Origin of the sequence: Dyadobacter sp. CY327, assembly GCF_021390415.1 — a bacterium.
Lineage (GTDB): Bacteria > Bacteroidota > Bacteroidia > Cytophagales > Spirosomataceae > Dyadobacter > Dyadobacter chenhuakuii.
The window spans coordinates 1-115,343 of record NZ_JAJUXJ010000003.1; the positions used below are offsets into that span (position 1 = coordinate 1).

Here is a 115,343-nt window from a genome sequence, read left to right on the forward strand (position 1 = left end):
GGATACGCTTGTTCACAGCCTTGACAAAATCCTTCGGTGATTCTTTCAACAGCTGATTCGAGTCAAAACAAATCCCGATGTTATCAATGCCGTCGAGTATTTGCAGGATCTCCTTGCTGGTGTTGCCAAGACATGTGCGCGGAAGGCATTCGATGTTGAGCGAGGCGACTTTTTCCAGCAGTAGACCGCAAGTTCTTCCAGCGATTCCCGGCAAGCTTCTATCCTTGATGCCCGCAGTGAATCTGCAATCGGCTCAGTACTTGGGTGGATCACGATCTGCTTGACCTTCATTTCCATTGCCAGATCCATGTATTCCTTTAAATCACGTAAAATGGCTGGTCTTTTCTCAGGATCGGTTTCGGACAGATCCAGCTTTTTGCCGTAAGGTATGTGGGTTGACCAAATTACAAGACACGCCTTTTTTGCGTCGCTATAAAATTTCTTTGCGAAAGTCAACCGTTCCGCCGGTGTACCATTTACCAGTTCCGGCTTCCAGTTAAGCTCAACACGCTCAATACCACTATTTTTTCCTTCCCGTAAAGTCTCAGGTGTCAAATCCGGGAAAAGGCCGGAAGCCGTTCCCAGCTTCCAGCTTTTTGGCATTTTTTTACCCTGAGCCAAACAAGGTTGAAACATATAGCCAGCAGTAAACACCGTCATCAGAACAAAGTATTTAAGTGCCAAGAAACTGATGCATGTCATTCGGGCAGTTCTAGTATCCAACATTTTGCTCTAGTTTAGGGTTTCTGTCACGCTGTACATCAGGGATTGGCCACCAGTAATCTCTGTGCGCATTGAATGTACGCGTCATGATAGGCTTATTTGCATAGGTAAGAATGGGTGCATTAAGAACCACCACGGCCGTTTTCCATCTGCGGATATCAGTGTAATACAAGCCTTCGCCTGCAAACTAAACCCGGCGTTCCAGGCGGATTATCTCCCGCATTTCAGCTTTGGTTTTTCCGGCGCCTACTATTGGCATTCCGGCTCTCACACGTATTTTGTTGACAGCTTCCAACACAGATGCGTCGGGTGCGGCAGAAGCTTCGTTTTGGGCTTCGGCATACATAAGCAAAACATCTGCATATCGGATTACCATATAATTGATCTCCGAGCGACCATCCTGAAGGTTGTTAGTATTGGGCTCTTTATCGTAAATGGTATATTTCTTGGTGCCGTATCCGGTTACAACAAACCGGGCAGGCGTCACCAGCTCGCCCTGGAACATATCGCCCGGGTAAACGATCGTCTGGTACATGCGCGGATCGCGGTTATTGTGCGGATTTGCTGCATCGTACAATGGCAATTGGGATTGCGGCAGCCCATCTCTCATCAGGTACGCATTCACCAGGTCGCGTACAGGAGCGTTGGTGTTGTACTGGCGCCCGATAAGGTCAAAACAACTTCCCAGTTGCGGTGCCATAAACTGCACGTCAAAAATCGACTCGAGACTATTCTCATTTGCAGGAAGAAACAGGGCACGGTAGTTCGGAAAAAGTCCGTAGTCAGTCCCCGCTAAATCTATAACCGCTTTGGCCGCATCCGCAGCCAGCTTCCATTTGGCAGCGTCTCCTGAAGTATTCACCAACGGGCCGGCCTCAAAAAGCAAGACTCTTGCTTTCAGGGACAATGCAGCACCCTTGGTAGCTCTTCCTTTGTCTGTAGCGGCGGAGTATTTCACCGGCAATGCGGCTGCGACTGCATCAATGTCTTTCAGCACCTGCTGCACCACTTCATCCCGCGTATTTCGTGGCATCTCCGTGAGTGGCGGGATTAGGCTGGTCAAGGATCAAAGGCACTCCGCCATAATAGTTTGCAAGTGTAGTGTAATACAACGCTCTCAAAAAGGATGCTTCTCCCTTCATCCTGTTTTCCAATGCGGCATCCATGGACACTGTATCAATTTTGGCAAGAAGCGTATTGCAACGCCCGATACCGCGGTAGGCGTCGTCCCACCTGCTGGTGATGATCGCTGAATTGCTGGCAGTTTGAGTACCAGCCCCGATCACACTCCAGCCTCCTGAATTGTCATAATTATATGCATTTGGGGTTGCTGTTTCCTCCCATAGCGGAGTCGCAGTTCCGCCAAGGCATCCGTATTATCGCTTTTCAGTAAATCAACCAACATCTCGTCGGTTGGATTTGAGTGAGACATCTGATTCTGTATTTATTCACTAAGGTTCCCTTTTGAGGCCAAACCCTAAATTTTTTCTTTATTTTTTTTGAAATATGCTGCAGCTGCCTCGGTTATTTTCGGCACATAATGGAAGACAGTTCTACGCAGAATTTTGCATCCCCGTACACTTCGAACAACCTACAACGCTTTTTTTACCTCCGGCAGCCAGTGGTCGATCAAGTCTCTGCAATTGATCACTTTCTCGGCAAGGTCATTGCATACATAGAAATAATGGTTGGAAGCTTCAAAGCCCAGTCGGCTATCGCCGCCCTGCAAAATGGCCATGCGTTTGGCCAGGGCGATTTCCCGGCGAAGGATGTTTTCAAGTTCTGTTACCAAACCGGCTGCCCGTTTCTTGTCCTTCTCAACAGCCAGCTTGTCCCTGGTCACAACAAATAACGCCTGGTTCGCAACGCTGCTGTAATGTACTGCTACGGTTTCTGCCACCCCGCACTCGTCTGCCAGGGCTTTGCGCATCGGTACCGACAATTTCAAATTGACAGTTTCTTTTCGCAGTTTGCCGAGCGCATCATGAAAGCCGCCAGCCACTTTTTGCATTTGAGAAATGAAAATTTCTACCGGATAATTGGCCCGCCATTTGTTTACATCATCATACGCCAAACCGACCATACTCGCTTTATAACCCGTCGGCTTCGACCACAATAAATTCGATGGTCCTGCCTGCAAAGGCGCCGAGTAAACCACGCCGACATGATACGGAAATTCACTGAAAGCCTTGCTGAATTGCCTCCAAGCCTCTGTAACCGCCACACCCGCTACTCCATACCTGCGTTCCGCCACTTTTTGCATCGCCTCCAGTGCAGTGATTGTTTTGCTGCTGCCCATTTCGGCGACTATTTCAAGATTAGGAGAAGGATAGCCGCCCAGTGTCCAGCCTAGCATCAGTCCGTCGACCTGGGTATTACGCAGGTTTTCGGCATGTCGTGCTACGTTTTCCATGGCCGGAATGTAGGGTACAGCTGCAATTTCCCAGGTGCAGCCAGCTTGAATTTTCGCTATGGTCCGCAGACCGTTTTTCCGGGCAATTTCCCAATGCCGCAACGCGCGTGGCCCCGGACCGATGGATGAAATGGAATACTCTCCTACTTTATTTTTTATGCCACCCCGGTTGATTTCAAGATCCCACTCGCTGACACTCATCAGCGCTGCGGTTTTGGGTAATGCAGGAATAATATCTTCCGCCCAGCCGTCCCGCCAACCCCAGTCCCAAGCAATCAGTCCCGGCCCTTTTTGCAGTTTGTGAGGAGCCAAACCTTGATTTATCCCTTTCAGATAAAGCTGGTTTAGTTCCGCGATCACTTCCGCCGGGCCGCGTTTACCGCACCTCGGACATTCGGCGCCTTTGCCGTGCGACCAGCAATTGGTATGGTTCTCTGATGCAGTAATGGAAAAAAAGCCGGCCAGCTCGGGCACCCTCGATGTGATCGTCGCCATAGAATCAACCAGATATTTCTGTACTTCCGGATGGCTTGTACAGAGCGACGCCTGGTCACCGATCCGCACGCCTTTGAGTTCCGGATGTTTTTCAAAAAAAGCAAGCGGCATAAACCGGGGTTCATTGAGATACAAATAAATCCCTATACCATGCTTTTTGGCTTTAGCGACCAATTTTTTCAGATTTTCCAGCCGCTGTTCCCAATGTTCGCTCACAGCCGGGTCCCACGGAAAAGGCGTAATCTTAGAAAGTACAATGTGCATCCACGTTCCGTCCATCCCAGATGCGGCCATTTGGGCGAGGTAACCGTCGGGATACGGATCAATGTCGGGCTGCAACAGCGGATCGCCGAAAAGGGCATAATACGCATAGCCGAATCTTGGAGAAAAACCGGAAGAACTTTGTTTTTCCCCGTTTTCAGGGGCTTTTGATAATTCTTTCACAAACTCAAAAAGCGGCTGCCCATGCTGCGGCAATCCTTTCCTGAACTCCTCATGAATAACATCAGACAGCCATTTTTCCCGTTTCTTGACCAACTCGGAGGAAGCCCGAAATTTTATCGGCTCGCATTCCGGTTTGATACTTCCCAGTTTGATATAGAAAAAATCGTCTTCCTGCAATGTAAAACTCAGTTTTTCATCTGTCCAATTCAGCAGTTCCAGCATTTGCTCTCGGGGCAGCAGGTGCCAGTTCCGCCTAATCACTGTGAGGTAACTCCGCTGCTCCTGGTCGGATGGAACCGGTTTTGGGGCGGGAAGTCCGATTGTAGTTGCAAGCCTAAGTATATCCTCCGGTTTCGCGCCCGTCACCGCAGCAAGCCGTTGGGTAGATACCAGACCCCAGTTTCTCCATAAAAAAGCATGAAGTTTATCAGGGAAATGAGGCAAATCAAGGGCTTGTTTTTTTATGGAACGAGCACTTGCAAGGGTAAGGGATGGAGGTAAAGCGAGCAAACCAGCCGTAGCCAGCGTCGCAGATCTCAAAAATTCTTTTCGCGTAAATGTCATTGTATTCAGTGATTTGCGGCTTCGAGTTTGTCGAGAAGTTCAAACAGGGACGCGGTGATTTTGGTAGAAGCATCCACTTCCAGGTAACTCGATTTGGCGCGCCACGTTTCGTAACCACCCAATTTGTGGTGCTCAGGTGTAGGCAGATAGCCATTGTATCCGTTAGCCAGTGAAATGCTGAAAGTCGGTTTAAAAGGGCTTCTTTGTTTAATATCCAGACCTATTTCCACAAATACCTCGCAAGGAATAGCAGTAATCGCCAGATCGCCGATACGAAATGCCTGCAAGATCAGCGGGACCTGATCAGGATAATCTTTCATAGCCATGGTTTCCTGCGCATATACTTCTTCCATGGAAGTCATGATCGGTTTTTTTGCTTTCGAAATAATATCTTTTGCCCTTACTAGCTCATCAGCCGCCGGTTTGCGCACACCCAGCGAGATCTCCTTTTGCGCGCTCGAAAGCGAGATCCAGTCCTGATATTTGATGTTTTGATATACTTTAAATGCTTCCGCCGCAACGACATTGGCCACCGCTCTCATCTTTTCATAAGGCAAAACAGCATCCGGGGCTTTTCCACCAAAATCAATATTGTTGATATTCCCGCTGGTACCGTTGGACATGACGGTCACAAACGCAGGATCCTGCCCCTCGGCGCCGAGCATTTGCTGCATACGGTTCGCGAACATGCCATAATAATCCGCTGAAACTTCACCGGGGCCATTTCCCCCCACATAATGCAGAGAGTAATTCGCCAGCAATGCAATCGGCCGGCCCGCAGGCGTCTGAACAGAAACCACCGGAAGGCCGGGATCTACCGGGCCTGCGGGTTCCAAAAGATTCGGATTGCCGATGCCGGGATTCATTTTCACCCGATCTTCTTTGCCAAATGGATTGATGATCGGGGTGCCCGGTTTCATTTTCCAGCGCCGGTTAAAAACCTGGGTTGGTTCGCTGCCCACGCCCCAGCCGATCCGCGCCGGCGCCAGATTGTGGTTCGCACGGATCACCGCGTCGGCAATGCGCGCGCTGAGAAATTTGCCGTAATCCTTGTCGGGCTCGCTTTGAAAAACGGGACAGGCGGTCCCGCCGGAGTGTGTATGGGTAGCCGACATCATCATGTTCGCGGCAGGAATTTTGGTCACTTCGCTGGCCCGGCGCTTTGCCTCGTCGAGCACTTCCCGCGATATCATACAAAGATCGGAAACGACAATAGCGAGTCTTGTCTGGCCGTCGTCGAGCACGATGCCCCGCGCCAGTGTTTCGTCATGAATACTCCTGATCGTGATATCCTGCATACCGCCATTGTTGGAAGTGCCGATCTTTGGCGTAATGTTGCTGGTGGCTGCGCCGGCACGAAAGACTTTCCCGGACGGCGTTTGCTGGCCGTGCAGCACCGCGCCACAAAGCAGGAATACCACACTCAAATACATTTTTTTCATATTAGGTTATAGGTTTAGGAATGAGCCCTCGCGTCGGTAGAAGACGAAATAGGATAACGGCCATAGTAGCATATCAGCCGCTACCTTTTAGAAATGCGATTAACTGCGCCAACTCATCTTTGGTCATGGTTTGTTCCAGTCCTTCGGGCATCAGTGAAAGTCCGGAATTGGTCAGCGATTTGATGTTCTTGCGAAGGATTGACTCCTGCGTCCCAAAAGCCGTTTTCAGGGTGAGACTGTTGTCCGTTTCCGCCATAAGCCATCCCGAAAACGACCGACCGTCATTGGTTTCCACTGAAATCGCCTGGTAAGCGGGATACACCTCATAATTTGGTACAAGAATGTGCAGCAGCAATGCGTCTGCAGGCTGGTTTCGCACACCGGTAAGGTCAGGGCCCACCTTTCCTCCCTGGCCTGCGTAAGTGTGGCAGGCGGAACAAGCTTTTTCAAATACCGCTTTCCCCGGTTTGGCATCGGCTTTGGTATTAAGTATATCCCGGTAATCCCGATACACTTTCATTCTGCCTCCTCCTTCAAGTTCTCTGAAAAGATCCTCAGCTCTATCGCTGACCGCCTTTTCTTTGTGTTTCATTAATCGCTGCCTGTCCATCGACGAAATCTCCGCAGGCGCAATCACCCCTTGTTGTATCGCACTGAAAAGCACTTCAATAAATACCGGCTTGGAGACGAGTGCGGAAACCACCGCGGATTTTACCTGCGGCGTGTAATTCTTCCAGATCTGTTTTTCTGTTAAAAAAGCACCCCCGCGGGCATCACCCTGGCGTGCCAGCGCAGCGACGGTTTCAAGCTGTAATTCGGGTGTATTTTTTGCGTCCATAAGTTTCCTGAGCACAGGACCGCTTTTGTCGAAACCGGTATAACCCAGTAGTGCGGCGGCCGTGACCCGTGCGTCCGGAGGTAATGCAGAACTGCCCGCACGTATCGAAGCCTGGCTGATGAATTTGTCGAGCTGGTGCTTTTCGGGCGCAGAAGCGTTAGTGCCCAGCAGCCCGTACAAGACACCTTTCGGGGATTTTTCAATTTCTGTGCGCCGGTTTATCCCCTCCGCCAGCCCAAGCGCCGTTGAAATCCGCGGGCCGTAATTCCCGGTGCCCGTAATTACCTCTTTTAACAACACACGGCAGTCGGCCAGCGGCGCGCCGTTGCCAAATAATTGGCCCAAATCCTGCATGACTGCCGTATATGCGCCGGGGTTCACCGTAGACCTTGGACGAAATGCAGCAAGGAATTCCGGCAGCCGGTTACCAATTCCGCTCAGAACAGCTGCTCTTACCCAGCGGTCGGCACCGTCTTTTGCAGCAATTTGGGATAAAGAAGCGATAGCCTCTTTCCCTTCAATCGAACCCAGCACCAAGGCCGCCGTAAAACGCACCCGTGCGGCGGGATCGCTGGCGGCCGAGGTGAGGGTAGTCAGAAGCGCGGGATATTTTTGGTATACATTGCCCGACAACGAAACAACGTTTTCACGAACGCCCGGATCTTTGTCAGTCCATGCAGTTTTCAATGTCGCTCCATCAGTTTCTCCGTAGGAATCCAATAGCCATAAAGCCCTCAGGCGGCTTTCTGAAATTTTAGAAGTGGCCACAATTTGTTTCAAAAACGGCACCGCATCCGGTTTCCTTTTTTCGAGCAAAAGGCGGTGAGCTGTTTGCCGTTCCCACTCCTCGGGTGACTGTAATGCAGCAACCAGTTCCTGCATTGTTCCAAAACGGCACACCTGCTTCTTGTCTTTGAAATTACTATTTACGATCCTGTAAATCCGTCCGTCCGTTTTTCCGCTTTCAAAATCCAGCCCGCTCCGTGCTTCTTCGGGCACATAAGAAGGGTGATCGATCACTTTTCTGTGCATGTCCGCCACATACAATGCGCCTTCCGGACCGTGCTGCAAAAACACCGGCCGAAACCACTCATCGGTGGAAGAAAGAAATTCCTTGCCTTTGTAGGGCAATTCCGATGCGAAAGAAACACCTTTCGCAGAAACAATCTGACGCTGCACCAGGTTTTGGGCTGACTCACAAATAAATACATTTCCGCGATGGGCCGGGGTAAGTCCTGTCCCATTGAATATCGTCACGCCACTCGCCGAAGTGAACGTACCCGTGTGAGACAAACCAATCAGTTTTGGTATAAATTCAGCGGAGGTTACTGCGCCGCTGATCGGAGAAACGGTGGCTTCGGCCTCTACTTTGGATACGTTTTCTGTGGTTTCCGTAAAAGTCAGATGCGGGTTCCGGCGCAAATACCACGGTTCCATCAGGATCTGCCGCACCGGATGCCTGTTCGAACAGCCGAAACGCCTTCCGTATGCGTCGAATGTCAGCCCATACTGACTTCTGCCGCCAGTGATTTCAAATTCAAAAGTTTCGGGGTTAAAACGAGAGTCGGACGCAGAAAATGAAACGGCTGGTCGATCAGGATACAACGGTGATGTAACCTCACCGCTGTTCAGTCCGCTGGTGACATATACCTTGCCATCCAGCCCGAGCGTAGGATGGCTGACGCGGATCTGAGCGGTTTGTTTGTTACTGAAGCCAGTAAGTACTACCTGTTTTATATCCGCTACACCGTCACCGTCGGTATCTTTGAAATAAAAAATATCCGGCGCGCACGTCACAAAGATTCCGCCTTTCCAGACCATCAAACCATTTGGGTAAGTGAGCCCGGTGGCGAATTCGGAGCGGTGGTCATATTTCCCGTCACCGTCGCGGTCTTCGAGCAACGCAATTCTGCCCAAAGTAGTTGGCGTCCCTCCTTCGGCGGGATCTGGATAGCCGCTGTCCTCGACGACATACATCCGCCGGTTCTCATCAAAAGCCAACGCGACGGGATCCATAACAAGCGGTTCAGCAGCGATCAACTCGATCCGCAGCCCGGGTTCCAGCCGGAAACTTCCCATCGCTTTTTTAAGCCGGGCGGAATCCGCAGAGGCGTAGGATAAAGTGTTTTTAAAGTTGTTTTCGCCCGTTCCCGCCAGCAGAGCCAGTAAAATCAACGGGACCAGAAAGAGTTTGCCAGTGTAGTACATACTTTTTCTATTTCTTAACCAAAGGCGTTAGTTCCACCTTTCTCACAAACATTTCTGCCCCTTCAGACTGGATCTGAATTCGACCGACCGACGGCTTTACACGCATGGCCCTATTTACCAGCACGCCATTGAGATAGAAATAAACATTGTCGTCCATCGCGATCACCCGCACTTTGTTCCACTGCCCGACCGGTTTTTCAATATCTTTTGCACCTCTGAAATCTTTAACATCTTTCCACGATGGATCGCGCGCGAACCAGTTGATCCTTCCCGTCTTGATTGTCACATTTTCACCCCCTGCTTTATAGATGTAAGTGCCTCCCTGCTTTTCGGGTGCGACCGGGCACGTGATGGAAAATTTGTCGCTTCCATCGCCCACCACCAGAAAATCACCCGTACCACCTTCGATAATCTGACATTCAATGGAGTACATCCAGTTTCCTGAAAACGCACCATCTTTTCCCTGCGAATGGATCAGTATGCCATTATCGCGGGCGGCGGCAACCCTCGGTTCATGGGTTACAGTGCCCCATTTAAACTCTACTTCCAGGTCATAATTCTCATATTTCTTGTCCGTGGTAATACACCCGTATTCATAGCCTGATATGTGGATCTGCTTTTTTTCAACCTTAAAAACCTGATCAGGATCCTTGCCCCTGCCCTGTTTATTCAGATAGGTATACCAGCCTTCCAAATTTTTCCCATTAAACAATTCGGTAGTTTGCTGCCTGACAACGTTGTTGCTTTTAAGGGTTTCAGCGGCGGTCTGGGCGTAATTTTTTCCTGGTATCATAGAAAAGAATAGTAGCAGGTAACAAAAAACAAAACGATTGTTTATCATGAAGTCAACGGGTTTGGATATATGGTTCAGGAATTTGCTATCATTACAGAACTACCCTGCCGCAAGCGGCAACTGTTTGTTCAATGTATCTTCCAGCAGTAAAAGCTTTTCTTTCAGTGAGTAAGGTGTGTACACATAATCCTGTTCAAACTGAAACCCGAGCCGCGAATCATGCTCGACAGCGATCAGGGAAAGTTTGGTCCGGGCAATTTCAGCGGCGGCAATCTCCTCCATCTTTTTCAGCATTTCACCGGCTTTTTTCCTGTCTTTTTCATGTGCTCGGTTAAACCGCAATTGCTCAAATTCCAGGACGGCACAATTGCTCTCCATCATCCGGTGCAAATGCTCCGCCACAACCACCTCCGAAACTGCACGCTTTCTTTTCCACTCCGGACTTTCCATGGCGGCGGCGCGGTACAGTTTCAACCCTTCCTCCATTTCAGCGGCAGCCATTTTCAGGTGTTTCAGGAAAACAGGAAGCAGCGCGACTTCTTTTCCGGCCACAATGCCGGTTGCGCCGCGAGCATATTGTTCAGCCCGGTTTGTTGTATTGCTAAAATCAGGATAAAAAACCATTCGCGAGACGGTAAACGGCCAGTATGGGTTCAGTTCCCCGCCAAGATAGCCCATCCAGCCTTCGTGATCTGTCCAGGAATTGTGGAAAGTGGCAGTCCGCACCGGCGGTTCCTGGAAAAACAAGGGATTTCCGATTGCATTGTTGGTACCCATATTAGGCCCGGTGTCCGGCACCAGGCGGATCGCTTTATCAAAATGTTCCCAGGCCTGCAACACTTTTTCCTGCTGCTCCGCCCCGAACAACCGGGAAGCCATCGCGCCGAGCAGTTCCTGAAACGACATGGAATTGTCCCAGCAGGTCCAGTAACGCAGTTCGGCAACGAAGTTGGGGGTATAACCGCTGCTCCAGCTTTCCAGCGTCCCGCTCACACCGTACTTCTGCAATGCATCGTACCGTTTTCGCCACTGCCCGGGAAAAGGCAGGTAGGGAATGGTGCCAAACTGCCAGCTCGCGAACGTATCCACCTTGGAATATACCTTCATAGACCGCCCGTTCGCCTCCCCGATCTGCGCCTGCGTAACCTCCGCCGGCCCGACCTGCGATAACGAATAGTCGCGCAGGTAGCCTTGCATGCCGTCCAGTTCAAAACCCTTGCCGTTTTCCCAGGTTAGCATCGGGATCGCCTCGGCAGGCAGCTGCTGAATGAAATATTTTTTAAGTTTGGTATTTTGGGGCCGAAAGTCAATGTTGTATTCCCAGGCCAGAATTTCAGTTTCTGGGTTCACCCGGTGGCATTCTTCAGCCACCATCGCAATCGCCTTGCTCCAGTTCCTGGCCCAGTCCTGCACATGTTCTTCGTCGGCACCGTGTAACCCACCCCATTTTTTATACCAGAAACCTTCTGTCAGCAGTACGTAGCCCTTAATGAGAGGAAATTCTTTGATAATATCCCGGACCAGCTTGCGTAACCCTTCTTCACTTTCTGGCGTGCCGGTATATTGGTAAATGATCGGCGCATATACTTTTATCCCGAATTTTCCCGCGCGGCCGATCAGGTCGTGGATCTTCTTCGGGTCTTGCTTACGGACTTTCTGAAGCAATCTTGCATAGAAATCGGTTGAGTTTTCGGCGGTCGTACGGTCGCCGTTTGGATTGGCATATACGGAAGCAAAGATCCCGTCGAAACCATTATGCGCCATCGACGACAGGATCTGGTCCGGCCACTCCATCCACCCCATACCCGAAAGCGCCATTCTCCTCTGATACAAGCTATGACGAATTATTTTCAGGTTTTTAGGTAAAAACGGACCTTCCCGTAAATTCATCCGGGCCTGCAGATTGTATAACCCATGCAGAACACCATGCTCATCGTAACCGCAAACCACGAACCCTTTTGGTGTTTTTACCAAAGCATAACTCTTCGTGCCTTTCAGTTCCTTTCCGTACTCTGGTAACTGGTGCCGCGTGCCGATCAGCACCACCTGATCGCTGCTTTTTATTCCTTTCCAGGATTTGCGCAGGTCGATCTGGCTCCGCACTTCCATCGCAGTTTCCAAGTAGTCTTTAAAATCCTTTACCGCGTCCCTGATCAGCCCCGAATTATCTTCGACATAACAAAGCTTCACATCCTGGCGCAATGCAAATTCAGTATCCAGCGGCTTCGCGGCCGGATCTTTCGCCAACTGGTGCATAGCCGATTCCCGGATCCGCTGCTGGTAGCCGAAAGGTTTGTCGGCGGGCAGTACCCGCTCCACTTCTCGCGCAAAAGACTCGGTAGTAACTGCGGCGTCCGGCCGGATTTCGGGCTTGAAAAAAGTAGCCTGCTGCGATGCTTTTGCCAGGACGGCAGATCCTGCAACGCCTATTCCGGTGGCTCCCAGAAACTTTCTTCGGGTAAGGTTTTTATACATAAATTGGTTGGCTCATCAATGTTAAAAAGGGTTTTTAAACCTTGTAATGCCCATTAAGAATTAAACTTATCCATTCCGGTAACCGAGACCCTTGCCAAAATCCAGGCATTCCTCCCACGCAACGATACTTCCGGAGGCATTGGAATCTAGAAGACTTCTTGCGGCCACAGAAACACCTAAAAGAAGGTTTTTCCCCATTTCCCAGCCTTCATGCACACCTGCCAGCACACCCGCCGCGAAAGCGTCTCCGGCGCCAACAGTACCAATTACCAGTTCCGGCGGCATCGCAATGCCGGGCTGAAAAATGCTCTTCCCCTCCTTGCTCACAGCGATGGCTCCTTCCGGAAAATGCAGTACCACCCATTTCAAAACCCCCATATCGAGAATAGCCTCCGCGGCGCGATAACCTTCCGATACATTCACTAAACCATTGCTATCAACAAGCTCGATACTAGTTAACATTTTCGCTTCCAGCTCATTAATGAAAAGAATATCGATAAATGGCAAAGAAGGCGGGATAATGGTCGTATACCTGTCGGACTGCTCGCTGACAACATCCGCCGAGGTGATAAAGCCCGATTTCTTGGCCTGCTGCAAGACCTTGGCCGCACCCGACATGCCGTCCGGGCCCAGTTCATCCAGCTTGTCGAGCAGTAGCAGGTAACCCAGGTGAAATATCTTTGCCTGCGAAAATGAGAAGTCAAAATCGCCCGTATCGAGGAATGCATTTGCGCCCCGGTAATGGAAAAAAGTGCGCCTGCCTGTCTCGGAAACAGTCATCACATCGGTATAGGATGTTTCCACGCCGGGCAGCACTTTTAGCTGCCTGCAATCGATCCCCATACTGCTGCATTGACGTAGAATTTCATCGCCTTTTTCATCATTTCCGATGGCGCCGACGCCTTCCAGCGGAAAAGAAACCTGCATTTTATGAAGTGCCTTCAACACATTAAAAGGCGCCCCGCCATTGCCCGAATCCTGGTGCAGGATGTTGGCCAGCGCATTTTCTTTGGGGTACACATGGATCATTTTAACAAAATCAATGATCCAATTTCCGCCTGCCAGCACCCCATTTCTGTTATTCTTTTCCATACATCAGTCGTAGGCAACTTCTACCACCGATCTCGACTCGTGCGACTGCAATGCGCTTTCAAAAAGCTTGTGGCTCATCATCGCCTCGCGGGGTGTTACGCAGCCGAAACGGTTGTTCAGCAATCCTTCCCGCTCGGCAAAATAAGCCGCTAGCATTTGCATGAAACAATCCGAAAATCCGGCCTCGAATATGGAACCTGTAATCGTTGGAAATGCGACCTGAAAACCCAGATCGGTCCGCTGCCAGGCTTGCTCCTTGCCCCTGCTGAACGTCCACAAAGCCTTGGTATCCTTGGTATTGAACTTCACGCCTCCCTCAGTACCATAGATTTCAATGTACCACGAATTCGTTTCTCCCGGAGCTAATCGTTTCATTTCCATCATCATCGGAATTTCATCCCCTTCTATGTCGACGGTCGTGGAAAGCGTGGCGTTGTTCCAGGTGTCGGATTCGCCCCAGCCGCCTTTTCCGTCGGGGCGTGTGGTGATTATTTTTTGCAGCTGCGCAAAAACGCGTTTCGGTACCCAACCCATTCTCAATGGAATATGCATTACGTGCATTCCGAGGTCGCCCATCACGCCGATATTTCCGCAGTACTGCGACTGGCGTTTCCAGTTGATCGGTTTGAGTGGGTCCATGTCGCTGGAATGGCAGAATCCGGCTTTGATATCAATAATTTTACCAATTCGTCCCGACTGGACTTCTGCAATAACGCGCTGCGCGCCAGGCAAAAAAGGCATTTCAGAGCTGCATCTTACGAATCGGCCAAGTCGGTCCGCGGTTTCGCTTATTTCCTTTGCAGCATCGAGATCTACACCAAAAGGTTTTTCCGCAAGCAGGTCTTTTCCCGCTTCCAGCACTTCGGTATAATACTTTTTATGCAGATTATGCGGCAATGCAACGTAGATGACCGACAAATCCGGCGATGCCAGGAGCACTTTGTAATCTGTCGTTCGCAAATCCACCGAAGGCACACTCTCGTACCATTTCAGTGCCTTGCTATCGAGATCACAGACTGCCTTTAATTGCACTTTCACAGGATAATCATTCAATGCAAACCACCTTCCGAGCGCGCTGGCCACCTCCTTCCCCATCAGTCCGCCACCAATTATCCCGACATTTACTGTTGTCTGTTCCATCGGTTTCAGATTAGGTTGATCACGTCTTTCGGCTCCGCATTGTCATGAACAATCGCCATCAGCGCGCGGGTCATACCAGCGGGATTTGCATGCTGGACCACATTACGGCCATACACAATGCCTTTTACGCCTTGTTTCATCAGCCTGTAAGTCCGTTCAAGAATTTCCTCGTCGCTGGCTCTGCCGCCGCCGCGGACCAGGATTGGGATTGAACCTGCTATCTCGACTACCTTGTGATATTCCTCCACTTCGTCGGTCGGGTCTGCCTTAATGATGTCCGCTCCGAGTTCCACCGCCTGCCTTACCATCGGTGCAATCAGCTTGATATTGCCATCGACCATATAACCGCCAGCTTCGTGATTGGGCCTGAAAACCAGCGGCTCGATCATCAGCGGCATGCCGTAAAAGTCGCAGAGCGGTTTCAGTTTCAGGATGTTCTGGATACAATGATCGGTTACTTCCGGTGCGCCGGGAATACGGAAAAGATTCACCACGACGCAAGCAGCATCGAGCCTGACTGCCTGCAAAGCAGGTTCTTCTATCATCCTGCTGTATAATACACTGGGAAGTTCGGATCCGTATACATTGGCTACATCGGTGCGTAGTACCAGCGCAGGTTTGCTTTTTCCTGCAACCGATTGCAGGTGATGCGCCTGCCCTATCGTGAGCTGTATGGCGTCGGGATCGGCATCAATCAGCACTTTTACCGACTTTTCTATATTTTCAATACCGGGCAAAAATGAGGATTCGCAGAAGAATCCGTGGTCGATCGCCACATCAAAACATTTACCCGATTTCGCATTAAATAACCTGTTGATTCTGCTCGCTTTCATACTATACTCAATTTAAACTGACTGTAATTTTTAACTCCGAGAAACCTGCTCTCCGGCCCGCTTTTCTTTATCATCCTTTTGTTTTTGCAAGAATATCAGACAATGCGACCGGAGCGCCTCCGCGTCTTTTGCTTTCATGTGCCGCTTCCATAAATGTGTATATCTCAATGGTTTCGGCGGCTGCAACCGGCGGTTGACCGGTTCGAAAAAATGTGACGATCTCGGCCACCAGATTCCCATATCCATCAAACTTGCCGATAGCCGTAATTTTTTCCGAGCCATAAGCCGTGCCGCCAAACCCGATCTTACCTTTGCGAAGCCCCCTGAAAACACCGATTTTACCGCCTTTCCAAACGCCGGTCACCACGTCGGCTCCCTCCGAATATGCCCGTGTCACCGACTGGCAACCCGGCCCCATTACCGCATAAAGCAGCTCGATAGCATGTATGCCGTCCCAGAACAGGTCGGCGTGGGATTTTTGCAAAGGCGCCGGCCCATATGCATCAGCGCCAAGTATTTCTCCCGCGATTTTGCCCCCGGCCAGGCCATTCATATCCCGGACGTATCGCAATGGCGAACAGGAAAAAATGGGCGTTTTGTATTTTTGGGCTAAATCAAAAAGAGCGATGACATTCGGAAGTGATTCCGCCATAGGCTTGTCCACAAATACGGGCTTCCCGACCTTCAAAACCGGCAGGATCTGTTCCTGATGCGGCCTGCCGTCGTTGGTGAGCAGCATAATGGCGTCGGATTTTTTCAGCAATTCCGCCGTGGACGAAACCAGTTCAACGCCGTTTTTCTTAACCGTGTTTGTAAACTGACTGAGTTGTTCCGGCGAAAATTCCACGTCCGCATTACCTTTCGGATGATGCAGCGCGACTACTTTACAGCCTGCAAACAGCGGATCGTTTTGCCCCGAATTCATGATTTCGGTAAAGTCGGCGCTGTGGACGGACAAGCCGATAATGCCCACCCGGATCGTTTTGGGCGCAGACGCAAACATCGCGCTGGCCTCATTTCCCAGCCCGAAGGCCAGCCCCGCCGCGACCGTCTTCACAAGAAAATCACGGCGGTCCTTTTCGGTTTTATTCATGAAGAAATTGCATTAACATCCGGCTACTGAACCACTTTCATAATGCCGCGCATCACCGGGGCGTGGCCCGGAAACGTGCACACGAACTGATAGTCGCCCGGGGTGGCCGGGGCCTTGAATTTCAATGTTTCCTTCTTTTTGGCTTCAATAAGGCGGGATGAGAACAGTACCTTTTTATTGTCGGGCACATAGTTCTTGGCAGGCCCGTTGTCCCCGAGTGCGATCGCCTGCTGGGCAATCTCGTCGGCTGCTCCCGGCTCGGTAATCACCAGGTTATGCGGCATCAGATCGATGTTATCGAGCGTGATTTCCACTTTCTGACCGGGTTTTACGGTGAACTCGGCGACGTTGAAACGCAATTGAATGGCTTCCAGCGTCAGGCTGGCGACTTCACTTTTTCTCAGATCTAGCTTTTGGTCAAAACCATCCGATTTTTTCGCATCGGTCGTGGGGGCAATTTTGTGCTCCACGTGGCTGGTCATGCGGGAAGTACTGTCGGGATTGTTCCAGAATTTTTCATAAAACGTCCTGAACTGCATCCCTGAAATGTCATTGCCGGTGCCGCCACGGAGGTGCGATTCGCGTGTGCTCCATGCCCAAGCCACTTTCTGCGCGGCGATCCGTACCTGGCCTTCCGGGAATCTCAGTGCCTTGGTCAGCAGGTCGCGGTTGACTACATTATGCTGCTGGTGCAGCCAGAGAATTTCCAGCATTGGCAATGCGTTTTCCTTTTTGTCAAGATCCAGTTTTGCAACCCAAGCCTGCGCTTTTTTGATCACTTCGTCGGTGTTCCTGCTGCTGAGTTCAACGCGGACTCGGTGACGGATGCCATCAACCGGGCTTTTGAACAGTTCCAGCAAGTCCTCGACTTTCGCTCCATGAATGGTAACCGGGCTTTGCAGTGGCCGGTTTTTGGCAGTTACCCTGTAAATCCTGCCGTGGGTATGGTCGCGGCTGGCGTCGCGGAGGTTATAAGGCGAGTGTGTAATTACCGGGTTTTGCCAGTCGCTGAAATAGAGCGCACCGTCTCCGCCGATCACCCCGTCAGTGGGCCGAAAATTGGGATCGCCCGGATAATCTTTCGGGACAATGCGTGGCGCGGCTTCGGTATTCGGCGTAAATGTAGGCACCTTCCCGGTGTACAGCAGATCGCCTATTTCAACGCCTTGCACTATTCCATCTTCCTTATAATCAAGCCGGTACCGTTTAATACCTTGGAAACCAATAACATTAAAAAGCAGGAAATTGTTTTGATATGCATCCGGAAAATGGCTGCTCGACAAAATCATATTTGCTGTGATCGGCCGGACCGACGGTATAAACAATGGTCTTTTTTCATACCTGCTCACGTCCGTCGTAGAAGTCACTTTTCGGTCGTAATATACCTGAAAAGCCTTGCCGCTGGTGCCGTCGGTGACGAGCGGATTTCCCCATTTATCAAAACTGATACCATGTGCATTCGGCGTATTTTCCACCACAAAAGAGAAATCGAACGTGCGGGGATTGAATCGGTAAAGTCCGGGTGTTCCCGATTCTTCGCTCACGCGCCAGGGTGTCTCAATGTTTTCGAGGATAAAAATCCCACGCTGGTAATAGATATTCCCGTCCGGTCCGTAGATCAGGTTGTTGGCCGAATGGTGCGTATCGTCGGAACCTATGCCACCGAACATTTTGATCTTCACATCGGCTACATCATCACCGTCGGTGTCTTTGAGATAAAAAATATCCGGGGCAGAAACCACGATCACGCCGCCGTTCCAGAATTCGAAACCGGTTGGGTGGGAAATATAGGCGAAGGTTTTCGACTTGTCGGCTACGCCGTCGCCATTTTCATCGGATAAAATAACCAGTCGGTCGTTCATCGGTTTGCCCGGCTCCCATTTCGGGTAGGTCGCCCACGATGCCACCCATATCCGTCCTCTCGTATCGACCTGCATGGCCACCGGCTTGGCTATTTCCGGAAAGGTTTTTTCAGAAGCAAACAAGTTGACTTCCAGCTCTTTCGGAAATGTCATTTTGCTGATCGCCTCCTGTGGGTCTACATAGGTTACGTCCCGGGTAATGTGGGTTCCTACCACCAGCAGCTCCGGTACATTACTGTCATCGAGCTTTTCGTCCTTTCCCTGCGCACGCGCCCAGATCCGTTTGTCGCGGTTGGCGGTCATCACGTCCAGTACTTTCAGTTCCTGGTTTAAAGTTGCGTAATTCCCGTCCTGGGTGGAACGCGTCCCCCATACATCGTTTCCGCTGATCGTCCGGTATTTCTGAAACCAGTGATCATCTTTATCAATAACCGCACTTCTGAGAGAATCCAGCTTCACCTTGTCCAGGCTTACTTTTTCCTTCAAAACAGACTCTGTGAAATATTGCGCCAGCTGACGGTTCCCTTCCTCGTTCAGGTGGATCCCGTTGATGGTGAGGGGTTTTTCCGAAGCTTCGTACATTTTCTGCGTCGCATTAAACAAGTCTACAAACCCGGTTTCCTTTTCCGCTGCCACTTCTTCCATAACTTTGGTATAAGCAGCCAGCCGGCGGTTGTTTTCCTTCCCATCAGGTAAATTGGGCGTTTTGAGATCTTCATGCGCAATCGGCGAAAACATCACAATGCGCGGCGTGTTCACCGAATCGTATTTCTGCGTTTGCACGTGATCTATCCAAGCTGTGAGCTGTTTCCGGAATTCTTCGGGCTTGTCTTCAAAAGACTCGTTGTACCCGAAAAAAGAAAAAATCACATTCGCCCTCACTTCCGCCAGATGCGTATCACTGTCGCCAAAACCTTTGTGGGCACGCGGCCGGTAATGGACCTGGTCGCCCGAGTAACCCAGGTTTCTGATGACAAGTTTGCTTTCGGGGTTGGCGGCCTGCAGATAGGTTTCAAACCACCCGTCCTGCTGGAAACGTTCAGCGAGCGAATTGCCGATAACGGCAATCCGGTCCCCATCTTTCAGCCCCATCTTTTGAGCGCCCCCGCAACCAGTCATATACAGGCCGGCCAGTACCAGCAATACATGCACAGCATGCCGCGCCGGATATTTCGCTTTTTTAAATACGATCATTGCTTTAAATTTTACTGATTTAAGTACACCGTTTCCCGGCGAAATCTCCGTCAATGCATCTCTATTGAACAGGTACCCAGGCCCGGACGATAAAAATTGAACTGCACATTGGGATGGTCTGCGAGCACGGACATCGGGACGCAGGTGTCGGGGATTTTGTTTGAGATCATGTAGGTAGTAAGTCGTTGCCCGAAAGGATTGTCATGTGCGCCGGCGTGCCAGATCGAGACTTTGTCTGTCTCCCAGGTTTCTTTCGGCCCTACTGTCACGGCTTGTGTGGGGATCAGCGGAACGTTACCTCCGCAATGCAGGCGCGAATTCTGCTGAACCGTGATCGGATGCAGGTCCAACACTCTGGTCGCGAGCTGCTTATATTCGTCGACCGTCTGCGGGGTATCCTTGTAAATGCCTTCTCTTTTTGGAGGCTCATTAAAAGCCCAGTGTTTCACATCACCCTGCCCGCCCTGCATAATGAGGCATTTGGCCTGTTTCCAGCTTTCGATAAATGCGCTGGTATCGGCTTTGGGAAAATGCAGGTTTTCTTCCGGCATCGCCAGGCTTTTATCTATCCTGTTGTAACAAAGGGATTTAAATGTTCTTTGAAACGACAATGGATGATCCGCGGAAACTTCCTTCCCATCCACAACCCATTCGTCCATACTCCAGAAATGCGCGTTTTTGACAGAGATTTTCAGCTCGTTGATAATCCGCGCTACCAGTGGAAGCTGCTCGGTCGGACCGATCGGTCCGCAAAGGCCTACCGGATTTTCGGCGGTAGCCTGCTTCCAGACGTCTACATATTCCAGCGCTTCGGCAAGATAAAATTCTTCGATGGTATCATAAAAAACCACTTTGAAACCCGGCCGGGACAATTTGATCATATCCTCAGGCCCCATTGAGGCAATTTTGTCTGTCAGTTTGTGATCCAGTTCCAGGGTGGTGTAATCCCACCAGCCCGGAGCTATTGAGCTCGTTTTACGCATACAATATTTTAGAAAAATTGATTTTAGTGACTTAACCTTAAGCTGTTTTAGCATAAGCTTCATTGCGCAGGACCAAATGACCAAGCGTTTGCAAAGGATCGAATCCGGCTTCGGAAAAACCGTAATGCGCGTGTCGTCGCCAGCCCTCGGCATGTTCGAAAGCATTCGACATATTCCCGATTTCCAGTGAAAAGTCCTCCATGGCCTGGATATATGAATTCATTTTCTGGCTGTCCTGCAACCATTCCTGCTGGCTCTGATGCGCTTGCAGGGCTTTTCGTTTCAGTGCCTGAACCGATGTGGTATCAATGAACATTTCCGGATACACTTTCTGCCGGAGCGGGTCCATCAAACCGTGCGGGACAGCGTGGTAAATGGCGCAATTATAGTTCGAAACGGCTGGCTCGCCAGTCTCGAAATTGGGTACTCCGCGCACGAATGCAGCTGTGGTGGCAAGCCGGCTAGTGTTCATGTGATCCTCCATATAATCGGACGGAGAATGCGTAAGTATGACCGAAGGCTTCACTTTACGGATCACTGCGGCCAGTGTCCGTAGCAATCCCACGTCGTACATGATCTCGAAATCATTGGTAATGGGCGGATGAAAAGTTGCGCCCAATACTTCCGATGCATTTTGAGCTTCTTTTAACCGGATCCTCGTCGTATCCTCCGAATCGTGGATAGTACTCCCGCAGTTTCCGGTCGACAGGTTCATGTAATGGATCTCGTAGCCCGCGTTTTTCAAAAGAACAAGGGTCCCGGCCATCAGGAATTCGATATCATCCGGATGGGCAGCAACTGCCATGGCGACTTTTTTCATGGTATTACAATTTTACACTCTTGCCGGTAGCGGCAGACTGGTCGGCAGCGAAAATGATTTCGTGCGTTTTGATTGCTTCTTTCAAGCCTGTGAGAGGCATTTCTGTATTGTTTTGGATCGATTCAAAAAACGTATCGAACTGTAACTGGTACGGGTGGTCGGCCACGTCGCCCGAGTCGAGCATCGACATCGACATGTCGCTCCACTTGTGTTTGTCCGACTTAAGTTTCTCCGAATGGATCTTGTTATCGAGGATACTTCCCTCACTTCCAAACAAATGCGTGTGGAAGTAGTAAGGCTGAAGACAGTCAACGCTTGCGGCGCATTTAGCTATTTTACCACTTTTGAATTTCAATATCGTGACACTTGTCGTCGTGTATTCGTAAGGTGCGAAAATGGCGCTTTTGGATTTGGTATCGTAGCTTGTTACTTCTTCCACATCCGTGCCCATAAACATCAATAAAGAGTCCAGCGCGTGGCAACCCGCTGTGAGCAGGGAACTTCCGCCCCCGCCTTTTTTCGCATTCCATTCAAACTGGCCGTACCACGGACCTATTCCGTGCAAATAATCCACTTCGGCATAATGCAACTCACCGATCAGGCCCTGGTCCAGGATTGCTTTTGTAGAGATAAACTGGTTGGAATACCGGCATTCAAAACAGATACAGAATTTCACATTGGCTTCTTTCACAGCGGCTTCGATCGCCTGGCAGTCGGCCCATGACAATGCCATCGGTTTTTCAAGGATAATGTGTTTTCCGGCTTTGGCGGCTTTTACGGCGTGTTCCACATGCTGATAGGTGAAGCTGCAGATCGAAACAGCGTCGATATCCTTGTTGGCCAGCATAGCATCCAAATCCGTGTAGGAAGTAATATCCGATCCCCATTTGGCGCTTAATTCGGCGTCATCGTGTTTTCTTGAAGAGTAAATAGCAGTTACCTGTGCTCCATTGCCCGCCTGTATTGCCGTAATATGTGCGGTAGCAACCCAGCCGTATCCAATAATTCCTACATTTAACTTTCCCATAGTTTTTCTGATTACTGATAATTATTGTTTAACCTTATTTGCCTTATATGCTTTGCTTAATGTTTTTTCCAGGCTGACTTTTACTCCCCCGTTTTTGCGGCTTTCCATAGCGGCTTCCATGAAGGCATATATTTCCAGCGTTTCCCTCACGGGTACCGGCGGGACTTTGGTAATAAAAAATTCGACAACCTTCACCACCAAATCACGGTAGCCTGTAAACGTACCCAGCGTGGCGATCCGGTCCTGCATGTAGGCAATCCCCCCGAAATCCTTTTTCCCCTCGCGGATTCCCCGGAAAGTCCCGACTCTGCCATCGTCCCAGTAACCGACCAGCAGATCGTCGGCTTTGCTGTGATGTACATGTGCCACTTCTCTACACCCGGGCCCCATTGCCCTAAAAAGCAGTTCGATCCCGTGTATCCCGTACCAGAACTGATCGGTATGGCTTTTCTCAAATGCGGCCGGACTGAATGTAGCGGCGCTCAGGACTTCACTGCTTTTGATATTGACCACTCCCTGAATGTACCTCAGTGCCGACGATGAAAAAACGGGGACGTTGAACTGCTTTGCTTTTTCATAAATCTCTATCACACCATTCAAAGAAGCTGCAACCGGTTTGTCCAGAAATACCGGCTTCCCTGCTTCAAAAGCTGGTAAAACCTCTTTCATGTGCGGACGACCGTCGTTAGTTTCGATCATTACCACGTCTACCAATGCAAGCATTTCGCTCATCGAGCCTACTATTTTCACACCCATTGCCCTGATGTCCGACTCAAATTTCGCGAGCTGCTCTTTGGTAAAATCGACATCGGAATTTCCGGGGGGATGGTATAATGCGGTGATTGTACATCCCGCCAGGTCGCCCGCTTTGTTGCTGTCGTTCAGGATCTGGGAAAACGCCGCGCTGTGGACCGACAATCCTACCACGCCGATCCTGATATCTTTTGCCGCTGCTGCCCCGAAAGACAGGGAGGAGGCGCTCACCAGGCCCATACCGATCCCGCCGACCGCCAGATTTTTTACAAAATCCCGGCGGTCCAATTTGTTTAATATATCAGCCATGATGTCTATTTAGCGTCCCACCATAATCTCGTACTGTTTTTATTTCCTCCTTTGGCCGCCAGCTCGGGCAAAGTAAGTGCGGCTGTTACAGCTTGTTTGTTGTTTGCATATTCCCCGTCGACAAACAAAAGTCTTCTGATCATCTTATCTGCCGGTACATCCGGATTTTCAGACTGTATCCTTGGAAGCAGTTTCGGGTAACCCGTTCTTCTCATTTCTGCCCAGGCTTCCCAGCCGTCCGGAAACAAGCCGATCCATTTCTGGGTACCGATCTGCTCCAGCTGCTTTTCTTTCGGTCCGGCGCCCAGGAAAGCGACGGGAATATCTGAAACCGCGGGTGTATTCCATTGATCTTTTAGCGGCTTGGGGGTGTTTGCGCTTTTCAGATAATTGGCAATATCCACAGCCGTCGCCGAAGTCCGGGACGAGATCGATACTTCAATGCCTTTGTCATATAATTCCTTCGCAGTACCACCCATATTCCATCCTTCTACCGCACCTTCGGCGCGTAAAAAATAGACTTCTTCGGCTCTCATTACCTGGTATGGAGGATTTGTGCCGCCGTCTTCCAATCTCCACCATTTGGTATCGATCTTGGAGTTGGTGGCGACTTGTACAGGGTTGTCGATCAAGGTGATCGGTAATCCGTTCCTGATCCCATGGAATTTGCTTCCATCGTTCCTGTTGTCGGTCACCACCGGGTTCCAGTACGAATCGAGCCTCGGGTCGTTGAACCCTACCATGACACTTTCCATGGTGGCGCTCATCCGCCAGTTGTCGTAGTTTGCGATGGGCCCCAGATTATTGATACTGAGTGCATTGGTAAAAACATTTGCATTTTCCGCTGCAGTGAGCATCACTCCGTCGGCTACTGCTTTTTCAGCTTCGGTTTTTGCCAGCGCGGGGTCAGCGTATTTAACCCTCAGCGCCAGTCTCAGGCGAAGTGAATTGGCAAACGTGAGCCATTTGTTTACGTCTCCGGAAAAAACAAGGTCATCTCTTGAAAAAACGCTCGCGCCTTTGTTCTCTTTCAAAACGGCTACTGCCTCGTCCAGCGTTTTAAAGAAATCCCTGTAAATCACTTCCTGCGGATCATAAGGTACACTGGTAGCCCCATTTCCAACTTCCAGATAAGGTATTGGCCCGTAGTAATCGGTGAGCCTGTGAAAGGCCTGTACTTTCCAGACTTTGATCACCGCATTCTGCAGCGTAAAATTTTTCTCGGCCGTGTACTTTTCCACAAAGCTGAGATCTTTGGCAACCGATGTATAAAAGCCGGTAAAATTGGAGTTCGACCAGCTCGCCACATCCACATAGCGGTCCGAGTAAAAGTTAGCCCGCAGCAAGGTAAAATACTGGCTGAAAAGGTCTGCAAAAAGGTTCTGGCTGATTTCGTAACCCGACATATGCATGGCATTGTACTGGGTGGTGGCAAAAACCTGGCCCACGTTCCCGATATCCAGCTTATTTGTAACCAGCAGGTTGGACGGTGTATTCAGTTCTTCAAAAACGTCGGTGCAGCTTCCGAAAACCATGCAAAAACATGCAACGAGTATGATTTTTATCTTTTTCATGAGTCTACTGATTATTTAAAGTTGACACGTACATTAAATCCGATCGAGCGTGTAGTAGGCAGGGTGAAACTGGCGTCGCTCTGGGTAGCATTGTCTGCCCCAACGAAAATTTCAGGATCGAGGTACTTGGCTTTGTTGGACAGGAAAAACAAATTCCGTCCCACCAGTGAAAAACTTATCGGGTGACCAAATATGCCCTTGGGCAGACTGTAACTAAGCTGCGCCTCTCTCAATCTTACATTGGATGCGTCCGAAGTATGGATTTCGCCCACAAGCCCGGCCGTGCGGCCGCCGCTTCCGATCCAGAAATCCTGGACATTGATCGGCAGATCGTTGACCGATCCGTCTTGTTTCACCGCTTTTTCACCGGGGAAGAAATCTTTACCAAAAACAAGATTTCCTTCGCGGCCCGCCTCTGTTTCTTTCGTTGAGCCGTCGGCAGCAAGTACTGAATTAGCAAACGAAGAGATAACTCCGCCGTGGCGCACATCGATCAGCACGCTCAGGCTCAGCTTTTTGTAACGGAATGTATTGCGGATCCCGCCGAGCCACTTCGGTTCCGAATTTCCTACGAAAACGGTTTTACCGGTCGTATAAAGAGGAATCCCATTGGCCCCAACGATCACATTTCCATTTTCATCACGCTGGAAACCTTTCACATAAATACCGCCCCACTGCTTTCCCTGTTCCAATCTGATCTCACGTAAGTCGTTGTTTCCCATCACAATAGATGGGCGCTGGTCATTGATCTTCTTTACTATATTTTTGTTTTTGGAAAAATTGACATTGATATCCCAGCCAAAATCCGCTTTCACAACCGGTTTCAGAGTAAATACCATTTCTATCCCTTTATTCTCCACATCACCCCCGTTCGTAAAAAATCCGGATGCACCTGACGCAGGAGGCAGCGAAATGGAAAAGAGCTGGTTGGTGGTGTTGGTTACGTAGTAGGTAAAGTCCAGACCAAGCCTGTCTTCGAAGAAGCGGAGATCACCACCCAGTTCAAGACTGGCTGTTTTCTCAGGTTTCAAGTTTTCATTCGGTAAAGTTCCGCTTACCGACATCAGCCCTGCCTTGCCTCCGCGGGCCAGTGTTGCATACCGCGACAGGGAGAATGGACTGGTTCCGTTACCTACGATGGCATAAGAACCTCTCACTTTAAAAAACGAAACCACCGTCGGCAGCTTTAACAGCTCAGACACCACGCCGTTCAGACCGACGGAAGGATAAAAGAAGGACCAGTTGCTTTTCGGCAAAGTGGAACTCCAGTCATTCCTTCCGGTTAGGTCCAGAAATATCGCATCCTTGTAGCTGATCTGTCCGAAGGCGTACAGTGAATTGATATTGCTCGGGCCGCCGACGCCGTTGGACGCCTGCAGGTATTGGGTATTCGAAAGAGTAAAGAAATTAGGAATAGTTAGAGTCGTACCTGTATTCGCAGAAATGGAGGTATTTCGGTTGATCAGGCTGTTTCCCCCGACGTTCACATTGTACTTCAATGTACTGGAAATGTCGTCGTTATAAGATGCCAGGATGTCATTGTTAAGGCTCATGCTTTCGGATGAAGAAACCCCGAAGTAGCCGTCTACCGGCGAAACTTTCGAAATACCGCCTTTGATCTCGTTCTGATAATTTTCAAATGCCCGGTTCAGCGACGACCTTACCTGCACGCTCAGCTTGTCTGTGATAAGGTATTTCATACTCGCCAACGCGGCAACGCGGTCTCTCACGCTGCTGGAAGAAATTCCGTTTACTGCTGTGTACGGATTGGTTTCCACGAGTTCGGAAGAGCTCCATGTATGCGTCACGGGTGTTCCATTGTCATTATAAAACTCATAGATCTCCGCATCGGCAGTATTTACATTCCGGGGAATCCGGTAGGCATGTCGCAACGGGTTACTGTAATCAATGGAAACTCCGAGGCCGTTTTTGATCTCCTGGCGCATGTAGGTCAGCTTTCCGTCGATGCTCAGCTTCTTGCCCAGGTTATTCGAAAACCGCAGGTTGGCATTGTGCCGCGACAGCTCGTTGAATGGAACTGTCCCCGCTCCGTCTGTATAGGTATAGGAAAAATAGGTCTGCGCTTTCTCGCTGCCTGTGCTGATTGCCAGGCTGGTGGAGGAGTTGTGGCCTACTTTGAAAAAATCCCGCACATTATTGGGCTGAGGCGAATACGCATAGGTTTTCGGACCTGCCCAGTTGGGATCGTTGGACCAGTGGTCCACCATCTGACCTTCCATTTTCGGCCCCCAATTGCTCGAAGTATTTCCGAGATATTGCCCATTAAGCCCCTGCCCGTACGAATTCTGATAATCGACCAGGATGTTAGGTATTTCAAAAATATAAGACTGGCTAACAGATACATTATAACGTCCGCCCGTATTGCCGCCGCTTTTGGTAGTAACCACAATCGCCCCGTTATTTGCCTGGCTTCCGTAAAGTGCGGCTGCATTCGGGCCTTTCAGAACGGTCATGGATTCGATGTCGTCGGGATTGAGATCAGAAAGATTTCCTGGTACACCATCCACAATGTACAAAGGCTGACTATTACCACTAATGGACCTGTTTCCGCGCAATACGATCCGCGAAGTACCGCCTACCCCTGTGCTAGACGTCTGAAAATTCAGACCAGCCACTTTTCCCGCGAGCGAGTTCAGTACGTTGTATTCCTTTGCCTTTGAGATCGCTTCCACATCTAGGTTCTGCGTGGAATAGGTAAGGCTCTTTTTATCCCTCTCAATCCCGAATGCGGTAACCACCACTTCGTCCAGCTTTTTAAGATCTTCTTCCATCGACACATCCACGGTAGACTGGCCTTTGATCACCACTTCCTGGGTGATGAATCCGATTGAGGAAAACACCAGCGTGCCTTCGTCGCCGGGAAACGAAATGCTGTAATTTCCTTCGCCGTCGGTCACAGTACCGGTGGTCGTGCCTTTTACCAAAATGCTTACTCCGGGCAACCCAAGCTTGTCGGGCGCCGACCTCACCTTACCGGTCACATCGATCACCAACTTTCGCTCCTCGGCTGCATTTTCAACCGACATGCCCACACTCTGCCTTCTTACGCTGATATTCTGATTGATCTGCTGAAACGCAAGCCTCGACGAATTGGCGATACCTTCCAGTACCTGGGCTACTGATGACGTACCCATTGATTTACTGTAATGGTCCTTTAAAAACGAATCCTTTGCATCGAATGTAAAAACAAATTCAGTCCTCGATTCGATGTCCTTGAAAACATCGGCCAGAAGCGCATTATTGTATACGGTCCGGATTTTTACTTCGTGAATGCTCTTGATCTCCCTAGTTTCTTTCGCCTGGCTCAGGCCGGCAAGGAGAAGCTGCGGTATAACGACAAGGAATACATAACCTGCACTCCTGGCAAGTTGCGAGTAAAGTAATCTTTTCATACTTCTTTTTTAGGTTAAGAGACGGTTTAGCTTCATTTTCAACACACTGGTAGTGGGCCATTTACCAATGGACTGACACATTAATCTGACAAGGATTAAGAATTCAAATTCCCTTAATAATCGATTTTAAGTCCGTTTTGCTGCTGTGTCCTGCCGTGTTGCGGATCAGAACGTCAGGTACACGTTTTTGCCTTCAATTTTATAATCAAACTCCTTGTTGAAACTAAGGTCTTTGAGGACGTTCTGGAGGCCTTCGTTCTGGTACCTCGCCCTGATCTCCCAGTCGTCGGGAGCATTGCCTCTCACCTCGATTTTTACACCATACCATTTTTCTATCTTCCTGCAGAAAGTCGAAAAATCGTCCCGTTGAAGAACCAGTATGCCGTCTTTCCATCCCAGAGCCACATCGTAGTCGAAAGGCTGCGTGGCAAATGCGGTATTGCCTTTGGATGCAACGAGCTGTTCGCCGGGTTTCAAGATCACCATGTGTGTTTTTTCCTTGTTTTCAATCTTAACTTTTCCTTCCAGCAAAGCCACTGTAATGTCAGGGTTTCCGATGTCTTGGGACACATTAAAGGCTGTTCCCAGGGCTTGTACTGTTATTCCATTCGCTTCCACAATAAAGGGCCGGCGGGTGTCTTTAACCACCTCAAAGAACGCTTCTCCTTTCAATCTCACATATCTTAGCGTATCGGAAAAACTCTCAGAAAAACCAATCGTACTCTCTGCATTCAGCCATACCTTAGTACTGTCAGGCAGATAATAGACCGACCTTTTTCCTGTCGGGTTCTCCTTTTCCACCCACACATCCCGCTTGCCGGCAACCCTGCTTTCGCTATTTTTAAGGGTATTTGAATAAAAATAAAGACCTGATACGACCAGTAAAAAAACAGCTGCCACCGACCGCCACGGAAATGAAAACACTTTTTGAATTCCCGTAACTTCTTCTCTTTCATCCTCGTTTGCTATCGCATTTTCCCATATCTGGTCCCTGATATTGTCCATTCCTTTTTCATGTGCATCATCCTGAGGCGCTTGCCACACTTTTTCCAACTCTTCAAAAACGGCACGGTTATCATCAGACGCGGACAGCCATTCCTCCAACTCCTTCCTCTCCTGCTCTGTCGCATATCCGCTCAGCATCTGCGCTATTAAATGGTCAATATGTAAGTGATTATAGCTCATGAAATCCGTTTTATATGTGCATAACCTGCATCGCGGAAAAAACCCGTAATGCGTTTGAAAAAATTTTTTGATTTTTTGTTATTGGAGCCGGTCAGACCTGATCGTATTACTAACGATATTAAATATACGTCTACGCTTTTTTTCTCGTTTTCCGATTTTGCCTTATTGTTTTTCTGAACAGGCAGGTTGAACTTTTGCCGCCACACAAATGGAAAATGATGATGGCGATTCGAACAGCAGGATAATCCGGGCCTAGTGGCGTGAATGTGGCTGACTACAAACAAGGTAGAAAAGACCTGGAATCCAGCCAGCAGACTTATTGGAAATGAGACGCGATTATTTATACGTCAATGCTTTGCAGGGGCTTTTTGGGTGATTTTTGCAGATCTCCCGTCACCAAGAAAAATCTCAATCCCTTCGCGGAGCTCTTTAACCGCCAGTTTCAGATGCACTTCTACGGTACGTTCGGAAATGTTCATCAGCTCGGCCACCTGGCGGTACGTAAAACCTTCTTCCCGGATCAGCTGAAAAACCATTTTCCGTTTTGGCGGAAACTGTTGCGTGATCTGGTTGACCTGGTCTTGCAGCTCCACTCCGACTAGCAGGTCATGGGGATCAGCTACCGCCATGGAATTGAGTATGAATTCATTCGAATCAAAAATGAATGGATTTTCCCGCTGCTGTCTTTTAATAGAGGTGATCGATTTGTTTTTAACGGAGAAATAAAGGTAGGATTCAAAATGGTCGAGTGCGAAAACCCGCTTCCTGTTGATCAGTACATTCGTTAATACGTCGGCGACTACATCTTCGGCCTGCTGCACCGAGTCGACATAAATTTGGGCAAACTTGATCAGCTTGGGATAATAATGTTTAAAAAAAACATCAAAAGCACTTTTATCACCCTCAGCAATCCGGGCGAAATACTGCTTTTTTGAATTTGAATCAATCATCCCCTGGTTAATTTGAATGGTACTAATATGCAGCTAACATTGTTTACTCAGATCGAAGTACTTAATAGTGTGCTTAAAAACGCGAAGCAGCTCAGAATTTGTTAAAAGCCCTCAAGTTATGTTTAACCGAGAAATAAAAAAAGTAAATTCAAATATTTTCCAATTATACTGCAATACAGAATAAAAAAATATGAATTGTAAATCTGACAATTCACAAAATGGACTTTATGAACAAAATCAGTATAATAGCTGGTTTTCCAAATCGTAAAAATCCAGCATTGCAAATTTCTCCAGAACCCATTACGGGTTTTCGTTCGGTTGCGGGTATGTACATAAATTCCTAAACCTAGCAACCTTCGCATTTCCTAACATGAGCCATGAAGACATTTCAACCGTCCCCTCAGACCGGGGGGATGAAGTGCGGTCCAGACTGCCTGACTCCAAAAAGCTGGGCTTCTGGAGCAACACTTTTATTTTATGGGGGCTGGTTCTCACCGTTTCCAGTTTGCTTGTAGGAGGCCTTGTCGGCAGCCAGCTTTCCTTTAAAGAAGCAATGCTCGTCATTGCGATGGCGGGAATATTCAATAGTGTCATTGCCATACTGATTGGCATCATCGGTACCCGAACGGGCTACACCAGTGCAATGCTTTTTCGCTATTCTTACGGAAACTGGGGCGTCGTACTACCCAATTTTATCCTCTCTATCACAACCGTGGTATGGTTCGCAGTCATTTTAAATTTAACGCGGGATGCGACCATTGGGATCTTGGGTATAAGCCAGGAATCTGCTTTCGCCTATTGGGGAATCACCTTGCTGATGGCGGTGGTATTTCTAATTCCTGCCTATAAAACCATGAAATGGATCGCTTATGTGGATTATCTGGCGGTTCCGGCTATTGTGGTGATTCTGATCGTGACTATATGGGGAGCGCTGGATATAGGTGGAGGACTTAAAGCGATCATCGCACGTGCTCCAATGCAGTCCGCCTCGGCGCTGGTTGTCTTCACGTCGGCCGCTGGCGGCTGGCTCCACGCCAACACCGTTATCTCTGATTTTACAAGGTTTTACAAAAATGAAAGACAAGCCGGAATCGGGTTATTTCTGACCTACGGCGTCCTGATGGTACTGCAATATGTGGGTGCAACGCTCGGTGCGCTCGCAACCGGCGAATGGAATATTTTTCTGATTATGGACCGGTTCGGTTTACTGCATGTGTCCTTTTTCGCAATCTTTCTCGGCTCTTGGTCCACAGCCATGGCCGCTATTTATTTCGGTGCAAATATGATGGCCGCTCCACCGATACCACAATACAAAAACGAAGAAACGAACCGGAAACTGGTGCTGCTAATATCCTGGGCTCTGGCTTTGTTCTTTTCCTGGTATGGCCCGGATCAGATATTCAATTTCTTTTTGCAGTTTCTATCGTGGCTGATCGGCCCTATTGCCGTTACAGTAATTATTGACTACTGGCTGTTTCCGGAGCGGAAAGTGATGTACGAAGACAAAAACGGCTCTCCGGACATGAAAATCAACCCGGCTGCATTTCTGTCCTGGATAACAGGGTTTTTAATCGGCTATTTTTCGCAAGAATTTTTCATTTCTCTGATCAATGGGATGATCGCAGCCGGCATTATTTACTATGGATGGATGCGTATGGCATTGAACAGAAAATCAACGCCTGAAAGCCAGATCCGCAATCTTTTCAGGAAGAAAGTAAATCCTGTATCCATCGAACCACCCTTAAACCCTTAGCCTCAACCCTATGCGTTACGAACTCATGTTCCCCCAAGATATCCGCTCGGCGATTGACGCCAATACACCCGTAGCACTGGCACTTGGCGTACTGGAATATCATGGCGAACACCTGGCGACCGGAGTCGACACACTTGTGATCGTCCGTGCTTTGGAAATCGTTGAAAAAGAGCTTCCGATGGTCATTTTGCCACCGTTTTATTACGGTGCCAGCAGCTTCGCCGTAGAGCCGCCGGAGCGAAAAGGCAGCGTCCATACCGGCCCGCAGATCTTATACCCATTCGCACAAAACCTGTTTGATAACCTGCTCCGGATCGGTTTCAGGAACATACATGTGTTTGTCCACCACCAGAGTGAAAATTTTACCGCCGGAATGCCTACGGACCTTTCTTTCAAACTGGCGGCGAAACAGGCTACCTTTTCATTTCTGGAAAAAGAGCGTGGCGAAGGCTGGTGGGGCAATCGCGAGTCGGCCGACTACTATGAACAGCACAACCAGGGAAGTGACCCTTTCAACTGGATCCGCATACACCCGTTTCTGAGTCCCGAAATCCAGGCGCAGCATCCCATTGATCATGCCGGCAGGCTGGAAACCGCACTCATGCTATCATTATGCCCGGAAGGCGCTGATATGCAGCGCTTTAAAATTGGAACCTGGTATACCGAAAGTGCCCCCGAAGCCACAAAAGAATATGGTGACAAAGTAAAGGAACTCGCACTCGATCATCTCAGAAAAATACTTAGAAGTCATGAATAACACTCAAAAAACGCCCGTACTTCCCATGCTCATTATCGGCAGCATGTATGTAATCCTGGGTTTTTCCGTTGGTATTAACGCGTACTTTATCCCTTTTGTGCAGGAAGCATTTGCCGTTTCCACGGCAGCTTCTTACCTGATTATGACAGCCACGTTTTCGGCTTATGTGCTTTTCGGCGTGCCCTCGGGCAGTGTACTCAAAGCACTGGGATATAAAAAAGGGATCAGCATTGCTTTCATCACCATTGCCGCCGGATTCGCGCTGATCGGCTATGCAGCTCATATTGTCAGTTTTGCACTCTTTCTCTTCGCACTTTTCATCATCGGTACTGGCCAGACTTTGCTTACCGGCGCGATCAATTCGTACGTGACCATACTCGGCCCGCCCGAAAGCGCAGCAAGCCGGATCAGTACGATGGGTATCGCGGACAAGCTTGCACTCGCAGGGGCGTCGCTGATCCTTGGTTTATTCCTGGATCTGGCGAATGTGCAGCTGGGCGACGCCATTGTGCCGTTTTACATCATTGGCGCGATACTTACCGCGATGGGTTTGCTCTCGCTCTACTCCCCGCTCCCCGAGCTCAAAGCGCCGGGCGAGGACGATTTGGATGGTGAGCCCAATGAAATTTCCGCTTATGCCAACAGTAAGACCAGCATTCTTCAGATTCCGCATGTACTGTTGGGCGTGGTGGCTATATTTTTTGATGTCGGTGTCGAGATCATCGCTTTAGGCTCCATTAACGATTATGCCAAAGTACTGAACCTTTCGTCTCCTGAAAATTACGTCTGGCTGACTACATTCGGTATGGTGGCGGGTTATTTGCTCGGCGTGTTTTTTATCCCGAAACAGATAAGTCAGCGCATGGCCCTGGTTTTCTGCGCGATCTCCGGAATGCTCATTACCATTTCGATCACTATGGTCCCACCGGCAATTTCCATTTATCTTGTCGCCGCATTGGGTTTATCGAATTCGCTGCTCTGGCCAGCCATTTTCCCGCTGGCGCTCGCCGACCTGGGTAAATTCACCAAAACAGGCTCTTCTGTTCTGGTAATGGGGATCATCGGCGGTGCGGTACTGCCGCTTTTGTTTGGCTATGTGGCGGATCTTTATACACACCAGTTGGCCTATCTGGTCTGCCTGCCGTCGTATTTTTTTATCCTGTATTTTGCAATAAAAGGCAGCAGGATCAGGACGGGGATAACTGTTAAAAGTATGTTGTCAGAAACGAGTACCAGGATTTGATCATGGATAAATTATTTAAGATAAACCCGGATGACAATGTATATGTAGTCCGGCAGTCTATTCTGGAAGGCGAACGTCTGGTCATCGATGGCCAGACGTTAACCGCAAAAAAGACACTCGGTCTTGGGCATAAGGTAGCCGCGCGGGACATTTTCAAAGGCTCGCAGGTGATTAAATTCGGCATACCCATCGGTTCTGCCACCGAAGACATCCGTTTCGGGGACCATGTTCATCTCCACAATCTCAAGAGTGATTACATTCCTACTTATACGTTAGACCATGAATTTATCAAACCATAAACCAATCACCGGATTTTTGCGGGAGGACGGCAGAAAAGGGATCCGGAACCTTGTACTGGTTGTGTACCTGGTGGAATGTGCCCATCATGTGGCACGAAAGGTAACCTCCCGGTTTGAAGATGAACCTGTGCATTTAATCGGGTTTAGCGGCTGTTACCCAAATGGCTATGCGGATAAAATGATGAATGCATTGTGTACACATCCCAATGTAGGTGCCGTGCTCCTGGTGTCACTGGGCTGCGAAAGTTTCAACCGCAACAGGCTTTACGAGCAGATCGCGTCCAGCGGCAGGCCTGTCAGACTGATCGGTATACAGAATGCAGGAGGTACCGAAAACAGTGTTCAGGAAGGAATTTCTTTCATCGCATCGGCTTTGGAAACCATCAAAGAAGTGCCCCGTGTGCCATTCTCTGTCGAAGAACTGATTGTCGGCATTGTATCCGGCGGAAGCGATGCGACCAGCGGCATTACGGCAAACCCAGCCTCCGGACTGGCTTTTGATATGCTGAATGCGGCAGGAAGCACCACGATCTTTGAGAACACCAGTGAAATGATAGGACTGGAAAACCTGCTTGGCAAACGCGCCAGGCATCCTGAGCTAATCAGCGAATTACAGGATGCCGTAGCCAAAGCAGCCCGTTACCATGCGATCATGGGACACGGCAGTTTTGCCCCGGGCAATGCGGAAGGCGGATTGACAACCCTGGAAGAAAAGTCGATGGGCGCGTACTGCAAGAGCGGTACCGCACCCATTAGGGGACTAATTAAACCCGGCGACCTGACCACCATGCCCGGGCTGTACCTGATGGACATTGTGCCTGATGGCGAGCCGCGTTTCGGGTTTCCTAATCCCAACGATATTTCCGAAATGAATGAGCTTATTGCCTCCGGGGCGCATTGTGTACTGTTTACTACCGGCCGGGGATCGGTCGCCGGCTCGGCGGTGTCGCCGGTAATCAAGATCTGCGCCAACCCCGAAACCTTTGCGCGCATGGAGGAAGATATGGATGTAAATGCAGGGAAGATACTGACCAATGAAGCATCACCGCAGGAAGTAGCGCAGGAAATTTTTGACAAAATACTATACGTGGCGGCTGGCGGAAAAAGCTGCTCGGAACAGCTCGGACATCAAGAATTTTCCCTGGGTTACAAATCTTTCGAACCGATCGGGCCGTCGTGCCTGCCTTATTGATTATGGAAAATAGTGTGATGAAAATAGATAGCCACCTTCATTTCTGGCATTACCATCCGGTAAAAGATGCCTGGATCACCGATGAAATGTCGGTAATCAAAAACGATTTTTTGCCCGCAGACCTGCTTCCGCTGCTCGAACAACAAGGCATTACGGGTGGCGTGGCGGTGCAGGCCGATCAGAGCGAGAAGGAAACGCATTTTCTGATGGACCTCGCGGCTGAATATGATTTCATTAAAGGCGTGGTCGGCTGGGTCGATTTCCGCGCAAAAAACATTGAAGAACGGCTGGAATATTTTTCCCAGTTCGATATCCTCAAAGGTTTCAGGCATATTGTACAGGCCGAGCCCGATGATGATTTTCTCCTGCGCCCCGATTTCCTGAAAGGCATTGCAGCACTGTCCAGGCACAATTTCACTTACGATGTGCTGATCCATCCGAGACATATTCCTTATGCCGTGGATTTTGTGAAGCGGTTTCCCAACCAGCGTTTTTTGGTCGACCACCTGGCGAAACCATGTATCAAAGACCGGCTGTCGGACGAATGGGCCAGAGAGCTGCGCGCTTTCGCTCCTGTGGAAAATGTAAGCTGCAAAATGGCCGGACTCGTCACCGAGGCCGACTGGAAGAATTGGAAGTACGACGATTTTACAAAATATATAGACATTACCCTTGAAATATTTGGTACTGAACGTGTTATGTTCGGCAGCGACTGGCCCGTATGTCTGGTCGGGGCTTCTTACGGGGAAGTTTGTGACATCGCAAGTAAGAACACGGAACAACTTAGCAAATCAGAACAAGATAAGATTTGGGGCGAGAACTGTAGAGATTTTTATAGTGTAAAGGACAAGCGGTAAGCTTTTACCTTTGAGATAATGATTAAGGTTTAGGATAGTCCCTTTTTCATACAATTCAGCTTAATCATGCAATTTCAAGGGAACCAGATCTACTTTTCTGACATACATTTCACCGCCTTTCGATTGGATCTGAATACGTCCTTTGGAGGGTCTTACCCGCGAGGCCTGATTCACAAGTGTGCCGTTCAGGGATATAGAAATGTGATCACGATCGGCAATACATTCCATTGTATTTCACTTTCCAAGTGGCTTTTCAATATTGGTATTTCAGAGAAGTTGGTATCTTCGTCACTTTTGATGACAAAAACATAATTAAAAATTACACAATTATTGAGGTACATAGCCGACCTGCCTCTTGAATTCTACTCCAATTCTTTCTAAAAGCTTATAAATCTGGGAGCGTCTATATTGTGTGTTGTATTTGATATTGATCCATGCTTTTTTCAAAGATTCATAATTTGGCTTAAATCTTTATAGCTGTAATCGTTGTCAGCCTTCTTGACAGCCTCGTACATGAAAGAACCTTTGTACCCGACTTCGACAAGCGCCGAGATCACCTTGTTCCAGTAATGATCCCCTTGCCAGGCAGCCAGTGCCGCTCATTTACATTATCACAGTCAGAAATGTGAAGCATATGGATACGCTTGTTCACAGCCTTGACAAAATCCTCCGGTGATTCTTTCAACAGCTGATTCGAGTCAAAACAAATCCCGATGTTATCAATGCCGTCGAGTATTTGCAGGATCTCCTTGCTGGTGTTGCCAAGACATGTGCGCGGAAGGCATTCGATGTTGAGCGAGGCGACTTTTTCCAGCAGTAGACCGAAAGTTCTTCCAGCGATTCCCGGCAAGCTTCTATCCTCGATGCGCAGTGAATCCGCAATCGGCTCAATACTTGGATGGATCACGATTTGTTTGACCTTCATCTCCATCGCCAGTTCCGGCTTCCAGTTAAGCTCAACATGCTCAATGCCACTGGTGTTTACGGGATAGGCAAGATTGGCAGTCGGATAGATGTTGATACTCTGTGCGCCCTGGAAGTACGTGTTCAGACTGAATTGTTTATAACCCAGATTGACTGCAAAACTGTAATTCCATTTGGGGATCGACGATCTTGTTTTACATAACTGGATCCCGTTGCAGTTCATATTTGAAATCACCGATCCGGTTTCTGTATACCGGTAAAAGGAAACCTCATAAACTCGTTTATGATAGATAATCGCTAAAATTGAGTCTGGGCCTATTTAATAGTCACCCACGGCATCTTATTTTTCATCCAGGTGAAAACTTCTACCGGCACATCGGAGCACAAATAATCACAGCCTAGCGACACGCCAAGCAAAAAATCGTCGACCGAAAGTCCGGGCCAGCAGCTTACTATCAGCCCCTCTTTTTGCGCAGCACGGACCAGATCGCGGCTGGTTCCACCCAATCGGCAGCCTACCCGCTTGATACCCAACTCCTGTGTTTCCTTAATCACTTCTACCGACAGCGAGGATGAGGTGATATAAAGCAGTTCAACTTCGGGATATCTGGATTTCAAATATTTTAAAGGTCTTTTGTCAAATGCTGTAAGCACATATAAAGCGTCGGCAGGTTTTTTGGCCATAATTTTTTTATACAGCTGATCACAATAGGGTTCAAGTTTTTCCTGAGGATAGTCTTCCGGCCTGGTTTTCATTTCAAACTCCACATAGATGGAGGGTTTATCAGATAAATATTCCAGCAGGTCATCCAGAAATAAAAACTGATTCCCTTTCTTGGTTTTCACCTTTCTTAACTCCGCAGCAGTTAGTTGCTCTACGATTCCCTTGCTGCCATTTGTTCGTTCAAGGGAAGGATCGTGCGAAATGACATAGACGCCATCTTTCGTGATGCGTACATCCGTTTCGAATCCCCGAAGTCCTTTTTCATAACTGGCTTTGAAGGCCGACAATGTGTTTTCATCCTGCTCGTGAGCTCCCCCACGGTGCGCAAACAGTTGAACTGCCTTATCCTGTCCATGAAGCAGTTGGGTGGACAGACCAAACAAAATAAAACTCAGCACACTTAATATCAGACTTTTACACTTCATGATTTGGGTTATTTGTTTAATAAATAGTTTAAATACCGCTAATGGATGACCTTTTGACTGCAGATCAAATCACCTGACCACCGCTCTTACAGCCACAGGTTGATGATCGGATGGGTACGCTGGTCTTTCGAATTGGTAAGCACCGCGTTTTCAGCACGTTGATATTTTTTGATACAAAAATATAATCGATACGGTCTGTCAGAGGCGCATCAAACTTGAAGTCGTTGAATGTACCTTCGGGACCATAAGGCGCCTGCTGGGTCACAAAATTGCTTTTTTGTTAAATTGTCCCTGAATTTTGCCCACGAAGTGATCCGATTGCAGCAGGTTGCGTCCTATCCTTGCCCGGTTTGTCGGGTGTTTCACTCAGCCAGAAGTCTCCTGATTCTAATAATTTAAACCGGTCTTTCTTGTAAAAATAGGAATGTTCACCGCCTTCGCGTCCGTCGTCCCGACCTTTGCCGGTATAGGCATAAGCGTTTAGCTCGGCTATATCCTTCATCTGACTGATGAAAGCTTCCTGGACGCCAAAAATATCAAAGTCGTGATACATAACCAGTGCCTTTAAATTTTCTTTGCGGTTTGACCAGTTATGGACACCACCACCTTGACAATGTTTTTGATATTGTACGTGGCGATGTTAATGGGTGCATTTTTTGTGCAGCAGCGCTGGTGTTCATGCATGGCCATAACGCGAAACAGAATAACAAACTTTTCATTTAAATGTAAAGAAATTGAAATAGTAAAAGCACGGTTACTTACGGCATCTACTTTAATTATTCTACATTGTTAATGGATCCGGGGAAGTTGGTCCATAATCTTTTTCGACTATTCCATGACTATAACAAGGCGTTTTCCATCGGGAAGGGCTTGGTTATAAACCGATTCTATGTGGGAGAGTGCACACGCAACAGTTTCAACCCGAGACAAATCTGTCCGGTGTGTGAAAGAACCTTTTCCCTGCAAAGCGGCTAACAGCAGCTCGGCGGGATGTCCCCACAAATAGTCTATAATGATACCGATGGGCGTCTGTGCATGAATCGCCTCAATCTGAGCTACGAAAATAGCATCGGCTTGACTAAGCGGGACGACTTCATCTGCGCCGAGATCTAGTAAGGTGTTTAATGATCCAGGATTGCGGCCCGTAGCGATTATTTTTCCGGCCCCATAATGTTTGGCAATCGGAATGGCGACGCGGCCGGTAAAACCTTTTGCTCCATGAATAAGTACAGTGTCTCCGGGCTGAATATCTGCTTTACAGCGTAGTCCTATTTCTGATCCGATGACGGCATTCGGCAAGGCAGCGGCCGTGTTATAGTCCAGGTTATCCGGCAGTAACACCATTTGTCCCCTTGAGATCATTGCCTGTTCAGCCACCGCGCCGCCTATTGCAACGGCGTAAACCCCGGTACCGTCGCCAAGTGTACCCACACCATAGCTGCCGATCACCCTGGCTTGCCCTGAGCCATTCGCATGACTCGAATAGTACTTCCCGCTTACGATGCTCCTTTCGACATTTTTGATTGCCGAAGCTTTAACGTGCATTAATAATTCATTCTGCCCCGTAACAACTGGGTTAAGATGGTCGGACTAACGAATAATTCCTGCTTTGGGATCCATAATGGCTGCTTTCATCTTCTCTTTTGTTTAGTGATTGATCAGACAAAAATAGAAGGTTACCATCCCTTCAAACTATAACATTTGTTACCAAATTAGGCATCCATCTTGCCGCGGGAGAGTTTGTTTCTTATCCGGCTAAGATGGCCGTGGCTGATTACCAGATAGGAAGCGATGTAATGCTGGGGTACACGCTGAACAATGTAGGGCTGTTAAGCTAACAGATTTTCATAACGCTGTTGTGGCGTATCCCGGATAAAGGAGAGAAAATGCTGCATGTAATTTAAGGTTCGTTCAAACATTGTTTCTGTAAACTTCTCTCGCAAAGCCGGAATTTCGTTCAGGTCTGCTAACAGACTTTCAATATCTTATTTCTATATCCACCATAATGTGCAGGGTTCAATCGCCTCGATGTATAACAAACATGGGTTGCCTTTTTTGAAACTTTCAATAGAAGAAACAGTGGCATTCTCAAAGAAAAACTGGAACGTTACTTCCTTACCATTGTTATTAAATCACACCCGTAGGCAGTCTTTTCGATAAAAAACACTTTTTTTGCAATGTCTCCTTCCAAAAGTAAAATGGTTTTGGAAGGAACCTGGATATGTCGGAAGCGATGGATGTAATGTTCCCACTTTTCCGCGGGGACGGGAAAGTGGGCTTTGAATTTTTTAAGGAATGTCGAAGGAATTGGCGCACCCGCTGGTTACGAAGACATATGGAAAATATGTGCTAAACTAATTTATAAAAAACACAAAATCTGTCATACGACTATCTGCATGATAAATAAAACTATTTATGACAATAAGCTTCCAGCCTCCCGGGCGCATGCTGAAACCTGGTTAAAACCCTTCGAAGTTACTAAAATTTGTTTTTGAAAGGTCCAGCTCATCATGCAGCATTTTCTGCTGCTTCACGAGCTTTTGTTTCAGTGATTTTAAAATTGGTTTGCTGGAAGCGTTGCCTGCAATATCATGCATTTCGTCAGGGTCTTTTTTCAGATCAAAGAGCAGGACTTTGGATGCTTTTGGATATACGATCATTTTGTAGCCGTCCGCCCGTACCATTCGTTGCAGGTCTATATAGCAGCCATATATTTCATCATATACGCCAGGCTTTTTCTTGTTTTTAATCTGAGGCATGAAACTGTTAAAAAACACATGCGCAGGTTTTGTAACACCCGCCAGTTCGTAGCTCGTAGCCATTACGTCCTGCAAATAAACATCCTGATCGCGTTTCTCGCCTTCCGGAATACCCGGGCCACTCACCACAAGCGGCGTGCGGATGCTGTGATCAAACATACTTTGCTTGCCGATCAGCCCGTGATGACCTAGCGAAAGTCCATGGTCGGCAGTGAAAAAGATGTACGTGTTTTCAAGCTTTCCGCTTTTTTTCAATGCATAAAGAATGCGCCCAACCTGCTCGTCCATATATGAGATGCTCGCGTAATATTCCTGAATGTTCTTTTTTACCGCATAAGGTGTCCTCGGGAAAGGTGCCAGCTGCTCGTCGCGCAGGTCGGGGCCGCAGCCCATTTCCACCTTATAGGGATATTCGTCAAGGTAACTGGCGGGAAGCTTGATATCGTCCACGGGATACCGGTCTACCCAGCGCTTTGGCGCCTGCCTGGGATCGTGCGGCGCATTGAATGCCAGGTACATGAAAAACGGGACATCTTTTTTCGAAGCTTCATCAAGATAGCCCACCGCGTCGTCGGCCACTACTTCGCTCCAGTGTTTGCCGCCTTTCCAGAAACCCTCATATTCTTCTTTCCATGGTTGCCAGGTAGTGTCTGTGGGCGCAAGCGGGCGGTTGTAGCCCCGCGGCGTCTGATTGGGCATACCCGGACGAATGTGGCTGGCATGATCAAAAAGCTTTGCAGCATCTGTGGCCACGTGCCATTTGCCGGTCATGTAGGTTTCATACCCGGCCAGTTTAAGCTGCTGCGGCCAGAATCCCTTGCTGTTTACCAGCGACGCATAATTTTTTTCCTCTTCTTTTACATTCCATACCGACATGCCTGTCAGCAGCATCGCCCGGCTCGCCACACACACAGCCCCGTGCCACGCGCCCATGTTGTAGGCGTGGGTGAATGTGGTGCCGCCCCGCACCAAGCCGTCCAGATTAGGCGTGATGACCTGGTCGTTTCCCAATGCGTGAACCGTGTTGAACCTTTGATCATCCGTGAAAATGAGGATGATATTTGGTTTAGCTTTTGCCTTCGGCGGCGATTTGTAGGCGGTAGTCCCGGTGATGACCAGCGAGACTCCTGCGAAACAAATGAGATTAAAAACAGACTTTAGCATCATCATAAATGGATTAGTACCAACCAGGATTTTGGGTGAGATTATTGTTCAGGCCAATCTCGTCAAGCGGCAATGGCAAGAAGTAGTTTTTTGACTCATCGAATGTGCGGCCTGTGGGCAGCGATTTTTGATAGGGAAGTAGAAATCCCTTTTCATTTACGAAAATGCTGGTTCCTACCACCGCCTTGGGGTATTGCTTTTGAACGAATTTCATTCCCAAAACCGGCCTATTGAGCAGTTTTCCCGCTTTCCACCGCAACAGGTCTTCATACCGCAGGGCTTCAATAGCAAGCTCTACGCGCCTTTCCCTTCTGATCTCGTCCAGCAGCACAGGCAGTTCAGGGAATTCAGATTTAGCATCTTTTACCAGTGCAGAGATCACCATGTCGGGTAGCCCGGCTCTTTTGCGGAGCACATTGATCGTCTTGTCGATGACATCCTGCGTAGCCGACCCCAACTCTGCATTGGCTTCGGCATTGATCAGCAGAGCTTCGCCAAAACGGTAAATAGGTGCATCAAGTATGCCATTCTGGATGCGGACAAATTCGGTTTGGTCAGGCACCCAGTATTTCGTGATCTGATACCCTGTGGGCACAATACCCACGCCGCTGAACGCTGACCCCGGAATGGCAGGAAGACCAAAGCCTGCCTGGATCCCGGTACCGGGTTGTACGATGGTCTGCGCCAGGCGCGGGTCGCGGTTCTTCATCTCGGCCTGAATGCTGTCGTCGCCCAGGTACATCGGACTCTGCGAAACAGGCTTACCGTCCAGGCACAGGTACGATTCCACCAATGCCTTGGAAGCGCTGGTGTTGAAGTTATTAAGCTGAATGTTCCAAGAAGTGCCATTGCCCAGCAACCCGGTTTCATAGGCTTTGTACAGGATCACCTCTTTATTGCTGCTCAGGTCCAGCGAGTTGAACAATGCAGCATAATCGGAGGTGGGTTTGCCCGTGTTGTGAACCTGGTAAACACCATCTGTAACCAGCTGGTTTGACGCTGCGGCCGCCTCCCGCAAAAATTTCTCGCTTCCGCTCAATCCGTGGTATTTTCTGAATGTGCCTTCAAACAAACAGATCCGTGCTTTGAGGAGCAATGCAACATCCTTATTGATCCGGCCTGGCTCGGCTGCGGCTTTAACCGGCAGGTTCGCTATGGCCATATTGATCGTCGCAAGCAGCGAGTCCATAACCAGAACCCGGCTGTCACGCGGGCCGTAGAGTTCAGGTGAATTGGTGGAAAGGTCCTTCCACAGCCAAGGCACATCGCCAAAACTTTTTACTTTCTCATAGTAATCACGGGCCTTGAAAAAGCGTATTTCCCCGGCATACCTGTCCTTTATTTCCTGGCTGACCGGCGTCTGGTTGTATCTGGTCAGGAAATAGTTGCAGGAGCGGATCAGTTTCCAGTCCCAGCCGCCGCCCGAAGTAGGGACAATATTCCGTCCGGCAGCCACCAGGTTGAAATCGAGCGGCACCATGTTATCGCTCTGGTTATCCCCCGAGATAAGCGGGCTCTGGTCCGTGCCGGTAGCATGCCCGGTGAAGCTGCTGTACAGGTTGTTGGCATATTGTTTCAATTCGTTTTCATTATGCCAGAAATTGCTTTCATTCAAAGAGTCGGTCGGTACTTTGTCCAGGAAATCGTCCGAACAGGCCCAGGTCAGGACGGAAAAAACCAGTATGGATATGGTAGTTTTGATCTTATGCATCGCTGTTAAATTAAAGGGTAAGCTGAACACCAAATGACACAACTCTTTGAAGCGGATAGAACATCCCGGCATCACCGGAGTCCTTGGATGAATCTTTGGGATCCGTCACACCGGTCACTTCAGGATCGAAATTGCCCTTCAGACTTGTGAATTCCCACACGTTCTGTCCTGTGACATATAACCTTACGTGTGTCAGTTTTACTTTTTCTAAAATCCTGCCCGGGATGGAGTAGCCCAAAGAGATGTTTTTTAGCCTCAAGTATGCAGAACTTTGCAGATAGCGTGTCTGGGGCAGAATATTGAAGGTGGACCCGGCTTTGTAAATCGGATAATAGGCCTCCTGATTTTCCGTGCTCCACGCATCCTGGTACACTTCATTAGTGCCTACGGCCGCACCATTGTTGATCGCTCCCCAGAAGTAGCTGCCCCTCGGAACAAAATCACGCTTGGCGATGCCCTGAAGCAGCACATTAAAGTCGAAATTGTTCCAGCTTACATTACCGGTCACCCCAAACTGGTATTTGGGCGTGGTGTTACCAATTACTTTCTGATCACCGGGATTATCGACGGTGTTGGCACCCCGGGTGATTTTATTATCCCCGTCGAGATCGCGGTATTGCACATCACCCGCTCCCCATTTCCCTGAGTTGCCCAACTGATCCTGATTGGCGGCACCGGAAGCATCGCCGCTGCTTTTGAAGATTCCTTGCGTCTCGAAGCCCCATATCTCTCCAATGTTCTGGCCATTGTAATAATTAGTGATCAGCTTGTTTGGGTTATTATCGAATTTGGTAATCACTGCTTTATAGTTGGAGAGCAGTACACCTACATCGTATTTTAGCTTCTCACCGGCCTGGTCGGACCATTTGACGGAGAATTCAAAACCGGTGGTCCTCAGTTCAGCAGCATTCCGCTGTGGTACGTCCGTTCCAAGTACGGCGGGCAGCCTGTCGCCCTGTACCAGCATCCCCGAGGTTGTTCTCTTGTACCAGTCAAAACCGAGGTTTAGTTTCCCAAAAACATTGGCATCTGCCCCGAAATCAAGGGTCGAAACTTTCTCCCAGGTCAGGTCGGGACTGACGAGTCCCGGTGCGGAAATTCCGAGAGGCAATGCTCCGCCCAATAGATAGGGAACCTGCGGTACGATCCCAAAAAGGGAGATGTAAGGAAAATTGTTCGAAGCGAGCTGGTTACCAAGTACCCCATAAGACGCCCGGAGCTTCAGCTCAGGCAGGATACGGGAAGCAGGCTGCATGAATTTCTCCTGAGAAATCCGCCAACCGGCTGATACCGAAGGAAAATACCCGAAACGCCGCCCCGATGGGAACCGGGAAGTACCGTCATATCGGCTGTTGAATTCGATCAGGTATTTACCCATATAATCATAATTGATCCGCGCAAATACACCCCGGATCGCCCAGGCTGTCTGCACGTCCGAAGTCGTAATGGTTCCGGTTGTCAGGTTCAGGACCGGTACTTCACCACTGATCAGATCCTGTCTTTTCACACTCGAACTGGTGAGGCTGTACCATTCCTGGTTATATCCGACCAATGCCGAAATCGCGTGTTTTTGGGCAAATACCTTGCTGTAATCGGCATATAAATTGCCCGAGAAGTAATCGGATGTGCCGAAATCTCTTTGCACAAACGACGGCGAAGTTCCTGATATCTGCGGGATCCAAGTATCGCGAATGTACGGGAATGCCACCTGGTTCTCTTTCAAAGTCTGCCTGGCAGACGTGTAGGAAAAGTTACCGCTGATTTTCAGGCCGTCAATGACGGTGGCTTGGGCGTCCACGCTGTAAATGCCTGTTGCCGAGCCGCTGATCCTGCGTGAGCCGCTTTCCAAAAAGTTAACGAAATTCTCTGTCGCAATACCTGCGCCTACCGGCGAGCCTGCCGGGGTTTTTTCCGGGAAAAGAATCTGAGGCTCTCCTCTGGTCATCTGCTCCCACCAGTCGGACCCTTTATTCGGGTATTTATGAGGCTCGTCGTAATTGGTGGAAATGTAGTTGACTTTGGCCCCGACTTTCAACCATTCCGTCAGATCAGTGGTCACATTGGTGGTGAAATTATATCTCTTGAAAACGTCGGTATTGGATTTAAACAAACCTTCCTGTGTGAGATAGCCACCTGAAATGTAATAGGATGTTTTACTGTTTCCGCCATTCACATTCAACGTGTGGTTTTGCCCGGGTGCCCACGGCTGCAGCATGTTTTTGAGCACATTTGGATTTGCATTCCAGAAGATCTTTCCATTTGGAAGCACATGATAGCTCGGGTTATTTACCGGATCGGCAATGTAATCGTTCACCCATTTGACCTGATCGTTGGTGTATTTCTGGGTGCCGTTGAGGTTCATCTGCGCGATGTTCTGGGACTCCATGTAATCGGCTGTGTTCAGCAGGTCAGGGAGATAGGTGGGTTTATTGAACTGCACGCTTCCCGAGTAGCTGATCTGCGGTTTTCTGTCTTTGGTGCCTTTTTTGGTGGTCACCAATATCACACCAAAAGCACCCCTCGCTCCGTAAATAGCAGCGGAAGCCGCGTCTTTTAAAACCGTAATACTTTCGATGTCAGCCGGATTCAGCAAGTTCATATCCATTTGAATACCATCCACCAATACCAATGCGCCCGCACCGCTCAGCGACGTATTGCCACGGATATTAAAGGTCGGGTTCGCATTCGGATTTCCGTCCGGATTTACCACGTTCAAGTTGGGAATGAGACCTTGCAGCGCCTGGCCCGCTTTGGTAACCGGCCTGCTGGTCAGAGCGTCACCGCTCACTTGGGAAATGGCCCCGGTAATGGTTTCTTTCGTTTTTGTACCATAACCAACCACAATCACCTCTTCCAGCTGACTCTGATCGGTGTCCAGGCGTATATTCATTTCCGTCTGGCCCGTAACCGTTGTTTCGTAGGTTTTGAAACCCACAAAGGAGAAAATCAGTATGTCGCCCTGGGCCGGTACCAGGATCTCGAATTTGCCAGATGCGTCGGTGGTCGTGCCTCTGGTCGTTCCTTTTAAAATAATGCTTACGCCGGGCAAACCTTCTCCGCGTTCGTCACTCACTTTTCCCCGGACGGAGATCTCGGCCCGGGCAGCCGAAGTTGTTTGCGCCGGTTGCGGATTGGCATTAAGCTGATCGGGGCGACTGGTCCCGGGCGCTTTTTCCTCGCGGCTGATGATGATCAGATCGTCGGACACCTTATATTTCAATTCCAATGGCCCCAGTATTTCGTCCAGCACCTTGCTCAACGGCTGATTATTCACCGAAATGCTGACCTTCCGGTGTGAACGGATCAGCTTAGGACTGAACACAAACTTGGCCTCCACTTTGCCCTCAATCTCGCCCAGGATATCTTCCACTTGCTTGTTGCGGATATTCAAACTGACTTTCTGGTTCAGAAACGTCTGGGCTTTCCCTTCAATGGCGTATACATTCCCGATAACACCGGCAATGAGGATAATCTGGAACAGGGATAATCTCATCAGCTCGGACCATCGTCGGATGCGGTAAAATCTTAGCATTACTCGAGTGTTTTTAGGTGTAAAAAATGGGCAATAGAAACTCTTCCGACCTGTTGGGGACGGTAATCTGTTAGGTTAAAAAGTTTCAGCCGAAAGGGTGGTTCAGAAGGCTAGCATCGTCCTGATTCAGGACGATGGGTAAAGGACAGGATTACTCATTTTATTAAGGGTTTAGGATAGTTTCATATTCTTAATTGAGGCAATTTTTACCATATATGATCACCTGACCGTCCAGTACCTCATATTTGGCTTCGATTGTCTCGCAAACGATGGCCAGTTTTTCCAGCAACGGCTGGTTGGACAGGGTCGCCGTGAACGTGCATTCCGCCAGCATTTCAGGATCAAAAATAATATCGACCTGATAAGCATTTTCGATGTCGGTAAGCACGTCTTTCACAGGGGTATTTCTGTAAATGAAGTTCGATGTTTTAACCGATGGGACCACTTGCGGTGCATTCACCAACGATTTGGTCAGGATACCTGCTTCCGGTTCAAACAATATTTTCTGATTCGGCGTGAGGACAATTCCCTTGGAAATGTTGCTTGGTCCTGAGGCAATCAGCACAAAATCTTCTTTCTTGAAAACCGATACTTTTCCTTCTTTCACTTCTACCGAGGTTTCGCCGGCATCTTTAAATGCCTTTATAATAAAACTCGTCCCCAATACCCGGGTTACCAGATTATTTGCATAAACCAGAAACGGGCGGTTTACATCCTTCGAGATTTTGAAATGGCCCTCGCCCGACAGATTAACCTCCCTTGTGTTGCTGTCAAAATGTACCGGTATGCCGAGGCTCGATTTCGGTTTCAGCACCACAATGCTCCCGTCTTCGAGCTGAAGGGTCTGATCCGCATTGGTATCGTTTATCTTTTCAATGAAACCGGCTTTTTGCGCATGTGACGTCACGCCGGATTCTGTTTTGTCTCTCGGCAAATACATGTACACCAGCCCGCAGATCAGCAATACAGCAGCAGCTGCATTCAACCACCGGAACAGTCGTCGGCTAGTTTGCCCGGACTCGTTTGCCATGACCGGCTCACCGGGACAGATTGCTTTTTCAGCCCTGATCCTGCTGATCAGGCCCGTGATCTCGGCTTCGATTTCCGATTCGCTGATTTCAACATTATACTGCTTATAAACTCCACCGAGCAACTTTCCGGCGGTTTCGATGTCGGCTGCCTGCAGGGGATTTGTCAGAATGTAGTGATTCCAGAACCCGGATTGTTCCGGATCTTGGTAACGCACCCACTTCTGGAATGCGGCATCCAGTACAAAATCTTCGACGTGATATCCCGCGTAGCTGTTCATAAGAGTGGCTTTCAAACATACATAGGCAGGCTGGAAAAGATTATAACCAAAACTTCCTATATTTTTTTGAATTTTTTGAGGGGGGACTAGATGCGGTCCTTTAACTCACGGATTGAGCGGTAGATGAGATTGGCCACCGCTTGTTTGGAAATGGACATGACCTGAGCAATGGATTCGTTGTCAAGGTCTTCATAAAATTTGAGATAGATAACTTCCTGCTGGCGTTTTGGAAGCGAGTGGAGCAGCTGGTTGATGAGCTGGGTTTCTTCTTCACTGGATTCGATCTCAATGATGCGCTGCTCAATGGATGCGTCACCCACGCTTTCATTGATATACTCCAAATCTGCTTCTTCGTAGATCCAGTTTTTCCTGTTGCTTTCCCTGTATATTTTCCTGCGGAGGGATTTCAGCAGGTAGAATTTTACAAAATCGGTATCACCCAGCGTTTCGCGGCGGGTCCACATTTCAAAAAACAGGTCCTGGATACAATCTTTAACAAACTCCCGGTCTGCCGAAAATCTGCTTCCGTACGAAAAAAGGCCTTTGTAATACTTCCTTGCTATTTCTCCAAAGGCAATCTCGTCGCCACCCCGAAAGGCATTCCACAAAAGCTGGTCATCTAAGGAAGGGGTATCCGGCTTTGACATTCATGAGTAAATACGGGCACTAAATGTAAGAAAAGATCCATAATCATGAATTCAATCTGATTTTAATTTTCTGCAAAGGCGCCATGTGCCTGTGGGCAACACCTAATCCAACCCGACTGATCACACCTGTCCAGTAGATTCCCAATCTCTAAGTCTTAATGGTGACAAATTGTAATTTCCCTGCATTTTGAACCATCACTCGGATTTATATCTACTGACTCTTTTGAAAGACGGTGACATAACAGCGTTTGACAGGCTTTTTCTTAAGTACTATAAGCTTTTGTGCGCCAATGCTTATTCTGTATTGCGCGATGAGCAGGAAGCGAAAGATATTGTGCAGCTATTCTTCGTTGAAATGTGGGAAAAAAAGCTGTTTCTGGGACTTGAGGGAGATATGAAGGGCTACTTATATCGTTCTATTCAAAACAGATGTCTGAACCAGCAACGGAAACAGCTCATGGAACAGAAAAGGCAGGAGATGTTTGTTCAGTCGCGGGAGGTGCATGAAACGGAGGATCAATGGATGGAAAACGAGCCTTTGAACTTGCACGATGCATTGCTCACCATGCCGCTGCAAAGGCGCGAGGCGTTGCAGTTGGTTTATCTGCAAAATAAAAAATATAGTGACGCAGCTGATGTCATGGGTATCAGTATCAACTCTCTCAAAACCCATTTGAAAATCGGGCTGAGGGTTTTAAGAGAGAAATTAAAAAAATGACTTCACAATATCAGCACATACGGCAATTGTACTTCGAAAACCTGACGGGGACGATCAGTGAGGAGGATTATGTGCAATTGCAAACGTGGCTTGAAACGGATAGTGACGTGCGAGCGATCTGGTCGGCGCTGGAAGAGGAAAGCAGACAGCTGAATATGCAGGCTTTTGTAAATAACATTGAACCCGAAAAAGATTTAGGGAAAATACGACCAAGAAATTCCGTCAGTATTCTTCATTTTTCCTACAAGCTGGCCGCAGCCATGCTGGCGATCGCGACGATCTGGTACTTTTTACCCAGAAAACAAGATCAGCTTGCAGGGGAAGTAAAAAAAACCGAGCATGAAAAACCGGCAGAATCAGGTATCACTTTGACGACGCCAAACGGAAAAGCCGTCACGCTGACGAAAGACGGCTCGCAAACGATGGAACTGGGAGATGTACGGATTGATAACAAAAGCGGGACATTGACCTATTCGGGAGGAAACCGGGAAACAACGCTGAACGAGCTGCACATTCCGGCCAAGGAAAACTACGAGATCGTGCTCGCCGACGGAACAAAAGTGTCTTTAAATTCTGAGACGAAATTGCGGTTTCCTTTCCATTTCGGAGGAAGCAGCCGTGAAGTTTATGTGGAGGGAGAAGCATTTTTTGAGGTAAAAAAAGACCCGTCCCACCCGTTTATCGTGCACACCTCACTGGCCGATATGGTCGTTACGGGTACAAGTTTCAATGTAAACACGTATGATAGAAAGTTGGTAAAAACGGCACTTGTCGAAGGAAAGGTGCAGATCAGAGCGGGAGAGCAGCGCCCGATAGATTTGCTGCCTGGCTTTGAGGCCACTGCAAATACCGGGAAAAAGTTGATCATCGACCGTTTTGATGCAGATGAAGTTTTGTCCTGGCGAGCCGGATTGTACTATTTTCATAATCAACCCCTCGAACAACTAAGCAGCTTCATCGCGAGATGGTACGGTATCGAAGTGGTTTTTGACCGGGAGCAACTCAGGGTTTATCCGGTGTCGGGTCTGCTGGAAAAAGGAAGGCTCGATGAGTTTTTAACGGATCTTAAAATTACCTCGGGCATTAGTCATCATTTCGAGGGTACGAAACTGCATTTAAAATAAAAAATCTTCCAGACCCATTCACCCGGTTTTATCAAAACGGTGTAGTTGTTTTGAAAGTAGTAACTGAAAAACACTAAACCCGTATGACACCAAATTTATCCACCGACCGGTGGTTATTCTCCGGTCACATTGCCCGTTACCTGAGCCTTGCGCTCATGTGCATCCTGATGTGCCATTCGTATGCGCAAGCATTGGACGAGCAACAGAAAGTAACGATTTCAGGCAAGAATATCAGCTACCAGAAAGTTTTTCAGGCCATCAAGAAAAAAACCGGGCTGACCGTATTTTACAGCAACGAATTGCTGAATGACAAAGAAACGGTCAGCCTGGATTTTCAGAATGAAGACCTGGAAACGGTACTCGATTTCATTCTGCGTGAAAAGAATATCGGGTACGAGATTCGCCGGAACACGGTGATCGTTTTGTCCCGAAAAACGGAAAAGCAAGAAACATTCAGACCGATCCCCGCACAGGCTGCTTCCAAAGACATACGTATAGCAGGAAGAGTTACGGACGATAAAGGGGAGACATTACCGGGCGTGAGCGTTTTGCTGAAAGGCAGCCAGCGTGGTACAACCACCAGTGAGTCAGGCGATTTTGAGCTGGAAGTCCCCGATGCCAATGCTGTGCTCGTATTTTCCTTTGTTGGATATCTGAGTCAGGAAGTTACGGTGGGCAATCAGGACAAGGTGAATGTAACCTTGCTGGTGGATGACAAAGCGCTGGAAGAAGTAGTGGTGGTGGGCTATGGTACACAAGCCAGGGCAACGCTGACCGGCGCCATTGCGACTACAAAAGGAGAAGATCTCAAACAAAATCCGTCGGTAAACCTTTCCAACTCACTGGCTGGCCATTTACCCGGAATCATCGCCAGTAATCGTTCCGGGCAGCCTGGAAGTGGTTCCTCGATCCTCATCCGCGGTCAGAGCACATTCGGTAACAACAGTCCGCTGATCGTGATCGACGGGGTATGGGGGCGCGGCGGCTTTGAGCAGATCAACCCCAATGACGTCGAAAGCATTTCCGTTTTGAAGGATGCTTCTGCCGCGATCTATGGTGCGCAAGCTGCAAATGGGGTGATCCTGATCACGACCAAAAGAGGTGCATCCGGCAAACCAGTGATCAGTTATACAGTCAACCAGGGTATTTCCCAGCCAACCAGACTAGCGAAAATGGCAAATTCCGCTACATATGCCGAGTACATGAACGAGATGCTCAATTATCAGGGACAGGCTAACCGGTTTTCAGCCGACGAGATCGAGAAGTTCAGAAGTGGCAGTGACCCGGTGAATTATCCCAATACAAACTGGCAAAAGGCTGCATTGAAGAATTTCAGTACGCAAAGCCAGCAGAATATCTCGGTACGCGGCGGTAGCGAAGAGGTCAGATACTACGTGTCAGGCAGCTTCGCAAACCAGAACGGCATCCTTAAGAACAGCAATATCGATTACAAGAACTTCATAATCAGATCCAATATTGATGCCAATTTATCCAAAAATATCCGGGTAAGCCTCGACTTTTCGGCCAACCACAAAACGTCGATCCTCCCTTCCATGGGCGTAGGCTCTATATTCCAGACGGTTTGGCGTAATTATCCGTTTCTGCCGGCTTACCACCCGAATGGACTGCCTGCACCCGGTATTGAAAGAGGTGAAAACCCGGTGATCATGGCTACTGATGCGGCGGGATACGAAAGTCAGAAAGACAATATGTACCAGACTATGGCTTCTTTTGAGGTGAAAATCCCCTGGGTCGAGGGTCTTGCTGCCGATGGATTTGTGGCGCACGATCGCAATTACAACCCGTATAAATTGTTTAAAAAACCCTGGAAGGTATATGACTGGAATGCCGCAACGGATACTTATACAGAAAGATTGGGCGGGACTGTGAATCAGCCGACGTTGAAAGAAACTTTTACTACTTCCAACCGTACCACATTCAACGTGCGTGCCAAATATGATAAGACCTGGCAGGCGCATAATTTGAGCACTTTTTTGGCATATGAGCAAACGGAGACGGTTGGGAGCGAATTTTGGGCATTCAGAAGAAACTACCTCAGCAGCGCAGTCGACCAGCTTTATGCAGGAGGCGTGGCTGATAAAGACAATTCCGGAACTGCTTTCGAAACGGCCAGACGCAATTTTTTTGGTAGGGTAAATTACAACTTCCAGGAGAAATACCTGATCGATTTTAACTTTCGTTACGACGGTTCGCAAAACTTTCCGAAGGAACGGCGATATGGGTTTTTCCCGGGTGTTTCAGCGGGATGGAGATTATCCGAAGAGCATTTTATCAAGAATAACCTGGCCTTTGTAGATAACCTGAAATTGCGCATGTCCTATGGTAAAATGGGGAATGACCAGGTAGACGCGTTCCAGTATTTGTCGACATATGCTTTTGGCGACGGCTATTATTTTGCAGAACCTGCCACACAGCTTAACCGCGGACTTACCCCTAATCCGGGCATTACCTGGGAAGTAGCGAAGACCACGAATGCAGGTCTGGAGGCGACTTTATGGAAAGGCTTGCTGGGTATCGAATTGGACGTCTTCAAAACGAGGAGAAACAACATCCTCACCGCAAGAAATGCATCGGTGCCAGCCTATACCGGCCTCAACCTTCCGAATGAAAACATCGGTATCGTTGAAAACAAGGGTTTTGAACTGCAGTTATCACACCAGAAACGCCGTGGGAAAATTGCATACCGACTAGCGGCAAACATGTCCCTGGCCAAAAACAAGATCATAGACATTGACGAACCTGCCAACCAGCAGCCGTGGCAAATGCGGACCGGGTATTCGATGAATACAAATCTGTACTACGACGCGGTCGGAATTTACCGCACCCAGGAGGAAATCGACAATTCGGCGCATCCTGTGGGAACGAGAGTAGGCGACCTGCAATACCGGGATGTGAATGACGACATGCTCATTGACGCAAAAGACCGTATCCGGACGGAGTATACCAATATCCCGCAAATGTCATTCGGGTTCACTGCCGGGGCCAGCTACAAAAACTTCTCGGTGAATGCATTGTTCCAGGGACAGGCCCGTGTGAACCAATACATCTTTCTGCAGTCGGGACTGGCGGGGAATACCTTGCAGGAAATGGCGGACAACCGTTACCGGCCGGGCAGCATGGATTCCAAATACCCCATTTTGCCGACTTACGAGGCCGAGATCAGCGGATACCGCTCCACCTTTTGGTTGCAGGATGCGACCTTTCTGAGGCTTAAAAGCCTGGAACTGGGTTATGATATCCCCTCTGCTATTTTGTCAAAGGTCAAAATTAATAACCTGCGTATTTACCTGAACGGCTCAAACCTGTTTACCTGGGACAAGCTGAAATATTTCGATCCCGAAGGCAGCAGCGAGACAGGCGGATTTTATCCGCAGCAGAAGATTTTCAACCTGGGCCTAAACCTCTCTTTTTGATCCGAAATCATGAAAAATAACCATAATATAAAAAAGAACAGTGTACTGACCTGGTTCAAACGTCTTGCCGTGGCGGCGGTTTTATTCCCTTTAAACAGCTGCGACGAATCATTTATGGAAAGGCAGCCTTTGGATAAAATATCCGAGACGGACGTATGGAGCGACGAGAAGCTGATCGAGGCATTTGTCAATTCGTGTTATAATGTCCGCCATGGGTTTCTGGTGGATTATTATATGATGCCGCTTAGCGACGAAGCATATCGCCGGGGCCGTGAAACGTACCATCTGATCAACCGGGGTGAACTTACCCCTGTAAATAACACAGCGCTGGACCATTGGGGTAACTTTTACGGGATTGTCACCAACTGCAACATATTTTTCAAGAACATTGAGAGAGCACCAATTGGCGAATCGCTAAAAGCCCGTATGATCGGTGAAGTCACTTTTTTGCGTGCCTACGCGTATTTCAGACTAATCAGTTTGTACGGAGGTGTTCCGCTGATCACCGATGTTTTTGAGTTAAATGACGATTTCACGGTAACGCGTAATTCCTATGCGGAATGTTCGGATTTCGTTGTTCACGAACTAACAAAGGCCAGTGACCTTTTGCCGCTAACTTATACCGGCGCGAACGTGGGACGTGTCACAAAAGGTGCGGCGCTTGCGTTGAAAGCCCGGGCGCTTTTGTACGCTGCCAGTCCGCTCAACAATCCTTCCAACGATAAGGTGAAATGGCAAGCAGCAGCGGACGCGGCAAAAGTAGTCGTCGATATGAATGCTTATAGTTTGTACCCAAGCTATAAATCGCTCTTTCTTACCCCATTCAACAGTGAAATTATCTGGTCGCAGCAATTCAGGAACAACCAGAAAGTGGAGCATTCCATTGAGCTGCATTTCTTTCCAAATGGTTCGGGTGGCTACGGGCAGGTAAACCCGCTGCACAATCTGGTGGATGCTTTTGAATTGAAAAGCGGGAAATTGCCGGCAGAAGATCCGGCCTATAACCCTCAGGTCCCATACGAAAACCGCGATCCGAGATTTTATGACTGTATTCTGTACGATGGCGCCAAATGGCAGGACCGGGAAATAGGCTCATACCTCCCCGGCGGCCCCGATTCCAGTGAGGGTGTGGAGGGCTGGAATGCATCGTTTACCAGTTATAGTGTAAGAAAATTCGTCAATGAATCCATTGGCCGTCCGAGTGCTACGAATCTTGGCAATACGCCCTGGGTGTTTATCCGGTATGCAGAAGTACTGCTTAACTATGCGGAGGCCATGTTCCAATTGGGTGATGAAAAAACGGCACGCGAATATGTGAATAAGGTAAGAAGCCGTGAAAGCGTGCAAATGCCCGCAGTGACCGAAACGGGTGCAAATCTGCTGAAAAGGATCCAGCACGAAAGGCAAATTGAGCTGGTGTTTGAAGAGCATCGTTTCTTCGATGTACGCCGGTGGAAGATTGCAATGGCGACCGACAATGAGGATGCCAAAAAGATGGTAATAACCCGTAATGCGGCCACAGGCGCGAAAATTTACAAAGTAGAAGTTTTTCAGCCCCGGTCTTTTAACGAGCGAAACCATCTGGTGCCTATTCCTCAATCTGAAATTGAGCGTAACGCAAAACTTGAACAAAATCCAGGCTACTAGGGTCCGGTTAAATTGAACACAATGAAATACAACGCATTTATTTTTTCTACCTGCTGTTTCCTAGGCTTATCATCCGTTGTTTCAGCTCAGGAGGATCTTTCGGTTTACAACTACTGGAAGTACTATCAAAAAACCACCGATCAGCTTTTTTACAATGAGCTCAGCAGCCGTGCATTCGGGCAGCTCGAAAAACGGGAGGCTGCCATTGCCGCACTGGCGACCAAAGAACAATGGCAAAAGCGCCAGGCGGAAGTGCGGGCCAAACTCGCGAAGTCAGTTGGCCCTTTTCCTGAAAAAACACCATTGAACCCGGTTATTGCCGGAACCTTGAAAAAGCAGGATTTTACGGTTGAAAAGCTGTATTATGAATCCCGCCCGGGCTATCATGTGACTGCGGCAATGTTTATTCCTGATAAAAGACAGGAAAAAGCGCCTGCCATCATATTTTGCAGCGGGCATGCCGAGAACGGTTTCCGGAGTGAAGCCTATCAGCACATGATCCTGAACTATGTTAAAAAGGGGTTCATTGTGCTCGCCTTCGATCCGATCGGACAAGGAGAACGCATTCAGTACCAGCCTGATGAGTTAAAAAAGGGTGCCACCGGTGAGCATTCTTACGCCGGAGCCCAGACGTTTATTGCGGGACTGCCGGCAGCCAACTATTTCATCTGGGATGGCATACGTTCCGTGGATTATTTGCTGAGCCGGAAAGAAGTCGATCCTGCGCGCATAGGCATTGCAGGCAGGTCTGGCGGCGGGACGCAGACTGCCTACATTGCTGCCATGGACGACCGGATCTTAGCGGCCGCCCCGGAATGCTACATCACTACTTTCGATAAACTGATTAGATCGAATGGCCCGCAGGATGCCGAGCAAAACCTTATGTATGGGCTGGAAAACGGCATTGATATGGCAGATTTCCTGGAAGTGCGCGCGCCGAAACCAGCACTGATCGTCGCTACAACGAGAGATATGTTTGCGATTCAGGGTGCGAGGGACAGTTATCATGAAACGAAAAAAGCCTATCAGGCTTTCGGAAAAGCGGAGCAGATTCAGATGACAGAAGATGATGCCGGGCACGCTTCAACGCTTAAAAACAGGGAGGCTACGTATGCCTTTTTTCAAAAATACCTGAACAATCCCGGCAGTCCGACCGACCTGAAAGTGGAAATCCTCACGGACAAAGAATTGCACGCTTCGCCGGAAGGACGGGTGATCCCATTCCTGAAAGGCGAAAGTATGTTTTCCTTAAATGAAAAATATGCGAAGGAACTTGCCCAGAAGAGACAAAACAACCGGAAGCAAACTGCCGATTTCCATGCGGATCTAAAAAAGAAGGTGATCTCAATTTCCGGATTTAAAAAGTTCAGCGGTAAGACTGACGTGGTCTTTTCCGGGCGGATGCACCGGTCAAATTACGCCATTGAAAAATATCTGGTTAAAGGAAGCGGCGGTTACTACATTCCCGTTCTTTGGCTGAAACCTGAAAAAGCTTCTGGCAAAACGGTGCTTTTACTGAATGAAGGAGGTAAAACGGAGGCTGTGCAAAAAGATAAACTTGCTGATCGGCTTGCCAGAGAGGGCTATGAAGTGGTAGTCCCGGATCTGAGCGGTACCGGGGAACTTGGAAGCGGCTTTCTAAAAGGCGGTGATTCTGTGATTGACGAAGTCCCATTAAATCTGTGGTTTACTGGTGTTTTGACTCACAAAAGCCTGCTTGCGACCAGGACGGAAGAGATCGTGATCCTGGCAGATTTTATCCAAAAATCGGGCACTCCAAAAACAATGATCACCGGTGCAGCTGTGGGAACGCTCACATCTGATCTGCTGCATGCGGCCGCCATCGCCAATCCGTTCAATAAACTGGTGCTGATTCGGCCGCTGATCTCATACCAGTCCATTGTTGAGGAAAGACTATACAAGGCGAAGTTTGCACTTTCAGCAGTACCCGGTGCGCTCGCCGGATACGATCTCCCTGATTTGGTTGAGGTGTTATCTGCGCAGGGATTGTTACTGATTAACCCCATTACAGCCACGGAAAAAGAGGTCGACCAGGAACACGCAAACTCTATTTACAAACAGGCTTTGAAACAAACACGGCCTGGACGTTTTGGCATTAAGCAGGGATTGAGCCCTGACGAGACGCCTGACGCCGTAATGTCGTGGATCAAATAACCAGTTACGGCAGCACTCACTAGCAGGTAACAATTTCTGTAATGTGTGCTATTCGGACATTTTGCTCATGTATGTCGGAGTTATAAACGACCTGAACCGTGCCGCCAAGGCAATTACGTATGCCAGCTCCTTCTGGCATACGTAAAATCACTGTACAAAAAAGACAAAACGGGTAGCCCACTGACGGAAGTGTTACCGTCCAGATAGTTGCGAATTCCCTGCATTCTGAAAATGCGCTTCGACAATATGGTGTTTGTCTTTTACTTGCGCATTACAGACAGGCAAGCAAAATCAACGCACAACGGTAAGCGGTTTGCTTAATTTCAAATCATGATCGTTAATGACTGAATTAGACATTACGGATCTTCAAAAGGGAAAAGCGGTTTGCGGCGGTTCTTATAAGTGAACATCGTCATATCCGCTTGCGTAACACCGGGTGTATTGACCTGAATGATCGAGCGACAAACCGGCTCATAAGCTGCAATGGGCGCAATCACCCCCTTGGCGATGATCACGTCAAATGATTGGGGATCGATTTGGCAAGACGTAAGCTGACCCAGGCTGAATGGCGGCACACGCAAAGATGTGAGCATGATTACACTGCCATTGGACCTTGACACAACGGCGGTTTTTCCCATATAATAATTGACCTGCCCACCGTGTCTCGGATTGTCTTCCGTAAAGTGTCCATCAGAGAGCCTAAGCAGGGAAACGGTGAATAGAAGGTCTTTTAAACCGTCTTTGCCTGTTCCCTTTATCGGTAAGTCGAACGTGTCAGCAGGCTGGTAACCTGATGCTGCCTGTACTGCTGCGGGATCGTAAATGCATACGAAGTATTTGAGGGTGGCATCAGCTTCCAGGCTTTCCAGCAGGCAGATATTGTTGCCGGGACTGCCGCCACCTATATTATCTCCCATATCCAGCAGCAACACAGGTTTCTCCCTGTCAGCAACCATTTGGATGCTGGTGGCAATATCATTTTTTGTTCCTACAAAACTAGCGCGGTTATCAAGAATATAGGTTTCAAGCCTTTTGCCCACTTGTAAAGCGAGGTCCGGGTCATTATTGGAAACAATGATGAGCGAGGTGCCCATTTCAGCCACGTCTGCATAGGGAAATCCGAGGAGTATGCTGATGGACAAAATACCTTCCGTTTCCGAAAGTTCAGCGGCTAAGGCATAAAGGCTTTTGCAGGGCTCATTGCTGGTAAATTGCTGTTCAATACTAATGGCAAGCGGCACCTGCACAAGGATTTGTTTCGGTTGTACATTCCCTTCCAGCATTCCGACCATGATCTCGGCGGCCGCCTTTCCTGTCTGCCACTGGTCTATGTGCGGGTTTTTTTTGTACGACACAAAGGCATCTGCGGAATTGACCATCAGCGGGCTTACGTTGGCGTGCAGATCGAGAGAGCCGACGATCGGTATGCCGGGCCCCACCCTATCCCGGATTGCACGGATCCAGTGGCCGTCCATATCCGGAAAATCTTCGCTCACGCCAGCGCCATGCGGTACAACGAGGACGCCGTCTACGGGCAGTATCTCTTCCAACAAATCCATCATTTGGGCCTGTAAAGTAGCGTACGTCTGCGCAGAGACGATTCCGCCCGGGGTGGCCTCCGAAAAAACTACGGGCACCAGATCCATTCCTGCCCGGTCAATCACCTCTATCATTCCTCCTACTTCATGATGGGCGTGCTGGTATTCCTTCCTGATATCCGCCCAAGTCAGCGAATGTCCTTTCTGGAAATTAATCAGGGTAGTCGGGTTTTCAGCGAAGGTGTTCGACTCGTGATAAATGCCCAGCAGTGCTATTCTTTTTGACATCGTAATAATTTGTGATCCTGATTCAGCAACATTAGATATAATAATCGTATATCTTTTTCACCATCCATAACTTCCATATTCAAACCTACCCGGGCATGTCCTCACCAACTCGTCCAGCCACCGTCCACGAGCAAGTTCTGGCCGGTTATAAACGAGGAGGCTTCCGAGGCCATGAACACCACGGGACCTTTGATATCATCATCATTCGCGAAACGGCCTAAGGGTGTCAGACGTTTATAATTCTCGACAAATTCTTCTCTCCCTTGCAGCTGCGATACCCCCGGACCATAGCCGCCTGGACTGATGCAGTTGGCCCGTATGTTGTACTTCCCATAGTAGTTGGCGAGCCATTTTGTAAAACCCACCATACCCCATTTATCATAAGTATAATTAACCGGACTGGTCATGCCGGTGTCTCCGTATACCGGAAAGTTAGGACCAACCGCACCTTGAATGGACCCGATGTTGATGACATTCCCTGAACCCTGTTCGCGCATAACACTGATCACAGACCGTGTAACGAGCATCAGGCCGGTGGAATTGACGCGCTGCGCCCGCTCCCAGCTTTCTTTTTCCATTTGTCCCAGGTCACTGAATCCTTCCCTGGAAACCGCATTATTCACAAGTATATCAATTCGACCAAAGCGCTCCTGTACGTTCTTCACAAAAGAAATGATCGATTTCTCATCTTCCAGATCAAGCTGCATACCTTCCGCCAGTAAGCCTTTTTCGCGGATCGTACGGGCAAACTGATCACATTTTGCTGCATCGCGGGATGCTATGATCACCTGCGCGCCTGCTTCTGCAAGCCCAGTAGAAATGGGTGCGCCGAAGAAACCGGAGCCGCCGGTGACAATTGCTATTTTATTCGTCAGGCCAAACAGATTGTTCATTTCAGATAAAATTAAAGTTTCCATAATCCGGGTGTAATCACTTCTTCGTCCACGTGCAGAAAAGCCTCGGCAATGCCAGCCAAAATTTCCCCGGGAATGACAGGACCATTCATCAAATTGACATTTTCACTTACTTGCTGTGTGTTTACCGCTCCCACCACAATGCTATCCACGGCCGGGAGATCGCGCACAAACGAGAAGGCCAGCTGTGCTACGGACATTCCCCCCTGTTCAGCCAAATGTTTGAGCTGCCTGAGATGATCCTTTGCCTTTTGCAAAACACCGGTCAGTTGTTCCGGATGCATGAAAAACAGGCCTTGTAAAAACACACTGCGCACGAAAACGAGTTTTCCTTTTGCATGTAAGCGATCGAGATAACCGTCACGGATGAGCCTTTGATCGAAAATATTCAAAGGGACCTGCGCAGCTTCCACATCCGGGTCTTCAAGGAAATAGGGGATATCGTCAGGGAAGTAGGCCGAAATACCCCCTATATCAATCAGGCCCTCCGATTTGAGCCGTTGCAAAATTTCAGGCAGAACCTTCATCACCTGTTCCATCGGCTCGACGCCTTTGTGCAGCAGACAGACCGGCAACCGGGGAATTTTCAGCGTATTGAGAGATGTCATCACGCTGGCCGATACTTCTCGCCAGGCGCGCTCCTGATCCATCAGGTTTTCCCGACTTATCTTGAATTTGGAAACTACATGAGACTGGCCCGGTTCATGCTTCTCTATATAACCTCCCAGCACATTTTCCGAATATCCATAGGTCCGGGCGGTGTCAAAAGTATTGATCCCCAATTCCGTTGCATACGCCAGCATTGCATTAGCCTCTTCGGGAGCGGGGATTCCCGTTTGGTTGGACACGCCGTAGGGCAGGCCGAGTTGTGCAGTTCCCAGCGTCAATGCGGAAAACCGGTATGCCTTGAACGCAGTATATTTCATTGATTTAAAAATCAGATTACGATTTACTTTACGCCGATGACCGTTGGTGTGCGGATTCCCGGCTTGATTTCGCCGCTCACATATACCCAGAGCCCCTTCCAGAAAACAACCGGAAGCGTTACCCGGGAGGGTATACTGCTTTGTTTGCCAATGTATTCCCAACTATCGGTTTGCGGGAAATAATAAAGGAGATTGTCAATGATACCGGGATGGGTTGCCGGGGCCTTATGTAAAGCTGTTACGGCATCTACCCCACCCCAGAAAAGAAAGCGGTCGTTTCTCAGAACCGGTAATACCGTCCCTCCGGCCGACATTCCCCGCGGCATAGGTGCCAGCTTTTCCCAGCTTGCCGCCCAGTTGTCATTTGTCTTGTGCAAACTCAGCCGATAGCTGTCCAGCAGGATAGCCCGGTATTTCTCTCCTTTTGAGTTCAAACCGGTGGTCTCGCCTCCGAACATGTAAAATTGACCGTCAAAAACGGTACACACCGGAAAAATGCGCTCGGGCCCCGGCCAGGCATTCACTTCCGACCAGCCTTTCGCCGGGTTCCTGAGATCCAGTACAAAGCATTTTTTCAGAGGCTGCCCGGTAGGCGAGCTGCTTCCTCCCACGATCACGAACACATCGCCCATGAGCGTGCCGGCCGTATTCCCCAGCGGCACGGGTAAAGGCGGATACTCCGATGTGATCAGTTTGTCATCGTCCCACTCAAATCCCAAAACTCTACTCAGATGTCCCTCCGAGTTGCTTCCACCCGCAACAATCATTTTGTTCTGATACGAAACTGCCACGCCATATCCGGCAGGAACCGACAGTTTTTGCTGGGCTTTGATCCATTCTTTTCCATCATGCAGAATATAAATGTCGCTGTACCATTTTTTCAGCCCACCTTCCCAGGGAAATTTATCTGGAAAATTAGCTCCGCCCATACATATCAAGGTGTTATTGCTAACACCGGCGTACATACCCGCCCATCCCCTACCCCCCGGCAGCGCGGGAAGTTCATTCCATTCAACACCTGGCTGGGCCATTGTTTTCAATCCGTTCAACATACAAATCAGCAACAAACCACACTTTAAAAACCTGCTCATTATTATTACTTTAACGGTTATAAATATACCGCGATCTGCAAAACCGCCCCGGGACCCGGTTCTCCGTAGCCACCGGTCACCAATATTGTTTTGGTCCGTTTGTTTTCATGGACAAAACACAGGTTACTGGTCAGTGGCAGGGTTGTGTGGATGGAAAAGAGTAATTCCCCGCTTGAAGATATTACCTGTACCATCCCCATCCCGTAATGGGCTGCCCACAGGTCCCCTTCCTGGTCCATAGCCAGCCCGTCGGGCAGGTTATCAGCAATCTCTCCTGATAAATTAGCGGGTAAATCCGCAAAAACCTCAGGCCTTCCAGTCGCCACTCCCGGTTGAATCAGCGGAATCTGCACGATCCTGTTTTGATAGCTTTCGGCCACAAAGAGCTGTTTTCCGTCTTTGGAAAGCACCAGACCATTGGGGTAGTCCATATTTTCAGCCACGACAATCTCTTTTCCATCCAGCCCCTGAAAAAAAACTTTCCCCGTGTCCCTGACCGAATCGGTGAAATATATATTTCCTGCAGCATCGACGGTCAGGTCATTCGGACAATGGACCTCAACACCGGCACAAATACCTTGTACCTTATTTTCAATAAAATTCCCTGACCTGTCAAAACATTTAACCGCAGCTTCCTTACTGTCGCATACCAAATGCGAACCGTCATACAACCTAACCTGTCCGTTTGGGCATGCAGCTTCCGCCCAAACGGAATATGCTTGCCGCTTGTCTGTTTTTCCGACGAATCCACCGGTCAACGTTGTAAAGAAAAAGTCACCACTTCCTTCTGCCACGGGGCCTTCTGTATAAAATGGCAGATCCAAAATTTTCTCGACAGAATAATGCATAGGCATCGATGGGTAACTCCTAGGTGGCGTTATGTTGTTTTTTAGTACTATTTACTTCCCTACATTGACAACCACGTCCACTTCAAACTTCAAAAGCTCTCCGAGACAACCGATCAGTGTGGTGCGGGCAGGATATGGTTCGTTGAAATATTCACGGTAGATCGCATTGAATTCAGCCAGATATTCTTGTTTACCGACATAATTCCTGACCTGCACCGCATCGTCCAGACTGGCGCCTGCTGCTTCCACGATCCTTTTGAGATTGTCAAAAGACCGTCTGCATTCGCCTTCGAACGTGTCGTTGACAATACTTCCGCTATGGTCCACCGACGCCTGTCCAGAAACAAAAAGATAATCGCCCGAAATAATGCCAGGCGAAAACGGCAATGGACTTTTGGGAACATTACCGTTGCTGATTACTGTTTTTTTGCTCATAGTACTCCGTATGTTTGATAGGCTTCTGTAGCCTTCATTCCATTTTTAATTGCATCCCTTGTAATATTTTCGGCGGATACTTTTTCAAGCGCGGCTTTGATCACCTGCTCTTCCACCTGCTGCGGTACCACTACGATCCCGTCTTCATCGGCCATTACCAGATCGCCCGGCGAAAATTTCACGCCGTCAATTTCCACCACCACATCCAGATCGATCACCCGCTGGCGGTTGGCACTGTCGTAAGGATTTTTACCGACGGCAAAAACAGGGAACTGCATGTCGCGCATTTTATCAATATCCCGAACCGCACCATGTACGATCACCCCGAGGCAACCCGAGTTGCGCGCTGCCGTGGAAAGCAACTCTCCCCATATCCCGGAACGGTTGGAACCTCCTGCGGCGCAGATCAGAACATCGCCCGGCTGGCAGGAATCTACGGCCTGCAATTCCAGCTCGTAAGGGTTTTTGTCCTCATCGTACATATCAGCCCAAAGCGTTGTTTTACAGCGGCCAATCATTTTATTAATACCGGTAAAGGCATGAAAAGTTGTACGGGTAGCCTGGTGCGTGTACCCAATCTGATCGAGCACGTCCGATATCACGGCCACGTACAGTTTGTCTTTAAGTTCCTGTAAATCCATATATTATTTATTTAGTTAAATTCAGAAGATGCCTTTTTAGGATCGGGACGGATGAAATACATCACCGCCACACATGCAAGCAAAATAGCGGCAGCCACCCGGAACATGTTGTTCAAATCCACATTTGCATCCCTTAAAACCCCGCCAGCGTAAATCCCAAGGCCGCCTACTATGCAGCTGAACAAATTGAGTATTCCGTAAGCAGTCGCCCGATACCGCGCGTCGGTGATCAGGCAGAGGATCGGCATCATATTGGCATCGGTGAAAGTCCGGGTAAGCGCATATACCATAAAACAGACAATTGCGACGGGTAATATGCCGGTGCCGCTGGCCAGGTAAATAGCCGGTGCGGCTATCAGCAGCCCGTATAGCGGCACGAGCATCCGGCCTCTTGGATTTTTACGGCTCCACCTGTCGGCCAGAAAACCGCCCAGCAAAACGCCCGCCAGGGAAGCGGTGTGAAAATACCCGGTTGCATATACACCGGCCATACTTTGCGAAAGGTTGAAATGTTCCTTGTAATAAGTGGGTAACCAGCCAACGACTATCCAGCCCACAATGCTGACCAATCCCCAGTAAATGATCGCCAGAATATAGTCTTTCCCCCCGAAGAGGTTTCTGACAGCATCACCAAAACCGATTGGAGGCCGGGAGCCAGCAGCCCTGGTGTCATCTGTTTTACCAATATCCTTCAAGGTAACAGCAAGCAGCAGTGCATACCCGATCCCGATTATTCCAAAGATGCTGAAAGCGAATGTCCAGGAATGATTTTCTGCAAGCCAGCCGCCTATAAATCCAAGGCTCTGGCCGACCATGATCCCGCCCATGTGAATACCAGTAGCCAGCGACCGCGTTTTGTCACGATGGTAATCCATGATAAGTGCCAGCGCGGCAGGAATGTAACATGCCTCGCTGACTCCCATCAGTGCCCGCGTCAGCAGCAATTCTTCAAACGAAGTGGCCCTGGACGTGAGCCAGGTAACGAGCGACCATACAAATAAACTGCCGATGATCACTTTGCTGCGGCTGAAACGGTCTGCCAGAAAACCGGCCAACGGGCTTAGCAGTCCATATACCCAGAGAAAAACCGAAGTCAGTAACCCGAACTGGGTATCCGACATAGGTATTGCTTCCAATATGGAGCCACGCATTGTCGTGATCATCATCCTGTCCAGATAGTTGAGGCAACCTACCACACAAAGCAGTGCCACGACCAGCCAGGGATAAAAAAGAGGTCTATTGACGGATATCTCACCTGTGTTTTTCATTCAGTTAAAAAAATCAACTTACCGGTGTATAAAAGCTTTCTATTTCCTCAGTCATACCAATTATTTCTTCGTCCGACCAAGGAAGCACCTTGGCAAGAAGCGGCGGCTTAGGTTCTCCGATTGTAATGTCATAACGCAGGTACATCGCACGGTTGAAGAACGACCAGATTACCGGAATGATGGTTTCAATGAATTTTTGAAAGGTAAGCATGTAATCCATAGCATGCTGCGTTTCTCCTGCTAGAAATGTCTCCCGTATATGCTTGCATGTTGGCCCGAAAAGGTTGTAGCTCGTCCCGATAGCTCCGACCGTACCGCAGAGTGCTGCCTGGCACATGAGTTCATCGGCCCCGCTGAACAGTTTCCACTTGTCGCCAGCCCGGTTTTTGATCGTGCTGATTTCAAGCATTTTATCAGTGGTAAGCTTCATGCCGTGCACCTGCGGAAGATCCAGCAGCCTGTCGATCACCTGATGATTGGCCGCGCTGCCGATCTGGTATGGAAAAAATGGCACGTCGGTAGCTTGCGCAATACGGCGGTAATGTTCAAATGCCATATCAGCAGAAGCGCCATAATAGATAGGCCCTACAGAAGATATGCCGTCTGCGCCATGGCTGGCGGCATCTTTGGCAAGCCGGATGGACTCTTCGGTATTGAGCGCACCCACCTGCACCATCACAGGAATGCGCTTATCAGCAATTTCAAGCGTTTTTCGGGTGATTTCCATTCTTTCTTTCTCGCTGAAAAGAAATCCCTGGCCCGTCGATCCCAAAAGATACAATCCGTCGACCTGCTGTTTGATCAGCAGCTCGATCAGTTTTTCGAGTTCTTTCGGATTAAATGTACCGTCGGGATTTACAGGCGTAAATAACGCAGGCCATAAGCCCTGAAAAATATTGCTCGGTTCACTCATCATATTGGTGTTAAAAAAAAGTTTGAATTGTTTGGATGAAATCCTGACGGTCGGCGATACCAACCTTAGGTAAATTGAAAAATGTATCTACCGATCCCATGTCTTTGAACCCGCTGCCTGTCACCAGGCATACTACCGACTCTCCGGGATCTATTTCTTTTCGTATCAATGCATTTTCGAGACCCGCCAGTGCTACTGCACCTGCGGGTTCGCAGAAAATACCCTCCGTCTGTGCAAGTGTTTTTTGCCATTTGAAAATGTCTGCATCTTTAACCGTGTATCCGTTCCCACCCGAGTTCCTGCACCTTTCAATCACATGGTCCCCATCGATCACACTCGCTACCTGAAGGCCGCTCACTTTTGTGGTGGAAGCACTTACAGCATTAGCTGTTGTTCTGTTATGGCGCAAAGCCGAAGCGATAGTATCATTGCCGTCCGGCTGCACACAATTGATTTTTACATTCGTAGCCGCAATTTCAGCACCTTTACAGATGGCCAGCGTAAGCCCCCCCCCACCGGCCGGGACGAAAATGTGCCCGGGATTTTCAAGCTCTTCGAGGATTTCGTAAACGATTGTCTGCACGCCCTGCATGGCCGAGGGACAATACCGGTAGGCGCTGATAGGCAATGGAATGCGTTGCTGTGCACAAAGTTTTTCAAGCTGATCAAACACATTGGCTGTCACCTGAGGATCTTTCCCGAAATCCTTCACCATATAAATATCCGCTCCGTACAATTGCATTTGCTTCACCTTCGGCAAAGGCGCACCGTCCACAACGACCAGAACACACCGGATGCCCGAGGCAGCACAGTAAGCACTCAGTGCAGCCCCGGTGTTTCCACTTGATGTGGCTATGCATATTTTTTGCCCCTGCGCAACCATTTCAGTGGTCAGTACTGCGGCAAATCGGTCTTTGTAGGAACCGGTTGGGTTCAGGTTCTCAAGCTTGAAATACAGTTCGGGAATTCCCAGCATCTTTCCCACGGACCTCGATCGCACCAGGGGCGTATCTCCCTCGCCCAGCTGCACCCTGTGAGCGCCTCCTACTTCGGGAAGCCTCGATTCATATTTCCAGATTGTTTTCAAAACGCTTCGGGGAATTGTAATTTCTTGATTGAGTATTTACTAAAATTGTGTTTAAAACCGCCGTCAATGAGCAGCGTAGTTCCTGTTATATAAGCGGCTGATTCAGAGCTGATCCACACAATTGCATCGGCAACTTCCTCCGGCCTGCCGCCTCTTGCCAGGGGAATGGAATCGGTGATTTCACTGACCAGCAAACTGCTGATATTCCTACCTTCCGGATCAACATAGTCATTGCTGAGCTCCGTGTCGATATAGCCCGGCGCAATGCCTACTACCCGGATACCACTTCTTCCATAGGTGACCGCCGATTCTTTGGTAAGGCTTTCCAAGGCACCCTTAGCAGCGATATAGGCGGAACCCGTACCCGAAGGACGCTCAGACATCATGCTTGTTACATTCACGATCACGCCTCCGCTTTGCCCTTCCTCCATCACGGCAGCAGCCCATTTGGTTAGAAAAGCCGGAGCGGTCAGGCATATTTTCAAGGTTTTTTTCCAAACTTCCATCTCCATCGTCCGCAGGCTTTCCAAGGTCCGACAGGCTGCATTATTCACCAGAACATCTACTCCGCCCCATTTCTCCATTGTTTTTGGAATAATACTTTCGAGATAATGATCATCAGAAAGATCGCCCGGGATGCTCAGACACTGCGTCCCATATTTTTTTTCAAGCTCGTCGGATAGCGCCAGTAAAGAATCCGCATCCAGATCACAAAGCGTGACCGCATATCCGTTCTCAGCGAATTTCAAAGCCGTTGCTTTCCCGATCCCGCGGGCTGCACCTGTAATGATTACTACTTTCTGATTATTCATATATCACCTTTTTGCCTGGTTGCCCCAATGGCAATATGCCACCCAGCGCATCGCCCTTTCTTACTCTCACCAATGTTCTTTGTAAAAATGCCAAACCCGATATATCTGCAAAGACGTCAGCGGATTCCCCTGTAAACGGATCAATGATCCTGCCCCATCGGTCGCCTTTTTTCACCATTTCGCCCGGGGCAATTTCAGCCACGAATACGCCATCTGCAGGTGAGGGCATTTTCCCCTGCAAATATCCGCTGTCGGTCCGGTGATCTTCCACCCAGAACCTGCTGTCCGGCTCCCCTCCGATTACAGGCCCGGGGATCATTTTCAGGTATCTTAATATATTGATGATTGCGGCGCGGTATGCTTTCACAACCTCCGGGCGCGTACCGGTCCCTCCACCATATTCCAGGTAAATGGCAGGGATGCGAGCGTCCCGGGCAATCGAAAGGGTCCGCCCTTCGGGCCGGGCGTCAGTTCCCCAAACTATCGGAAGATTGCATGCCAGCGCCATTTTTTGCTGTTTTTCGAGAATAACAGCATCCGTATGGAGCATATAGCCCGCCAATGCAGCGATGTCGTACATCAATCCGCCCGTATGCATATCTACCAGATAATCGGCCTGATGAATGAGTTCGCTGATTCGGGCAGCCGCCATTTCTGTATCCGATCCGTGGATATTGCCGGGACAAACCCTCGCCAAATCGAGTCCGTCTTCGCCATAGCGGCTGCCCGATCCGTAAGCACTTTCATTGACAACGGTCACAATGGTAACACTGCCATTGCAGATTTTTGCGGGCAGTTCTTCCAGCAATTCCAGCGTCGCAAGCATCGGTTCGTACTCGTCCCCGTGTACCCCCGCGGTAATCAATACCCGCGGACCCGGTTGCCCGGAACCAATGTGTCTGGCCCTGATTGGATTAGTGTTCTCCTTCATAATACCCGCCCCCGCATGTAGGTTCCTGCGGATCAAAAATGGAAATGGTTTTAAACATCAGACGCGCTATTTCCTGGTGACCGGTTTCACCTGGGTGGATCGGGTCATTGAGCCAGTCGCGGTACACATTCGCAGCATTATTGAGGCGGCTGTCCTCCCAGTACTGGTAATTATCAACCAGTATCACGCCTTTTTCATCTGCGACCTGCCGCATAAAGGGCATATAATCAGATAACTTGCTACGGCTAGGGTCTTTTTCAGCGATAATGCTGTTGGGTGTATGAAAAATCGGCACAGCGCCTATATCGCGGATTTTTGTAACGATGCGTTCCAGGTTTTTCTGGTACAAATCGGCCGTCATCTCCTTTTTGGCACAATCATTGGTACCGATCATGAGCGAAACCATTGCCGGCCTGAACTGGCTCACCCGCCATTCAAAATCAGACAGTATATTCACAGTCGTATTTCCGCTGATACCAGTATTGATCACAACGTCGCGCATTCTTTTGAGCTCCCAACGAAGGCGCTCTCCGAAAATTTCGGGATAGGACCGGTAACCTTTGGTATGTTTTGCGCCGTGGGTAATGCTATCGCCTGTAAAGAGCCAGATATGCGGTTCTTGCGAAGCGAGCAGTTCCTTCACCCGTTCGAGGTCCGGTAATGTATCAGTATTGTCGCCCGTTTTTTCAGGATGAAGCGCCATGGCCATTTGCTGTGTCCCGAGCCCAAGGGCAGCCGCTCCAATACCGGCCGTTTTCAAAAATTTCCTTCTCGAATTCATGCGATCCCGAATGATTATTTGTAAAGCCCTTTCTGGGTCAGCCGCGTGATGTTTGTGACCGATAAATGTGTTTTGGCCGCCTGGCTCCCGGCACAGTAACCCAGCAAAACTTCGTTTTTGGTAAAGTGAATGGCGATATAGCAATACCAGCCGTCAGGGTCGCTTTCGATATTTTTGACATGTTCCCAGGTCTTGCCTTCATCTTTTGAAATGGCTACCGTAAGCGGCGTCCTTGCGCCTCCGTGCCAGCCTTCTTCCTTAATCTTGTTATTGTTCCAGACCAACAGCAAGTCGCCTGTTGAAGGTATCCTGGCGATGGATGCAGGTGAAACCGGCGAGTAAATCGTGCTCGATTCGATATGGCTCCAGGTCACGCCTTTGTCAGCAGAATAGGATAATTGCTGTACACCGCTGTCGCTGCGGATAAGCATCATAATCCGGCCATCTTTCAGTTCTATTACTGCGGGCTCCTGCGTTATGATTTTGGTGCTGTTCGGCACTTGCTTACCCGATTTCCAGCTCGCTCCGTTATCATCCGAAAAGTAACTGTACAGGTCCGCCTTGTTCTGCCATTTTCCGTCAATGGAGCTGTGCAACGCCACTGCCATGAGCAGGCGCCCGTTTTTTAGCTGAATCACCCGGTTGTTGTTCAGTACAAAATAACCTTTGCGGTCGGTAATGCAGGGGGTGGCGGCGCTCCATGTTTTAGCTTCATCCTCCGAGATCCGCATCAAAGGGATACAGTCGGTTTCTGAGTTCTTTTTGAGATAAAACATTGCTATTTTCCCGTTTTTCAACCGCAGCAGCGATACGGACATGACGTTCATATCACCCTCTCTTTCCACCACGAGCCGGTCTTCATTGGTCCAGGTTTTACCCCCGTCCGAAGAATAACGGCCTGCCAGATACGCCGGGGCATGGTCACTGGTGGATTTCCCTGTGTACCGGCTGTATATGAATAAAATGCGTCCGTCTTTCAGGGTAATAAAATCACCCTCACTGTTACGGGGGTTGTCGTGCCCGGGAGCGAGCTGAAGCGCGAGGTTCTGGAATTTGTTATTTTGGGAAAATGCATTTTCTCCCGAAAAAAACATCAATGCCGCACAGGCAAAACATATTGATTTGAATATTGATCTCATTTGTAAAGGGCTTTTGTTTCTAGGTTGCGAATTGTAATCTGCGTGGTCGCCCAGTCGAAATAGGCGAGTAAAACGTCGTTTTTAGTAAAATGAATGGCTGTGTAACAAAAGGAGCCGGAAGGGTCCTCTTCAATATTTTTAAGATGCTCCCAGGTTTTCCCATCGTCTTTCGAAACAGCTGTGGTCAGGGGTGTCCTTTTGCCTTTTGTAGCCGGAATGCTGCCATCATTATTGTTCCAGACAAGCAGCAGATCGCCGGTAGCCGGTATGCGGGCGATGGAAGCAGGTGATACAGGCGATGCAATTTTGCTCGGTTCAATGTCGCTCCATGTTTTGCCCTTGTCTTTGGAATAGCAAACCTGTTGTACGCCGCTGTCGGTCCGGGCGAACATCATCACGCGGCCGTCTTTCAGCTCGATCACGCCCGGCTCCTGAGTGATCATTTTGCTGTTATTGCGCACCTGTGCAGACGGTTGCCAGCTTTTGCCTTCATCATCAGAATAGTAGCAGTACAACATCCCTTGCTGGTTGATATCATCCTTACCACGCTCTGTTTTGTGCAAAGCTACGGGCATAAGGAGGCGACCGCTTTTGAGCTGGATCACCCTGTCATTATTCAAAACATAATACTCCGTTCTGTCGATGCACGAAGATGGCTTGCCCCATGTTTTGCCCTCGTCAGAAGATATCCCCATCATAGGCTTACAGTCGTACACCGAGTTTTTACGCAGATAAAACAAAGCCAGTTTACCACTTTTGAGCCTGAGCAGGGACACTGACATAATGTTCATCCCCCCTTCGTTTTCTACCACCAGCCTGTCATCTTTCGACCATGTTTTTCCACCGTCTGAAGACGTCCGGCTTACCAGATAGGCCGCTGCATAATCGCTGGCCGATTTCCCTGTAAACCGTGTATAAATGAAAAGGATGCTGCCGTCTTTCAGCGTTGCAAAGTCGCCCTCGCTATTCCTAGGATTATCCGGTGCTGGCGGAATTTTAAGGCTGACGGATCCCGTGCTAGTATTTTGCGAAAACGCGGTCTGAATCGGAAAAGTATATATCACCAGCCAGGCAAGAAACAGCGCCTTGTTCATGTTTTTCATCAATAAAAGGTTTAGTTATAAATCTCCTTCAGCCCGATCCGTGCAATACGGGCCTGGTCGAGGCCCGGTCCCATGCTATATCCGATCAATACACTGTCTTTAGTAAAATGAATGGCGGTATAGCAGAATGTACCTTCGGGATCGTTTTCCAGGTTTTTCAAATGCTGCCAGCTTTTACCTTCATCTTTCGAAATAGCCAGTGTCAGCGGCGTACGCTTTCCTTTGAAATAACCTTCTCCTTTCGCGCCGTTATCATTCCACACTAGGATAAGGTCACCGGTAGACGGAATGCGCGAAATGGACGCGGGCGAGACAGGTGACGGTATGGGGCCAGACGTTACCGGCGACCAGCTTTCACCTTGGTCTTCCGAAGTAGAATAGTACTGAAATCCGCCATTTGCACGGATGTTCATGAGCAGGCTGCCGTCTTTGAGCGCAACTATCCCGGGCTCCTGCGTGATAACGCTGTCGGGATTCGGCACTGCTTTTCCCGATTTCCAGCTTTTACCGTCGTCATCGGAATAATAGCAGCGCAGCACACCCCGGTTGTTCCATTTAGTATCAGGCGTTTTGTGCAGAGAAACAGGAATCAGTATCCGCCCGGATCTCAGCTGCCGGACGCGGCTGTTATTTAATACAAAATATCCTTTCCGGTCGGTGATGCATGACTTGGGAACTCCCCAGGTTTTACCCTCGTCTCGCGAGATCCGCATCATCGGGACACAATCGTCCACCGAATTTTTTCGGAGATAAAACATGCCAATCTGCCCGTTCGCAAGCCGCAGCAGGGAAACTGACATGATATTCATCTGCGCGTCGTTCTTCACGATAATCTGGTCGGATGTTGTCCAGGTTTTGCCTTCGTCCGATGAATAACGCCCTGCGAGATCCGCTGGGGCAAAGTCGCTGTCGGAGGAACCTGTATATTTAGAATATACAAACAGCAGCCGGCGGTCTTTCAGCGTAATAAAATCGCCCTCGCTGTTTCTGGGATTGTTGCTCCCGGACTGGATATCCAAAACGGTGTATTTCCCTGCTGCATCATTTTGACCATGAACACGGAGGCACAAAAAGAGCAGGAAAGCGAGGAGCAGTCGGCTTTCGGCTTTCGGTTTTTGTACGATATGCAGATGATTTCCGGTCATTCGTTTACGATTTGGTCCATTGAATCGGTGATACTAGATTTTACCTAATGCGAACAATTTGTTTTTCGTGGTAAATGTCTGCAATTCAGAGAAGTGGTAGACGCTCGCAACCTCCTTTCCGTTTTCCATCACAGGCGTCGGGACTTCCACAACGAAATCGGCGAAATCAGGGACATTGAATGCGATGTATGCCAAACGAAGCGAATCCATAGGCTCATCGTATTTTTTGGTCAGGTCGGGCAGTACTACCGGGCCGGTATCTGTCTGGTAAAGCTTTTTGGCATTGTTGATATTGATCGTTTTGCAGGGACACTCTATAACCGCGCTCAGCCCGGTTTCCTCATTACGAATTTCTGTCTGCGTGACGATCGGCACTCCGGAAATGGTCGCTTTCTGGATTTTTTCCCAAGTGTCCAGTTCAGTGATCACAGGGGCAGCCGGAAGCCGGATGATCGGGTCTGCACCCCACATTCCGGCCATGGTTTTGATGCTTCTGTAGCTTTTCCGTGCATTCACGTGCCTTCTGAAAACCAGCACTTTCTCATCGCCGAAAATGGGCGTAAAGTCGTAATTGTCTTTGTAAAAGAGGTTTTTAACAGCAAAAGTATCTTCACTTTTACATGCACCGCCCTGGTAGTAAACCGTCGACTTGCCTGTTTTCAGGTCCGTAATGATCGTGCGGCTCTCAATCCACATCCTTACCGAGTTCATATCTCCGGTATTGCATATAAATGATTTCCCGTAATCGAGGCAAACTGCTGGTTTGGCAGAAGGTCCTGCCGTTTCAGCAGATGAAACGAGTGGCGACAATGCGAGCGAAGATGTTGCCAGCAGGCCTTTCCGTAGAAAATCCCTGCGGTTATTCTTTGCAGCTCCTCTTTTACTTACTGTTAGGTTTTTCATAAAAAAATGGGTCGGTTAAGGGTTATTACAGGTTTAGATCACTTATACCCTTCGTTTTGAACCACTTTGGGTTCAAGGCTAAGAGTTGCTTCAGATATCGGGAATAGCATCAGGTAATTTTTGCCCGCCTGTGTTTTCAATGATGGTACCAGCTCAAAAGCCTTATCAAAACGGGCCAGATCCCACCAGCGTTTACCTTCAAAGGCAAGCTCCAGCAGCCTTTCCTTGAGGATCACCTCATCATTTTTCACTTTAGTATCATTGACATAAGTGTGCTTCGCGAAACTGCTACCGTAAGCACGCTGGCGCACTTTGTTGATCTCCGGTGAAGGATCCTGTCCAAGGCCATTCTTCGCCTCAGCCTTCATGAGCAGCACGTCGGCATACCGGTAAAGGATAATATCGTCGATAAATTTTCTGACACCGGAGATCACCACCCCGTTGAACTTATAGACTACCGAGCTGTAATAGGCTTTCGTACCATTGGCTTCATTGGTGTAAATCTCTATAAATGAAGCATTTTTACGCTGATCGTCAGCTGTGAACTGGCTTCTTACAGTGGCCGAGGGAGACCATACCGAATAGGAGCCAACTAGCACACCCAGCACATCCTTTGTTTCCTGGTCGATATTTGTGGGCGTCAGGTTAGGATACGAGTACATATTGCGGTACTCGTTTTCAGGCGCTTCGATATCCTGATACCTCACAGCCATGACCACCTCTTTGTTCCCTTTATTGTCAAAATCGAAAATGCGGCCAAAATTATCCAGCAGTGCGACGTCGCTTTTCTCCACTTCATTGAGCGCATTCAGTGCTGCTTCAAAATCCGCCTGTCCGCCGTTCAATTTTTTTGCAGTCCATAAGAACACGTCCGCTTTCAGCGCATACAATGCGGGTTGCGACCATAAGTACCTGCCGGTGCCAAAACTGTTATTGGGAAAAAGTTTCTCAGCCTCGGCTATGTCGCTTTTGATCAGCGAAAATATGTCTTCTTTTTTTGCCCTTTCTTTCTGAATTGCCTCGGCCGTGTAGCCTTCGGTCGGCTCTGTCACCATGGGCACTTCTCCCCACGTGCGGACCAATACGAAATATACGAAAGCGCGCATGGTATGCGCCTGTGCCAGTATTTTATTCCTGTTGGCTTCGGACGTAAAAGTGATGCCCGGCACATATTTCAGGATCAGGTTGGCATCATGGACAATCCTGTACAACCCCTGCCAGGTGGGCCCTGAGTTGATGGACGTAATCCGGTTTTCGTAGTACACATCCTTTCCGTCCGCGCCGCCCGGGCTGCGCGCCATGGTTTCGCTCCGGGCTTCGCCCCAAATAAAATAATTCGAGGCTGTCTGATCCCGGAGCCGTACGTACATGCCATACAAGGCACCGTTAGCGTCGTCTTCAGTATTCCAGAAAGTAGCATTGGATATCTGGCTGACCGGATTAAGATTCAGCTTTTCCGTACACGAAATGCCCGATAAAATCAAAGCAAGCAGGATAATCTTTAGATTGATCTTTTTCATAGTTCCAAAGTTCACTTGTAATTAAAAGGAAGCATTAAGTCCAAAAATGATATTGCGGGGAATAGGATAACGTCCGTTGTCGCGGTCACCGTCTTCGGGGTTAAGGCCTGTGAAATTGGTGAAATAGTGCAGGTTATTGCCCGTCACATTAAACCTCAGGCTTGCGATTTTCAGTTTTTGCAGGACTTTGCCTGGTACAGTATAGCTCAGCGTCGCTTCTCTCACGGCGAGGAAATCACCTTTTTCATACAGTGTTGAGTTTCCCCTGAAAAGATTACTTCGCACCTGCTGGTCGGCCCAGTAAAATCTCGGTATGTCGGTAACATCACCCTGGTTCTGCCATGATCTGAGCAAATCGCTCGAGAGCCCGTTGTCCCCGTGGTACTGCCCAAGGAATGTTCCTCTGGTGTAGTGATCGATCGTATGCCCGGTGGTAAAGTCGAGGCGAACCAGGAAACTGAATCCTTTATAGCCCAAAGAGTTGGTAAGACCGCCGGTCCAGGTCGGATAAACATTTCCTACATAAATCCTGTCTTTCTCGTCTATGATATTGTTGCCATCCGCGTCCAGCCAATTTACATCACCGCCATATTTTGTTTTATCGGCACCTGGCACGACCATGTCCACCGGACCGGCTGCGGCAGCTTCATCGGTAGCGTAAATTCCCATCTGCTTGTATGCATACATATCTCCTACTCTTCCGCCTTCCTGTAAGCCGCCCATCCAGGCATAGTCTCCCCTGGCCGCATCCCACACATATATCCCGCCGATCCTGTTGTTCTCGGTACCATTATAGGGCAGCGACAGTATCTTGTTTTTTACTTTTGCGGCATTCATTGATACATCCCAGCTAAACGCAGATTCGCTATTTGTTATCCGTGCCGACAATTCTACTTCAATACCCTTGTTTTCCAGGCTTCCCAGGTTGGTGAGTATGCTTTCGAAACCGGTTGAATGCGGTAGTGCAAGACTGGTAATCAAATTGTCTGTCACTCTTCGGTACCGGTCAACGAGGATGGATATACGATTGTTGAACAAGCCGATATCCACACCAACGTCGAATGTCTTGGATTGTTCCCATTTCAGTTGCTGGTTTGCCAGCGACGTGTTCTGGATAGCGGCCAACCCTGCATAAGTGCTCCCTACACTATACTGTCCCTGTGCCTGGTAATCACCGAGCTGACTAATATTCCCGTTGACACCATAACTTGTGCGGAGTTTCAGCGACAAAAGACCATCGGGAAGTCCCTGCCAGAATTTTTCTTTGTGGACGTTCCAGCCCGCGGATATCCCCGGAAAGAAGCCCCATTTGTAATTTGCTCCAAGATTGGATGCTCCGTCATAGCGGCTTGTCACCGACAAAAGATACTTCTGATCAAAATTATAGTTTACACGACCAAAGTAACCGGCGATGACCTGTCTCGCTTCCGTACCACCTACCGCCTGTGGTATGGCAGAGGAATTTAAAGTCGGGATGAGGTCAGATGCTGCGCCGCGGCCGTTAGCAGTAAGGGTTGAAAAGACCCTGTCATAATATGAAAATCCCAGCATTGCATCCACTGCATGGACATTGTTGAAGGATTTTGAATAAGAAAGCGTCGCATCCGTTTGGTACTGAATCCTTTTAGAATAAGCACCTGCTGCATCCCTTGAATTCACAAGGTTGCCCGGACCGTTGAGGTAAGCTTTCAGAAAAGACCGGCTGTCGGCAGTTTCCCGGTACAACGATCCCTGAACCGTCAATAACAACTCCGGCAGGATATTCCAGTTGGTTCCCACCACCATCGTTGATTTGTCGTTGCTGTTTTTCCCTTTTTGCACACTCACAATGTACTCTGGGTTACCGATCGAGAGGTTGATGCCCGGTGCCAGGGTACCGTCTTCAAACTGGTACTTTGCTGTTGGCGGCAAGCCGCTGGACCTGCCGAAAAGATTGGTGCTCTGATAGGGTTCCTTACTGGCCGAATTGGAATACATCAGCCTTCCAAAAACCTTCACATTATTCCGCACAGCAAGTTCCGAGTTTAGATTCAGCGTAAGTCTCCGGAAATCGGAAGCAATAGCGATCCCCTCGCTTTTGAGATAACCCAATCCTGCGCTGAAAGTGGCTTTTTCGGTACCACCTGCAATAGACAAGGCATGGTTATGCGAAATACCTGTCTTGAAAAGAAGCTCCTGGAAATCGGTATCTTTGAAGATGATCGTCTTGGAAGGATCGAGCGGATCGCGCATACTTTCCCAGCCTTCCTGTAATTTGTGCTCGTTTTCCGGTGTCAGGAATTGGGTGGTGAAGGGTGTTTTGTCCGAAAGGTCATTGCCCGTGCCGCCACTTCCCGGCTGTGTAAGCAAGCTGTTCTGGGCAGGATCTTTGGCTGCGCTGGCTGCAATACCCAGTCTTTGAAAGTATATAAAATCCCTGGCCGACAACAGATCGTATTTTTTTGCCGCGCTGGATTGTGTCAGGTCGTAGGAATAGGAAATCCTTGCTTTTCCCGATCTTCCCGATTTGGTTGTTACGATCACAACCCCGTTTGATCCCCTGGCACCGTAAATAGCCGTAGAAGCCGCATCTTTCAGTACCTGCATCGATTCGATATCGGAGGGATTCAGGTCATTGATGTTGTCTCGGATCACACCGTCAACTATGTACAGGGGCGCCGCGCCGTTGGGATTGTTGATGGAAGTCCCTCCGCGCACGATCACTCTCGGCGCCGCACCCGGCTGGCCGCTGGTGGATTGCACCCGCACCCCCGAAATAGTACCCTGCAAAGCCGATGCTGCGTTCGCAAACGGCACATTATCAAGTACCCGGTTGTCCAGCTTGGAGATGGCAGTGGTTGTTTGTTCACGCGATTGGGAACCATAGCCAATTGCTACTACTTCGTTCAGCGTGGTAGCGTCTTCTTCAAGCGTAACGTTCAGCTCAGTCTGGCTGCCGACGGCAATTTCCTGAGTCTTGTAGCCGATAAAACTAAATATCAGACTTTGGCCAGCGGCTGCACGGATCTCGTACTTTCCGTTTGCATCTGTATTAATACCGTTCTGGGTCCCCTTCACTATAACCGTTACAAAAGGCATCGGGACGCCGTCCACGGCAGAACTAACCGTTCCTCTGATGATCTGTTGCTGCGCGTTTACCGTAAAAAAAGAAGCAGCAGATAAGAATAGAAGAAGAAATGGCAAAAAGCACTTATTGCTTGTTTTCATGTAAATAGAAGTTTAAACCATGGGTGTTTTGTACTTAATAATGGCAAAAGCGTAAAATTTTCTATTGATGTTTATTTGTACTACAAATGTATTGATAGAATTTAAATATAAAATAGTTTGTACAAAAATTTATTATCCTATTTATCCAACCAAAATCTTTACGTTACATTTGTGAAAAAACCTACAGAATGATTACCAAAGCGAACACACTGGAGCCCATGGAAAGCCTGTCGATGACAGACCGCGTAGAAAATATCCTCCGGGAGTATCTCACTGAAAACGGCTTTAAGCCTGGCGACTCACTACCAAACGAAACGGAAATCGCTCAGAAACTGAATGTTAGCAGAAATGTTGTACGTGAGGCGTTGAGCCGCCTGCGGATGCTAGGAATGGTCGAAACCAGAACGCGGCGTGGGATGGTCATGTCTCAGCCGGATCTGCTTGCAGGCATTGAAAAGGTGATGAACCCTTCTATTCTGAGCAAGGGAAATATGAAAGACATCTTTGAATTAAGGCTGATCCTGGAAATGGGAATTTCGGAATTTCTTTTTGCCCGCAAGACAGAAAAGGACCTTAAGGATCTGGAAGCTATTGTTCTCAAACAAAAAGGACTAAAATCCCTGACCAAGGAAGACGAGGTGGAATTTCACAGCAAGCTGTATGAAATGACCGGGAACGATACCTTTAAGCGCTTTCAGATTTTACTCCTCCCTGTTTTCGACCACGTTTTTTTAAACTATTTTGAAAGAGGAGCGCACACCGAAATCCAGAACACCAGTTCGCATTACGATTTGTTCACCGTACTGAGGGACGGCACAGCCGACGATTTCCGCAAAGCTATGCATTCGCATCTTGCACCGTATTACGACACAAGCTTTCAAAAATAGAGTTCCACAGCGTACGGTTGATAAATACCTATTTATGCAGGGAGGGCAATATTAATGGCTCCGGCACACATGGAATGCAGGGATTTTAACGGCATCGGCCTCTGCTTAGCCAGTAAAATAGTCAATGCTGCCGGCAAGACCGCAGGTGAAAGTGAGCCGGGCGAAAGCAGTAAGTTACGATGTACCTGAATAATTAGCAGCCTACCGTTTACTCAAGATCTACTACCAAACACTGGCATGTGCCGATGGTTATCGGTATTTATTGGTCTTGATGGGATGTATATCCTGAATATCCCCAAGGCTGCCTACATGATGGTCACTTTTTTCAGTATTACCACCATCATATTAAGCTTGTCTGAGTTGTTTTTTATATCAACAATCAGGTCAAGAGTAAAAGCCTGCACATTGCGGGAGGTGGGATCACAATGGCCTCAGTTATTTATCTGTTCTTTAACTCGCTCCTACCGCTTTGTCATTGCACTCTTTGCATTCAATTGCTGGTGAGATTAATCCAGGTGTTGATATTTGCTTATGGAATGAAAGATGCCGGAGTAGGAAACTGGCTTTTACTGGCGATGATCAGCGCCGTTGGCATTGCGTTGTCGCAGGCACTTGCCGCTCAGCCGATGATCGTGAGTATGTCGCTGGTTAACCCTACGGGATTGTCCTTTAGTTTTGTCGGCATGATCAGCATAGCCTTCTAGTGTTTTGAAAAAAGTAAAAGCACTAGCCAAGGATGCCTCTGAGCGTATCTGTGTAATCCCAGAAACACCACCGACGCTGAATATGTAATTATAGAGGATTAGTAAGGTGGCGATTCCTTAAAAGCAAAAAGTTGAAATGTTATGCATCATAAGTTACCGGTAAAACATCTGATCAGGCAAAGTGGGAGACTGCTTTTGTTCTTTATGCTTGTTTCGCTTCTTGTAGGAACGACCAACGCGTCCAATATACGATCTATTTTGTCTAGGGCTTTTGTGATGCTGGCACTTTTCTCGCTTACTTTTTTAGCCAACATCGGCACATTAATTTCTTATAAAAACCTAAGAGAAAATGCTACGGAAAAGATCGCGGCCAAAACATTTGTAACCGGCTACATCATCACCATTGTCATTTTCACTGTTTTTCACAATATCGATCTTTACCTTCAGAGCCGGGGCATTTATCGAACCCGCCCGACAATAACATCTTGGAAAGAATGCAGGGCTGGCGCGCATATGTGTATGTGCCCTATATCAGCCTTATCATTTATGCATTTATATACCTGATCCAGGATTTTATAGTTCACCAGTATGAGAAAAACAGGATCGAACTGGAATTACTGAAACTGCAGGCCATAAATACCGAGACGACAAACCAGTTGTTGCGCCAGCAGATCCAGCCTCACTTTCTGTTCAACGCTTTAAACAAATTAAACTCGCTGATCAAAAAGCACCCTGATACCGCAGAAGCTTATCTGATCAGGCTTTCCGATTTTTTAAGAGCATCCATTGTCCGCAATAAATCCGGCCTTGCAACCGTAAAAGAGGAATTGAAATTGTGCAACGATTATATGGAGATGCAACGGATCCGCTTCGGTGAAGCATTGGAATATGAGGTCGACATCGATGCGCCAGACGAGTGCCTCACACACACGCTTGCTTTTCTTGCTTTGCAGGCTTTATTGGAAAATGCAATAAAACATAACGAACTCACCAAGCAGCACCCGCTCATTATTTCGATCAAAAGGAAAGACGACTATATGATTGTGCGTAACAACCGGCAGCAGAAGAAAACGATCGAACCGTCTACAGGAAGCGGGCTTGCAAACCTCAGAGATCGTTATAAGATGTTATCCGGGGACGATATTGTGATTGAAAGCACTGAGCTATATTTTTCAGTAGGCGTAAAAATACTGGGAAATGAACATAATTATCTTTAATGATCCTAGCCTGACGATAACTGCGTGCGGTAATTTTCAAGCCTTTGAAAATAGCTAATCGTCCTTTTTGGGTTTGTGCGGTTTCAAGGAAGGCGTATTACCTGGAGATTCCTTATTGTCCCGTTGACGCTTGCTGGCTCTTCCGTTGACTTGGCAATTTTTTTAGGTCCTGTCTTTATTCCCATTTCGATATAGTGTTTACTAAATATAGATAATTAACTGAGACTAATAAGCTATGCCATCGATTTGAAATTGTTCAATGGGATTACCTTAATTGTGCGATCAGCCATAAGCATTGACTGCCTCAATCATAGATCCTTGATTTGCTCAGTCAATCTGATCATTCTGTCAATCAGCAAGGATTTATCTTGTCCCTCAACCGAATAGCTTTTCACCCTAAGACTACTGTGGGAGATGTCTGAGCGATGTGGCGTGGAAAGATAGGGAGCCACTAATTTAAAAATTGCCGATAAGGATCGCGCTGTTATAATATTTGACAGGTCCGCGGCTTTGAAAAAAAGAGCCAATTGATCGACGGTTAACTTGCAAAGTACCTCATCAGCAGTCTTTCTTACATAGCCAGATGACTTGATTTCCATAGCCGGTGACTCAATAATATTCTCAGTATCGCTGCGCGCTTTAAATTCAATTTAGCAGATAAACCATTTGTTGATTGTTAGGGATAGGTCATCATATTAGTTCAAATCAGCAAAAACATTTGGTGATGTATTCTTGTCAAGAGCCAAGGCCAGATTAGCCATATCCATTTTTATCTCTTTGCCCGATAAAGCATGCAGATCAAATTCGCGTTTTGTAATCTTTAAAGCGTGAACGAATCTCGGACACCCCATCCATTCTTATCACATCGTAAAACCACCCTTTCTCAGGGGGCTTTACTTCGTTCGGCTCCCACTTATTTTATATTCGCCTGACTTTTTTGGTCATATCGCTGATCCGGAAAAGCCTGTCTTTCACGGTTGAAACGTAGCTGTTCTTGCTTTCCAGTGACAAGCCTGACTTTTTGATCATCTCTACTGTCTTTTCCTGGGCGTTAGTGTAACTTTCAAGTATGGTTGAAGCCCTCTTCTCTGTAACTGCCAGGCGCTTCCCAAATTCAATGAAATCCGGCCTTCCGAAGTAACCGTAGGCCGAATAAAATGGCGCGTCCAGGCAGTCTTCGTATAGCTCTAAGGCGATATCGTTCTCATAGGGTGTGTGTAATTTCGTGCTCATCAGATCGTAAGCAGGCGTGAGCCGATATTCTCCTGTTTGAAGCTGAATCAGCGAGAAATTCTTGAGATGAGCATCACCGTTGCCAACTACATAATTAAAGACTACATGCCTGAAGAGTTCTTCAAGCGCGGGAAGTGCTGCCGGGACATGCTTTTTGATTAACGTACCTATTTCTTCATAGGTGGCATCGTACTTGTAATTTTGCCCGTGTAAGACACTAGTCCGGTTTAAAAGCTGGGCAAAATCCTCCTGTTGATACTTGGTTTGATCGGGCTTTAAATCAAACCTTCGGGTAATGTAGGCCGGCTCGCCGTCACTGAAATAGATTAATCCGTTTGCCGCCGTACGTAAACGGAATAGCTGCCGGGCAATTTGCATAGTCAAGTGCTCGTTTTCTGGCGAATCTTTAATTGCAGCAAGCTGGGTGGAAGCAAGAACAGGTTTAATAATATACTCACCCGCATTTTGGGTCATTACCAGTTCTTTGTTTTCCAGACGTAGCGAGTATTTGAGCTGAACGCCCGAGATGGACAATCGGGTTGTATGTTTTTGAAATTCGGCAAGATTGTTAGCCTTCGGTGCTGGGAAATTCAACACACAGGAGATTTTTTCTCCATCAAAAAGCTCCTTGCTACATTTTGAGCAGAAGTCTTGTTTGGTCTCTTTGTAACAGGATGAGCATTGCATATTACTCAGGTTTTACTGTGATCGCGCCAATAGTGTCCTCACCTGCCGTCGCCAATAGTCGCCGGAAATGATCGTCTTCATCAATTTTCAGGGCACGGCATTGTATGTCTTTGTTTACCCCCTCAGACAAAAGCCCGAAAAAGAACGCAAATAACTCCTTTGAAAGATGCACACGCTGGCTTTTAGGAAGGGTAAGGCTTATCGCCTTCTTTTGCGGATCTGTAAAGTACAGCTCTTCATACTCGAAGCTGTACTGACCGCCCGAATCTTTTTGCAAATAGCCTGCTAGCTCCCCGTTGTTATAGACCAATCCTTTCATTGCCTGTCATTTTAATGTTCAGATTAATGCTCAGGCCGAGTACTTCCAGCAATTTTTCAAAAGAGTCAAGCGAAGGGTTACCCTTGCCACGTTCAATCGTATACAATGTCTTGGAAGTTATACCTGCCATCTGGGCAACATCTTCTTGCCTAAGACCCAAATCCTGGCGGCGAATGGCAAGAAAACTTCCTAATTCATGTCTGTCCATCGGTATTATGTTACTGATTTTTTCGTGTATAACGTTATACTAATAAGTGATAGTTCCGAATCAGTAATATATTTCTGATTCATGAAAGTATCAAAGGATTTATTTCTTCTGATAATATTAGCAATGCCGATCGGTAACATAATACTGATTGCTATTCAAGTGGTGGATAATCGCCCTAGTGAAGGGCTAATCGGTAAAATATTACTGATTAGCTCTTCACTAGCGTTTGAGATAGGAACTTTTAAAGTTCGGCATTAAAATTCCAACCCAGTTGTGCTGTGCAGGGCAAGTAAACTTGCCCTGCACAGCACAACATTCTTCAAAAAACAGCCCCCCGTTGTGCGGCGCCCCCCCCCCCCCCCCCCCCCCCCCCCCCCCACAACTGGTAATTTAGCCATAAGTCCATTTCTTTTGATATGAATTCACTGCCATTATCGCATTGAATGCGTTCCGTAAAACGGCCTTCAACCAAGCAAATCCGGCTTAGTTCAGCAACAACATCAATACCTCTTAGCGATTTTCCAGCCAGTAACGCGTGGCAAATTTTACTACAATTATCGACTACAGTTAATACTCGAAACCGCTCACCGTTGAAGAGCGCATCCTGGACAAAATCCATACCGCGCGGCGTCCGCTCCACACCTTATTTATTCCTTGGGTGTCCAAGCGTTCCAATCGGTGCTCAGCGCTACGGCTCCTTCTTGGTCTCTTAGTTCGCAAATTCAGCCCACAGGCCTTATAGACACGATAAACTCGTTTGTGATTGTCGCTGAATCCTTCTCTTTTCAACAGCACAAAGATCCGGCGAAACCCGTATCTAACCCTCGTATTCGCGATCTCTTTCATTCGCATTGCTAGTAATGTGTCGTCACGGCGGTGGCGCTTATAATAATACATCGCTCTTACTAACTTCACACAGCGGCAAGCTCTTTGGATCGAGACCCGATAATTGGATACCAACCAATTGGCCATTTCCTTCTTGTAAGGAGACTTCACAACTTTTTTTTTAATAAGGTCCTGCAGCATTTGCTTGTCCAGACTTAGGTCTGCCACGAGCTTTTTTAGTTGGGCGTTTTCTTCCTCGAACTGGCGCAGTTTTCGCAGCTCAGCAACACCCATTCCGCCATATTTTTTCTTCCAGCTGAAAAAAGTAGCTTGGGATATGCCCAGTTGCCGGCACATCTCCTCGACCCGGGTGCCTATCTCTGATTGTCTGAGTGCAAAAGCGATCTGCGCTTCAGTGAATTTTGACTTTTTCATAGTGACAAATTACATTTTTGATCCGTTTTTGCCACCAAAAATCTCTTGTTTTCAGCTGTCTCGTTTGCAGGGGGAGGTCAAGTCGATCGAGCTTGTCGATTTCAAGATCGGCAGTCCGGTATTTATATTTTATAAATTCCTTGGTATGTTCAAAAGACGTCTTATAACGTTCCAATGTACCAGGAGCAAAGTCCGTACCTACCAACTGCGACATCTTGTCATTGTGCTCCTGGAAAAATCTCCAAAATCATTTTAGGCCTTACCGCACTTCCGACAAGAATGTTTTTTACAGATTCGGCTGTAATATGTCGTCCAGCCTCTATTAGCTGCCTGTGCACTTCATAAACTTTTGACTGGATGGTGTCCAAATATGCGTCGAGAATCTTCACATCTTCCCTGGTATCATTCTTTCTTCCAGCTGACGAGTTCCACTTTGCTGGCTCGCATTCCCTTTTGGTACTAATTTCAGTCCTTTGGCCATCTACTGTCAATCTCATCTAGATCGGCAATTCACCTTTGACATAATTATTGCGCTTTTTAAGATAAAAGAGCAAAGTGAAGCTTTTTGTTAACATGGCAATCAGATTTTAAGTGATTTAAAATTATGATCGCAGCCTATCAAAATCAAGATATTTAGGCCGTAAACAGGTTCATAGACAAACTGTTACGGGGAATTTGGTAAGCACTTTTTTTCCTTCCAACTGCTCACCGAATTGCTCACAACATTTTGGGAATGCTTGAAAAATTCGACATAACGTCGAAAGAAAAAAAGTCTGCAAATGGCTGATTTTCAGGCTTTTGATGTGTTTTGTTATTGATTTCTGCAGAGAGAGAGGATCTGAAACACGGTAGCTAACTACTTGTAAAACAGTTAGTTGCAAGCTCCTGAAAATAACTTCCACGATTCACGACATCAGCTCAAAAAGCCGCGCAAAAACTTATATAACTAGCTGATTATCAATTAATAACAAACCAGATTTTCTACAAAGTTATGAAATACTTGTCTAAAGGCAAAAATTGGGTTGATTTCATCTGTATTTTAGGTTCGAATCGTTGGTGTCCGAGAGTGTGAATCCTTATCGAGCATTCAGAAAATCGCACTTTTGCCCCGCTAATATAACAATAACACTAAAAGCGGCAACGTCATGGTTAAGCTAAGGAAGTTAACCCTGAGGGAAACTTGTCTTAGAAGGGGGCTTCAGCAGAAAGCATACTCTTATATTATTGTCAATTCGAGCCTTCAACTCTTAACGTCATGCATATCTAAGATAAGAGGTTCGAAAGTTTCAATTTCGTCACATGTAACGTATCAAGGCGTCAAATCTTCGAGAGGTTGACGAGGTAACTATACAAGGTGTAAGAAACACTAACTAACGCCGATACACGCTGTTGACGACGGGCTATCTTTAACCTTACCTTTTGTATGAATATAGGTGAGAGTATTTCACTGTAGTGTAATTGCAACCTTTTTAACCCTGCTCTTATCAATCTAGGATTAACTAAAATACCCCTTTGGATTATAATTTCCTGATTACCAATTATTAAATAATTATTTGGGTGGTTCTATAATTTGACGGAATACACTGTCCAAAAAGCAAGCTGCTTTTCCTCCGCTTGTTGTAGGCTTCCCATCTTTAGAGCGGTCGCGATTTAGATATTATTGTTGAGGTAGTAGTTAAATCTCCTTTTGTCACGGCATTTTCTTTCAGCAGTCTGTACTTTTCATTTGGGGTTAGGCCCTTCATTGATCTGTGTGGATGCTGGCTGTTGTAATTGCCAAGCCGCTTATCCGACTAAATGCGTAGCTGTTCCAGAGAATCAAAAACGTAAACATATAGAATGTCTTCTAGGCAGGTTCTGTTCAGTCTTGCGTTGTACCTGTTCTGCATTGGCTTTCCTGGCTGACTAAATTTTTTTTCAATCTGCTTTTTTTGCACCACTTGCCCAGTTTCTTGGTGATGTACTCCGGGCGATTATGTGTTCTTATCGCTAACGGCAATCCGCGCTCCAACTCAAACTGCTGCAAAATCTGAATTACTTTTACCGGCACAAATGGAATAGTCTGTATGCGCTGCAAGTGCTTCTCTACTAGCACTATCCACGACTATTAATGTTCGCACGCGTCTTCCAGAGCTAAGAGCAGCACTGATAAAATCCATACTCCAGGTTTCATTCAACGCATTAGCCTCAATTAAAGGCTGTTTCGGTCTTTTCAGAATGCGTCTTTTTCGCTTACGCCTTAATTTGAGATCCATACTTCGATAGTCGAAGCACACGTTTGCGATTCCATGGTAGGCCTCTGTTTCTCAAATTACCGTAGTACCAATCAAACCTCTAGTCGGATGTTCTTCCGCCAACTCATAAACATATCTATGACAGGCAGGTCGTTCATGACCGTTTGTAATAAAGACACCCGTACTTAAACGCAAAACTCTGCACGCCCTCTCAATGCTGAATCCAGCTTCCTGCGAAATATCGGAAACAATTAACCACTTCTGAGCAGGCTTTAAAGCTTTTTTTCGATAATCTCTTTTGCAAGTCTGTGATCAAGAGCTAATTCCGCATACATGTGTTTCAGACGGCGGTTCTCCTCTTTGAGTGCCTTCAATTCAGAAAGTTCCGAAGCACCCATACCGCTGTACTTCTTACGCCAATTGTACAATGTCGCCTTAGAGACGCCATTTTCCCGAGCGACGTCATTTGCCTGTTTGCCAGAATCCAGGCCTTTGAGGATTTTGACGATCTGACTTTCTGTTAATGTGTTTCGTTTCATAGCAGATTAAAATTAGAAAATTTGTCTAATTCATCACCACTCTGTTTTTAGGGAAGCTTACACGATATTTGACCTGCTCGTTGGTTACTGCAAATTGTAAATATGCATGCTTTTGTTGGAAGTTTTCATAACATATTGTTGTTAATTTCAAAGGTATTTACATGGACAACTCTACTATTCTTGTTCTCAATTAAGTTGTCGAAAGTTGTATCGTTATCATTGTTCCAATCCTCTGTTTCAATAATAACAACTTGATAATCTGTATTATTTCTATAGAAGATAAAATCAATTTCTGCTACCTTATTATCCAACTTTAAAAATGCAGAACCATCTTTTTCTTTAACTTTATCGGAAACATGCCATTTAGCTTCTGATTTCAATCTATGGCGAATGACTAAATAAAATTTTGAACTATTAATTGACGAATTTCCTATTTTGACAGAAGATTCATCGTAAGACATTCCAACTTTAATAAATCCTTTTTTATATCCGTCGATAGATTTTAGACCATATTCCAGTTTAATATTCCTTGTTGGTAAAATATACACATATCCTGACTTAGTTATTTCCGAAAGTCTACAATCCTTAGAAATATCTGTTTCCTCATCATTATTATAATTGAAAGAATTTTCTTGAAAATGAACAATTGAGAATCTTAGAAAAGGACTATGTAACTCTCTACCTTTGTCATCATTAATATCCATTTCCACATCCACATACCACAGGCTTAGCTCCTTATCGAATTTGGGCAAATAGGACATAAGTCCTAAGTCCTTTACATATTTCGGACTAAAACTCTCCAAGTCATCGGATTTCATATTAGTTCCAAAATCTTTCAAATCATATGGGTCATTAACTACAAAATTTGATTTAGTTAATAGCACGTCTTCATTTCTAAACAAGCCATCATAAGGTTTAAGCGAATCGGAAACTATATCTCTACCCACGATTGAAACAAGATCCTTCGTAATCAAATAATCATTGTATTTAGCTTGAGGTTCATTAACAACAAATCCGATACGTTCTCCTTTTCCAGAAGTTAACCTTCCTCGTTCAAAGAAAAATCTCAACCTATTCATTGATGCTTTCCTATGAATAGTTTTATTAGATGTTCTGTCTTCAATTACTGAAACCAAAGTAATATTTTTATCAGATACAATAGGAGCATTCGGTTTTTTACTGCTTAAAACTCGAACTAAAAATGCTTCCGAAGAAAGTCGGTTGAATATTTCTTTCGACAAATGAAAATCCTTCCTTAACAATTTTTGCTCCTCGCCATTGACGGTATCCTCATCAATAGTTCCCCAGTATTTTGGGTAGTATGAAGTAAACTTTGACTTGCTCTTTATCCAAAAAAACTTTTCGATAAACTTTGTTTCCTTAACATCATAAGAAAGTTGAAGGTCAACTGCATAGTTTTTAAAATCATTTCTGTGTGAGGCAATTTTATTTAACGTCGCTTCCATTTTATCAATTTGTTTTGATACGTCTATAATTGCTTCAAATGTTGCGGGGGATTCTTTGTCAGTGTGTTTGAAATGTAATTTATCAATATGATTGATAGGGTCATTGGGAGTCCCGTTATCTGTAGTAACATGCTTGGGGTTATCATCATATTCTTCCCACTTTGCATATACTTCCAAAGTACCAGTAGGCACATTTCCTTCTAAATAACGAACAATCCCAGCTTTATCTAAATAAATACCTGTTTGTTCAATATTTGCAGTAGTCGTTATCTCTAATATTGTTTGATCCTGTTTCTTATCACATTTTAGTATGTTGTTAAACTTAGGTCTGACAAGAGGACGTTGTGTAGCATGAGTAAGGCTGAATTCTAAGGGTGGGGTTAACAATTCGTTGTTACCATAACGGATAAAGTCATTGTAATTACCATAAGTTTCTAATTGGTTTTCATAATCTTCTGATAGTATGGTTCTAGCAGAAACGAAAAGCTCATCTCCTTTCTCTACTCTTATAATTATTTCCTCTTCATTGGTGTTAACCGATATTAACTCACTTCCAATATTGTAATCTTGAAGAATCAATTTCCAAGTACATATCCTAGGATATTTGCCACTGAAGTAAAACTCCAATTGCTCATACTTTTCATAACGCACGGCTTTTGAAAGACGGCTTTTATCTTCATAAAACTCAAATCTAAAACCTATAGATAGCGGATCTGGTAAGTAGTTTATTATTTCATGTTTTTCCCAAGCATCTGGAATATACCATTTATCGGGATAGAATTCCCTCATTGTCGTTGAGCCTTCAATTATTTCATCAATGTCATCTGTAGAATAAAATTTCCCATCAATGATATTGTTGTGGTTATCTCTTTTAGGAGTGTTTATGTTTTTGGGAAAATGATGTTTTAAATACCACTTATACGATTCCTTTGTTGACATTTCAAATATCTTGTTATGCCAAAAGGAATGTTGAAATGAAATAGCAGGGGGAAGAATGTGACGAATAGATGTTTGTTTTGTTTTATAAACTTTGTCATCATCAAAGTTACTAAAATTTCTGATTACCATTTTATGTAAGGATTCACCTTCCCTAAGCTTTATTGGCGTTTTGCCATCATTTTCAACTAATCGTTCTTGCAATAGAAACTCAATTGGCTTTACCGGTTCATTTCTCTTAAATGTGAATTTACTGACGTTCAGAAAATGACAAGTGTCTTCCTTAATTTGAATAGAGGTTTCAAAAGGAACTGCCCATCCATTCTTATATTCAGGTGTAAGAATCACTTCATATTCCCGACCAAAAACCAGTTTTTTGTTTCCATTTGCCTTTTCACTCTCAGACTTTGGAAAAGAATATTCAAAAAGTAAGTTCACCAAACTACTATCTGTATTTAACTTGTCTTGTGCATTTCTCCTGGACCTATTTTTATACTCAACTCCAGTTATAGTGTATTTCTCAAATAAAAATCTACTAAAATACTCGATTACAAATTTTGTTGAATCATCCGTAGAGCCTTCATCTCTTGATGGCTCAAAATTTTCTTCATTTTCTACGTTAGAAAAAACACTTGGATATCCGATATTTTCCCCTGACCAATTTAGCATGGCTTGATCAGTAATTAATTTCTTAGAAAGAACACCGCCTTCTTCGATTAATGCGTGAGTGCCGGTATCAGCAGAAATGGAAACTTGTTGGAATTGAAATTCGTCGGGCAGCGCAAATGGAAGTTTGTTATGTTTTAGCGACAAAACCCTTTGGCCCAAAGGTGTTAATTTAGAAGATGCTTCACTATTATTTTGAGCAGCTATTCTATAACCCCTTCTAATATCGCTCAGAAAAACTGTATCTGTTATTGGTTCAATATTTAATTTCTTAGCTTCTATTAGCGCATCCCTTTCGACTTTGGCCAAAGTTTCTTTTGAACTATCATAGATATTGATACCCAGTGTTAAAACAGAGGAGTCTATTTTAATAAGTTCTTTCCTTAGCAAGAATTTCTCTGACTCCATTTTAGTGGGGTCATTAAGTTGTTTGAATAACTCTTTATACTTTTCTCTGAGACCCTTTAAACTTATTAATTTACCACCAACATCATAATTCCTTGCTTCTAATTTTATCGGAAGGTTAGCAATTGTCGCAGATTCTTGGACTAATATGATACTATACTTCTTATGATAATTGCATTGTGTTTTTAGGTGCTCCCAGTTGAGACTATTTTGGACTGCCTCCTTAGGTGAAAACGAAATCGTAAATGTAGAAATGTCATTTACTAGTTCCTCAAATTCCTTTCTAGGCATTTCAAAATCTATTGTTTTACCAAATAGCCTTTGTAGAACAATGTTTGAATCTAAATACGACCATACATCTAGCATACAATTTATTGAGTCAAAAATAGATTGATGTTTGCCTTTTGAACCCTCACTAATTGTTACTTTGTTTTGCATAGAATTGTAATCCTCTGAAAACATTTGAATCCCTTGCATTTTTACATCGATATCAGCTATTGATGCTTCAAGTGCTTTATATTGTTCCTCAAACACGGATTCAAATTTCTTATCATCTCTTTCTAAAACAAGAGATTGATATTGACTTATTGCTGCCTGTCTTAAAATCGTTGAATCGGGTATTGGATTTTCGGGTGTACTTCCTTCGAAAAATGTAATGACAGATTCTGTACTTAGGTTTAGATTTGGCATATATTTTGGCATAAATTCTTCCACTCTTAGCCTCCGGGCGAAGTTATTCTCATCTTTCAGAAATTCATTCCACATTGTTGGAACGTTTCTCAGGAATTCATTTTTGAAACAGAAATCACATTTGGGTACTTCTTGTCCGTTTATAATAATCCTAAAATTATTTATTATAGAACCTAAGTATTTAGAGCCAAAATTTTTAATAAACTCTTCTAGTTGAGTTGCCTCACTTGCTATGTCTGGATTTAGGTCAATGCAAAGCGAAAACCTGAAGAATTCCTTCCCATTTTTATTTTTATAATATCCAAATGGAATAACATTTGTTCTGATATGGTTGATATCTGTAGCCATATTTAATCGATGTAAGAGTTAATGAATGTATCCCACTCTGTTTGAGTTAAGGGTTTAACAAAGCGTTCAACTGGAGCAGCCAGCTCTTCATCAAAAGCTCTTTTGTGCTTTTTCAAGGTTTCTGTTTCGACACTTAATGAACCAAGGGATAATACAGAGATTCCGTTTACCTTTTCATAAGTTTCAAAAGCTTTTTGAATACTTCCCGAATTATTGTTAGCTGGCTGTGCACCCGCTAACTTTTTATAATAAGAGGCAGAGAATGACCTTTTAAAAAATCTACCCAAACGAATTTCGTAAGACACGGTGCATCTTCCTTCCACATATCCACCTTGACTTTTTACGCCCATATAAAAACGGGCCGTAATCATTATAAACCAAAGTTTGACTCTCCCCTCAACAAGGAAATAGCCTTCAATAGTCACACCTGTTTGGTCTTTTCTGTAATATAGCCCAACAGCAAGTTTTACCTCACCTCTTAATGGTCCAAGACTCAAACCAAAATAGCCACCAAATTCAATACTAACTTCAATCAAAGTGATTCCCTGTTTAGGGTTTCCGATTACGAAAAAGTGAAAGAATCCTGTGTATATGCCAACAGAAAGTTTTGTTTTATTTTCTGGGGAGCCGATACCTACACCCAATTCCATAGGTCTATTGGTAAAATGTAGTGTGTAAAGAACTCTGAACAAAATGTCCCTAAATCCGAAGGAAGGAGCCCCAATAAATGGAATAGGCAATAAGTATTCTATATCTACTTTATGAGGCTGTATTCTCACGGAGAAATTATCCCCAAGCAACTTCTTGAATAGACCTTCCAGAGCTTGAACAAAGGAAAAAGCACCTGCAAACTGGACATCTCTGATCTTTACTTCAAACTTTTGTTTTTGATTTGTTCCTGCTACAAAATATACTTCATTAAAATTGACTATTATTGCTTTAAGTAAGCTAATACCAAAGTTATTTAACCTATTTTCGGCGAGAAAATCTACCTTTTGAACAACTGCCGGGAATCTATTTGGTTGAAAATAAGTCGTATTCGTGACTTGTACCGAAAGAGATGTTTTAGGGTTGCTTGAAGCTAGAAATGAAACAATTCCAAAGTCTGCATTTTTAAAGGAGGATGTTTGCCACGTGTAATTAATTTCTTTTTTTGAAAGAGAAGTAAGTATGTTAAGAAGTTCTTTTCCTTTTACAAAAGCATATATCAGTTCTTGGTTTCCTGGGTCGTTTAATATGTCCCTTTCCTTTTCATCAATTTTTTCTTTTATTAATTCAATGATTTCTTTACCCGCAGAATCAACCTGTTTTTTGAGGAAGCTTTCATAGTTCACTCTTTCCCTAAGTTGCTCTTGCATTTTATTTTTAAATTCGGACTCCTTAGCAAGAATATCATCCTTAAGCTTCCTAAAATCTGGCAAGCCAATGGAATTCAAAACAGTGTCAATGCTCTCTTGCCCCACTGAATTTAAATACTGAGTTAATTTTGTTTCACTCTCTGAGATTAGCTTGTCAAAGTTTTTTCTGTCAGTATCGTATTTTGATTTATAATGTGCTTCGAGCGTTTTTCTATTACTTAATATGTTGTCTTTAAAATCCTTGTCTATCGCCGCTCTTACCGAAGGCAGCAGAGCATTATTCAATTTTGATTCGAATGTTTTAATATCTTGTATAGATTTATTGAAAGTATCAACAAGGTGAGGTATGTTAACTGTGTCAACAATGGAATTAAGGTAGGAGATTGAATTTTGAATCTTTAATATATCTTGTTCAAAATGTTTTATTTTCTCATACTCTGTCCTGTACTCATCTTTTCTTAATTCGTCAATAAGCTTCTGTGTCCTTTCATTTCTCCTTTTTAAGTCGTGTTCAATTTTCTTATATTCATCAGAGGCTTTTAATGAAATCAATTTCTTGCTTAAATACATATTGTATTTAGCTTCCATATCTTGGGGAATAGAAGTTTGATAGTCATCCCACGTCTTAATTTCTTCGTTTAACGCATTAGAGTATGCCAAATATGCATCGTATGAAGACTTAATTAAGTCATCTATTCCTGCTTTAACTTTACTGTATTCAATTAAGATTTCATCTTTCTTAACCTTACCAATATCAATTAGCAAGTATTGTGTGTCATTAATAAAGTCCTTGATGTAAGTTTCAATTATTCCCGTGAGGCCAGGGGCATTTGTCTTCATATTCGCCAAAAGCACCTTTGAATCATTAAGTATCTGGTGATACGGATATATTGCTTCAGCTTTACTAAGCAACTCAGTGGTCAAATAATCGAGTAATTCATCCTTCTTAGCATTTGCAATATTTGCCACTGAATTGGCTTCTTTAAGAAATGTAATCTTGCATTTAGAAACCTCGCTACTAACCAGTTTTTCAATTTCAGAAGCTAAAAACTCTCTATTAAACTTATCCTTTAATCCCTTGATTTCATCCTGTGTGTTGTCTATATTTCTTTGAAGGTCTTCTATTATCTCTTGGAATCTTAATACTCTATCATTAATATACTTCAAGTCAGCTTTTATCTCAAGATAAATTGGATTGTCTAACAGTTCGTTCTTTACCGTATCAATTTTTGAAACGACATTTTTTATATCATTAATAGGGGCTTCATAATCAGGAAACACCTCTTGCAGAATATCAATTAAACTTATTCCGTTAAATATTTCGGGCGTTTGTCGAAGTAGGTCAGAAGGATTGAATTTTTCAATTTTATCAGTAAATTCTGTTGCCTGTTCGTATTTTTTATTTATTTGCTTTCCAACGGCTAAGCTTTGCTTGACAAGACCAATAGATTGAATATCAAAGTCAGGATTAACTAGCCCTCCAATTGCGCTACCTGCACCACTGAAAATTTGTTTTATTCTTCTGTATCCATCCGATTTTCTTTCCAGCCATTTTCCATCGACATAATCAAGTATTTTATCCGTGTTTTTTACAAAATTCTCTGTGTGATTAAATATTAATCTTGCCTTGTTGTAAACAACTTCAACACCCTTAACAAGTTTCTTCCTTTCAAAACCATAATTGATAAATTCATCATTATACTCAATAATTGAAGGTATTGGTTCAGAAGTATAACCCTGAATGTTTTCTACATAAAGTTGAGCCCTTTTTACTTGGGGGAATAAGGGAAAAAATCGTTCATTGAAAATCGATTCTAGTTGGACATTCTGCCCCGATGGCTGGATTTTATTTGCTTTAAACTCTAAAGTTTCACCCAAAGGCTCTTTACAAAGGCTGAAATAATATTCAATGTAATCAGTTTTGGCAACATTCGATTTATTGGATAGTTCTGCCTTATCTCCAGTTATGTTTGAGTAATCCGAAGTATAGGCGACCTGAGAATCAACAAACCTGATCTGTCTTCTTTCAATTCTATCCTTCGAAGAAAAATTTTCGTAAATTGCTTTTATGCAGTTATCGTTCAAGCCAGTTTCGATGAGAGACTTTCGAATGAATAAAAAAGTGCTGGAAAAATGTATCTCCTTGTTATTCCAGTCAAGCCCTTTGAAATCTAAATAGACATCAGATTTATCAGTTTCTGAAATAGGCCAGAAGGCAAAAGGATTATTCGGCGAGCATTCTCCACAATCAATAATGGTATCTGGCTTAACATCATTTTTTAATGTAATTATAGGAGGAGAAACTGATTTAATTGAGCTAATTTTTACAAAAGCCCATCTTTTATAGTGTGTATTCCACTTGTCGGGCAATATATTTTGGTTCCAAATCGCTTTATCTATCCATACATCGTTAGCATCATTTGAATTACTATCTCCATCATAAATGTCATCATAACTGTGTATAGTACCATCTTTTTGGGAGGATGGAGGATATCTTCTTGCCTGGATGTAATTGTAAGGCTCTTTTTTATTTGGTTCATCTTTTACGAAAAGATTATTATCAAAGTATGAAATATCTTTCTGGATAATTTCAATATACTCTTTGAATTCCATGTATGATATTCCATTCTTAATATTTCTTTGCCCAATTTTTATATGTAATGCTTTTTGACCGGTAACAGAAATTACTCCTATTCTGGCCACCTTAATATATTCATCTCTACCCAAAGTAAAATGATGCTCATATTCGGCTAAGTCAGAGCCCTTTGGAGGATTGAAGTTTTTGTATTGGAACTTTGCAATGGCACCCAATCCAGTCAATGTCAAGCCTCGTGTTTCAATATTCCATTCCTTAGCAGTGTTGTTTCCTCTTCCTAAACTTGTCAGGTAAACAACTTCATTTTTATCAAGTAAAGTCGGCAAATAGGTAATTGGTTCGTCAGGACAATCACTATTATCTCTTTTTGGCTTTGTATTCTTTCTTGGAATATAACCAACACCTCTTAATGGCGGGCTTTTATGCCCCTCTACTGTATCAAAAAATAATTGTGTCGACCATATTTCTTCAACCGTTCGTACTACTTTCCCCCTTGAGCCATTATAAACAAATCTTGTTTTAGGAATTCCATATGTATCAGCGAACAAGGTTTTACCATTTTCGCTGTATGGAGAGGCCAACAACCCTTCCGGTATTTCTAAAACAGTTAGCGGGAAGCTAGCTTCCTTAAATACAGTTTTGCAAATATTTTGGTAAAGAGAACAGATATACCCTTGTGAAGGATTTGATTCATCATCAGAAACTGATGTTTCGTTGTTTTTCTCAAAATCTTGCCAATTTACATTTGTAAATTCTTTATAATCTTCTTTTACAGGAATCAAGAGTTCATATATTGTTGAGTTGTTCCAATTCAAGAGATTATTGATATCGCTTAAATCAATAAATGTTTGTCTTTTTGTTGTAAGCGTTACCCTACCTTTGACCTGCGACTCAACAGTTACATTAGTAGGGAAAAGTCTGAATGACAAAAATGAAAATCCAGAAATTTTTGATTCAGTTCTTTTGGAAGTATTTGAATACTCATCTTCAAATTTCTGTTCTCTAATTAGTTCTTCCGAAACGTGTTGTTGTGGTATTTTTACAACCATAAATGCCTTATCTGTGTTTGGGAGTTTTTTTAATAGTTTCCCTTCAATTTTTGCATTTATAAAATAGAAATGGAGATTCGTAAGATTGTTTCCAAAGTAGTGGAATTCATCATTATAAAAACATTTCTTTACAGTTGTATTATCAACTTTTAACCACCTTGCTAAAGCGGAAATTGTGGGGTGTAAGGCAAACACGCCCATGGAAGTTAATTTGATAAAATTTCTTCGTGTTTTGTTGTAGATGTTTTCTGCCATAATGTTTAATTGATAGTTATCCTACCATTGATAGAAAAATTGGCTCCATGTCCAGTAGCCTATGCCTCCGGTTCCATAAACAACATCATTGTCGCTGTCATAGATCAAGACATGCTCTTGTCCATCTGATTGTCGTTTTTGATACACTGCCCAAAATCCCCTACCGCTCTGCTTAGTTGTTTCTCGTTTTGTGGAAATTGAGTTAAACCAGTTTTTCATATCCAATGCTCTTATTGGTCTTGCGTTCTCTTTATACTGATAAGGAGGAGTAATTGTGTCGCACCATTGAGTAAAAATCCCTCCACCTTCACTATTTTTTCTTATCAATTCGCTATAGCCTGCTTTTATAAATGCATCTGATAGATAATGAGCACAGTTATTTGGAGGAGTGCTGCCCAAGGTACATACACCATTTGGCATTGTCCAATTTGCAGCAGCAGATGCAATTGTTCTTGCGAGTGGTTTTAGTTTTTTTAATGCTGAAATATCTTTATTCGTTGCAAGTCTCGGGTCTCCTTTTTGTGGTTTTGGAGTTGCAGTGACCAGATGGTCCGTGATGTTTTGAAAATTAACAGTAGAGGAGCCAACGATGAAAGGACTGCTTAGATAACCTGCACTTCCATTTCTAATTTCAAGCGAAAACATACCAGTAGGTAGTTTTACTTCACTTAAAATGTCATTTTTATTGAATGAATACACCTTGTCCTTTGCTGCGACAAGCAAAACATGACCAGGGACATTATTGTCTGGGAACATAAATCCAGTATAGACTACTCCTTTCAAGTCTAAATCTCTAATCGTTTTCAAGAGTCCAAAGGATTTGGATTCATCACATTCTAGTTCTGCTAATTGCTTGGCTTCATTATCGTTCCCAGCAGTTACTTTGATTTCCGTTTTTGTTCCGTCGTCATTAGTGCAACTAAAGACATAATTAAAATTGCCGGGTGTTCCGGCTGGTTTTTTTGATTTTTGTTTGCAAGTGCACATGACTATTGAATTTTGTCGGTGAATATATTAAGAGTGCTTGGAAAAGTGCTTCTTTGGGTTTTATCAGGAGTTAGCTTGTATGTTGGACAAAACAAAATGTGTAAAAACTTCCTTACGTTGGTCGTAATATCGAGCAGTCCATCCGTTTTGCTTATTAGGGAAATTTGTCTGTTTCATATAAGTCAGTTTAATAGTTTGCGCGATCACTCGTAGAGTTTCCGTTAACACTATACCATACGCACCTATTAGTGCGTAACCAATTTATAATTAGTTCGGAAGTTTTATATTCCATAAAAATGATAATTTCACTCTAAGTATTTACACAAAAAAATTACTCATTTCTAACTACTATCAATACCAAATCCATAATTTATTAATCTACGTTATCTAGTGAAATTTTATTTCTTTTAGATTTTTGGTGCTAACACATGTAGAGTGCAATATTTTCTTAATCTTGTAATCGTCCATTAGCTCCTTGATAAACCTTATATTTCGTCCTGCTTTTCAGTACATGTTTCCCAAAGATTTAGAAAACTACAAGGGTCTTTCATAAATAGATCAGCAAGCATTTGCGAAAGATTATTTTATTGGATAAAGGTCGATGATTAGTAAGGAGATTGGAAATTCTCTAACGTAGTGTACGAACTCGCGTACCCATCCAGTTTACTATCATTTCTCCAATTATGTTAATCAGCAGGCTGTAAATAAAATACACAAGAACAAGCCCTATCGCAATAGCTATCGCTGTCGTATGGCAAACATGGATTGAATAAATTAACGTGCAAGTAATAGAGACTTATTTGCCGAATAAAAAATATCGGTTAATTACATTACACCCAAAATATTCAAAGCCAATAATTTCAGGAAACATAAAGATCGAAGGACAAACATCCTAATTGCTAAAACAGGTCACATTCAACCTATTCTGACGAACTGCAAGTTGAAATGTGTACAAATTAAACGGGATGGAGCTAGCAACTTCGTGCTATCGCTTATCAAATCTTTCATAACTTGTGGGTCAACGTTCGATCCAATATAATCCATATAACTCGATTATTGTTGACAATACATTTATAAATTTTTAATATTTATTATTCGGTCGAAAAAGCACTGGAAACTCAACTTTCAACCGTCTAAAAACCGGGAGAACCTCAATTTTCCCATGGATTTTCATTTCCTGTAAAGGAAGTGATGCTATAATCCATGCACTGAAAAAAATAGCCGTATTGCTTTACGGAAAAGGCGGTTTAGCGAGCATTGCTAATGCCATTCCTTAGATCAATTGTAAGATTAGCACTCGCCAAATATACACTTCGGTGAGTATGGCGAGAAACCTAGACCCAGAAAGTGAAATACAAGGATGGTCTTTTATTTAACCCAGCTTATCTCTAAATTTGGGCCATCTTTGCTTGGAAAGAAACTAGGTGCGTAATCCGGTGAGTCAAATATTTAAACGCATATAAATTGTTGACTATTAATTAGATCGAAAACACCTGTTGCGCCCTCCGCCGGGATCGTTCACCCGAAACTGGGCGAATATATTGTTCGTGATTTCTTGTCGCTACAAGAAAACGACCCGAAATTGACGGGTTATGACGCATGTTTGTTTTGCTCCGGTGTAAGCGCGGAGGAATACAAGCGGCGGACCTACGAAACAACCAATCAGTTTGTCTTCGTCACAAAAGAATTCGTACTATTCGGTTTTCCGCGTCTTTCCAGAACATCCGCTATGTAAAGAACGTCATCCGAAGAATGAAAAGCGACGTTTCCCCATGGCGAGTCAATGATCGCGTAAGTACCCTTCCAAAAATGTAACTTTGTGCACCTTCTAAACTCGGTTGGAAATGAAACCTAAACTGTTTTCGCTACTAATTTTGCTACCTTTTCTCGCTTCCGGTCAGCCGGGTAAAACGCTTTACAAGACCTTTGGATCCGTAAAGGTTTACGAAGTCGAGAGCAAAGGTGTTTACATCTTCAGAGCAGGCTTTGCCTTCGATGCAGACGGAGCCGCCAAGGCCTATCATAAAAATGATAATGTAGCCCTTGACTTCCTGGCAAATGCTGGAAAACCCGGTAATTGGTGGGGAATCGTGACCAACACTGGTAAAAAAGATGGAATTCCGGTAGTCCAATCAGCTAGTGATCCCGCACCGGGTTATTACGTTTCATCAACATCACTTGTCGACAAATCGAAAAAGATGAAGGACCCTTTGAGATATGTTGATTCCGGGGAAATTCCTTACGTTGCCATTCCTTCGAAGTTCTCAACAGGATTTAAGCTCGGTGACCTTGCTTTGGTGGTCAATAAGAAAAATGGTTTGAGATGCTATGCTATCTTCGCCGATGTTGGGCCTGGGGGCAAAATTGGGGAGGGGTCTATTAACCTGGCGAAACAACTTCATATCCCGGGAAGCCCAAAGAAGGGTGGCCCCGTCGCGGATGTTGTCTACATCCTTATCAAGAAGTCAGGAAACGGGGCTTTCTTGAATAGCCAACAAATACAGCAAAACGGTAAAGCTATGCTTTCGGAAGCAGATATAACGTCGCTACTGTCCGATTAGATTTCCTTTTATTCCCGGGTTAAAAATTGATCACTGGCAACTTGAAGTAAAGAGCCAGTAATCTATTAGTCGTCAATAATGGGGCCGCGGGCAATCGTACCGCGCCTTAGCGGGAATGGTGTAGTCGTAGTGAGCTCCCCGTCGGATTATAAGAAGGTTTGTATTAGATTTTCCGATGTTCTGCCCGGTCAATCGAGAAATTTGAATCTATATTTTGATTTCTACAGTTAAGGTTGCCTCATTATTCGTCAATAATAAAAAAGTAAGAGCTCTAGATGCTCAACCTTCTTCAAATGAGCATCTAAGATTTAGCTCAAAATGCTCATCAAATCGCTTTGCTGGATTTATTTAGCTACACTTCGAAGTAAATTTACTGATACTTAAATAAACATCTGACTATCAAGTTATGTGAGTGGGCGACACACAAATGGAAATACGTGATATCGTATGACAGCTCAAGTATACAAAATCCAATTCTTTATCTCAATGAAATAGGCCTCAAAAGATAAGGCGACAAAAAAACAAAGGATCATCTGCCAGGCAAACGATCCTTAAAAATTAATGTTATGTGATTTTAACCCTGAGACCCAATCATCCCATCCTTATCCGAGTAAATAACCGTTCTACTCTCAGATGCATTACCGCTGTCCTGTCCAGTTCCTTTTTTTCGAATGATTGCCACCTCTACACTATTATTTTCTTCGGGCACAACCTGATGTCTACGAATGCCGGAATCTTGTCCTGACTTTCTGAAATACTTATCTTTCAGTTCGTCAATGGAAACACCGGAGTTTTGACTGTCAGAGGCTATCACAGCTACTCTTGCACGCCGCACCGGAACAACTTCCATTTTGCTCATTGTGCGGGCTACGACATTCTTCAAATTTTGCGATACCATAGTGATTATTTCAATAGTATGACCGAATATACAGACAAAAAGATTCATTTCCAAATTACCATCCCAGTCCCAGGCAGGTGTACTGGCGTAGAATTTTGAGTTCCACCGCCTGGCTGTAAGCATCCTTCATCCTATGCGGCATTTTCTGTAAATACGCCAACTTAGCAGCAAACAACGCCTGCGAAGGCTTAGTTCCGCGTCGAATTTCCCGCCAGAAGTGATCATGCATCGGCCTTCCATAGTAGTCGAATGGTTCATGCAATGGAGAATAGTGAGAACCGGTGCAGCCGACAAAGGCGATTGCACCCGCTCTAAGATAAGTTAAGGCGATAGAACCCTCAACCTCCTTGGAAGTGAAGCTCGAGAGGTCGCTGCTCCGGTCGGCACGTTCTGTCACAGTCAATGCACCCCAGCAACATCCAGTAAAAACAATTGTACCGGCGACGAAACTTGGAACGTTCCTTGCCGTAAAAGCCACAACCATCTCACCATCCTGGGTTTCGCCAAAAAACCTTGAACCATCTTCATCAGAGCCATGAAGCATATAATAAACTGCCCCCTGAGCTGCATTCGTTTTCACATCCTTAGATTCAAAGAGTTCGGAAATATTTGGTGCTCCCCTGCTCCCTGGAATAGCATTGAATACACTGTCACTAAAAGGACGTGCGCTATTTCGAATCGCAAAGCAACTGTTTGATGAAAATTCCTGAGCCGCCAGCGCATTTAGCAACAGCACGGGGTCTTTCCCGTCTGGAATTCGGCTCACCGGCAGCTCTGGAAGCAGATCTCCGTCCCAGTCACCATAGACATCATCGCTCCAAACGAAAAAACCATCTGCGTCCCCCCCCAGCTGATTAGTACGTACAAGCTCCTGACGAAGCGATCTGTTGAGTACATCCAGACGCTGCGCGGGGATAATATCGTACCCCCCCAACAGGACAACGCCCTCAAAGTTGCCAACTTTTAATTTATCACGAATCAGATTAGTGATCTGGATGGGTGAATTCAGATTCACACCAACATCTAGTATTTGAGCGCCTAAATTACCTGAAACATAATTCATAACCTGGGAAGTGACGGTCTGGCCCAGATTCCTGGACAGCTTTTCCAAGCAGGTTACAAACAGAATTCCTGGCAGCAACCTTTTAGGAACCTGATCTGGAGGTTTTTCAGACGAAATGACTACTCCATCCTTATCCGCTTTTTCAACTTGGATGGTCAGTGTAACTTTGGTATTTCCGTGCGGAATCTTTGCAGTCACCTTGACAAATTCTTGCGTCATGGTCGCTGGGACGATCGGAACCTGCTGGCCTCCTTGGACTGCTAACGGCATTACTATTTCTGATGACACGGGTTCATCAGAAACTGTGTTAGGGCTGTAATCATTTAGCCGACCCCTAGAAACTGTCATGCTCGGGGTCCCTCCATCTGTCGAAACAGTAATGATGCCGTTTCTGTCCGTTCTTGCAAACAGCAATCCGGAGGCATTGCTTTCCAGTAACGCCAGCACATCCTCGTCAGGATGTGAGGCGTCACGGCGTCCGCCGGTATGGGCAAACATTTTAGTTTCTCCCAAAGCTTGCTGCACCCTTTCATTAAACCCATTATAGCTTGCATGATGACTTAGTTTCACAAAATGATAAGGGCCTTGCCGTTTGATTTCGTCCAGTAGCTCTTTCATCAAGTCATTTAATCCCAAAACCTCAGCCTTGGCCAGTTGCATATCTGCTGCCAGTAAGGCGGAAAATTGCTGATCACCCACCTTGATAACAATACTCTGGTTATTTTTGGCTGCACCAAGTCCGGGTCTATCCAAGCCCGCAGCCACGTCCTGTTCAATGCGCTGACTCAATGAACGATAAAGGTCTGTAATCGGAACAACGTCGTCACCTGCCAAAGCATTGTCAACACCAGCGGGGAAGATGTCACTTGCATTGGATATCACTTCTGCGCATTTGAATAAATGCGGTAGCGAAGGACCAAGAATCTTTAATCCAAAATCGCTGAAATCGTGCTCAAAATCCGTCAGTTCATTGCTAGTTGTCTGATCTCCTATAGCAAAATCCCGTCCGTATCTGAAAATCCGGGTACCGTCTGTCTCCAGTCGCGAGAGCATTCTTAGGTATTTGGATTCCAGTGTTGCAGCATCATCAATAAATTGTTCCAGGTCTTCATCCGGAAGGTCGGAAAAATCCTCTTCCTGTAGTGCAGGGATCAACATTTTGGCTACTGCACTTCCAGCCCGGTCCGCAGCAACATCTCCCGACGAAGTCCTGCCGAAGCCTAGATTCTCATCTGCCACTAGTGCTGTAACAGCAGTGAGCTGCCCAAGCCCAATAAGGTCTGGCAAACAACCGATATGATCACTATGGCAATGGGTAACAATCAACAAATCAACAGAGAAAGGAGGCTCTGAACTAAAGAGCTTTCTTAACTGACTGCGGATAGCGTTTGTATCTCCGGGATGAGCGCCATCAATCAGTATTCTTCGTCCATTATTTTCGAGCAAAAGGCAATCACCGTATTTGGTTTGCCCCATGTCCAACAAATGTAGTTTCATAGACAGGGTGACTTGATATAGATGGCAATATTGCCAGGATTGGAAAAGGGTAAAGCAACCAAACGATAAGCTGCTTGAGAACAACTAAATTAATAAAGGATAAACCATCGCAACTGCCGTTTAATAATTATTAGAACAACATTCTGGCAACATTGAAAAGGCTTACCACGTTTGCCACTGTGAAATTTGAGTCTGACAGCGCGATTGTATTTTCACGGAGACGGCAAGTATTAGTATATATAACTGTACGCACCCAACAACTCTCGTAAGTTAATAGACTTTATGATATAGATATCCTAGTCACAATTACGCCTTGTTAACCGTTTCAATATCGTTTGGGATAGAAATGGTCGCCTCCCTACGTATATTCATAGAATTCCGCTCATGGCTGGATGGGCAGTTAATAAGTGCAATACATAAAGACGCAGATTAAATGCAAATAATTATTATTTACCACATTTCAAAGTGCCTATTTTTAGTTGAGGAACGCGAAATTTTAAGTGAAACAAAATGATGACGATGATGATGATGATGATACTTATTTAGCGGTAAATGGAACTAAGAACTACGCGTTATTTTTGTCTAATATAACAATGACAGTATGCTGCAGATCAATCCATTAAACCTTTTATTTATTTAAGGGTATTGACTACGTTACTTGTTTTTGGTTGATCCTCCCAACACTTACAAAAATATGGCTAAATCTCGTCGTAAGGCAAAAAAGGAAGCTTCACGGATAGCGAGGCTATCAGGATCAATGGCGAAGAAAATATATGTTCGCCATAGCAGCAGACTATTTCACCGTTTTGTCACATCGGCGTCAGGCGCTACCGATAACTTCGAGTATACATTTACGTTGAGCAGTGTCACTATCTTGTCTGTTGATATCAATGGAACTCCCGTCGCGCCTATTAAAACCAGTGGCAAAATTTTCGCGGACACCGGGAAGCCATTCTATATCGATATCAAAGCTAGTATTATTGGTCCCACTCCAACCGGAACCTTCCAGCTTAAATTCATTCCCAATGGAAAAGATGTTTGGACCACTCCTCAGGAGCTAAAATTTGAAACGTCAGGAAATGGTGGGCTATTTCTACCAGATGTAAAACTTCCTTGACGTATATAAAATGAAGACTTTTTGGTGGGTAATCCTAGTATCCTGGACATCTCTGGCTCGGTCACAAGGGCTAACTCAAAGCGCTGATGGAAAAAGCACTATCCCAATAAAGGGCAGCGCCGTCGGCATTGATATTGGAAAAACTGAATTATCCTTTGGCTACAACAATTTAAATAGTGCCGTTGAAGCAAAGCAAATTCGATGGATTTTCGGCTCGGAAGTACGTGTAAAAAATGAGGAAGGAATAGGTAATTTATTTTCGTCCGGTGACTTCATTCCATCTGGTAATCTTAAAGGTTATAGTGGAATAACCATCGATCTGGGTACTACCTCCGAAATACAGCGCATTGAAAAGAACGCCCAAACTAAGTTTTCAAACTGGCAGACAAGCTTCAGAACAGATCTCAAAAGCGACTTTCAAGATTTTATAAACATTTCCGCAGCAACATTATCAACCGATGCGCTAACCACCACGACAAAGACAACATTCACTAACGCAATGCCGGGTGCTAATATAGAAGAATTCTTTGATGTTGTTAAAGACTTCAAAGCCGCAGATCCCGTAACCCAACTAGTTTACGATCAAATTATAGATTTTGCAAAGCTCAAGAAGAAGGAATACACCGATCATAAAAAAGCTTATATTGAGAGCAGATCAAATCTTTACAAGAGGTTTACAGCTACAAACAGCAGCCGGTTGACCGCTTTCGGAAAAGCGGGAATAAGCTCAATTGGGTTTAAACACTATGTTCTAAGCGATACAGTAAATCTGGCGAAGAATTTTGAAGATAAAGTAGGCCGAGGTTGGCAGTTTGGCTTTGGAGTAAATTATCAATGGAGAAACATTTGGCTTGGATTTAGTTGGAGCCGAAACAAGTCAAACAATTTCCCCAAACTCAAGAAAAAAGAATATTTTATTAAAACAACAAAAAGTTCCGGTAGCAGTAGCTTAATCGAAGAATCCAAGTTGACTGGGTACTCAGGTACCTATTCCAAAATATATTTGAACAATATTGACATCGATTTAGTTGTCCGCCTTAAACTCGATAACGAATACAAAAATTATACTCTCTTGAATCCATATTTACGGGCCTCAGTTAAATCGAGTAATAAGACTCTTTTACAAAACACAGTAAATCTCGGTATAGGAATATATTTTCTTCCCAATAACTCCAAATTAGTGGGTGGCATTTATTTTGAACTTCCAGATGTCAATAACAACTCAGAGAAAGCCAAAGATCTAGTTGACCAGAACTTACGACCTCCACTACGACGTCTAACCTTTGGCGTTCTAACAAAAATCAATTTAAGCACAATCATGGGATGGTAAAACTTGAAAGTGAGAAATTATAATGTCGGATTGACGATTTTGTAAGCCACCCAAGAACAGATGATAGCAAGAGTTTTACCGAAAGAAGAATCGACGCTCTTTAAGAATTGAGCAGACCACGCCTGTAAAAATGCTGGCCAAACTGCTCGCCAGCGCTGGCAGCTTCTCAGACTATAATCCATAACATTGTGGAAAATAAGGTAGTAAATTTGATAGGAATGAAAATAGCGGAAATCTTCTACTACAACTGATTGAGACTGTTAACTTACGCACCTAGAAGTTTGTAGCAAGGGATTGGAACGATCTACTTATCGTTCCGGAAATCTGCATGATGCTGATTTTCTGAGCTCTCCTTCATAATGCACGAAGCGCCCTAATCTCAGATATATGCAACCTTTTAATGAGCTGTTTATTAATGGACAACAATTCTGTTTTTCTGTAAATAAATTAGTTGATTTTGACTTCAAAAGGACACACCTTATTGGAAGGAAACCGAGCATAAAAAATGTCAAGAAAAGAGCAGTAATTTGTCTTACAAGGCGTGTAGATTGCTCTCAAAATGCTTTTATGACAGTAAGGTAAGAGTCTACAAATCAGCGCAAAACATGTATCGTTGACAAAACATTGAAACAATTGCATGAGTCTTAGTAACCTAAAATAAAGACAACGATGGCACTAACGGGAATTGGATGGGAACTACTTATTTTAAGGAGGTCTGAGCAAAGAAGACCAAGTGACGGCAAACGACGCACTGTTGGCACATATCAAATCTTCCATAACGGAGTTAAACAAATGGGAGTAGGTCTATCAGGTATGGTCGCAGAGACCCGCGGCCCAGGAGCTAACAGGCCAGCAGGTAACAATCGCCGAATAGAAGAAGGTCACTATCAGCTATTTACACAAGCTGGCTCAAAGTATGTTACCATCGGGTATAGCGATTCGGAAAGTGCTTCAGCAAAACCAAAACCAGGTGTTGAACTAGTGGGAACGGGCAGTCGCTCGGAAATTTTGATTCACCCTGGTCAGGGATTTCTTTCAAGCGTTGGTTGTATAAATCCATGCACGTCGCTACCTAATGCAAGCGAGATGATCGATTTTGTTCCAAGTCGGAAACGAGTAATCGCCATTATAAATGATCTTAAGGCGTTTACTGGACCCGAATTCCCTACAAGAAACGGCGAGAAAATTGTCAGCGCTTTTGTAGTTGTTGAAGGTGAACCGGAATTTGAAGGCTAAGGTCTGTGCTTCTGTTTAACTTATGCTTAGGCATCAAACGATAAGTGTTCTATGAGTGCTCAGATAGCAATTGATGTCTTGTTAGATTGCAACACATGCCCCATTCTAAGTTTATTAGGACCAGATGATACATCTAAAATAATACGTCATAATTAAACTGCTTTGTACTGAAATTTGGTAATAGGCGTGTTGCGTTCAACATTGCTAGATATATAAAATTATAAAAAAGATAAAGGCAGTCAGCATTACACTTTCCAACGATCAGCTACTGAAAGAGAGCATTTCCTTATTCGGTTCTTTCTAGGTTCAGTCGATAGAAAGATATCCAAAGAGCGACGGAGCGGTGTGGAGCATTTAGCTTCCTACCTACATGACGGAGATTACAATGGCGTAGTTTCGTTTCTGAACGCCTATGGGTCATATACTGCAACTGAAGCTACATACTTTTCACTAAGAAATCATGAAGACAAAAAGCGTATTTCCGCTGCGTTAAAGGACTTGTATGGTCTAAGAAGCACTGGGACTGTCGGTGACGTGTTCAAGTATGTGGGTGACAACCAGATTATTAAATGTTCGGAATCCTTCGAGAGATACATCTGACGATTATCATTGCCTCCCGAGCAATATAAAGACTGATGAGGATCGAAAAAGGCAGCAGCGTGACATAGAACTCTACAACTCCGTGATGTCATTGCCATACATAGAAATCATGAGACTCTTCAAGCATACGCAAAATCAAACCGTTTTCTCCACCAAGCACGGTACTAAAGGGGATCAATTTAGAAATGTCCTTATTGTAATAGATGATACGAGTTGGAAGCAAAAATATAATTTTGGGAAATTTATTAATGCAAACGATGATGATGAGCAGAGGGCGATGCGAACGCGGAATCTTTTTTTATGTTTCATGCTCGCGGGCAGTAGAAATCTTGTGGTCATCAGCCTTTCGGAGATGGACTCGGCAGCAATGGAAACAGTTACCAAGTGATTCGGGAAGACAAATATTTTTTCAATAATGACTGTTTGAACGGAAAAAAACCTAAACTCGGTGCGCAGGAAAGAACGCTAATCTCCACTCATGGAAGACATCTATTTTTGAAATTTTATGCGGAAGTCTTTGGTGATTAATTTCTTCAATTAATGTTATTTGATTCAAGACACACTCAGCTTTTGTATAGTTTTAAAACCTATTATTTAAGCAACAAATCTAACCTTCTTGATCTTCATTTACAATGTCAGAGAAACCAGTTTCAAACAAAAAAACTTCCGAGAGTGGCAATACGAATTTCTGGGCTAGTTTAAGTAACGGAGATATCATTGGAATTGCAAGTCTCCTACTCACAGCCATAGCGATCGTTACTGCAATAACTAATGAGGAGATAAGAGCGGCGTTTGACCTTAGAAAAGACCCAAATGCATCGGAAAGGACACTGAAAACTTCCGAGGGTCTCGGCGAGGATCCGGAAGATGACAGCAATGGTTATAATGGGGATCAGGTTTTGGGAATTGACACAACAGGCCAATATGTTCGTTATCATGCGATGATCGATGCCATCAATGATTTATTAGCAAAATCAACGAAGGGTTACGAAGTATTTGACAAGTATATTCGCAGCCATGACGATTGTGACGCAGTAGCGGAGGCAATTAAGATTAATACAGTAGTTGGAACCTCACTAAAGATGCTTGTAAAAAATATCTACGCAGATGACGCTTTAAGGGAGATGTCAAAATTTAATATTAAGCCAATAAACAATTTGGTTTCGGAAATAGATGAATGGGAAGACGAGTACAGCCAAATTACGGATAAGAATAAATCCCCATGCAAGATGGCAATGTTCCCTCCAATGCAATACCTTATGTTACGAGATGATTTAATTGAGTTGAAAAGTAAACTTAAATCGAAGCTGGCAGAGCAAGGCGACGGTGGTAATCAATAAGTTTATTGTTCAATAAAGGCGGCGAGCAATTATTAGATATTCTTTCTTGAAAAATGGCAACAGAGGAGCTCACGTAACTTGCCGCAGTTGCTACTAGGTATGATACGGTAGCCCACTTCGTAGTGTTAGGGCGGAATTTTATCGTCAGAGCTTGCCACAACTATTTGTTATTTTGGGGTCCGAGTTAACCTTTCAAACCAAGCAGACTAAAAAGAGGATTGCAGGAGCCGCGACGAAATCAAACTATGATGGATCGTCAAAGGCCAACTACCACAAATTTAGTGCCTCACTTTTTACTCTAATTAGTTCTAGTTCTTTGGCTAGTTCAGCACACTCATTGATAGTACTTGATATTTCGTCGAATAAAGCGTCCGAAAGTTCAGCATTTGGTTTGGATAGCTTAAACTGTGCACTAGCAATTTTGCCAGTTAATAGCGCGATTTTCTTAGAATCTGCATCTATATTTTTCTCAAGTTCCCCAATACCCTCCGGCAAGGTTAATGAGATAACACCTGCTATAAGCGCGACCACAGCTCCCATCCATTTAATTACCTCGGGGCTTTCTTTACTCAAAAGACTTACAAACGCAGAAGCTGTAATAAAGTGAAGAATATTTATTACACGCTGTTTCTGCTTTGCCTTTTTTAAGGTTCCTAATCTCGTCTTAAATGCTGCTTCGAGCGCACTGTTTAGAATCAAGTTGGCATTCGCCAGTGCAATTCGAATAACTTCCCCTTGCTCTAATTCTGCCGGAGTAGGGCTAACGGCAAAGTGTTGCTGTTCACTTCCAAATTGCGTTAGAAACTTGTGGGCCTGAAAAAGTGCAGCTTTATAACTTTGTGATTTAGGTATTATTTCCATACAATGAAAGTTTTGATTTAATTAGACCCAGGAGGTAAAAGTGCCATCTCATCCCAAGGCAAAGTCTTTCCAAACAAATTGTGATGCACTAAATTAAATAAGGACAGGTGAGCAGAAGTAATAAAATTCCACATTTCACTATCGTTAGCTCCGTAAACTATTAACATTTTTTCCGCATGGGAAATTCTTTCAACCGCAGTCGGATGCCCATCAGTTTCTGAAAGGTTTCCAGATATTCGAAGATACATTTCTATAAGATTTGCCAAGCAAAAGAAAAATAGGATCCCACAACGTACTTGTCCTATGGGTTTTTTAGTTTGGCGAGCAAGTTTGACAATGGCTTTAATAGCCCAAAAATCGGCTTCATACTCCTTACGCCTTGTGCTAGTTAAAACATCCATCACTCCTTTCCTACTTTTAACTGATGTGGAAGTAGCAGACTCAAAATGTCCATTTGCCAAGTGACCATACTCATGGCATAAAACGAAAAATTCGGATTCGCTAACCAAACTTACAGCAATGGCCTGTGCTTCTCCCCTGAAACTTGGATGGTCTAACGATTTAGTTGTCGAAATAACGCCACTGTCACAGAAATCTATTATAAGCTTTGATAGTAGTTGCACTCTTTCCTGTAAATCCCTTTCTGCAAGTAGAAGGTTAGATGTAGCTTCAAGCATTTCGATAAAGCCGGTTGTTAGGAGAATGAGAGGACCACTACTAGTCATTTTTGCTCTTCCGTTAAAGCTGTTCCAAGGAAAAACGCCAACAAAGGCTGGAGGAATATTCTTTATGCCTGCAAACGACAACTCCCGCCGCAGGTAGTCATTCATCACTTGAAGAAGGTCATTGGTATTTTTTTGCAATAGGCCAAGGACGTTTTTAGCAGTATTTGCCTCAATCAAATTCCGATTAAGTAAAATAAGCAGACCAATTGTCAAGTCATTCTGATCTTGGTCAAAACCGGTCGGCCAAATGGGAAGCACATCATCTTCCTGTAAATTCTGCTGTTGGAGAAACTGAATATAGTTTTCACGCGATGACATTGATTCGGTTAGTTTAATCTGAGCTTATAATCCAACGGCAAAAGCGACAAAGAAACTGTTGAGCATTAAAGATGATACTTTCTGATTTCTACCGATGGTATGTAAGAAAAATGGGAGCAGTAAGAACAGTAATGAATAATGAAAAGGTATGCTTCCATGTTGAGTTATAAGTCCAAATTTTGGAACGTTCCTTCAACTGTGAACTAAAATATGACTTTTAGTAAGCTGGATTTAAATGCCCCAAACTTTTGTGTTTATTCGTTAAAAAAAAGCTAGTGGGTTAAGCAGGTAAATGCTAGATATAAGGAATGATATAGATGTGGCGTTTATTATTTACTATCAGTAAAAATAAGTACCAAATTTGGCTCAACGGTCTCGTGAGCTATTTCATAAATGGGTTAGAGACTAATTCAAATAAAGTTCCTACACTAAACTTTGCCTATGAGTTAGTGATCGTATACCAGTGGACGGAGCCTGTTGATTTTTCCATCCGCACGCACCTCAAACATCGCTAAATGAAATATTTGGAAGAGCTGATAACCAAAATCTATCCAAGTATATACGATCAATTACTCCTATACAGAATATGGTGGAAGCTTATGAAGCAGGCAGTAGCTTACTACCGGGTTTCGACACAAAGACACTATACATTGCCGTTGACATTTGCCACCGGGTGAATTGGAAACTGTCATCATCCTTATAATTGTATAGTAAGTGCATTTGCTTGAATGCAGCTTCGTCATCAAATTGTTCGGGATTTTTTAGTAATAACATTTTTTCAGTCATCTCTATCTCTCTTTTCTCTCCCTGCAATGATAAAGTGTCGGCTCCACCAGAGAGTTTATGGACGAGAGGGGATCAATCCTACCGCCATCATCTTTGGATTGCAGAACCGTACTAAGATTTCAAGAATTTTGATCACCTGTATTGTTCAGGAATTCCATATGCATCATAGAAAGCCTTGACTTTATCCACGATTCCTGAACTTTCTTTCTCGCCTAATGAAATTTGACGTTGCGCTTCAACATCAACCAGCAGGTTTGCTGCAACATACACTCCATCTTTAAAATCGGCCACATCGGGATTTAGGTGGTATAGACCGGAGGTGTGCAACCATTCATGAAACCAATGCCCTGCCAGCAATATCCAGTTGTCATCTTCCAGCCATTCATTAAATTTCTCAATATTAGTTACTATCGTTCTTTTACCCGGAGTAACTCCACCCAACGAACCCTCATCACGTTTT

General features: G+C 46.0%; 84 protein-coding genes and 2 pseudogenes (1 of these 86 running past the window's edge). 20 read left to right on the forward strand and 66 right to left on the reverse strand.

The features are described from left to right. Window positions 1-45: 45 nt before the first annotated feature. The 21 genes and pseudogenes from LZG74_RS10900 to LZG74_RS10995 form a co-directional block, all read right to left on the reverse strand. Window positions 46-726 (reverse strand): hypothetical protein, encoded by a 681-nt coding sequence (locus LZG74_RS10900; protein WP_233796612.1) that lies wholly within the window; start codon window positions 724-726, stop codon window positions 46-48. Next, window positions 713-1,756, reverse strand: a pseudogene (locus LZG74_RS10905) (RagB/SusD family nutrient uptake outer membrane protein). The gene LZG74_RS10900 and the pseudogene LZG74_RS10905 overlap by 14 nt, the downstream one beginning before the upstream one ends. Then, window positions 1,734-2,009: a RagB/SusD family nutrient uptake outer membrane protein gene (locus LZG74_RS26215; RefSeq protein WP_409014465.1), complete on the reverse strand. Its 276-nt coding sequence runs from the start codon at window positions 2,007-2,009 to the stop codon at window positions 1,734-1,736. The pseudogene LZG74_RS10905 and the gene LZG74_RS26215 overlap by 23 nt, the downstream one beginning before the upstream one ends. Window positions 2,010-2,314: 305 nt before the next feature. After that, the gene (locus LZG74_RS10910; protein ID WP_233796613.1) at window positions 2,315-4,639 is read right to left on the reverse strand and encodes a hypothetical protein; all 2,325 of its coding nucleotides are present in this window, start codon (window positions 4,637-4,639) and stop codon (window positions 2,315-2,317) included. Window positions 4,640-4,644: 5 nt separating this feature from the next. Further along, entirely contained in the window at window positions 4,645-6,081 is a 1,437-nt protein-coding gene (locus tag LZG74_RS10915; protein ID WP_233796614.1) for a hypothetical protein, read from the reverse strand. A gap of 73 nt (window positions 6,082-6,154) precedes the next feature. Continuing rightward, window positions 6,155-9,127, reverse strand: a complete 2,973-nt coding sequence (locus LZG74_RS10920) for a PVC-type heme-binding CxxCH protein (RefSeq protein WP_233796615.1) — start codon at window positions 9,125-9,127, stop codon at window positions 6,155-6,157. Window positions 9,128-9,134: 7 nt separating this feature from the next. Beyond that, complete coding sequence (locus LZG74_RS10925) at window positions 9,135-9,920, reverse strand: DUF1080 domain-containing protein (RefSeq protein ID WP_233796616.1); 786 nt, start codon at window positions 9,918-9,920, stop codon at window positions 9,135-9,137. Window positions 9,921-10,019: 99 nt separating this feature from the next. After that, entirely contained in the window at window positions 10,020-12,395 is a 2,376-nt protein-coding gene (locus tag LZG74_RS10930; RefSeq protein ID WP_233796617.1) for a hypothetical protein, read from the reverse strand. A 66-nt stretch (window positions 12,396-12,461) separates the two neighbouring features. Next, window positions 12,462-13,487, reverse strand: coding sequence for a carbohydrate kinase family protein (locus LZG74_RS10935; RefSeq protein ID WP_233796618.1), 1,026 nt, complete (start codon window positions 13,485-13,487; stop codon window positions 12,462-12,464). A 3-nt stretch (window positions 13,488-13,490) separates the two neighbouring features. After that, window positions 13,491-14,627: a Gfo/Idh/MocA family protein gene (locus LZG74_RS10940; RefSeq protein ID WP_233796619.1), complete on the reverse strand. Its 1,137-nt coding sequence runs from the start codon at window positions 14,625-14,627 to the stop codon at window positions 13,491-13,493. Window positions 14,628-14,632: 5 nt separating this feature from the next. Beyond that, the gene (locus LZG74_RS10945) at window positions 14,633-15,460 is read right to left on the reverse strand and encodes a class I fructose-bisphosphate aldolase (RefSeq protein ID WP_233796620.1); all 828 of its coding nucleotides are present in this window, start codon (window positions 15,458-15,460) and stop codon (window positions 14,633-14,635) included. Window positions 15,461-15,530: 70 nt separating this feature from the next. Further along, window positions 15,531-16,553 carry a Gfo/Idh/MocA family protein gene (locus tag LZG74_RS10950; protein ID WP_233796621.1) on the reverse strand — a complete coding sequence of 341 codons (1,023 nt, stop codon included), beginning with the start codon at window positions 16,551-16,553 and terminating at the stop codon, window positions 15,531-15,533. 23 nt (window positions 16,554-16,576) lie between these two features. Further along, the gene (locus LZG74_RS10955; protein WP_233796622.1) at window positions 16,577-19,609 is read right to left on the reverse strand and encodes a PVC-type heme-binding CxxCH protein; all 3,033 of its coding nucleotides are present in this window, start codon (window positions 19,607-19,609) and stop codon (window positions 16,577-16,579) included. A 50-nt stretch (window positions 19,610-19,659) separates the two neighbouring features. Continuing rightward, complete coding sequence (locus LZG74_RS10960) at window positions 19,660-20,592, reverse strand: hypothetical protein (RefSeq protein WP_233796623.1); 933 nt, start codon at window positions 20,590-20,592, stop codon at window positions 19,660-19,662. Between the two features lie 37 nt (window positions 20,593-20,629). Beyond that, window positions 20,630-21,412 carry a PIG-L deacetylase family protein gene (locus tag LZG74_RS10965; protein ID WP_233796624.1) on the reverse strand — a complete coding sequence of 261 codons (783 nt, stop codon included), beginning with the start codon at window positions 21,410-21,412 and terminating at the stop codon, window positions 20,630-20,632. Between the two features lie 4 nt (window positions 21,413-21,416). Beyond that, window positions 21,417-22,439, reverse strand: a complete 1,023-nt coding sequence (locus LZG74_RS10970; protein ID WP_233796625.1) for a Gfo/Idh/MocA family protein — start codon at window positions 22,437-22,439, stop codon at window positions 21,417-21,419. Window positions 22,440-22,460: 21 nt separating this feature from the next. Next, entirely contained in the window at window positions 22,461-23,501 is a 1,041-nt protein-coding gene (locus tag LZG74_RS10975; protein WP_233796626.1) for a Gfo/Idh/MocA family oxidoreductase, read from the reverse strand. A 5-nt stretch (window positions 23,502-23,506) separates the two neighbouring features. Further along, window positions 23,507-25,075 carry a SusD/RagB family nutrient-binding outer membrane lipoprotein gene (locus tag LZG74_RS10980; protein ID WP_233796627.1) on the reverse strand — a complete coding sequence of 523 codons (1,569 nt, stop codon included), beginning with the start codon at window positions 25,073-25,075 and terminating at the stop codon, window positions 23,507-23,509. Between the two features lie 11 nt (window positions 25,076-25,086). Beyond that, window positions 25,087-28,488 carry a SusC/RagA family TonB-linked outer membrane protein gene (locus tag LZG74_RS10985; RefSeq protein WP_233796628.1) on the reverse strand — a complete coding sequence of 1,134 codons (3,402 nt, stop codon included), beginning with the start codon at window positions 28,486-28,488 and terminating at the stop codon, window positions 25,087-25,089. 165 nt (window positions 28,489-28,653) lie between these two features. Beyond that, window positions 28,654-29,673, reverse strand: coding sequence for a FecR family protein (locus tag LZG74_RS10990; protein WP_233796629.1), 1,020 nt, complete (start codon window positions 29,671-29,673; stop codon window positions 28,654-28,656). 347 nt (window positions 29,674-30,020) lie between these two features. Further along, window positions 30,021-30,623: an RNA polymerase sigma-70 factor gene (locus tag LZG74_RS10995; protein WP_233796630.1), complete on the reverse strand. Its 603-nt coding sequence runs from the start codon at window positions 30,621-30,623 to the stop codon at window positions 30,021-30,023. 370 nt (window positions 30,624-30,993) lie between these two features. On the opposite strand from LZG74_RS10995, the gene LZG74_RS11000 reads away from it, so the two are divergent. Genes LZG74_RS11000 through LZG74_RS11025 form a run of 6 tightly spaced genes read left to right on the forward strand, consistent with a single transcriptional unit; the run spans window position 30,994 to window position 36,724 of the window. Beyond that, window positions 30,994-32,376 carry a cytosine permease gene (locus LZG74_RS11000; RefSeq protein ID WP_233796631.1) on the forward strand — a complete coding sequence of 461 codons (1,383 nt, stop codon included), beginning with the start codon at window positions 30,994-30,996 and terminating at the stop codon, window positions 32,374-32,376. Window positions 32,377-32,386: 10 nt separating this feature from the next. Continuing rightward, the gene (locus LZG74_RS11005) at window positions 32,387-33,133 is read left to right on the forward strand and encodes a creatininase family protein (protein WP_233796632.1); all 747 of its coding nucleotides are present in this window, start codon (window positions 32,387-32,389) and stop codon (window positions 33,131-33,133) included. Then, window positions 33,126-34,376, forward strand: coding sequence for an MFS transporter (locus LZG74_RS11010; RefSeq protein ID WP_233796633.1), 1,251 nt, complete (start codon window positions 33,126-33,128; stop codon window positions 34,374-34,376). Before LZG74_RS11005 ends, LZG74_RS11010 begins: the two co-directional genes overlap by 8 nt. A gap of 2 nt (window positions 34,377-34,378) precedes the next feature. Beyond that, window positions 34,379-34,675 (forward strand): UxaA family hydrolase, encoded by a 297-nt coding sequence (locus LZG74_RS11015; protein ID WP_233796634.1) that lies wholly within the window; start codon window positions 34,379-34,381, stop codon window positions 34,673-34,675. Further along, a complete protein-coding gene (locus LZG74_RS11020; RefSeq protein ID WP_233796635.1) occupies window positions 34,656-35,867 on the forward strand; it encodes a UxaA family hydrolase in 1,212 nt (403 codons plus the stop codon). The genes LZG74_RS11015 and LZG74_RS11020 overlap by 20 nt, the downstream gene beginning before the upstream one ends. 17 nt (window positions 35,868-35,884) lie before the next feature. Then, complete coding sequence (locus tag LZG74_RS11025) at window positions 35,885-36,724, forward strand: amidohydrolase (protein ID WP_233796636.1); 840 nt, start codon at window positions 35,885-35,887, stop codon at window positions 36,722-36,724. Window positions 36,725-36,784: 60 nt separating this feature from the next. On the opposite strand, the gene LZG74_RS11030 is transcribed toward LZG74_RS11025, so the two are convergent. From LZG74_RS11030 to LZG74_RS11075, 10 genes are all read right to left on the reverse strand, one after another. Then, window positions 36,785-36,952, reverse strand: a complete 168-nt coding sequence (locus tag LZG74_RS11030) for a DUF1080 domain-containing protein (protein WP_233796637.1) — start codon at window positions 36,950-36,952, stop codon at window positions 36,785-36,787. Between the two features lie 325 nt (window positions 36,953-37,277). After that, window positions 37,278-37,871: a sugar phosphate isomerase/epimerase gene (locus LZG74_RS11035; protein ID WP_233796638.1), complete on the reverse strand. Its 594-nt coding sequence runs from the start codon at window positions 37,869-37,871 to the stop codon at window positions 37,278-37,280. A 92-nt stretch (window positions 37,872-37,963) separates the two neighbouring features. Then, complete coding sequence (locus LZG74_RS11040) at window positions 37,964-38,797, reverse strand: glycerophosphodiester phosphodiesterase (RefSeq protein WP_233796639.1); 834 nt, start codon at window positions 38,795-38,797, stop codon at window positions 37,964-37,966. Window positions 38,798-39,077: 280 nt separating this feature from the next. Beyond that, complete coding sequence (locus LZG74_RS11045; RefSeq protein ID WP_233796640.1) at window positions 39,078-39,350, reverse strand: hypothetical protein; 273 nt, start codon at window positions 39,348-39,350, stop codon at window positions 39,078-39,080. A gap of 275 nt (window positions 39,351-39,625) precedes the next feature. Beyond that, window positions 39,626-40,342, reverse strand: coding sequence for a hypothetical protein (locus LZG74_RS11050; RefSeq protein WP_233796641.1), 717 nt, complete (start codon window positions 40,340-40,342; stop codon window positions 39,626-39,628). Window positions 40,343-41,256: 914 nt separating this feature from the next. Beyond that, window positions 41,257-42,726 carry a sulfatase-like hydrolase/transferase gene (locus LZG74_RS11055; RefSeq protein ID WP_233796642.1) on the reverse strand — a complete coding sequence of 490 codons (1,470 nt, stop codon included), beginning with the start codon at window positions 42,724-42,726 and terminating at the stop codon, window positions 41,257-41,259. Between the two features lie 7 nt (window positions 42,727-42,733). Beyond that, complete coding sequence (locus LZG74_RS11060; RefSeq protein WP_233796643.1) at window positions 42,734-44,431, reverse strand: RagB/SusD family nutrient uptake outer membrane protein; 1,698 nt, start codon at window positions 44,429-44,431, stop codon at window positions 42,734-42,736. A gap of 10 nt (window positions 44,432-44,441) precedes the next feature. Beyond that, a complete protein-coding gene (locus tag LZG74_RS11065; protein ID WP_233796644.1) occupies window positions 44,442-47,963 on the reverse strand; it encodes a TonB-dependent receptor in 3,522 nt (1,173 codons plus the stop codon). Window positions 47,964-48,153: 190 nt separating this feature from the next. After that, window positions 48,154-49,272 carry a FecR family protein gene (locus LZG74_RS11070; protein WP_233796645.1) on the reverse strand — a complete coding sequence of 373 codons (1,119 nt, stop codon included), beginning with the start codon at window positions 49,270-49,272 and terminating at the stop codon, window positions 48,154-48,156. An 86-nt stretch (window positions 49,273-49,358) separates the two neighbouring features. Continuing rightward, complete coding sequence (locus tag LZG74_RS11075) at window positions 49,359-49,919, reverse strand: RNA polymerase sigma factor (protein WP_233796646.1); 561 nt, start codon at window positions 49,917-49,919, stop codon at window positions 49,359-49,361. 187 nt (window positions 49,920-50,106) lie between these two features. Here LZG74_RS11075 and LZG74_RS11080 point away from each other — a divergent pair, with 187 nt between their 5' ends. The 5 genes from LZG74_RS11080 (at window position 50,107) to LZG74_RS11100 (ending at window position 59,017) form a co-directional block, all read left to right on the forward strand. Beyond that, entirely contained in the window at window positions 50,107-50,637 is a 531-nt protein-coding gene (locus LZG74_RS11080; protein WP_233796647.1) for a sigma-70 family RNA polymerase sigma factor, read from the forward strand. Continuing rightward, on the forward strand, window positions 50,634-51,761 hold the full coding sequence (locus LZG74_RS11085; protein ID WP_233796648.1) for a FecR family protein: 1,128 nt from the start codon (window positions 50,634-50,636) through the stop codon (window positions 51,759-51,761). Before LZG74_RS11080 ends, LZG74_RS11085 begins: the two co-directional genes overlap by 4 nt. Window positions 51,762-51,844: 83 nt before the next feature. Further along, on the forward strand, window positions 51,845-55,195 hold the full coding sequence (locus LZG74_RS11090; RefSeq protein WP_233796649.1) for a TonB-dependent receptor: 3,351 nt from the start codon (window positions 51,845-51,847) through the stop codon (window positions 55,193-55,195). Window positions 55,196-55,204: 9 nt separating this feature from the next. Beyond that, window positions 55,205-56,842 carry a RagB/SusD family nutrient uptake outer membrane protein gene (locus LZG74_RS11095; RefSeq protein WP_233796650.1) on the forward strand — a complete coding sequence of 546 codons (1,638 nt, stop codon included), beginning with the start codon at window positions 55,205-55,207 and terminating at the stop codon, window positions 56,840-56,842. 21 nt (window positions 56,843-56,863) lie between these two features. Then, entirely contained in the window at window positions 56,864-59,017 is a 2,154-nt protein-coding gene (locus tag LZG74_RS11100; RefSeq protein ID WP_233796651.1) for an acetylxylan esterase, read from the forward strand. Between the two features lie 356 nt (window positions 59,018-59,373). Here the strand turns inward: LZG74_RS11100 and LZG74_RS11105 are convergent, their stop codons facing one another. The 19 genes from LZG74_RS11105 to LZG74_RS11195 form a co-directional block, all read right to left on the reverse strand. Then, a complete protein-coding gene (locus LZG74_RS11105; RefSeq protein ID WP_233796652.1) occupies window positions 59,374-60,843 on the reverse strand; it encodes a M81 family metallopeptidase in 1,470 nt (489 codons plus the stop codon). 101 nt (window positions 60,844-60,944) lie between these two features. Next, window positions 60,945-61,760, reverse strand: coding sequence for an SDR family NAD(P)-dependent oxidoreductase (locus LZG74_RS11110; protein WP_233796653.1), 816 nt, complete (start codon window positions 61,758-61,760; stop codon window positions 60,945-60,947). Then, window positions 61,748-62,683, reverse strand: coding sequence for an aldo/keto reductase (locus tag LZG74_RS11115; RefSeq protein ID WP_233796654.1), 936 nt, complete (start codon window positions 62,681-62,683; stop codon window positions 61,748-61,750). Before LZG74_RS11115 ends, LZG74_RS11110 begins: the two co-directional genes overlap by 13 nt. A 23-nt stretch (window positions 62,684-62,706) precedes the next feature. Beyond that, complete coding sequence (locus LZG74_RS11120; RefSeq protein WP_233796655.1) at window positions 62,707-63,774, reverse strand: hypothetical protein; 1,068 nt, start codon at window positions 63,772-63,774, stop codon at window positions 62,707-62,709. Window positions 63,775-63,791: 17 nt separating this feature from the next. After that, window positions 63,792-64,622 (reverse strand): SMP-30/gluconolactonase/LRE family protein, encoded by an 831-nt coding sequence (locus tag LZG74_RS11125; RefSeq protein WP_233796656.1) that lies wholly within the window; start codon window positions 64,620-64,622, stop codon window positions 63,792-63,794. 51 nt (window positions 64,623-64,673) lie between these two features. Beyond that, the gene (locus tag LZG74_RS11130) at window positions 64,674-65,057 is read right to left on the reverse strand and encodes a RidA family protein (protein WP_233796657.1); all 384 of its coding nucleotides are present in this window, start codon (window positions 65,055-65,057) and stop codon (window positions 64,674-64,676) included. Next, a complete protein-coding gene (locus LZG74_RS11135) occupies window positions 65,054-65,698 on the reverse strand; it encodes an RraA family protein (RefSeq protein ID WP_233796658.1) in 645 nt (214 codons plus the stop codon). The genes LZG74_RS11130 and LZG74_RS11135 overlap by 4 nt, the downstream gene beginning before the upstream one ends. Window positions 65,699-65,709: 11 nt before the next feature. Continuing rightward, the gene (locus tag LZG74_RS11140) at window positions 65,710-66,966 is read right to left on the reverse strand and encodes an MFS transporter (RefSeq protein ID WP_233796659.1); all 1,257 of its coding nucleotides are present in this window, start codon (window positions 66,964-66,966) and stop codon (window positions 65,710-65,712) included. Window positions 66,967-66,979: 13 nt separating this feature from the next. Further along, window positions 66,980-67,882 carry a dihydrodipicolinate synthase family protein gene (locus LZG74_RS11145; protein ID WP_233796660.1) on the reverse strand — a complete coding sequence of 301 codons (903 nt, stop codon included), beginning with the start codon at window positions 67,880-67,882 and terminating at the stop codon, window positions 66,980-66,982. 7 nt (window positions 67,883-67,889) lie between these two features. Beyond that, window positions 67,890-68,966 (reverse strand): pyridoxal-phosphate dependent enzyme, encoded by a 1,077-nt coding sequence (locus LZG74_RS11150; RefSeq protein ID WP_233796661.1) that lies wholly within the window; start codon window positions 68,964-68,966, stop codon window positions 67,890-67,892. Continuing rightward, window positions 68,963-69,778, reverse strand: a complete 816-nt coding sequence (locus LZG74_RS11155) for an SDR family NAD(P)-dependent oxidoreductase (protein ID WP_233796662.1) — start codon at window positions 69,776-69,778, stop codon at window positions 68,963-68,965. The genes LZG74_RS11150 and LZG74_RS11155 overlap by 4 nt, the downstream gene beginning before the upstream one ends. Beyond that, window positions 69,771-70,709, reverse strand: coding sequence for a succinylglutamate desuccinylase/aspartoacylase family protein (locus tag LZG74_RS11160; RefSeq protein WP_233796663.1), 939 nt, complete (start codon window positions 70,707-70,709; stop codon window positions 69,771-69,773). The genes LZG74_RS11155 and LZG74_RS11160 overlap by 8 nt, the downstream gene beginning before the upstream one ends. Beyond that, window positions 70,693-71,490, reverse strand: coding sequence for a GDSL-type esterase/lipase family protein (locus LZG74_RS11165; protein WP_233796664.1), 798 nt, complete (start codon window positions 71,488-71,490; stop codon window positions 70,693-70,695). The genes LZG74_RS11160 and LZG74_RS11165 overlap by 17 nt, the downstream gene beginning before the upstream one ends. Before the next feature lie 14 nt (window positions 71,491-71,504). Beyond that, window positions 71,505-72,629 (reverse strand): sialidase family protein, encoded by a 1,125-nt coding sequence (locus LZG74_RS11170; RefSeq protein ID WP_233796665.1) that lies wholly within the window; start codon window positions 72,627-72,629, stop codon window positions 71,505-71,507. Further along, window positions 72,626-73,732 (reverse strand): sialidase family protein, encoded by a 1,107-nt coding sequence (locus LZG74_RS11175; RefSeq protein ID WP_233796666.1) that lies wholly within the window; start codon window positions 73,730-73,732, stop codon window positions 72,626-72,628. Before LZG74_RS11175 ends, LZG74_RS11170 begins: the two co-directional genes overlap by 4 nt. Before the next feature lie 11 nt (window positions 73,733-73,743). Next, window positions 73,744-74,877, reverse strand: coding sequence for a sialidase family protein (locus tag LZG74_RS11180; RefSeq protein ID WP_233796667.1), 1,134 nt, complete (start codon window positions 74,875-74,877; stop codon window positions 73,744-73,746). Between the two features lie 33 nt (window positions 74,878-74,910). Next, the gene (locus LZG74_RS11185; protein ID WP_233796668.1) at window positions 74,911-75,780 is read right to left on the reverse strand and encodes a hypothetical protein; all 870 of its coding nucleotides are present in this window, start codon (window positions 75,778-75,780) and stop codon (window positions 74,911-74,913) included. A 38-nt stretch (window positions 75,781-75,818) separates the two neighbouring features. After that, on the reverse strand, window positions 75,819-77,300 hold the full coding sequence (locus tag LZG74_RS11190; protein WP_233796669.1) for a RagB/SusD family nutrient uptake outer membrane protein: 1,482 nt from the start codon (window positions 77,298-77,300) through the stop codon (window positions 75,819-75,821). Between the two features lie 21 nt (window positions 77,301-77,321). Then, the gene (locus tag LZG74_RS11195; protein WP_233796670.1) at window positions 77,322-80,507 is read right to left on the reverse strand and encodes a TonB-dependent receptor; all 3,186 of its coding nucleotides are present in this window, start codon (window positions 80,505-80,507) and stop codon (window positions 77,322-77,324) included. 188 nt (window positions 80,508-80,695) lie between these two features. Between LZG74_RS11195 and LZG74_RS11200 the strand changes: the two genes are divergently transcribed. From LZG74_RS11200 to LZG74_RS11210, 3 genes are all read left to right on the forward strand, one after another. Then, complete coding sequence (locus LZG74_RS11200; RefSeq protein WP_233796671.1) at window positions 80,696-81,394, forward strand: FadR/GntR family transcriptional regulator; 699 nt, start codon at window positions 80,696-80,698, stop codon at window positions 81,392-81,394. A gap of 536 nt (window positions 81,395-81,930) precedes the next feature. After that, complete coding sequence (locus tag LZG74_RS11205) at window positions 81,931-82,098, forward strand: hypothetical protein (RefSeq protein ID WP_233796672.1); 168 nt, start codon at window positions 81,931-81,933, stop codon at window positions 82,096-82,098. 494 nt (window positions 82,099-82,592) lie between these two features. Further along, on the forward strand, window positions 82,593-83,315 hold the full coding sequence (locus LZG74_RS11210) for a sensor histidine kinase (protein ID WP_233796766.1): 723 nt from the start codon (window positions 82,593-82,595) through the stop codon (window positions 83,313-83,315). Between the two features lie 918 nt (window positions 83,316-84,233). On the opposite strand, the gene LZG74_RS11215 is transcribed toward LZG74_RS11210, so the two are convergent. From LZG74_RS11215 to LZG74_RS11255, 11 genes are all read right to left on the reverse strand, one after another. After that, entirely contained in the window at window positions 84,234-85,235 is a 1,002-nt protein-coding gene (locus LZG74_RS11215; protein ID WP_233796673.1) for a type II toxin-antitoxin system HipA family toxin, read from the reverse strand. Window position 85,236: 1 nt separating this feature from the next. Continuing rightward, on the reverse strand, window positions 85,237-85,554 hold the full coding sequence (locus LZG74_RS11220; RefSeq protein ID WP_233796674.1) for a HipA N-terminal domain-containing protein: 318 nt from the start codon (window positions 85,552-85,554) through the stop codon (window positions 85,237-85,239). Beyond that, on the reverse strand, window positions 85,535-85,762 hold the full coding sequence (locus LZG74_RS11225; protein ID WP_233796675.1) for a helix-turn-helix domain-containing protein: 228 nt from the start codon (window positions 85,760-85,762) through the stop codon (window positions 85,535-85,537). The genes LZG74_RS11220 and LZG74_RS11225 overlap by 20 nt, the downstream gene beginning before the upstream one ends. A gap of 319 nt (window positions 85,763-86,081) precedes the next feature. Continuing rightward, window positions 86,082-86,381, reverse strand: coding sequence for a transposase family protein (locus LZG74_RS26515; RefSeq protein ID WP_409014468.1), 300 nt, complete (start codon window positions 86,379-86,381; stop codon window positions 86,082-86,084). After that, window positions 86,330-87,022 (reverse strand): transposase, encoded by a 693-nt coding sequence (locus tag LZG74_RS11230; RefSeq protein WP_233796676.1) that lies wholly within the window; start codon window positions 87,020-87,022, stop codon window positions 86,330-86,332. The genes LZG74_RS26515 and LZG74_RS11230 overlap by 52 nt, the downstream gene beginning before the upstream one ends. A 218-nt stretch (window positions 87,023-87,240) precedes the next feature. Then, a complete protein-coding gene (locus tag LZG74_RS11235; RefSeq protein ID WP_233796677.1) occupies window positions 87,241-87,519 on the reverse strand; it encodes an Arm DNA-binding domain-containing protein in 279 nt (92 codons plus the stop codon). Window positions 87,520-88,815: 1,296 nt separating this feature from the next. After that, the gene (locus tag LZG74_RS26520) at window positions 88,816-88,962 is read right to left on the reverse strand and encodes an integrase core domain-containing protein (RefSeq protein WP_409014469.1); all 147 of its coding nucleotides are present in this window, start codon (window positions 88,960-88,962) and stop codon (window positions 88,816-88,818) included. 566 nt (window positions 88,963-89,528) lie between these two features. Beyond that, window positions 89,529-89,795: a transposase gene (locus LZG74_RS11240; protein WP_233796678.1), complete on the reverse strand. Its 267-nt coding sequence runs from the start codon at window positions 89,793-89,795 to the stop codon at window positions 89,529-89,531. 125 nt (window positions 89,796-89,920) lie between these two features. After that, window positions 89,921-94,306, reverse strand: coding sequence for a hypothetical protein (locus LZG74_RS11245; RefSeq protein ID WP_233796679.1), 4,386 nt, complete (start codon window positions 94,304-94,306; stop codon window positions 89,921-89,923). A gap of 2 nt (window positions 94,307-94,308) precedes the next feature. Continuing rightward, entirely contained in the window at window positions 94,309-99,564 is a 5,256-nt protein-coding gene (locus tag LZG74_RS11250; protein ID WP_233796680.1) for a hypothetical protein, read from the reverse strand. Between the two features lie 21 nt (window positions 99,565-99,585). Further along, window positions 99,586-100,551, reverse strand: coding sequence for a hypothetical protein (locus LZG74_RS11255; protein WP_233796681.1), 966 nt, complete (start codon window positions 100,549-100,551; stop codon window positions 99,586-99,588). Between the two features lie 1,844 nt (window positions 100,552-102,395). On the opposite strand from LZG74_RS11255, the gene LZG74_RS11260 reads away from it, so the two are divergent. Continuing rightward, the gene (locus tag LZG74_RS11260) at window positions 102,396-103,112 is read left to right on the forward strand and encodes a glycoside hydrolase family 75 protein (protein ID WP_233796682.1); all 717 of its coding nucleotides are present in this window, start codon (window positions 102,396-102,398) and stop codon (window positions 103,110-103,112) included. 574 nt (window positions 103,113-103,686) lie between these two features. On the opposite strand, the gene LZG74_RS11265 is transcribed toward LZG74_RS11260, so the two are convergent. Beyond that, window positions 103,687-104,010: a hypothetical protein gene (locus tag LZG74_RS11265; protein WP_233796683.1), complete on the reverse strand. Its 324-nt coding sequence runs from the start codon at window positions 104,008-104,010 to the stop codon at window positions 103,687-103,689. A 1,320-nt stretch (window positions 104,011-105,330) separates the two neighbouring features. Here LZG74_RS11265 and LZG74_RS26525 point away from each other — a divergent pair. Beyond that, window positions 105,331-105,384 (forward strand): hypothetical protein, encoded by a 54-nt coding sequence (locus LZG74_RS26525; protein WP_409014471.1) that lies wholly within the window; start codon window positions 105,331-105,333, stop codon window positions 105,382-105,384. 952 nt (window positions 105,385-106,336) lie between these two features. Here the strand turns inward: LZG74_RS26525 and LZG74_RS26530 are convergent. Continuing rightward, window positions 106,337-106,570 (reverse strand): annotated as a pseudogene (locus LZG74_RS26530) (MBL fold metallo-hydrolase); the annotation flags it as partial. Between the two features lie 694 nt (window positions 106,571-107,264). Here LZG74_RS26530 and LZG74_RS11275 point away from each other — a divergent pair. The 4 genes from LZG74_RS11275 to LZG74_RS11290 all read left to right on the forward strand — a co-directional run bounded on the left by LZG74_RS11275 (window position 107,265) and on the right by LZG74_RS11290 (window position 112,193). Then, window positions 107,265-107,687, forward strand: coding sequence for a hypothetical protein (locus LZG74_RS11275; protein ID WP_233796685.1), 423 nt, complete (start codon window positions 107,265-107,267; stop codon window positions 107,685-107,687). Between the two features lie 10 nt (window positions 107,688-107,697). Continuing rightward, a complete protein-coding gene (locus LZG74_RS11280) occupies window positions 107,698-109,017 on the forward strand; it encodes a hypothetical protein (protein ID WP_233796686.1) in 1,320 nt (439 codons plus the stop codon). A 669-nt stretch (window positions 109,018-109,686) separates the two neighbouring features. Further along, entirely contained in the window at window positions 109,687-110,253 is a 567-nt protein-coding gene (locus LZG74_RS11285) for a hypothetical protein (protein WP_233796687.1), read from the forward strand. Between the two features lie 1,232 nt (window positions 110,254-111,485). Then, window positions 111,486-112,193, forward strand: coding sequence for a hypothetical protein (locus LZG74_RS11290; RefSeq protein ID WP_233796688.1), 708 nt, complete (start codon window positions 111,486-111,488; stop codon window positions 112,191-112,193). A gap of 267 nt (window positions 112,194-112,460) precedes the next feature. Here LZG74_RS11290 and LZG74_RS11295 read toward each other — a convergent pair whose 3' ends face one another. The 3 genes from LZG74_RS11295 to LZG74_RS11305 all read right to left on the reverse strand — a co-directional run. After that, window positions 112,461-113,054: a hypothetical protein gene (locus LZG74_RS11295; protein WP_233796689.1), complete on the reverse strand. Its 594-nt coding sequence runs from the start codon at window positions 113,052-113,054 to the stop codon at window positions 112,461-112,463. A 17-nt stretch (window positions 113,055-113,071) separates the two neighbouring features. Next, on the reverse strand, window positions 113,072-114,097 hold the full coding sequence (locus tag LZG74_RS11300) for a hypothetical protein (protein ID WP_233796690.1): 1,026 nt from the start codon (window positions 114,095-114,097) through the stop codon (window positions 113,072-113,074). A gap of 918 nt (window positions 114,098-115,015) precedes the next feature. Continuing rightward, window positions 115,016-115,343: the 3' portion of a hypothetical protein gene (locus LZG74_RS11305; RefSeq protein ID WP_233796691.1), read on the reverse strand. Its footprint extends 308 nt past the window's final position; the window shows 328 of its 636 coding nt (coding positions 309-636); its start codon lies off the right edge, out of view — the gene reads right to left on this strand; the stop codon is at window positions 115,016-115,018.

Bases quoted from the DNA above. Each gene is read 5' to 3' on its own strand.
- LZG74_RS11160 (WP_233796663.1), bottom strand. From the start codon at position 70,709: ATGAAGGAGAACACTAATCCAATCAGGGCCAGACACATTGGTTCCGGG.
- LZG74_RS11280 (WP_233796686.1), top strand. From the start codon at position 107,698: ATGAAGACTTTTTGGTGGGTAATCCTAGTATCCTGGACATCTCTGGCT.
- LZG74_RS11175 (WP_233796666.1), bottom strand. From the start codon at position 73,732: ATGAAAAACATGAACAAGGCGCTGTTTCTTGCCTGGCTGGTGATATAT.
- LZG74_RS11055 (WP_233796642.1), bottom strand. From the start codon at position 42,726: ATGATGATGCTAAAGTCTGTTTTTAATCTCATTTGTTTCGCAGGAGTC.
- LZG74_RS11200 (WP_233796671.1), top strand. From the start codon at position 80,696: ATGATTACCAAAGCGAACACACTGGAGCCCATGGAAAGCCTGTCGATG.
- LZG74_RS11035 (WP_233796638.1), bottom strand. From the start codon at position 37,871: ATGAACTGCAACGGGATCCAGTTATGTAAAACAAGATCGTCGATCCCC.
- LZG74_RS11145 (WP_233796660.1), bottom strand. From the start codon at position 67,882: ATGATGAGTGAACCGAGCAATATTTTTCAGGGCTTATGGCCTGCGTTA.
- LZG74_RS10970 (WP_233796625.1), bottom strand. From the start codon at position 22,439: ATGGGAAAGTTAAATGTAGGAATTATTGGATACGGCTGGGTTGCTACC.
- LZG74_RS10950 (WP_233796621.1), bottom strand. From the start codon at position 16,553: ATGAATAAAACCGAAAAGGACCGCCGTGATTTTCTTGTGAAGACGGTC.
- LZG74_RS11020 (WP_233796635.1), top strand. From the start codon at position 34,656: ATGAATTTATCAAACCATAAACCAATCACCGGATTTTTGCGGGAGGAC.
- LZG74_RS11140 (WP_233796659.1), bottom strand. From the start codon at position 66,966: ATGAAAAACACAGGTGAGATATCCGTCAATAGACCTCTTTTTTATCCC.
- LZG74_RS11155 (WP_233796662.1), bottom strand. From the start codon at position 69,778: ATGAATAATCAGAAAGTAGTAATCATTACAGGTGCAGCCCGCGGGATC.
- LZG74_RS11195 (WP_233796670.1), bottom strand. From the start codon at position 80,507: ATGAAAACAAGCAATAAGTGCTTTTTGCCATTTCTTCTTCTATTCTTA.
- LZG74_RS11100 (WP_233796651.1), top strand. From the start codon at position 56,864: ATGAAATACAACGCATTTATTTTTTCTACCTGCTGTTTCCTAGGCTTA.
- LZG74_RS11290 (WP_233796688.1), top strand. From the start codon at position 111,486: ATGTCAGAGAAACCAGTTTCAAACAAAAAAACTTCCGAGAGTGGCAAT.
- LZG74_RS11090 (WP_233796649.1), top strand. From the start codon at position 51,845: ATGACACCAAATTTATCCACCGACCGGTGGTTATTCTCCGGTCACATT.
- LZG74_RS11260 (WP_233796682.1), top strand. From the start codon at position 102,396: ATGAAACCTAAACTGTTTTCGCTACTAATTTTGCTACCTTTTCTCGCT.
- LZG74_RS11220 (WP_233796674.1), bottom strand. From the start codon at position 85,554: ATGAAAGGATTGGTCTATAACAACGGGGAGCTAGCAGGCTATTTGCAA.
- LZG74_RS10935 (WP_233796618.1), bottom strand. From the start codon at position 13,487: ATGGAAAAGAATAACAGAAATGGGGTGCTGGCAGGCGGAAATTGGATC.
- LZG74_RS11065 (WP_233796644.1), bottom strand. From the start codon at position 47,963: ATGCTAAGATTTTACCGCATCCGACGATGGTCCGAGCTGATGAGATTA.
- LZG74_RS11300 (WP_233796690.1), bottom strand. From the start codon at position 114,097: ATGTCATCGCGTGAAAACTATATTCAGTTTCTCCAACAGCAGAATTTA.
- LZG74_RS11210 (WP_233796766.1), top strand. From the start codon at position 82,593: ATGCAGGGCTGGCGCGCATATGTGTATGTGCCCTATATCAGCCTTATC.
- LZG74_RS11095 (WP_233796650.1), top strand. From the start codon at position 55,205: ATGAAAAATAACCATAATATAAAAAAGAACAGTGTACTGACCTGGTTC.
- LZG74_RS10980 (WP_233796627.1), bottom strand. From the start codon at position 25,075: ATGAAAAAGATAAAAATCATACTCGTTGCATGTTTTTGCATGGTTTTC.
- LZG74_RS11000 (WP_233796631.1), top strand. From the start codon at position 30,994: ATGAGCCATGAAGACATTTCAACCGTCCCCTCAGACCGGGGGGATGAA.
- LZG74_RS11070 (WP_233796645.1), bottom strand. From the start codon at position 49,272: ATGAACAGCTACGCGGGATATCACGTCGAAGATTTTGTACTGGATGCC.
- LZG74_RS11120 (WP_233796655.1), bottom strand. From the start codon at position 63,774: ATGAGCAGGTTTTTAAAGTGTGGTTTGTTGCTGATTTGTATGTTGAAC.
- LZG74_RS10945 (WP_233796620.1), bottom strand. From the start codon at position 15,460: ATGAAAGCGAGCAGAATCAACAGGTTATTTAATGCGAAATCGGGTAAA.
- LZG74_RS11240 (WP_233796678.1), bottom strand. From the start codon at position 89,795: ATGAAACGAAACACATTAACAGAAAGTCAGATCGTCAAAATCCTCAAA.
- LZG74_RS11245 (WP_233796679.1), bottom strand. From the start codon at position 94,306: ATGGCTACAGATATCAACCATATCAGAACAAATGTTATTCCATTTGGA.
- LZG74_RS11295 (WP_233796689.1), bottom strand. From the start codon at position 113,054: ATGGAAATAATACCTAAATCACAAAGTTATAAAGCTGCACTTTTTCAG.
- LZG74_RS11255 (WP_233796681.1), bottom strand. From the start codon at position 100,551: ATGTGCACTTGCAAACAAAAATCAAAAAAACCAGCCGGAACACCCGGC.
- LZG74_RS11130 (WP_233796657.1), bottom strand. From the start codon at position 65,057: ATGAGCAAAAAAACAGTAATCAGCAACGGTAATGTTCCCAAAAGTCCA.
- LZG74_RS26515 (WP_409014468.1), bottom strand. From the start codon at position 86,381: ATGGATTTTGTCCAGGATGCGCTCTTCAACGGTGAGCGGTTTCGAGTA.
- LZG74_RS11225 (WP_233796675.1), bottom strand. From the start codon at position 85,762: ATGGACAGACATGAATTAGGAAGTTTTCTTGCCATTCGCCGCCAGGAT.
- LZG74_RS11135 (WP_233796658.1), bottom strand. From the start codon at position 65,698: ATGGATTTACAGGAACTTAAAGACAAACTGTACGTGGCCGTGATATCG.
- LZG74_RS10990 (WP_233796629.1), bottom strand. From the start codon at position 29,673: ATGAGCTATAATCACTTACATATTGACCATTTAATAGCGCAGATGCTG.
- LZG74_RS11040 (WP_233796639.1), bottom strand. From the start codon at position 38,797: ATGAAGTGTAAAAGTCTGATATTAAGTGTGCTGAGTTTTATTTTGTTT.
- LZG74_RS10960 (WP_233796623.1), bottom strand. From the start codon at position 20,592: ATGCGTAAAACGAGCTCAATAGCTCCGGGCTGGTGGGATTACACCACC.
- LZG74_RS11265 (WP_233796683.1), bottom strand. From the start codon at position 104,010: ATGGTATCGCAAAATTTGAAGAATGTCGTAGCCCGCACAATGAGCAAA.
- LZG74_RS11235 (WP_233796677.1), bottom strand. From the start codon at position 87,519: ATGAGATTGACAGTAGATGGCCAAAGGACTGAAATTAGTACCAAAAGG.
- LZG74_RS11015 (WP_233796634.1), top strand. From the start codon at position 34,379: ATGGATAAATTATTTAAGATAAACCCGGATGACAATGTATATGTAGTC.
- LZG74_RS11180 (WP_233796667.1), bottom strand. From the start codon at position 74,877: ATGACCGGAAATCATCTGCATATCGTACAAAAACCGAAAGCCGAAAGC.
- LZG74_RS11170 (WP_233796665.1), bottom strand. From the start codon at position 72,629: ATGAGATCAATATTCAAATCAATATGTTTTGCCTGTGCGGCATTGATG.
- LZG74_RS10900 (WP_233796612.1), bottom strand. From the start codon at position 726: ATGTTGGATACTAGAACTGCCCGAATGACATGCATCAGTTTCTTGGCA.
- LZG74_RS11250 (WP_233796680.1), bottom strand. From the start codon at position 99,564: ATGGCAGAAAACATCTACAACAAAACACGAAGAAATTTTATCAAATTA.
- LZG74_RS11045 (WP_233796640.1), bottom strand. From the start codon at position 39,350: ATGTATCACGACTTTGATATTTTTGGCGTCCAGGAAGCTTTCATCAGT.
- LZG74_RS11110 (WP_233796653.1), bottom strand. From the start codon at position 61,760: ATGGAAACTTTAATTTTATCTGAAATGAACAATCTGTTTGGCCTGACG.
- LZG74_RS10925 (WP_233796616.1), bottom strand. From the start codon at position 9,920: ATGATACCAGGAAAAAATTACGCCCAGACCGCCGCTGAAACCCTTAAA.
- LZG74_RS11060 (WP_233796643.1), bottom strand. From the start codon at position 44,431: ATGCATAAGATCAAAACTACCATATCCATACTGGTTTTTTCCGTCCTG.
- LZG74_RS10985 (WP_233796628.1), bottom strand. From the start codon at position 28,488: ATGAAAAGATTACTTTACTCGCAACTTGCCAGGAGTGCAGGTTATGTA.
- LZG74_RS11125 (WP_233796656.1), bottom strand. From the start codon at position 64,622: ATGCATTATTCTGTCGAGAAAATTTTGGATCTGCCATTTTATACAGAA.
- LZG74_RS11105 (WP_233796652.1), bottom strand. From the start codon at position 60,843: ATGTCAAAAAGAATAGCACTGCTGGGCATTTATCACGAGTCGAACACC.
- LZG74_RS11185 (WP_233796668.1), bottom strand. From the start codon at position 75,780: ATGAAAAACCTAACAGTAAGTAAAAGAGGAGCTGCAAAGAATAACCGC.
- LZG74_RS11085 (WP_233796648.1), top strand. From the start codon at position 50,634: ATGACTTCACAATATCAGCACATACGGCAATTGTACTTCGAAAACCTG.
- LZG74_RS11285 (WP_233796687.1), top strand. From the start codon at position 109,687: ATGGCACTAACGGGAATTGGATGGGAACTACTTATTTTAAGGAGGTCT.
- LZG74_RS11165 (WP_233796664.1), bottom strand. From the start codon at position 71,490: ATGAATTCGAGAAGGAAATTTTTGAAAACGGCCGGTATTGGAGCGGCT.
- LZG74_RS11050 (WP_233796641.1), bottom strand. From the start codon at position 40,342: ATGCACGTTAAAGCTTCGGCAATCAAAAATGTCGAAAGGAGCATCGTA.
- LZG74_RS11190 (WP_233796669.1), bottom strand. From the start codon at position 77,300: ATGAAAAAGATCAATCTAAAGATTATCCTGCTTGCTTTGATTTTATCG.
- LZG74_RS10920 (WP_233796615.1), bottom strand. From the start codon at position 9,127: ATGTACTACACTGGCAAACTCTTTCTGGTCCCGTTGATTTTACTGGCT.
- LZG74_RS11205 (WP_233796672.1), top strand. From the start codon at position 81,931: ATGAAAGATGCCGGAGTAGGAAACTGGCTTTTACTGGCGATGATCAGC.
- LZG74_RS10975 (WP_233796626.1), bottom strand. From the start codon at position 23,501: ATGGCTGATATATTAAACAAATTGGACCGCCGGGATTTTGTAAAAAAT.
- LZG74_RS11215 (WP_233796673.1), bottom strand. From the start codon at position 85,235: ATGCAATGCTCATCCTGTTACAAAGAGACCAAACAAGACTTCTGCTCA.
- LZG74_RS10915 (WP_233796614.1), bottom strand. From the start codon at position 6,081: ATGAAAAAAATGTATTTGAGTGTGGTATTCCTGCTTTGTGGCGCGGTG.
- LZG74_RS11275 (WP_233796685.1), top strand. From the start codon at position 107,265: ATGGCTAAATCTCGTCGTAAGGCAAAAAAGGAAGCTTCACGGATAGCG.
- LZG74_RS11115 (WP_233796654.1), bottom strand. From the start codon at position 62,683: ATGAAATATACTGCGTTCAAGGCATACCGGTTTTCCGCATTGACGCTG.
- LZG74_RS10940 (WP_233796619.1), bottom strand. From the start codon at position 14,627: ATGGAACAGACAACAGTAAATGTCGGGATAATTGGTGGCGGACTGATG.
- LZG74_RS10995 (WP_233796630.1), bottom strand. From the start codon at position 30,623: ATGATTGATTCAAATTCAAAAAAGCAGTATTTCGCCCGGATTGCTGAG.
- LZG74_RS11030 (WP_233796637.1), bottom strand. From the start codon at position 36,952: ATGGAATGTATTGCCGATCGTGATCACATTTCTATATCCCTGAACGGC.
- LZG74_RS10955 (WP_233796622.1), bottom strand. From the start codon at position 19,609: ATGATCGTATTTAAAAAAGCGAAATATCCGGCGCGGCATGCTGTGCAT.
- LZG74_RS10930 (WP_233796617.1), bottom strand. From the start codon at position 12,395: ATGTATAAAAACCTTACCCGAAGAAAGTTTCTGGGAGCCACCGGAATA.
- LZG74_RS10965 (WP_233796624.1), bottom strand. From the start codon at position 21,412: ATGAAAAAAGTCGCCATGGCAGTTGCTGCCCATCCGGATGATATCGAA.
- LZG74_RS11005 (WP_233796632.1), top strand. From the start codon at position 32,387: ATGCGTTACGAACTCATGTTCCCCCAAGATATCCGCTCGGCGATTGAC.
- LZG74_RS11075 (WP_233796646.1), bottom strand. From the start codon at position 49,919: ATGTCAAAGCCGGATACCCCTTCCTTAGATGACCAGCTTTTGTGGAAT.
- LZG74_RS11010 (WP_233796633.1), top strand. From the start codon at position 33,126: ATGAATAACACTCAAAAAACGCCCGTACTTCCCATGCTCATTATCGGC.
- LZG74_RS11230 (WP_233796676.1), bottom strand. From the start codon at position 87,022: ATGAAAAAGTCAAAATTCACTGAAGCGCAGATCGCTTTTGCACTCAGA.
- LZG74_RS11025 (WP_233796636.1), top strand. From the start codon at position 35,885: ATGAAAATAGATAGCCACCTTCATTTCTGGCATTACCATCCGGTAAAA.
- LZG74_RS10910 (WP_233796613.1), bottom strand. From the start codon at position 4,639: ATGACATTTACGCGAAAAGAATTTTTGAGATCTGCGACGCTGGCTACG.